This is a genomic window from Pectobacterium jejuense (assembly GCF_026800125.1).
GTDB classification, from domain to species: domain Bacteria; phylum Pseudomonadota; class Gammaproteobacteria; order Enterobacterales; family Enterobacteriaceae; genus Pectobacterium; species Pectobacterium jejuense.
The window spans coordinates 57,672-173,014 of the sequence record NZ_JAPQKX010000011.1; the positions used below are offsets into that span (position 1 = coordinate 57,672).

87 protein-coding genes (2 of these 87 cut by a window edge) are annotated in these 115,343 nt (G+C 52.9%); 45 read left to right on the forward strand and 42 right to left on the reverse strand.

Features of this window, described 5'->3' with window-relative positions; all coding sequences use genetic code 11:
* From mutS to NXT09_RS18635, 3 genes are all read right to left on the reverse strand, one after another.
* On the reverse strand, positions 1-2,057 hold the 5' portion of the coding sequence (gene mutS, locus NXT09_RS18625) for a DNA mismatch repair protein MutS (protein ID WP_268580826.1). The gene continues 508 nt to the left of window position 1, outside the view; 2,057 of the gene's 2,565 nt are visible here — the first part of the coding sequence; its start codon is at positions 2,055-2,057; its stop codon lies beyond the left edge, outside the window.
* 586 nt (positions 2,058-2,643) lie between these two features.
* Positions 2,644-3,273, reverse strand: coding sequence for a glutathione S-transferase family protein (locus tag NXT09_RS18630; protein WP_268580891.1), 630 nt, complete (start codon positions 3,271-3,273; stop codon positions 2,644-2,646).
* A 174-nt stretch (positions 3,274-3,447) separates the two neighbouring features.
* The gene (locus NXT09_RS18635) at positions 3,448-4,425 is read right to left on the reverse strand and encodes a LysR family transcriptional regulator (protein ID WP_268580827.1); all 978 of its coding nucleotides are present in this window, start codon (positions 4,423-4,425) and stop codon (positions 3,448-3,450) included.
* A gap of 265 nt (positions 4,426-4,690) precedes the next feature.
* Between NXT09_RS18635 and NXT09_RS18640 the strand changes: the two genes are divergently transcribed.
* From NXT09_RS18640 to NXT09_RS18655, 4 genes are all read left to right on the forward strand, one after another.
* On the forward strand, positions 4,691-5,605 hold the full coding sequence (locus tag NXT09_RS18640; protein WP_268580828.1) for an aldo/keto reductase family protein: 915 nt from the start codon (positions 4,691-4,693) through the stop codon (positions 5,603-5,605).
* A 161-nt stretch (positions 5,606-5,766) separates the two neighbouring features.
* Entirely contained in the window at positions 5,767-6,516 is a 750-nt protein-coding gene (locus tag NXT09_RS18645; RefSeq protein ID WP_268580829.1) for an SDR family NAD(P)-dependent oxidoreductase, read from the forward strand.
* A gap of 99 nt (positions 6,517-6,615) precedes the next feature.
* Positions 6,616-7,170, forward strand: coding sequence for an NAD(P)H-dependent oxidoreductase (locus tag NXT09_RS18650; protein WP_268580830.1), 555 nt, complete (start codon positions 6,616-6,618; stop codon positions 7,168-7,170).
* A 9-nt stretch (positions 7,171-7,179) separates the two neighbouring features.
* Positions 7,180-7,482, forward strand: a complete 303-nt coding sequence (locus tag NXT09_RS18655; RefSeq protein ID WP_205552895.1) for a YciI family protein — start codon at positions 7,180-7,182, stop codon at positions 7,480-7,482.
* A 132-nt stretch (positions 7,483-7,614) separates the two neighbouring features.
* Here NXT09_RS18655 and fecE read toward each other — a convergent pair whose 3' ends face one another.
* The 7 genes from fecE to fecI form a co-directional block, all read right to left on the reverse strand.
* The gene (fecE, locus tag NXT09_RS18660) at positions 7,615-8,382 is read right to left on the reverse strand and encodes a Fe(3+) dicitrate ABC transporter ATP-binding protein FecE (protein WP_268580831.1); all 768 of its coding nucleotides are present in this window, start codon (positions 8,380-8,382) and stop codon (positions 7,615-7,617) included.
* Entirely contained in the window at positions 8,383-9,342 is a 960-nt protein-coding gene (gene fecD, locus NXT09_RS18665; protein ID WP_268580832.1) for a Fe(3+) dicitrate ABC transporter permease subunit FecD, read from the reverse strand. It abuts the gene before it with no gap.
* The gene (fecC, locus tag NXT09_RS18670; RefSeq protein WP_268580833.1) at positions 9,342-10,337 is read right to left on the reverse strand and encodes an iron-dicitrate ABC transporter permease FecC; all 996 of its coding nucleotides are present in this window, start codon (positions 10,335-10,337) and stop codon (positions 9,342-9,344) included. The genes fecD and fecC overlap by 1 nt, the downstream gene beginning before the upstream one ends.
* A complete protein-coding gene (locus tag NXT09_RS18675; RefSeq protein WP_268580834.1) occupies positions 10,334-11,248 on the reverse strand; it encodes a Fe(3+) dicitrate ABC transporter substrate-binding protein FecB in 915 nt (304 codons plus the stop codon). The genes fecC and NXT09_RS18675 overlap by 4 nt, the downstream gene beginning before the upstream one ends.
* Before the next feature lie 81 nt (positions 11,249-11,329).
* Positions 11,330-13,678, reverse strand: a complete 2,349-nt coding sequence (gene fecA, locus NXT09_RS18680) for a TonB-dependent Fe(3+) dicitrate receptor FecA (protein ID WP_268580835.1) — start codon at positions 13,676-13,678, stop codon at positions 11,330-11,332.
* A gap of 94 nt (positions 13,679-13,772) precedes the next feature.
* Positions 13,773-14,729: a ferric citrate uptake sigma factor regulator FecR gene (gene fecR, locus NXT09_RS18685; RefSeq protein ID WP_268580836.1), complete on the reverse strand. Its 957-nt coding sequence runs from the start codon at positions 14,727-14,729 to the stop codon at positions 13,773-13,775.
* On the reverse strand, positions 14,726-15,247 hold the full coding sequence (fecI, locus tag NXT09_RS18690; RefSeq protein WP_205553257.1) for a ferric citrate uptake sigma factor FecI: 522 nt from the start codon (positions 15,245-15,247) through the stop codon (positions 14,726-14,728). The genes fecR and fecI overlap by 4 nt, the downstream gene beginning before the upstream one ends.
* Positions 15,248-15,561: 314 nt before the next feature.
* Here fecI and NXT09_RS18695 point away from each other — a divergent pair, with 314 nt between their 5' ends.
* The 4 genes from NXT09_RS18695 to NXT09_RS18710 all read left to right on the forward strand — a co-directional run bounded on the left by NXT09_RS18695 (position 15,562) and on the right by NXT09_RS18710 (position 20,109).
* Complete coding sequence (locus NXT09_RS18695) at positions 15,562-17,184, forward strand: EAL domain-containing protein (protein WP_268580837.1); 1,623 nt, start codon at positions 15,562-15,564, stop codon at positions 17,182-17,184.
* Positions 17,185-17,304: 120 nt separating this feature from the next.
* Positions 17,305-17,646 (forward strand): zinc ribbon domain-containing protein YjdM, encoded by a 342-nt coding sequence (locus NXT09_RS18700; RefSeq protein ID WP_268580838.1) that lies wholly within the window; start codon positions 17,305-17,307, stop codon positions 17,644-17,646.
* 138 nt (positions 17,647-17,784) lie between these two features.
* Positions 17,785-18,855 (forward strand): lytic murein transglycosylase B, encoded by a 1,071-nt coding sequence (mltB, locus tag NXT09_RS18705; protein ID WP_240584717.1) that lies wholly within the window; start codon positions 17,785-17,787, stop codon positions 18,853-18,855.
* Between the two features lie 528 nt (positions 18,856-19,383).
* The gene (locus tag NXT09_RS18710) at positions 19,384-20,109 is read left to right on the forward strand and encodes a sulfite exporter TauE/SafE family protein (protein ID WP_268580839.1); all 726 of its coding nucleotides are present in this window, start codon (positions 19,384-19,386) and stop codon (positions 20,107-20,109) included.
* Here the strand turns inward: NXT09_RS18710 and NXT09_RS18715 are convergent.
* The 6 genes from NXT09_RS18715 to NXT09_RS18740 form a co-directional block, all read right to left on the reverse strand.
* Positions 20,106-21,002 carry a LysR family transcriptional regulator gene (locus tag NXT09_RS18715; protein ID WP_268580840.1) on the reverse strand — a complete coding sequence of 299 codons (897 nt, stop codon included), beginning with the start codon at positions 21,000-21,002 and terminating at the stop codon, positions 20,106-20,108. The two genes, NXT09_RS18710 and NXT09_RS18715, sit on opposite strands and share 4 nt — an antisense overlap.
* A gap of 79 nt (positions 21,003-21,081) precedes the next feature.
* The gene (locus NXT09_RS18720) at positions 21,082-21,789 is read right to left on the reverse strand and encodes a GGDEF domain-containing protein (RefSeq protein ID WP_044206571.1); all 708 of its coding nucleotides are present in this window, start codon (positions 21,787-21,789) and stop codon (positions 21,082-21,084) included.
* Positions 21,776-22,228, reverse strand: a complete 453-nt coding sequence (locus NXT09_RS18725; RefSeq protein WP_268580841.1) for a DUF1987 domain-containing protein — start codon at positions 22,226-22,228, stop codon at positions 21,776-21,778. The genes NXT09_RS18720 and NXT09_RS18725 overlap by 14 nt, the downstream gene beginning before the upstream one ends.
* A 1-nt stretch (position 22,229) precedes the next feature.
* Positions 22,230-22,784, reverse strand: coding sequence for a SiaB family protein kinase (locus NXT09_RS18730; RefSeq protein ID WP_268580842.1), 555 nt, complete (start codon positions 22,782-22,784; stop codon positions 22,230-22,232).
* Positions 22,785-22,797: 13 nt separating this feature from the next.
* Positions 22,798-24,042, reverse strand: coding sequence for a SpoIIE family protein phosphatase (locus NXT09_RS18735; protein WP_268580843.1), 1,245 nt, complete (start codon positions 24,040-24,042; stop codon positions 22,798-22,800).
* Between the two features lie 85 nt (positions 24,043-24,127).
* Positions 24,128-25,321, reverse strand: a complete 1,194-nt coding sequence (locus tag NXT09_RS18740) for an alpha/beta hydrolase (RefSeq protein WP_268580844.1) — start codon at positions 25,319-25,321, stop codon at positions 24,128-24,130.
* Positions 25,322-25,532: 211 nt separating this feature from the next.
* Here NXT09_RS18740 and NXT09_RS18745 point away from each other — a divergent pair, with 211 nt between their 5' ends.
* Together NXT09_RS18745 and uxuA are read left to right on the forward strand one after the other, a co-directional pair.
* Positions 25,533-26,267, forward strand: a complete 735-nt coding sequence (locus NXT09_RS18745) for an FCD domain-containing protein (protein WP_233955531.1) — start codon at positions 25,533-25,535, stop codon at positions 26,265-26,267.
* 274 nt (positions 26,268-26,541) lie between these two features.
* Positions 26,542-27,738, forward strand: coding sequence for a mannonate dehydratase (gene uxuA / locus NXT09_RS18750; protein WP_268580845.1), 1,197 nt, complete (start codon positions 26,542-26,544; stop codon positions 27,736-27,738).
* 103 nt (positions 27,739-27,841) lie between these two features.
* Here uxuA and pelI read toward each other — a convergent pair whose 3' ends face one another.
* Positions 27,842-28,885 (reverse strand): pectate lyase PelI, encoded by a 1,044-nt coding sequence (gene pelI / locus NXT09_RS18755; protein ID WP_268580846.1) that lies wholly within the window; start codon positions 28,883-28,885, stop codon positions 27,842-27,844.
* Between the two features lie 577 nt (positions 28,886-29,462).
* Here pelI and NXT09_RS18760 point away from each other — a divergent pair.
* On the forward strand, positions 29,463-30,671 hold the full coding sequence (locus tag NXT09_RS18760; RefSeq protein WP_205552868.1) for a glycoside hydrolase family 28 protein: 1,209 nt from the start codon (positions 29,463-29,465) through the stop codon (positions 30,669-30,671).
* Positions 30,672-30,765: 94 nt separating this feature from the next.
* On the opposite strand, the gene NXT09_RS18765 is transcribed toward NXT09_RS18760, so the two are convergent.
* The 4 genes from NXT09_RS18765 to NXT09_RS18780 all read right to left on the reverse strand — a co-directional run bounded on the left by NXT09_RS18765 (position 30,766) and on the right by NXT09_RS18780 (position 50,653).
* Positions 30,766-31,935, reverse strand: coding sequence for an HlyD family type I secretion periplasmic adaptor subunit (locus NXT09_RS18765; RefSeq protein WP_268580847.1), 1,170 nt, complete (start codon positions 31,933-31,935; stop codon positions 30,766-30,768).
* Between the two features lie 11 nt (positions 31,936-31,946).
* Entirely contained in the window at positions 31,947-34,085 is a 2,139-nt protein-coding gene (locus NXT09_RS18770) for a type I secretion system permease/ATPase (RefSeq protein ID WP_268580848.1), read from the reverse strand.
* 37 nt (positions 34,086-34,122) lie between these two features.
* On the reverse strand, positions 34,123-35,562 hold the full coding sequence (locus NXT09_RS18775; RefSeq protein ID WP_268580849.1) for a TolC family outer membrane protein: 1,440 nt from the start codon (positions 35,560-35,562) through the stop codon (positions 34,123-34,125).
* 484 nt (positions 35,563-36,046) lie between these two features.
* On the reverse strand, positions 36,047-50,653 hold the full coding sequence (locus NXT09_RS18780) for an Ig-like domain-containing protein (protein WP_268580850.1): 14,607 nt from the start codon (positions 50,651-50,653) through the stop codon (positions 36,047-36,049).
* A gap of 731 nt (positions 50,654-51,384) precedes the next feature.
* On the opposite strand from NXT09_RS18780, the gene NXT09_RS18785 reads away from it, so the two are divergent.
* The 7 genes from NXT09_RS18785 (at position 51,385) to NXT09_RS18815 (ending at position 59,170) form a co-directional block, all read left to right on the forward strand.
* Positions 51,385-53,031 carry a multidrug ABC transporter permease/ATP-binding protein gene (locus NXT09_RS18785; RefSeq protein ID WP_268580851.1) on the forward strand — a complete coding sequence of 549 codons (1,647 nt, stop codon included), beginning with the start codon at positions 51,385-51,387 and terminating at the stop codon, positions 53,029-53,031.
* 206 nt (positions 53,032-53,237) lie between these two features.
* The gene (locus NXT09_RS18790) at positions 53,238-54,287 is read left to right on the forward strand and encodes a type II asparaginase (protein ID WP_268580852.1); all 1,050 of its coding nucleotides are present in this window, start codon (positions 53,238-53,240) and stop codon (positions 54,285-54,287) included.
* Positions 54,288-54,694: 407 nt separating this feature from the next.
* Entirely contained in the window at positions 54,695-55,216 is a 522-nt protein-coding gene (gene aroL, locus NXT09_RS18795) for a shikimate kinase AroL (protein WP_010298497.1), read from the forward strand.
* 139 nt (positions 55,217-55,355) lie between these two features.
* Complete coding sequence (gene ppnP, locus NXT09_RS18800; protein WP_005975968.1) at positions 55,356-55,640, forward strand: pyrimidine/purine nucleoside phosphorylase; 285 nt, start codon at positions 55,356-55,358, stop codon at positions 55,638-55,640.
* A 274-nt stretch (positions 55,641-55,914) separates the two neighbouring features.
* Positions 55,915-57,195, forward strand: a complete 1,281-nt coding sequence (locus NXT09_RS18805) for a nucleoside permease (RefSeq protein ID WP_268580853.1) — start codon at positions 55,915-55,917, stop codon at positions 57,193-57,195.
* On the forward strand, positions 57,192-58,193 hold the full coding sequence (locus tag NXT09_RS18810; RefSeq protein ID WP_233966584.1) for an ADP-ribosylglycohydrolase family protein: 1,002 nt from the start codon (positions 57,192-57,194) through the stop codon (positions 58,191-58,193). Before NXT09_RS18805 ends, NXT09_RS18810 begins: the two co-directional genes overlap by 4 nt.
* Complete coding sequence (locus NXT09_RS18815) at positions 58,193-59,170, forward strand: PfkB family carbohydrate kinase (protein ID WP_268580854.1); 978 nt, start codon at positions 58,193-58,195, stop codon at positions 59,168-59,170. Before NXT09_RS18810 ends, NXT09_RS18815 begins: the two co-directional genes overlap by 1 nt.
* On the opposite strand, the gene NXT09_RS18820 is transcribed toward NXT09_RS18815, so the two are convergent.
* On the reverse strand, positions 59,144-59,890 hold the full coding sequence (locus tag NXT09_RS18820) for a GntR family transcriptional regulator (protein ID WP_205552846.1): 747 nt from the start codon (positions 59,888-59,890) through the stop codon (positions 59,144-59,146). The two genes, NXT09_RS18815 and NXT09_RS18820, sit on opposite strands and share 27 nt — an antisense overlap.
* Positions 59,891-60,426: 536 nt before the next feature.
* On the opposite strand from NXT09_RS18820, the gene NXT09_RS18825 reads away from it, so the two are divergent.
* Positions 60,427-62,217 carry a methyl-accepting chemotaxis protein gene (locus tag NXT09_RS18825; protein ID WP_268580855.1) on the forward strand — a complete coding sequence of 597 codons (1,791 nt, stop codon included), beginning with the start codon at positions 60,427-60,429 and terminating at the stop codon, positions 62,215-62,217.
* 102 nt (positions 62,218-62,319) lie between these two features.
* Here the strand turns inward: NXT09_RS18825 and rdgC are convergent, their stop codons facing one another.
* Positions 62,320-63,249 carry a recombination-associated protein RdgC gene (gene rdgC / locus NXT09_RS18830; protein ID WP_205552842.1) on the reverse strand — a complete coding sequence of 310 codons (930 nt, stop codon included), beginning with the start codon at positions 63,247-63,249 and terminating at the stop codon, positions 62,320-62,322.
* A gap of 289 nt (positions 63,250-63,538) precedes the next feature.
* Here rdgC and mak point away from each other — a divergent pair, with 289 nt between their 5' ends.
* Positions 63,539-64,450, forward strand: a complete 912-nt coding sequence (mak, locus tag NXT09_RS18835) for a fructokinase (protein WP_039284153.1) — start codon at positions 63,539-63,541, stop codon at positions 64,448-64,450.
* Positions 64,451-64,468: 18 nt separating this feature from the next.
* Here the strand turns inward: mak and NXT09_RS18840 are convergent, their stop codons facing one another.
* The gene (locus NXT09_RS18840) at positions 64,469-68,152 is read right to left on the reverse strand and encodes an AAA family ATPase (RefSeq protein WP_268580856.1); all 3,684 of its coding nucleotides are present in this window, start codon (positions 68,150-68,152) and stop codon (positions 64,469-64,471) included.
* Complete coding sequence (sbcD, locus tag NXT09_RS18845; protein WP_268580892.1) at positions 68,149-69,387, reverse strand: exonuclease subunit SbcD; 1,239 nt, start codon at positions 69,385-69,387, stop codon at positions 68,149-68,151. The genes NXT09_RS18840 and sbcD overlap by 4 nt, the downstream gene beginning before the upstream one ends.
* 294 nt (positions 69,388-69,681) lie before the next feature.
* On the opposite strand from sbcD, the gene phoB reads away from it, so the two are divergent.
* The 6 genes from phoB (at position 69,682) to proY (ending at position 77,340) form a co-directional block, all read left to right on the forward strand.
* The gene (phoB, locus tag NXT09_RS18850; protein WP_005975981.1) at positions 69,682-70,371 is read left to right on the forward strand and encodes a phosphate response regulator transcription factor PhoB; all 690 of its coding nucleotides are present in this window, start codon (positions 69,682-69,684) and stop codon (positions 70,369-70,371) included.
* A 27-nt stretch (positions 70,372-70,398) separates the two neighbouring features.
* The gene (gene phoR / locus NXT09_RS18855; protein ID WP_240584733.1) at positions 70,399-71,721 is read left to right on the forward strand and encodes a phosphate regulon sensor histidine kinase PhoR; all 1,323 of its coding nucleotides are present in this window, start codon (positions 70,399-70,401) and stop codon (positions 71,719-71,721) included.
* A 15-nt stretch (positions 71,722-71,736) separates the two neighbouring features.
* The gene (locus tag NXT09_RS18860) at positions 71,737-72,675 is read left to right on the forward strand and encodes a PstS family phosphate ABC transporter substrate-binding protein (protein ID WP_268580857.1); all 939 of its coding nucleotides are present in this window, start codon (positions 71,737-71,739) and stop codon (positions 72,673-72,675) included.
* Positions 72,676-72,923: 248 nt separating this feature from the next.
* Entirely contained in the window at positions 72,924-74,030 is a 1,107-nt protein-coding gene (locus tag NXT09_RS18865) for a cobalamin-independent methionine synthase II family protein (protein ID WP_268580858.1), read from the forward strand.
* Between the two features lie 478 nt (positions 74,031-74,508).
* Positions 74,509-75,828 carry a branched-chain amino acid transport system II carrier protein gene (brnQ, locus tag NXT09_RS18870; protein WP_268580859.1) on the forward strand — a complete coding sequence of 440 codons (1,320 nt, stop codon included), beginning with the start codon at positions 74,509-74,511 and terminating at the stop codon, positions 75,826-75,828.
* Positions 75,829-75,969: 141 nt separating this feature from the next.
* Positions 75,970-77,340 (forward strand): proline-specific permease ProY, encoded by a 1,371-nt coding sequence (proY, locus tag NXT09_RS18875; protein ID WP_268580860.1) that lies wholly within the window; start codon positions 75,970-75,972, stop codon positions 77,338-77,340.
* Positions 77,341-77,545: 205 nt separating this feature from the next.
* On the opposite strand, the gene NXT09_RS18880 is transcribed toward proY, so the two are convergent.
* The 3 genes from NXT09_RS18880 to NXT09_RS18890 form a co-directional block, all read right to left on the reverse strand.
* A complete protein-coding gene (locus NXT09_RS18880; protein ID WP_268580861.1) occupies positions 77,546-78,820 on the reverse strand; it encodes a mechanosensitive ion channel family protein in 1,275 nt (424 codons plus the stop codon).
* A 223-nt stretch (positions 78,821-79,043) separates the two neighbouring features.
* A complete protein-coding gene (locus NXT09_RS18885; protein WP_010299049.1) occupies positions 79,044-79,646 on the reverse strand; it encodes a peroxiredoxin C in 603 nt (200 codons plus the stop codon).
* Positions 79,647-79,856: 210 nt separating this feature from the next.
* Positions 79,857-80,438 carry an acyl carrier protein phosphodiesterase gene (locus NXT09_RS18890; protein ID WP_039472344.1) on the reverse strand — a complete coding sequence of 194 codons (582 nt, stop codon included), beginning with the start codon at positions 80,436-80,438 and terminating at the stop codon, positions 79,857-79,859.
* Between the two features lie 239 nt (positions 80,439-80,677).
* Here NXT09_RS18890 and queA point away from each other — a divergent pair, with 239 nt between their 5' ends.
* From queA to secF, 5 genes are all read left to right on the forward strand, one after another.
* A complete protein-coding gene (queA, locus tag NXT09_RS18895; RefSeq protein WP_268580862.1) occupies positions 80,678-81,745 on the forward strand; it encodes a tRNA preQ1(34) S-adenosylmethionine ribosyltransferase-isomerase QueA in 1,068 nt (355 codons plus the stop codon).
* Between the two features lie 96 nt (positions 81,746-81,841).
* Positions 81,842-82,987 carry a tRNA guanosine(34) transglycosylase Tgt gene (gene tgt, locus NXT09_RS18900; RefSeq protein ID WP_268580863.1) on the forward strand — a complete coding sequence of 382 codons (1,146 nt, stop codon included), beginning with the start codon at positions 81,842-81,844 and terminating at the stop codon, positions 82,985-82,987.
* Positions 82,988-83,113: 126 nt separating this feature from the next.
* Entirely contained in the window at positions 83,114-83,446 is a 333-nt protein-coding gene (yajC, locus tag NXT09_RS18905; protein ID WP_010282033.1) for a preprotein translocase subunit YajC, read from the forward strand.
* A 27-nt stretch (positions 83,447-83,473) separates the two neighbouring features.
* Positions 83,474-85,321 (forward strand): protein translocase subunit SecD, encoded by a 1,848-nt coding sequence (gene secD / locus NXT09_RS18910; RefSeq protein ID WP_072012398.1) that lies wholly within the window; start codon positions 83,474-83,476, stop codon positions 85,319-85,321.
* A gap of 72 nt (positions 85,322-85,393) precedes the next feature.
* Entirely contained in the window at positions 85,394-86,305 is a 912-nt protein-coding gene (secF, locus tag NXT09_RS18915) for a protein translocase subunit SecF (protein WP_240346531.1), read from the forward strand.
* A gap of 73 nt (positions 86,306-86,378) precedes the next feature.
* Here secF and NXT09_RS18920 read toward each other — a convergent pair whose 3' ends face one another.
* Positions 86,379-86,948 carry a SadB/YajI family lipoprotein gene (locus NXT09_RS18920; RefSeq protein WP_268580864.1) on the reverse strand — a complete coding sequence of 190 codons (570 nt, stop codon included), beginning with the start codon at positions 86,946-86,948 and terminating at the stop codon, positions 86,379-86,381.
* 218 nt (positions 86,949-87,166) lie between these two features.
* Here NXT09_RS18920 and nrdR point away from each other — a divergent pair, with 218 nt between their 5' ends.
* The 6 genes from nrdR (at position 87,167) to pgpA (ending at position 91,379) form a co-directional block, all read left to right on the forward strand.
* Positions 87,167-87,616 carry a transcriptional regulator NrdR gene (nrdR, locus tag NXT09_RS18925; RefSeq protein ID WP_010282042.1) on the forward strand — a complete coding sequence of 150 codons (450 nt, stop codon included), beginning with the start codon at positions 87,167-87,169 and terminating at the stop codon, positions 87,614-87,616.
* Positions 87,617-87,651: 35 nt separating this feature from the next.
* A complete protein-coding gene (gene ribD, locus NXT09_RS18930) occupies positions 87,652-88,788 on the forward strand; it encodes a bifunctional diaminohydroxyphosphoribosylaminopyrimidine deaminase/5-amino-6-(5-phosphoribosylamino)uracil reductase RibD (protein WP_268580865.1) in 1,137 nt (378 codons plus the stop codon).
* A 110-nt stretch (positions 88,789-88,898) separates the two neighbouring features.
* Complete coding sequence (gene ribH, locus NXT09_RS18935) at positions 88,899-89,375, forward strand: 6,7-dimethyl-8-ribityllumazine synthase (RefSeq protein ID WP_012773708.1); 477 nt, start codon at positions 88,899-88,901, stop codon at positions 89,373-89,375.
* 24 nt (positions 89,376-89,399) lie between these two features.
* Positions 89,400-89,819, forward strand: a complete 420-nt coding sequence (gene nusB, locus NXT09_RS18940) for a transcription antitermination factor NusB (RefSeq protein ID WP_205552817.1) — start codon at positions 89,400-89,402, stop codon at positions 89,817-89,819.
* A 68-nt stretch (positions 89,820-89,887) separates the two neighbouring features.
* Complete coding sequence (gene thiL, locus NXT09_RS18945; RefSeq protein WP_095993932.1) at positions 89,888-90,868, forward strand: thiamine-phosphate kinase; 981 nt, start codon at positions 89,888-89,890, stop codon at positions 90,866-90,868.
* A complete protein-coding gene (pgpA, locus tag NXT09_RS18950; protein WP_010299080.1) occupies positions 90,843-91,379 on the forward strand; it encodes a phosphatidylglycerophosphatase A in 537 nt (178 codons plus the stop codon). Before thiL ends, pgpA begins: the two co-directional genes overlap by 26 nt.
* Positions 91,380-91,450: 71 nt before the next feature.
* On the opposite strand, the gene dxs is transcribed toward pgpA, so the two are convergent.
* Genes dxs through xseB form a run of 3 tightly spaced genes read right to left on the reverse strand, consistent with a single transcriptional unit; the run spans position 91,451 to position 94,491 of the window.
* Positions 91,451-93,316, reverse strand: coding sequence for a 1-deoxy-D-xylulose-5-phosphate synthase (gene dxs, locus NXT09_RS18955; RefSeq protein WP_205552816.1), 1,866 nt, complete (start codon positions 93,314-93,316; stop codon positions 91,451-91,453).
* Positions 93,317-93,334: 18 nt separating this feature from the next.
* Positions 93,335-94,246, reverse strand: a complete 912-nt coding sequence (ispA, locus tag NXT09_RS18960) for a (2E,6E)-farnesyl diphosphate synthase (RefSeq protein WP_240584739.1) — start codon at positions 94,244-94,246, stop codon at positions 93,335-93,337.
* Positions 94,243-94,491, reverse strand: coding sequence for an exodeoxyribonuclease VII small subunit (gene xseB, locus NXT09_RS18965; protein WP_010282080.1), 249 nt, complete (start codon positions 94,489-94,491; stop codon positions 94,243-94,245). Before xseB ends, ispA begins: the two co-directional genes overlap by 4 nt.
* Positions 94,492-94,743: 252 nt before the next feature.
* On the opposite strand from xseB, the gene thiI reads away from it, so the two are divergent.
* Complete coding sequence (gene thiI / locus NXT09_RS18970) at positions 94,744-96,192, forward strand: tRNA uracil 4-sulfurtransferase ThiI (RefSeq protein ID WP_119873857.1); 1,449 nt, start codon at positions 94,744-94,746, stop codon at positions 96,190-96,192.
* Between the two features lie 36 nt (positions 96,193-96,228).
* On the opposite strand, the gene yajL is transcribed toward thiI, so the two are convergent.
* Both yajL and panE read right to left on the reverse strand, forming a co-directional pair.
* Positions 96,229-96,819 (reverse strand): protein deglycase YajL, encoded by a 591-nt coding sequence (gene yajL / locus NXT09_RS18975; RefSeq protein WP_268580866.1) that lies wholly within the window; start codon positions 96,817-96,819, stop codon positions 96,229-96,231.
* Positions 96,782-97,690 (reverse strand): 2-dehydropantoate 2-reductase, encoded by a 909-nt coding sequence (panE, locus tag NXT09_RS18980; RefSeq protein ID WP_268580867.1) that lies wholly within the window; start codon positions 97,688-97,690, stop codon positions 96,782-96,784. The genes yajL and panE overlap by 38 nt, the downstream gene beginning before the upstream one ends.
* Positions 97,691-97,878: 188 nt before the next feature.
* On the opposite strand from panE, the gene NXT09_RS18985 reads away from it, so the two are divergent.
* A complete protein-coding gene (locus NXT09_RS18985; protein ID WP_205552808.1) occupies positions 97,879-98,370 on the forward strand; it encodes a YajQ family cyclic di-GMP-binding protein in 492 nt (163 codons plus the stop codon).
* A 55-nt stretch (positions 98,371-98,425) separates the two neighbouring features.
* On the opposite strand, the gene NXT09_RS18990 is transcribed toward NXT09_RS18985, so the two are convergent.
* The 8 genes from NXT09_RS18990 to NXT09_RS19025 form a co-directional block, all read right to left on the reverse strand.
* On the reverse strand, positions 98,426-99,790 hold the full coding sequence (locus NXT09_RS18990; protein ID WP_268580868.1) for an MFS transporter: 1,365 nt from the start codon (positions 99,788-99,790) through the stop codon (positions 98,426-98,428).
* A gap of 309 nt (positions 99,791-100,099) precedes the next feature.
* Complete coding sequence (cyoE, locus tag NXT09_RS18995; protein ID WP_039557134.1) at positions 100,100-100,990, reverse strand: heme o synthase; 891 nt, start codon at positions 100,988-100,990, stop codon at positions 100,100-100,102.
* Between the two features lie 14 nt (positions 100,991-101,004).
* Complete coding sequence (locus NXT09_RS19000) at positions 101,005-101,337, reverse strand: cytochrome o ubiquinol oxidase subunit IV (RefSeq protein WP_039490482.1); 333 nt, start codon at positions 101,335-101,337, stop codon at positions 101,005-101,007.
* Positions 101,337-101,951: a cytochrome o ubiquinol oxidase subunit III gene (locus NXT09_RS19005; RefSeq protein WP_268580869.1), complete on the reverse strand. Its 615-nt coding sequence runs from the start codon at positions 101,949-101,951 to the stop codon at positions 101,337-101,339. The genes NXT09_RS19000 and NXT09_RS19005 overlap by 1 nt, the downstream gene beginning before the upstream one ends.
* Positions 101,941-103,932, reverse strand: a complete 1,992-nt coding sequence (gene cyoB, locus NXT09_RS19010) for a cytochrome o ubiquinol oxidase subunit I (protein WP_268580870.1) — start codon at positions 103,930-103,932, stop codon at positions 101,941-101,943. Before cyoB ends, NXT09_RS19005 begins: the two co-directional genes overlap by 11 nt.
* A gap of 4 nt (positions 103,933-103,936) precedes the next feature.
* Entirely contained in the window at positions 103,937-104,899 is a 963-nt protein-coding gene (gene cyoA / locus NXT09_RS19015) for a cytochrome o ubiquinol oxidase subunit II (RefSeq protein WP_268580871.1), read from the reverse strand.
* 425 nt (positions 104,900-105,324) lie between these two features.
* On the reverse strand, positions 105,325-106,812 hold the full coding sequence (gene ampG / locus NXT09_RS19020) for a muropeptide MFS transporter AmpG (RefSeq protein ID WP_268580872.1): 1,488 nt from the start codon (positions 106,810-106,812) through the stop codon (positions 105,325-105,327).
* A gap of 59 nt (positions 106,813-106,871) precedes the next feature.
* Positions 106,872-107,450 carry a lipoprotein gene (locus NXT09_RS19025; protein ID WP_010304166.1) on the reverse strand — a complete coding sequence of 193 codons (579 nt, stop codon included), beginning with the start codon at positions 107,448-107,450 and terminating at the stop codon, positions 106,872-106,874.
* 325 nt (positions 107,451-107,775) lie between these two features.
* Between NXT09_RS19025 and bolA the strand changes: the two genes are divergently transcribed.
* The 6 genes from bolA to hupB all read left to right on the forward strand — a co-directional run.
* Positions 107,776-108,090, forward strand: coding sequence for a transcriptional regulator BolA (bolA, locus tag NXT09_RS19030; protein WP_010304170.1), 315 nt, complete (start codon positions 107,776-107,778; stop codon positions 108,088-108,090).
* Between the two features lie 314 nt (positions 108,091-108,404).
* A complete protein-coding gene (gene tig, locus NXT09_RS19035; protein ID WP_010304174.1) occupies positions 108,405-109,709 on the forward strand; it encodes a trigger factor in 1,305 nt (434 codons plus the stop codon).
* 545 nt (positions 109,710-110,254) lie between these two features.
* A complete protein-coding gene (gene clpP, locus NXT09_RS19040; protein WP_010282141.1) occupies positions 110,255-110,878 on the forward strand; it encodes an ATP-dependent Clp endopeptidase proteolytic subunit ClpP in 624 nt (207 codons plus the stop codon).
* A 163-nt stretch (positions 110,879-111,041) separates the two neighbouring features.
* Entirely contained in the window at positions 111,042-112,316 is a 1,275-nt protein-coding gene (gene clpX, locus NXT09_RS19045; protein ID WP_205552798.1) for an ATP-dependent protease ATP-binding subunit ClpX, read from the forward strand.
* A 192-nt stretch (positions 112,317-112,508) separates the two neighbouring features.
* Positions 112,509-114,890 carry an endopeptidase La gene (gene lon / locus NXT09_RS19050; RefSeq protein ID WP_205552797.1) on the forward strand — a complete coding sequence of 794 codons (2,382 nt, stop codon included), beginning with the start codon at positions 112,509-112,511 and terminating at the stop codon, positions 114,888-114,890.
* Between the two features lie 197 nt (positions 114,891-115,087).
* Positions 115,088-115,343, forward strand: partial view of a nucleoid-associated protein HU-beta gene (hupB, locus tag NXT09_RS19055; RefSeq protein WP_005976031.1) — the 5' portion only. Its footprint extends 17 nt past the window's final position; the window shows 256 of its 273 coding nt (coding positions 1-256); it begins with the start codon at positions 115,088-115,090; its stop codon lies off the right edge, out of view.

A 115,343-nucleotide genomic window follows, 5' to 3' on the forward strand; every position in this document is an offset into this window, starting at 1 on the left:
GCATTATGCAGAATATTCGCCGTTTCTGTCATTTCCACCATAAAGGTAGAGCGGCCAGAGGCCAAGTCATCGGCGGCACCCACACGAGTGAAAATACGATCGACAGGACCAATGACCGCCTGATCCGCAGGCACAAAGCAGCCGATGTGCGCCATCAGCACAATCAGTGCGGCCTGACGCATATAGGTACTTTTACCGCCCATGTTGGGGCCGGTGATAATCAGCATACGACGCTGTGGTGCTAGCGACAGAGGGTTCGAAATAAACGGCTCACGAAGTACCTGTTCGACAACGGGGTGACGACCGCCCGTAATTTTGATGCCGGGCTTATCACTCAGCGTCGGGCAGACGTAGTTCAGCGTATCGGCACGTTCGGCCAGATTCGTCAGAACGTCCAATTCTGCTAACGCGGCAGCGCTTTGTTGAAGCTCTTCCAGATGAGGCAACAGCAGATCGAAAAGCTCATCGTAGAGCGCTTTTTCCAGCGCCAGCGCTTTGCCTTTCGAGGTCAGAACTTTGTCTTCGTACTCTTTTAGTTCGGGGATGATATAGCGTTCGGCATTTTTCAGCGTCTGGCGGCGTACATAGTGGATTGGCACCAGATGGCTTTGGCCACGGCTGACCTGAATGTAATAGCCGTGTACGCCATTGAAGCCGACTTTCAGCGTATCAAGCCCCAATTTTTCGCGTTCGCGAATTTCCAGACGATCCAGATAATCGCTGGCACCGTCAGCCAGCGCGCGCCACTCATCCAACTCTGCATGGTAGCCCGGCGCTATCACACCGCCGTCACGTACCAGCACAGGTGGTGCTTCGACAACGGCGCGTTCCAGCAAATCACGTAGCTCATCAAATTGGCCAATCAGGCTGACCAGACGACGAACGGAATCGGTATCCAGTGGTGCAAGCTGCTCACGAATATCGGGGAACTGCTGGAAAGCGTGGCGCATACGCGCCAGATCGCGTGGGCGTGCCGTGCGCAACGCGAGTCGCGCCAGAATACGCTCCAGATCGCCGACCTGTCGCAGATAGGGTTGCAGATCGGGCGTGATGTCCTGCAACGCGCTGATAGCCTGCTGGCGCTGTTTGAGCGCATCAATATCGCGGCTGGGCATGTGAATCCAGCGCTTCAGCATCCGGCTGCCCATTGCCGTCACGGTGCAGTCCAATACAGCGGCCAGCGTATTCTCCACGCCGCCGGACAGATTTTGCGTCAGTTCAAGGTTACGGCGGGTGGCCGCATCCATGATGATGCCGTCCTGCTGGCGCTCCATCGTAATTCCGCGGATATGCGGCAGCGAGGTGCGCTGGGTATCTTTCGCGTATTGCAGCAGGCATCCGGCGGCTCGCAGTGCGAGCTTTGCCTGCTCTACGCCAAAACCGGTCAGATCGCGGGTACCAAACTGCAGATTGAGCTGCTGGCGTGCAGTGTCGGGCTCAAATTCCCACAGCGGACGGCGGCGAAGCCCATGGCGATTTTCGATCAAATCCATCGATTCGAAGGATTCAGGATAGAGTAATTCCGCCGGATTGGTGCGCTGTAACTCAGCCGCCATGGTTTCCCGATCGTCCGGTTCGCTCACGCGAAAGCGTCCTGAGCTGATATCCAGAGTGGCATAACCGAACCCCCGACCGTCCTGCCAGATTGCGGCCAGCAGGTTGTCCTGCTTTTCCTGCAATAGCGCTTCATCGCTGATGGTTCCTGGCGTGACGATACGTACAACTTTGCGTTCTACCGGACCTTTGCTGGTGGCGGGATCGCCAACCTGTTCGCAGATAGCAACGGATTCGCCCATTTGCACCAGTCTGGCAAGGTAGTTTTCAACGGCATGGTGGGGAACGCCTGCCATCGGTATCGGTTCCCCTGCGGAGGCACCGCGCTTCGTCAGCGAGATATCCAGCAGTTGAGAAGCCCGCTTGGCATCGTCATAGAACAGCTCGTAAAAATCGCCCATGCGGTAAAACAGCAGGATTTCCGGATGTTCAGCCTTTAATCTAAAGTACTGCTGCATCATGGGAGTGTGGGCAGTGAAATCCTTGTCGGTAGAATCTTTCATATTGATTTTACTCAGTCTTAACGCTTTTGTTCGTTCAAGTGATGGCGCTGGGTTTGATGGTCAACCTTGCTGATGGCACATCACCTGAGCATTGAAATGGAATGCCAGAAGTATACTGACTGACGGATGAAAAACATCACCCGCGAATGCGCTATCTTACCACTGGTGGCCGTTATTTGGCGTCAGACGACGTTACCAGACTGAGACAGGGATGCGTATGCGATTTTTCCTCTATTACTCAGGCGCGCGAGGCGGCTCGCAAGTTTGCCTGGAAAAGGTATAAGGTCGATAAGGTGAGGGTTAAGTCAAATCGGCGAACAATCAATGTTCTTTAACGCAAAGAATGCGAAATATGGACAATTACCTAAATAGAAATAGTGTTAATAATCAATATCTTTTGGCTATGGCTCAGACAGCCGCGTTTGATCTAATAAAAACGGCCAGAATTGTTTCCTCTCGCCATATTAACGATCTCTTTCTTAAAGCAAAATTTGAGGATGAAATTCGGCGTTTTCCACAATAGTTTAGGCGCGCGAGGCCGCTCGTAATTTTTCTAAATTATGGCGTGATGCCTCGCGCTTATTCCTTATTTTTCGCGTGATTCAAGGGCCTGAACTTTTTGCCAGCTAGGCAGGTTTTTCAGCCGCTGAGAATAGCGCTGAATATTTGGGAAGCGCTCGCCGGGAACGAGTCGTTCTACAACAGTATTAATAACGAAGCCCAGCATAATATCCGCACCGCTCAGCGTATCGCCCACGATAAATTCCCGTGAAGATAATGAGTCGTCTAAAAATGAAAAGACTTTCTCGAATTCGTTGTCAGCGTAATCCTCAAGGAAATTCAGCGTGGTGCCAGTATTCTTTTCAAACTCGCCAAAGATCTTCAATAAAACCGGCAGCATGGCGGAGCTTTCCGCAAAGTGTATCCATTGCAGATAATCAATGTATTCGGCTGTGTTTGCATCTGGGGCTAAGTGTCTTGCATGGCGATTAATCAGGTATTCAACGATAGCGCCGGATTCTGCGATGATCTTGCCATCTTCTTCAATCAGCGGCGATTTACCTAAAGGATGAATCGCTTTCAATGAGGCCGGTGCCAGATGTGTTTTTTCATCCCGCTGGTATCTGACAAGCTCATAAGGTATCCCTGCTTCCTCAAGCAGCCAGAGAATACGCACAGACCGCGAATCATTAAGATGATGCAATTTTAATCCCATATCACGCTTCCTTAAATCCTGATGGTTTGAGCTAATCGCCATAGTGGTGTTCCCGCTATGTGTATTGGTTCCATGTCACACTGGCAGAGTAGCGGTTCCGATGGTTCGCGGCTAACAAGGCTATTTTTGAGGGGGCATAAATATTTTTATGAGGTGGTTGCGCTGCTGCTACGTTTACGAAGCGTCATCGGGAGAGTTACCGACGCAATAGTGAGACAGTGATGAGAGAGGGACATTTAAGACTTTGTTATTTTTCAGTTTGCTCAGTAAATGTTCAACGGTGATTTGTACCCGTGGAGCAATCAATGCCCGATGTGGATATTGAATGGCCATCTCGTAGCTGCCCGCATCATGCTGGCCAAATAGCACAATTTTCAGTTTCCCAGTTTCTAAATATGGCATGGCATTATGAACGCCCACTTGAGCAATACCTAATCCCAATGCGGCTAATCTTGCTAACGATGCCGGCTCGGAAAGCGTAATTTTAGCGCCCGTTGGTTCAATAAAACTCAGGCTGTGATCTTTTGCTTTAAATCCCCAGGGAGAGAGACGACCGCTAAGGAATTTCCGCGCAATCAGCACATGCTTTTTAAGCTCAGAGGGTGTGTGGGGAATACCATATTTATTAAGATAATCGGGGGAGGCAACAAGAATGGCATTCATTTGGCAAATGGGTCTTGATATAAGTGAAGAATCAATAATACGGCCGCCTCGAATAGCGATATCATATCCGTCATTGACTAAGTCCGTCATCCTATCATCAAAATCCACCTCTACCGTCAGATTAGCATACTGATTCATTAATTCTGGAAGTTCAGGCACGATAAATTCAGCGCCAAACGCGGCGCTTGTTGAAATTTTTACATGACCCCGCTGCTCCAGCTTTTCAGTGACGATCATATCAACCGCGTTCTCTAGCGCACTCAACGCGATGCGGGCTTGCTCAAGAAACACGGCTCCTTCTTTTGTTAGCGCCAGCCTTCTCGTGGTTCTGTTCATCAGGCGTACCCCAAGAACCTTCTCAAGATTGGCGATATTTTTGCTCACAGCCGCCGGACTAATTTTCAGCTGACGAGATGCGGCAGCAAAGCTTCCGGCATCGGCAGCTTCAACAAACGATAAAATAGCTCGGACATGCTGAGAGAGTTCCATCTGCATTCTACCTGCGGTTATCTATTTGATATAAAGTGAATTTATTTGAATTGAACATAAATTATAACGCGTTATCAGCACAATCACTAACAACCTTAAGTTAATAATCGTTCAACTAGAGGTGGTCTTAACATCCACAAATGAACGTTTATGATACTCAGGAAATTAAGTTCAACTGATCTACAGGGCATCGTCATATTGGCGAGTTATCACCGTGCAAGTAGACATGATAGCTGTAAATCAATCCACTCAATGAGGGGCTGCAATGTACAAGTGTGATACCCACATCAACCTGAACGATGATGTAAAAATCCCAACGATAGGATTTGGTACTTTCCAACTCGAAGGTAGTAATGCCGGAGAGGCCGTATTTAACGCCATTGAGCTTGGCTATCGCCATATTGATACCGCTTCTGTTTATCAGAATGAAGAAGCTGTGGGAACAGGTATTAAGAAAGGCTTGGCAAGGACTGGCGCTCAACGACATGAGCTGTTTGTTACCACGAAGCTGTGGCCGGGATATTCTGCCTGGGGCGAAACTGTCAAATCTTATAGTGAGACAATGGCTGCTTTTAATGAAAGCCTCGATAAGCTAGAACTTGATTATATCGATCTGTATCTTATTCATTCTCCCCACGGCGGCACTGAACGAATTTCGCAGTGGCGCGCACTGCTTGAGATCAAAAACAGCGGTAAGGCTCGCAGTATTGGCGTAAGCAACTATAGCATCAAGCATATTGAAGAAATAAAAAATGCGGGCTTACCTTTACCAGAAGTTAATCAGATAGAGCTTCATCCGTGGTCACAAAAAACGGAGCTTGTCAGCTATCTGCGTAATAATAATATTACTCCTATTGCATACAGCAGCCTGGCGCCATTATCTACCTGGAGAAATAAACCGGGTGAAACGAGCGCTAAAACGTCGGAAATGATTGTCGATGATGGCGTATTCTTTAATTTAGCGAAGAAGTATCATGTCACCGAGGCGCAATTCCTTTTAAGATGGGCGATTCAACAGGGATATGCGGTGCTGCCAAAAAGCCTTAATCCGACTAGAATGCGTCAAAACCTCGACCTATTCGGATTCAATATCGATCAAAATGACATGGATTTAATTCAGACTATGGACAGAGGTCATGGTATCGCGTGGAATATAGGTGACCCTAGCCTGATTGATTAAATGAAATGAAAGCGACTTCGCGACGTTGGTGACGCATATATTGGTCGGTTCCCCCATGCCTTATTAATAGTGAATCTACATTTTCATCATGAATGCTCGGCTATAAAACAGGGGTTTAAACTATTTACTGCTTTTAAATTATGTAAGGAGTACAGTGAATCATGAGCGAAAAATTTAAAGATAAAGTTGCTTTAGTCACCGGTGGCGGTTCTGGTATTGGGCGTACCATTGCTAAGCATTTGGCTGATCATGGCTGCAATGTGGTGATTCTGGGGCGCAATATCGAAGCATTAAAAGCATCAGCAAAACAAAATTCACTGATTTCTTATATAAAAGCAGACATAAGTATTTCAGCGGATGTTTCGCGTGTGTTGCAGGACATTAAAAACCGTTTGGGAAGGCTGGATATTCTGGTGAACAATGCCGGCGTTGCGCCAGTGACACCTCTCGAGGATCTTGATATCGCTGAATTTGACAGTGTGTTTAACGTGAATGTTCGCGGCGTGATTGACCTAACCAGACAATCTCTTCCCTTATTAAAACAGCATAAAGGCAATGTGGTGAATATTTCCTCTGCTGTTGCAAATAATCCGTTACCTAACATGTCGGTATATTCTTCCAGTAAGGCTGCGCTGAATACGTTAACTCACGTATGGGCGAAAGAGCTGGCCTCGGACGGGGTACGTGTCAATTCAGTAAGCGTAGGCCCTATCGAAACCCCTATTTATGAAAAAGCTGGCTTATCAGAAGAAGAGCAGAGAGAACATATTGCAGCCGTGCAGCGTATCGTACCACTGGGGCGATTTGGAAAAGCTGAAGATGTCGCGTATGTCGTTTCATTTCTGGCTTCAGAAGAAGCCTGTTTCGTGACGGGTTCTGACTATGCGGTTGATGGTGGATTTGCCGCATAGCAGGCCAAATATCTATCACTGCTGTACAAGAAGCTCTCTCGCGAGAATAAGAGCTTACTCTATTAGGTTTATGAATGTAATTTTGAAAAAGAATGCTATATGAAAAATGTACTGATTGTTTCCGGGCATACCGATTTAGATAACTCTTTTGCCAATAAAATCATTCTTGAGAATCTGGAACATGCGCTTCCTGAGGCGATTCAGATTCACTTGGACAAGCTATACCCTAATTATGTTTTCGATGTTCGTAAAGAACAGGAACGATTGATTAATACTGACATTATCGTCCTCCAGTTCCCTTTCTTTTGGTACGGCGTTCCTTCATTAATGAAGAAATGGATTGAGGATGTTTTTATTCATGGATTTTCGCACGGTTCTACTGGCGATAAAGTGAAAGGAAAGAAACTACTCCTTTCCTTTACATCGGGTGCTCCCGAAAGCATGTATCAATATGGCGGAATACAAAGCTATCCTGTAGAGGACTTCCTTCCACCGCTCAAACAGTTTGCCAATCTCTGTCGAATGGAATGGGCAGGATATGTGTATACGGGAAACCTATCTTATATCGCTAAAAGCGAAGAGCAGCGTGCTGAGATGCGGGTACGCGCATTAGCCCATGCAGAAACGCTCGTCCAAACGATAAACAATATTTAAGGTGGTAATATGTTCCTGATTAATATTTCCCTAAAAGACAGTCATGCCGATGAAGAAACGGCGGCTAAACGTTTTGAGCAACATCGCCACTGGTTTGCCAAACATTTCGAAGAAGGAAATTTTTTAATTCTCGGTCCTTATCAAGATAAACATCACGCTGGTGTCATTATTGCACAGGCGGAAAATCGAGAGGCTTTAGATAACATTCTCGCCGAGGATGTTTATTACCCCTTAGATTTGGCTCATTATGACATCCATGAATTCAAAGCTATCTTTGTTTCGGATGATATTAAGAAGTTCGAAGGAAAATAATGTCAGGTTTTCCCCGCTACATGGTGTGAAGCCGGGCGCAAACGCTCTTGAATGATGACGTCAATAACATAAAGACCGCTGTGGTGCTGGCCGCGCGGTCTTTTATTTTTGGTGCAGAATGACGGGAGGCTATCACCGCACCACACACATTGGTTGGCCTGAGACTGGCTCGGCATGGATCTCCGCATCAATGCTGAACACCTGCTGGAGTAATGTCGGTTTCATGACTTCGTGCGGTGAGCCCTGTGCCATTACGCGACCACCCGCCAGCATCACCAGATGATCGCAGTAGCGGCTGGCCTGATTCAGATCGTGCAGCACGGTCACCACTGTTTTGCCGGCCTGATTGAGTTCACGTAGCAGCTTCATTAACTCGACCTGATGATTGATATCAAGATAGGTTGTCGGTTCATCGAGCAGGACGACAGGCGTATCCTGCGCGAGTAGCATCGCCAGAAACGCCCGTTGACGCTGGCCACCGGACAAATCGGTTAACCGTTTGTCGGCGAGCTCGACGATGTGCATTTTTTCCATTGCGAGCTGCACGCGCTGGCGATCGTCCTGCGATAACCGTCCCCATAACGATAGCCAGGGGCTGCGTCCGTAGGCCACCATGTCACGAACGGTGATCCCCTCTGGCGTCAAATGCTGCTGCGGTAACAGTGCCAGATGGCGCGAGAGTTGGCGAGCGGAGAACGCAGAGAGCGGCTTGCCGTTGAGCTGAATAGCGCCGGATTCCGGGATAAGCAGCTTGGCGAAACACTTTAGCAGCGTTGATTTACCGCAGCCGTTAGGGCCGAGCAGGGCGGTAATTTTTCCGGCGGGTAGCGACAACGACAGGCCGTCAAGAATACGCTTGTCGCCATAGCCCGCCGTCAGGTTTTGTGTTGTCAGTTCCATTTAGCGCATTCTCACAAGAAGCCAAAAAAACCAGGGCGCGCCGATAATGGCGGTGAGCACCCCTGCGGGTAATTCCATCGGCGGGTTCAGCGTGCGCGCCAGTAGATCGGCAAGCAGCAGTACCAGCGCACCGGCAACGGCAGACGTTGGGAGGAGCCAGCGGTGCCGTCCTCCCACCAGATAGCGGATCAGATGCGGCACCACGAGGCTGATAAAACCGATAGGCCCGCATACGGCCACGCTGGTTGCGGCGAGTGCGACGGCGAGCGCCAATCCCCAAAACTGAATGCGCCCGATATTCACGCCCAGCGTGCTGGCGCGGTCGTCGCCCAGCGCCAGCAAATCCAGATCGCGGCAAAAGCGCAGACTGAGTGGAATGAGTACGCTGAGAACGGGCAGTGCGACCATGACGAATGACCAGTCGCGTCCCCACAGGCTACCCGTCAGCCACAGTAGCGCGTTGTTGATATCCTGCGGGCGGGAGAGAATCAGGTAATCGGTGACGCTTGCCCAGGTGGCAGATAGCGCGACGCCGATGAGCGCCAGCCTCATTGGGGATGACGCACCCGCGATGAGCCGCAGAAGCAGCAGCCCAGCGATACCCCCGATAAACGCGAGCAGCGGCAGCCAAATCACCGGCAGCGCAGGCACCAGCATCAGCGCGCCGACGGTCGCCAGACTCGCCGCGTGGTTCACGCCGAGAATATCCGGCGATGCCAGCGGGTTACGCACAATCCCTTGCACCAGCACACCGGAAATAGCCAGTGCCGCGCCGACGAACAGCGCCAGCAGCACGCGCGGCAAGCGGTATTGAGTCAGTACATAATGATGTTCGCTGGTGCTGTGCCAGCCGCCCATCAACGCCGACCACGGCAGCGGAATCGCGCCCATGCGCAGCGACAGAATGCTGGTGGCGAGTAGCAGTAGCGTAATTGAAACAAACACAATAACGGGGCGCATTATCCTCGCCTCCTTGCCAGCCAGACGAAACAGGGAGCGCCGATCAGTGCCAGTACCGCACCGGCAGGCAGTTCGCCCGGCCAGGCGAGCGCACGGGCGAGCAGGTCGGCCAGTAACATAAACGCCGCGCCCATCAGCATGCTCATGGGGAGCAGCTTTCTTTGGTCGTAACCGATCCAGAAACGTGCCAGATGCGGTATTAGCAGGCCGATAAACGCTACCGGACCGGCGACGCTCACGCAGGCACCCACCAGAAGTAGCACCGCCAGATTGAGGATCAGGCGCAGTCTGCCTAAGTTGACGCCCAGCGTATGGGCGCTGACGTCACCGATGTTCAGCAGATTAAGCTGGTTAGCCAGCAGCAGGACAACGGGAGTGACGGTGATGACAAACGGGAAGAGCTGCCAGAATTCCACCCAGCGCGCATGAGATACGCCGCCCGCCAGCCAGTAAAAAATGCCATAGGCGTGATCTTCCGCCAGCAGGAGCGTAATTCGTGTTAAGGCCATGCACAGGGCGGAAAGCGCAACGCCCGCCAGAATCAGCCGATTGCGATCGAGCGTTTGTCGCCAGCCGCCACCCGCTGCCATCACTATCAGCCAGCACAGACCGCCGCCGCAGGCGGCAACAAAGGCGATAGGGTAGCCGGAGAGTGAAGAGCTGAACGCGCTGGTCAGCGCCATTGCCAGTGCCGCGCCGCTGTTGATGCCCAGCAGAGAAGGAGAAGCCAGAGGATTATGGGTCAAGGTCTGAAGCAGGGCACCGGACAATGCCAGACTGGCGCCGATCAGGACGGCAACCAGACTGCGTGGCAGGCGCAGGTTGAGCACCAGCGCCTCGGGTAGTGAAGAGGACGATCCCGTTACCAGCGCTTTGACGGCACTCAAGGCGGGAATGGGGATCGCGGAATAACAGAACAGGCTAAGCCAAAACACGCCCAGCAGTGCCGCTATCGGTAATCCCCAACGCCAAAATGGGTGAAAACCTTGCCTCATTGCTCGCTGCTGACGCTAACGGGCTGATGCTTAAAAATCTTCACCGTATCGCTGCCGATGCGTTCCGCGGCAAAAATGCCGCGCATCCGCGCCCAGGCATTGCTGTCAACGGCGGCAATCTGCTGTTTTTGCTGCGCTTCCAACAGGTTCCAGAGCGTATCCTGCTGCCAACGTTTCACGATACTTTCTTCGCGATAGTGCGTCACAATCAGCCACTGTGGGTTAATCGCCAGCAGCTGCTCCAGATTGATGGAAGCCATCGGGGCGTTGTTGATGGGTTTCGGGACGCTCAGGCCGAGTGCGGCCAACACGCTGCCAGTGTAAGCGTCGCTGGAATACAGGTTAAACTGCTGCTCACGCGAGGTACCGAAGACCACGTTCGTCCCTTTGGGAAGCTGTGCGGCGTAGGCTTTCATCGTCTCGCGATGCTGGGCCAGACGAGCCTGCATCGCGCTGTCTTTCCCCAGTACTTTGCCGATGATCTCCGCAGAGTGCAGGTTTTCTTCATAGGTTTCGTTGCGCGACTTCAGCAGAAGTACCGGTGCAATCGCTTTCAGCGCCGCGTAAATGCCGCTATGACGGCTGCTGTCGGCGATAATCAAATCAGGCTTCAGCGCGCTGATAGCTTCCAGGCTCGGCTGCGCGCGTGTGCCTACGGAATGCCAGGGTTTTAGGTGCTCACGGACATCTGCCAGGATCCGGTCTGGATCGTTGTCATCGGCGATGCCGACCGGGCTGACATCTATCGCCGCCAGCGCATCGGCAAAAGAAAGCTCCAGTACCACAATGCGCTGAGGCGGCGTGTCGAGCGTAAAGGAACCCTGCTCATCCTGCACCGTTACGGCATTGGCGCGGCCCAGTCCGAACAGACAAAGTGTTGCAATCAGTGCAACGCGAATAAGATCAAACATAGCGTAACTCCACTATTATCGTGATCGAATAAGTCACGATTGTTAGTCAGGCCGGGCAGGTGCCCGGCGAGTGTGTGGCGATCAGAATTTCAGCGAGCCCTGCATATAGAAGGTGCGGGGCTGACCGGCATAAATCCCTTTGTTGTTGTCATCGCTGTTCGAGCGCGTGTAGTAATCGTGGTCGAACAGGTTTTTCACACCAAAGGCCAGATTGAGGTCCGAGAACTGCGGGCCAAAGTCGTAGGCCGCGCGTGCGCCCCACAGCATAAAGCCGGGGATACGTCCGGCGCTGCCATCGGCGCTTTCGGCAACTGTGTTGGTGTTATCGGCGAATTGGCTGGATTGGAACTCGCTGTTCAGGTTGAACGTCCAGTTGCCCGGCTGATAATCGACACCGAATCCTCCCCGGTGTTTTGAAGAGAAGGGCACCTGATTACCGTAGGTATCGCCCGCTTCGCGAATTTCCGCATTCACATAGGAATAGCGCGCATAAACCGATACCGCGTCTAAGCGGGGTGACAGCTCGGCAAGGTGATAACGTGCCTGTGTTTCCAGCCCAGAATGGCGGGTTTTTCCCCGCGTGGTGACGGTGTTGTTGGTCTGATTGGAGTCATACTGGTTATTGAAGTTAACCAGAAAAACGCCCATTTCTGCCGTCAGCGCGCCGTCGTCGTAGCGGGAACCGACTTCCCAGGTGCGCGCTTTTTCTGGTTCCACTTTGCCGCTTTGAGCAGCCTTGCCAATTCGGCTGTACTGTACGGTGCCGAATGATCCTTCGGTGTTTGCATAAAGATTCCAACTCTCGTTAACGTGGTAGAGCACGTTCAAGGCGGGCAGCGGGGCGTTGTAGCTGACTGCTTCGCCCGTGCCTTTCAGCGTGTTGTCCTGATGAGATTTGATGTGCTCAAAGCGCATTCCCGGTGTAATCGTCCAGTTGCCGATATCAACGCGGTCGTCGATGTACCAGGCGTGCGCTTCTGTACCCGCGCGGGTTTCGCGGTCGATAGGGCTGCTGGCGCTTGGCACCGTCTTGCTGGCGGTGCTGGTGAAGTAACGCACCTCATGGGTGGACTCGCTGACATAGCGGTAGCCGACGCCCACTTCATGAGCGGAAGATCCGAGGGTAAAACTTTGGCTGTAGCGGGGTTCGATGCCGCGTACCCAATATTCGCGTGGCGACAGGGTAATGATCGAATTCTGTTCCAGATAGCCACTGCGCAGCGTGCGCGTATAGAAGCCCTGAATATTGAATTTATGCTGCTGATCCGGCTGGTATTGATAGCCCAGACTGGCAAGCTGACGACGCCCCCAGAAGCGATCGTACGGGCGCGTTGACTGCCAGCGGTCCGCATTGTAATCGGCACGCGACAGGCCGCCCGGCATATCGGCGCTGCCATCGTAATATTGCAGCAGGCTGTTAAACGTGTGCACGTCGTTTGGCGCGTAGCGGCTTTTCAGCATCACGTCGTCAATGCGCGTCGCGCTGTGTTCGCGCCAGTCGCTACCGCGCGTGCCGGAATAGAGCAGCGCCGAGCCAAAACCGTTATCCGCTGTGCCGCCAACCAGCAGATTGTGCGTTTCTTTCGGGTTGTGCTGTGAAGAGGTCGGGCTGTGTTGACCTTCTACGCCAGCGCTAATGCCAAACTCTTTCGGGATCGCGCGGGTGACGAAGTTTACGACGCCGCCGACGCTCTGTGGCCCGTAGCGCACAGCACCGCCGCCACGCACGACATCAATGGCGTCCATATTGCCAAGTGAGATGGGCGCAAGGGAAAGCTGCGGCTGACCGTAAGGGGCAAACGGTACTGGAATGCCGTCCATCAGCACGGTGGAGCGGCTGGCGAGGCGTGGGCTGAGGCCGCGAATACCAAAATTCATGGCCAGATCGTGGCTGCCCGTGCCGTTATTTTCCGGCGCATACACGCCCGGCATACGGTTTAAGACATCGCGCATCGTGGTGGCACCGGTCTTGGCGAAGTCTTCACGACGGATCACATCGCGTGCGCCCGCATGTTCAAAGACGTCATTTTCACGCGCTTCACCCAGCCAGTCGCCGACGACCGTCAGCGTTTCTTCCGCTGCCGCTGGGATCGGTTCCAACGTCCAGGCGTTATCGCCCAGCGCCTTCAGTTGCAGACCGCTACCCGCTAGCAGGGCTTTCAGACCGCCGTCAATGGTGTAGTCGCCGTGTAGGCCGTTGCTACGTTTACCCTGCGTCAGGCTGGCATCGACCGACAGCGTAATCCCGCTGCGGGCGGCATAGTGGTTGAGCGCTTTGTCTAACTCGCCAGCAGCAATATCGTAGCGTGCGGTGGCGGGAGCCGTTGCGGCGTGGGCCATCCCTGTCGTGAGACCGACTGTCGACAGCAGGCTGAGCTGTATCGCCATGGCTAAAGGGGTTGCTTTACGAAAGGCGCGTAAGAGCGTCATAACATCTCCATCATCATTTTTGTTCTATTCATACCTAAGTCGAACGAGAGGGAGAAAAAGGACAATCAAGAATGATAATTTTTTTCGTTATCGTTTAGTTTGCTGGAAGGATATTGACCCAGTAACGGGTAATGTACTGAATCTTAACAGGAAGTGTTTTTTCGATAACCTGTAACACCGTATCGGTATTTTTTAGCGGGAAGGTGCCGCTTAAGCGCAGTGTCGCGACCTCTGGACTACAGCGCAGCACGCCGTGGCGATAGCGAGATAGCGTCGCTATCACGTCGCCGAGCGGCTTATTGCTGAAACTGAGAATGCCCTGCGCCCAGTTGCTGTCTTCCTCTTCTGCGGATTGGATTTCACCCAGATCCCGCGCGCTGAAGCGCAGGCTTTCTCCCTGCCGTACGATACGCTCTTGGGTCGGATCTTCTGCCAGTACGACTTTCACCGCATGATGTTGCACGCTCAGTAGCGTGCTGTCGGCTTCCTGACGGACCGTAAATTCAGTGCCAAGTGCGGTCAACTGCCCGTGTCGTGTCTGCACGTAGAAAGGTCGACTGTTGGCATCCCGTCCTGTGGTAATCGCGATTTCGCCGTACCAGAGGTGAATACGCCGTTGCTGTGGATCGAAGCGAACATCAACGGCGCTGTCGGTGTTCAGCGAAAGCAGCGTTCCGTCTTCCAGACGTTGCTGACGGATTGCACCTTTCGCCGTGGTGTAATCGGCTCGCAGGCCCGTTCCGGTGTCGGAGCGCCAAAGCTGCCACCCGCCGCCAACGCCTAACAGCAGCAACAGGCCTTTCATCACTCTGCGACGGGTAAGCTGCGTATCCTGAAGGGCGCGGTGGGCGACGTTGCCGGGCACGACGTTCATCTGGCTACGCAGGTTTTCTACCTGAGACCAGGCCCACTGGTGATCCCGATTTTGCTCATACCACTGCTGCCATTTCTCAGTTTGCTGGGGGCTCACGCGTTCGTCGCTCAGTACCGCATACCAATGTGAGGCGGAGCGCAGGGCCTGACGCTGGGAATCGGTCAGCGGGAGGCTCACAGACCGTGCTCCAAACGGAACAGCAGGCAATGCTCGGTGGCCTTGGCAACGTACTTTTTGACGGAGCTGACGGAGACATTTAGTCGCGTAGCGATCTCGCCGTAGGCCATGCCGTCAAGCTGGGAAAGCAAAAATGCCTGTCGTGCTTTGTGGCTCAGGCCATCGAGCATGAGATCCACCTGCTGGAGCGTCTCAAGCTGCTGTTGCTGGATCTCCGGTGAGGGCGCAAGCGCCTCCGGTAACTGCGCCAGCCTATCCAGATAGGCTTTCTCCAGCGCATTGCGGCGAAAGAGATCGACCATCACGCGCTTTGCAACGGTACACAGAAACGATTTAGGATCGCGGATTGCGGTCAGCGACTCGCCGTTCATCACACGCAGGAAAGTATCCTGAGCAATGTCATCGGCATCAAAAGAGGATTGGAGCTTGCCCGTCAGCCAGTGCTTCAGCCAGCCGTGATGCGAACCATAGAGTGATTCGAGCGTCAGTTCAGCAGAGGGAGTGGCGTGGTCAGCTATCATGGGCAGAAATAGAAAAAACGTATCGACGGTCAATAATAGGGCGCTATGTTAATATGATAATGGTTCTCATTACAATTAAATCACAGGCCGGCAGCGATAAGAAAAAAGTGATAGAAAGCAACTGGCTGTTTTTTAAGGTAAATAGGAAGGCAAATAGAAAAGCAAATAGCGATGCTGCCTTTGCCCGAGAAGCGCTGCGGAATCCGACGGTTACGGGCGTCTTAAAATCAGAGTTATTTGAGATATCGATACATTGTCGAGAAGGGTTGTGTGCTATGTTGGATTTCTCATAATGATGATGCGTCGCTCCTATGAAAAAAAGCCTGCTAGCCTATTTTCAAACGCTCTATTTTAAGAAGAATTTTTTCTTATTATCTTCCAGCCTGCTTTTTATTCTGGCTTCTCTTTTTGCGTTGGTGCTTGCGGTTTATTCAACGTTTACGCTCAGACAGTTTGAAAACGAAGTGGATGATTTTTCTAACGTCACGGTTGAACATGCTGGGAAAATCATTCTACAGGCGACCTCCGCACTCGATATTTTAGAAAAAAAATTCCCACCTTATTGTGATGATTTGCATTTAGGTTTACTGCGTAAGATCGCTTACGACAATGATTATATTCAGGATGTGGTTTATATCGATGGGAATCGCCTCCGCTGTTCTTCTATGATGAGCGAAATTAAGGGGATGTTTCTTCCATCGCCCGATTTTCACTATAAAAATAGCTATAATATTTGGTACAAAATTGAAAGTCCGCTGAATAGAAATAAGCCGATGATTTATGTTGGCGCAACGCGTCATCTTGTGGTGTTGAATCCGCGTTCATTTCTGGATATTCCTTCCTACAGCTATAATATCCAATACGCATTGCTGGAAAAAAATAAGGGAGATGGACGCGTTATTCTATCGGATTTAATGAGTGATGATATTTATTCTCGTCTGGTCGTCGGGGATAATAACCCTGATAAGTTTTATATTGGCGATAAATACTACGTTTTGAAACCGATACCGGATAGCGATCTTGCTTTGGTAGTGAGTGCGGAACAATCCACATCCCTCTCATTTTATCTGAAGATTTTTTTCTCTGCGTTGCCTATTTTTCTGCTGCTTTCCCTGATTCTGTCCATCCTTATCTCCAGAAAGTCGCTGACCATTCAGAGCCCGCTCTATGTTCTCAAGCAGGCGCTAAGGCAAAAAGAGTTTGAATTGCATTATCAGCCGATTATTAAATTGGATACCGCTCAGGTCGTGGGATGTGAAGCGCTGATTCGCTGGCGTCATTCGGACGGTAACCTGATTACGCCAGACTCTTTTATTCCCATGATTCGTCAGGTTGGGTTGATGAAAGAGTTAACCTTGTTCGTCATTAATGAGGCGCTACAAACAGCCAGTGTACTGAAGAAAAGTGATCCTGACATGTTTGTCTCTATTAATCTTGAGGCGGCCGAATTTGAGGATATGTCCGTTTTCAATTATCTCGTGGAGCAGATTGCCATATACGATCTCGATGGTGCCAATGTTAATGTCGAATTAACCGAATCATCCATGATTGAACCCCAGAAAGCAGCACCGATGGTGGAGCTGTATCAACAACAAGGCATTGATGTCGCCATTGATGATTTTGGTACCGGCTATTCGGGGCTGTCGTATCTTGAGCGGGTAAAAGCCAATAAGCTTAAAATCGACAAGTCCTTTGTTGGGAATATTAGTGACCATTCACCGACCGATATTGTACTGTCTCATATTGTCAGCATGGCACACTGCCTTAATCTGCATATTGTTGCCGAAGGGATTGAGACGCCGATTCAGGAAGCCTATCTGAAAAGCCTTGGCGTCGCTTATGCGCAGGGCTGGCTGTATTCCAAAGCGCTAACGCAAGAAGCACTGATTACGTTTCTGGCGGAAAAAGGTGAAACCGTGTCGAATGCGTCGTAAAGTCACGATAAACGCGGCTTCACTATCAAAAATACGCATAAAAGGGTAAAATATCGAAAATATGGTAGTTACCTAATGATATTTATTACTTTTTTATTGTGAATTTTTCAGGAGTTTATCATGCAACAGTTACCTCATTGTCCAAAATGCAGTTCTGAATATACCTGGCAAGAGGGCGAAATGCTTAACTGCCCAGAATGCGGAAATGAGTGGTCGGCGGCAGGCGATACGCCAGCGCAGGATGACGCTTTAGTGGTGAAAGATGCTAACGGCAATCTGCTGGCGGATGGCGATACAGTAACGGTCATTAAAGACCTGAAAGTAAAAGGCAGCTCAACGCCGCTGAAAATCGGTACCCGCGTGAAGGGCATTCGTCTGGTCGAAGGCGATCACAATATTGATTGTAAAATCGATGGTTTCGGCCCGATGAAGTTGAAGTCCGAGTTTGTGAAGAAAAACTGATTCGGATGTGATAGCGCGCGCGTCGGTCTTCTATTTGAGCGGCGCGCTGCATTTTTTCACCTCTGGCTGGTTTTTTCACATCAGACAATCCTTTACCATAGCCTGTATTGATTCCTTACCTGGCTATACGGATATCTGATGCGTCATTTGGCTCGTTTTCTCCCTCTGCTCGTTTTGCTCTCGGCCTGTAGCAGTCAGCCGGCCCCTCCTCCCGCAGAAGCGCCTTCAGGTAATCCTTTTAAAGGTGGCTTCCTGCTTGAACCCGCACACAATGTTCATCCGCTAGGCGGTGATTTTGCGACTAACCCGGCTACCGCACGGTTTGTCGATAAAATGGTGCTGGAGCATGGCTTTAACCGCCAGCAACTGCATGATGTGCTGGTTCAGGCGAAAAGTCTGGATTGGGTGATCCGTCTGATGGATAAACAGGCCCCGACATCGCGCCCGCCTTCAGGGCCGAACGGCGCCTGGAACCGTTACCGCAATCAGTTTATTACGCCAGACAACGTGCAGAACGGCGTGGCGTTCTGGAATCAATATCAGGATGCGCTACAGCGCGCTCAGAACATTTACGGCGTCCCGCCTGAGATCATCGTCGGCATTATTGGCGTTGAAACTCGCTGGGGCAGGGTGATGGGGAAAACACGCATCATTGATGCCTTGGCAACGCTGGCGTTTGATTACCCGCGACGTGCCGATTACTTTACGGGCGAGCTGGAAACTTTCCTGCTGATGGCGCGTAAAGAAGGCAACGACCCGCTCAGCCTACGCGGTTCTTACGCGGGCGCGATGGGCTATGGGCAGTTTATGCCGTCATCCTTCAAGAACTACGCGGTGGATTTCGACGGCAACGGACATACCAACTTGTGGGATCCGGTGGACGCGATTGGCAGCGTAGCTAATTACTTCAAAGCACACGGGTGGGTGAAAGGCGCGCCAGTGGCGGTGCAGGCAAACGGTCAGGCTCCGCTGCTCCCGAACGGTTTTAATACCCGCTACTCGCTCACGGAACTACAGGCCGCGGGATTAACGCCACAGCATTCGCTGGCGGGATACAGTGAAGCCAGCCTGCTGCGGCTGGACATCGGCACGGGTTACCAATACTGGTACGGATTACCGAACTTCTACACCATCACGCGCTACAACCACAGCACGCACTACGCGATGGCTGTGTGGCAGCTAGGCGAAGCTGTAGGCCGCGCTCGCTAAGATATTTGCGGGTACTGTGTTGCTGTATCCGTCTTCTCTTTCGCAAGTGCAGCTCCTTATACACAATGTAAGGATGCCATCGGGTCTGGCCGTTATCTGGCGTAAAAATTATGCAGCGGTGGGCATGACCGCCGAGTGAGCGGCATGGATGCCGCGAAAGCCAGTGCCGCGTCGGGAACGCGTCACTGGTGGCTCGATTAGCGGTCATGAACACCGATGGCATCGCGTAGCGACATAATTTAGCCAAAAGCAGGGGTTCATAGGGGGCTGGTGTTTGAGCCCCCTATGTCGGGCGCGTGCGACGAAGTAGCATGAGAATAACGGTATTGTGGCGCACGAAACGATCTCTGAACCTGCATAAAGATGTGACTCAAAGGACTGTCGAAAATCTCACTCCTACTGATCCTCCCTTTGCCTCCAATTTTCCCTGAATCACCTTCAATACAATCCGCATAGACACCAACAGCGACCTCGTTGGACTATCCCTGCATAGGGTTCTTCCTATGACGTTGCAAACCGAGGTGATAAATGACGACGATGATGGTGGTGTTCCTGCTGGCTGGCGTGGTGAAAGGCGTGATTGGCCTGGGATTACCAACGATCGCGATGGGTCTGTTAACGTTGGTGATGCCCGCCGCCAGTGCGGCAGGACTCCTGATTGTTCCTTCGCTAGTGACCAACATCTGGCAGCTCGCCTGTGGCCCCGCCTTTCTTAGCCTGATTAAACGGTTTTGGACGCTGTTTGCTGGGATCATTATTGGGACGTTCTGGAATGGTCTGCCGGCGCTAACCTCGTCATCGTCATGGACGAGCGCGGCGCTCGGCGGCATTTTGGTGGTTTACGGCCTGTGGGGAATCATGGCGACGACTTTGCCGCAGCCGGGACGTCATGAAATCTGGCTGTCGCCGCTGGTGGGCTACATCACCGGCGCTATCACAGCGGCAACGGGCGTCTTCGTGATTCCCGCCGTGCCTTACCTGCAATGCCTGCGGCTTAATAAAAACGATCTGGTGCAGGCGCTCGGGCTGGCGTTTACCGTCTCCACGCTGGGGTTGGCGCTACAGCTGATGCAGGGCGTCGGGCTACAGGGCATCGATCTCTGGCAATCGGTGCTGGCGCTGATCCCTGCGCTGCTGGGCATGATGATGGGGCAACGCCTGCGCCACGCGATTAGCGAACTGGTTTTCCGGCGCTGCTTTTTCATCGGGTTGATAGCACTGGGCGGATACATGGCGGCACGCGGGCTGCTTTAACCAGCTGCGTTCTCTGTCGTCATAAACGTCACGAAATCCTGAACATAGCCGGGCAGTGCGGAAAACTGGCGGGCGCAGACCACCAGATTACGCGTCGCCCAATCGTCTGACAGCGGGATCGTGCGAATCGCCAGGCCTTCCATCATGCGCTGTGCGGCATGTCGTGGAAGAATACCAATGCCGATACCGCTGTGAATCACCTGCGTGACGGCATCGAAGCTGGCAAGACGCACGCGGTAATTCAGTCGCTTCCCCAGCCTTTTGGCGTGTTCGTCGATGTGTTCCTGCAAGGCTGCGCCTTCGCTAAGCCCGATAAATTCTGCGTCGGCAATGGCGGAAAAGGTGAGCTGCTGTGCGTCAGACCAGATGCTGTCACGGGGAACGACAACCACCAGTTCGTCCTGACGAAACGGGCGCGTTTCCAGCCCGTCGAGCGGCACGGAATCGGCCACAATGCCGAGGTCGGCGGTTTGATTACGAATAGCGCTGACGATATCGCGACTGAGTTTTTCATTCACTGCGACGGATATCTGCGGGCAGACCACCAGATAGCGGCCCAGCAGGGCAGGCAAATATTCATTCAGCGCCGCAGAGTTGCACAGCAGCGGAATATGACCGCGCAGCCCTTTGCTGTATTGGTGTAATTCGCTGCGCATATGTTCTACCTGACGCAGGATAATGTGGGCATGGTGCGCCAGCGAAAAGCCTGCGTCGGTGAGCGAGACGCCTGCCTTTGAGCGCAGCAGCAGCGGTACGCCAAGCTCATCTTCCATTCCCCGGATTCGCTCGCTGGCGGCCTGCACGGTCAGGCTGGACGCCGCTGCGCCACCGGTAATGCTGCCTGCTTTCTGAATATTGAGAAACAGCCGGAGATCGGTTAAATCGAATCGCATAGGGAAATCTGTCTCGGAGAAGCCGATACCCCCTATTATGGTCGTGAGTCAGGGCGACGGCAATCGCCCAGCCTGCGACTTACTGAAATTCCACGCGATTTCTGCCTTTTTCCTTGGCCTGATAGAGCGCGGCATCCGCGGCACCGTAGAGCGCATCGAAACGGGTTTTCTGTGGAGCCCAACTGACGCCAAAGCTGGCGGTAACGCGCTGTTGCGGCAGCACGCTGAGCGGCATTCTGTTGAGATCCTGATGCAGGCGGCTGGCGAGCGAAACGGCCTGCATGAGCGTGTGCCCTTCCAGCAGGATGGTGAACTCTTCACCGCCGACACGACCAATGCTGCTCGTGGTATTCAGCACCTGCTGCACGCGTGAGACCAGATCGCAGATCACGGCGTCGCCGGTTGGGTGACCATAGGTATCATTCACCTGCTTGAAGTGATCGATATCCAGCACGATGAGCGCGGCCTGATTGCGCTCCAGCGCGTGGTTAATGCGTTCAATAATCGCGCCACGGTTATACACGCTGGTCAGCGGATCGTGGCTGGCTTTGTATTCCAGTTCGACTGCCAGCTGATTGAGCTGCGCGTTCAGACGGTTCAGCTCTTTCTCCGCCCGGTCGCTGCGTGAAATCAGGCGGTGCGACTCGCGTACCAGCCGCTGATAGTGGTCGGTTAATGCCAGCAGCGTGTCGCGATAGACTTCGGCTGGCCTTTCCTGCTGGTTAGCGATGTTGCGCGCGGCGAGCAGAATGTCGTATTCCGGTGTAAACAATTCAATTGTGCTCATGATTATCACTCAAAATTGTGCTGTGAAAGGTCAGGGCAGGGAAATCGATGTGAAGCTCTTCACCAAATTCTTCCGCAATATCGTCGTCTTTGTCGTAATACCAATACAGCGCAATCGAGAGCGTCTGTTCAGCCGCCTGATTCAGCAGGTTGAATAAACTGAACAGCATCTTGGTGCTGGAACTGTTGAAATAAATCAGGGAAACGTGAATTTCGATGCTCGGCAGCGCTTCATCCGGCGGCATCGTTTCCGCGTAGGTTGTTAACGCGTGCAGATACGCCTCAATCTCGGTGAGCAGCGGGCGATAAAACGCCGCGGCGTTCTCAGGATAAGATTCGCCGGAAAGATAAAGACGGTGTGTGTCAAAGTGAAAATCAACCGTCGGGGTACAGGATGTCCCCGAAATATGGAGGTTGCTTAGGGTTGTTATATTTTTCATGTCAAATGATTGCCTTCAGATAAAACGTAGATAGCCCCGTTGATGCATCGGCCCGAAACGTAAACTGGAGTGGCTCACTGGCATCACGCGCGACGGTCAATAGCCCCATATCCGCGCCTTTGCTTGATGACGGGGTTTCATCACGCAGAGAGACTTTGTAGGCGAGTCGGATTTCATTAAGCGTCATACCACGCAGCGGTTCAAGACGTCCGCGCAGCGTCTCGACATCGTCGGGGTGTATCGGGTTGGCGCACAACAGGAAGTATTTCCCATTTTCGTAACCCAGACACACGGAACCATGACGGACTTCGACGGGCTGATCGAGCGCGGTTAACGGTGCAGCGGAATAGCGGGTAATGTTCTGCACCATTTCGACGAAGGTAGAAAACAGTCGGCGACGGATGCCGGCAGGAAGCTGCTTTTTCTCCAGCTGTAGCCGCATGGTTTCGGCCAGTGAACTGATGATGTTTTGTGAAAAATAGCCCACGTAATACAGCGTGATGTCATGCTGGTGTGAGGGCGAAAAAAATTCAGTGTATTTGATGTTTGGCATCATTCTGTCTGCCTGATTAAACAAAAGTCGAACAATGTCGGAAGCCCCAAAATGTTAAATCGTCTCGTCGGGTCTGATCGCCCTGGTAGATCTTGTGTGCCGACAGGAGCTGGTTAGCCAGTTCGCGCATCGGCTGGTGTTGATGGTGCTGGAGGTACTCCTGTAGGCGGCGTTTACCAAACATAATCCGGCGTTCCCCGCCGATTTGATCCGTCAAGCCATCCGTGGTGGTGAAAAACATATCGTTATCGTGAAGCGGTAATTCATAACTCGACCACTGGTAGTCATAAGGCGTTTCGGTGTAGCCGATTCCCATACGATCGCACTTGAGTGGTGTCAGTTGTCCGGTCTGGCGGTGCAGCATGAAGGCAGGCATGCGCGCGCCGGCAAACGTCAGCGTGTTTCGCGTCATATCACAGAACACCAGCATCGCGTCGCAGCCGTCGTTAGAGGTAGAAAGCTGACGCGCTTCGTCACGCTGCCCCAACGTATCTTTGATATGACGGTTGATTGCCTGTAATAGCTGCGCTGGCAGCATCGGACCGTGCTGTGTCAGCGCCTGTTCCAGTGCAGAAGAGAAAATCAAGGTCATGAATGCGCCAGGTACGCCGTGTCCGGTACAGTCCGCAACGGCGGCAAGCCAGCCATTTTGATAGGTTTTAAAGGCATAACAGTCGCCGCCGACACAGTCTCGCGGTTCCCAGGCTAAACACCAGTCGGCAAGCGTGCGGGACATCGCCTGTGTTGATGTTGTCAGCATCGCTGTCTGAATCACGCTGGCATATTCGATGCTCTGCATAATCTGCTGATGCTGGCGCAGGTGCATATCGGAGACGGCCTTGATCAGATCGATGCCTAATCCGATACCGATATAACGCCCGTTCTCGGTGATCATAAAGCCGTCCGTCAGCGACTTATCACCGGTAATCACCGTTTGATCGGCGACGTCGTTCAACGACGCCAGCGCATCAACAATCAGCGGATTTTTATCCATAAACGCGATGCAGCTCTTTTTATCGTACAGCTCGCGATAAAAAGGCCGGGACATCTGCGAGAGAAAAATATGGCGGTTGATAAGGCCGAAAGGGCGCCCATCCTCAACGACAGGCAGGCTGACCCATTCTTTATTCTTACTGAACAACTGCAATACGGTGGCATTGTCGGTGTCTGGAGAAACGTCCGGCAAAGGAATGCAAAGATCTCGCGCCACCGGTGTACCCCGGAGGAGTGGTCGGGCGCAAGGAACGGGCATGGCGATCATGGTTAATCTTTGGGCGTATTTTTCTTTAAGTCAAAATACCCGCCCTTGATGACCAAATGATGACAACTCCCCGTTTTCGGTAAGGCTATTGCGCGTCCAGTACGTTGGCCATGATCTGATTTTGCCAATCGAAGTAGGGGTTAAAGGTCAGGCGCACATGGGTTTTGCCATTTTCGACGTATCCCCAGTCGGAATACCACAGCGTGCTGCGATCCTGACAGGTTTTCAGATCGTTCAGGGGTTGGCCGTTGGCGCAGATGACGATCGCGCCGGTTTTGCCGTATTCCTTATTGTCTGGTGAGAACAGGAGCGACATGTGCGAGAACTGGCTGATGCGCCAGTCGGGCAGCGAGCCTGTCCGCACCAACACGCGTGAGGAATGGATACCGGCAGGGCGATCGCCATACCAGATCAGGCGGCTGCGTGGGTGGGTAAACTGTTTATCGAACGCATCGACAATATAAGTCGTATCGACGACGGAATCATGTTCCGCCAGCACAATTAGCACCGGTTTGTCATACGGCTTTTTGGCAAGCTCTGAACGCACACCGCTGCTGGAATAATAATATTGGGCGAAGCCGTTGGTCGGCACGCGCATATAGCGGGTTGCCAACTGCTGAGGATAGCCAGGGCGCGGCGGCATCAGCCAGTCGGTAAACACGGACAGCACCGGGGCCATGAAGGCGTATTTTTCGTTGGATTTAATTGCGGGGGAGAACAGCACTAACCCTTTGATTTCAGGATGCTGCAAGGCGTATTCCAGAACAAGATTGCCGCCGGTGGAGAAACCGCCCAGATAAACCTCATCGACCTCTTTGCTGAGGATGGCCGCCTGCTCGGCGACCACGTTGCGCCAGTCATCTACGGTAACGTGCAACAGATCTGAGGGGCGGGTGCCATGCCCCGGCAACAGTACAGTTCTGACCAGAAAGCCTTGTTCGACCAATTTCGGGGTGATGTCAGTGAATGAACCGGGTGAATCACCCAGTCCGTGCACCAATAAGATGGCTTTCTGCGGCTTACCGAGCGGGCGGGTTTCACTGGGCGTATTCCAACGTAATTCCAACTGCTTATCCGTGGTTTGAAAGGCGCGGTGCTCAGCGACCCAGCGCGTAGTGTCTTGCTGGTAACGCTCGAATGAGGTTTGCCCTAATGGCGCGATGTCGCGCGGACTGCTGTTGCATCCCACCATGAACAGTACGCCGATGAGAACGAACAGACCTGCCATCACCCGTTTCCAGACTGCCCACGAAACGAACCGGAATACGCTTATTGTCATTTATGCTCCTTGCCTTTTGGCAATATCAATCTGATCGCTAACGGGATAATGGCGCGTTGACAACACTATATCCGAAATCATTTCGTATGCAGATTGCTCAACGTGCGGCGCTGTATGGCTTCATGTTATACTTCAGACAACTCTGGCGTTTTTTCTGTCTTTTGGTCAGGCCAATATTACGATGGCCGATGTTGAATAAAGGGATGGCGGTATGCGTTTATATCAGCAGATTGGCGACAATCTTCGCGCGGAAATTCTGAAGGGAAACTATCAGATTGGCGACCGCTTGCCTCCCGAGCGTGATATTGCTGAAACCTACAACGTCAGCCGCAGCGTGGTGCGTGAAGCGCTGATTATGCTGGAGCTGGAAAAACTGATTGAGGTGCGCAAAGGCTCTGGCGTTTATGTCATGCAGTTGCCGAGCGCGCAGGGAAAAGACAGCGTGGTGGACAGCGGCTATGGCCCCTTCGAGCTGATGCAGGCGCGTCAGCTGCTGGAAGGCGAAGTCGCGGCGTTTGCCGCAATGCAGGCGACCAAGAGCGACATTGTGAAAATGCGGCAGGCCATTGAACAAGAACGGGCGTCGCTTGAGAACGGCAGCGTGGATGAAAGCGCCGATGAACAATTCCATTGCCTGCTGGCGCAGTCTACCCAAAACAGCGTCTTAGCCAATATGGTGTATGAGGTGTGGCAGGCGCGTAAACGCAGCCCGATGTGGCAAGGCATTCACTCCCATACCGACGATTTCAGCTATCAGCGCCAGTGGCTGGACGATCATGAACAAATCCTGCGTGCCGTGTCTCGTCGCGATATGAACATGGCGCGTCAGGCAATGTGGCAGCATCTGGAAAACGTAAAAATTAAGCTGCTGGAAATCTCGAACGTGGACGATCCGGCGTTCGACGGCTACCTGTTCGAGTCTGTTCCTTCCCGTTTGGAATCCTAACTCTCCTCCTGCGTTTCCTTTCCCGTGTAACTTTTCTTTCCGGCAGCGCATCGGCGTACGGAGAGAAAAGATATCAGACCAAATAATCGATTTCTGACTTTCTCTCGCATGATTTCAGCCCGTATACGCATTATGTCAGTCCAAAATGCGAATTTTTTGTGTAATTGGTCAATCAATTCGTGAGTTTCGTTTGACAGCCTGTCCCGGTGAGGTAGGCTTTTCCTATTCTCGACGACAACTCACTATCTTGACGAAAATAAAAGGGTAACTCGGTATGGAACAAACCTGGCGTTGGTACGGCCCGAACGATCCTGTCTCACTGGATGATGTTCGGCAGGCTGGAGCGACCGGCGTGGTGACGGCGTTGCACCACATCCCCAATGGCGAAATCTGGTCGGTTGAAGAGATTGAAAAGCGCAAAGCCGAATTGAAGGCGAAAGGGCTAGTGTGGTCGGTGGTGGAAAGCGTACCGGTTCATGAAGAGATCAAAACCCAGACGGGGAATTATCAGCAGCATATTGCCAATTACCAGCAATCGCTGCGTAACCTGGCGCAGTGCGGCATTGATACGGTGTGTTATAACTTCATGCCTGTACTGGACTGGACGCGAACCGATCTGGAATATGTCCTGCCGGATGGCGCAAAGGCGCTGCGTTTCGATCACATTGCCTTTGCCGCCTTTGAACTGCATATCCTGAAGCGTCACGGTGCTGAAAAAGATTATACGGCGGATGAACAGGCACAGGCTGCCGGCTACTTCCGTGCGATGAGTGAAGAAGATATCGCGCGCCTGACGGGCAACATTATCGCCGGGCTGCCGGGCTCTGAAGAGGGCTATACGCTGGAGCAATTCCGTAGCCGTCTGGCGGAATATGATGGTATCGACCATGCGAAACTGCGCGAGCACCTTGGGTATTTCCTCCGCGAGATTGTGCCCGTTGCTGAAGCCGCCGGCCTTCGCCTTGCTATTCACCCGGACGATCCGCCGCGCCCGATCCTTGGGCTGCCGCGCGTGATGTCCACGATTGACGACATGCGCTGGCTGAAACAGACGGTCGATAGCCTTCATAACGGCTTTACCTTCTGCACAGGATCGTACGGCGTGCGTGCCGATAACGATCTGGTGACGATGCTGGAAACGTTCGGCGATCGCGTGCATTTCACCCATCTGCGTGCCACCTGTCGGGAAGACAATCCCAACTCGTTCCATGAAGGGGCGCATTTGCAGGGGGATGTGGACATGGTGGCGATTATCAAAGCCATTCTGGCGGAAGAACTACGGCGTCAGAAGGCGGGCGATCGCCGTCCGATCCCGATGCGGCCAGATCACGGGCATCAGATGCTGGACGATCTGAAAAAGAAAACCAACCCCGGCTACTCAGCAATTGGGCGGTTGAAAGGGCTGGCGGAGCTGCGCGGCGTCGAGCTGGCGTTGAAACGCACGCTGTTTACCGAATTGCAGCAAGGGTGATGAAATGAAACAGACCGTGCTTGAATAAGCACGGTCTGCAAGTGACTGATGCGTCAGGACCCCAGAGGGGGTATTAATTTATATGTGAATTCTGCTGGCAGAATTACAGAGCTTTAACGTTTGAACGGCTGACTTTGCAGTTCTTGGTATCCCACTGCTCGTCATGTTTTGTTGGTGTGCCTTTGCCTTTTTCTACACCAGTAAACTCTTCACAGATTTTAGGTTTACCTGCTTTGTAGTTTTTAATACGCAAATCACGGATTTCAGCGACATCACCAAAGTTACGGTTTACGCCAGCGATGCTGTCGATGGTGCCGTTAACAGTTGCGCTGATGATGGTGAGGTTACGTGGGCCACCGTTGTTGGTGCAGTCACCACAAGAACGCCACAGTTTGCCGTGTTGGCCAGTCAGGGTGAAGTTGCCCTGTACGATAGTGTGACTGTTCTTGGAATTCTGTTGCAGCACTTTGTCCGGCTTGCCACCAGGGCCATTGGTGGTGTTATGTGCAACACCGCCGACGATGGTCATGGTTTTACCCAGGTTGGTTGCTGCATCTTCACAAACGTCTTCCCAGATCACGTTTTCAATACGGCAGTTGCCTGACTTACAGTGGATACCGTCAGAACCGCCTTTTTCAGAGATGCGCAGGTTCTTAATGGTGGCATTTTCCAGCGTGATAACCGGAGGCTGTTTATCACTGTCGCCTTTACAGCTCAGACCCAGAGTAATACCACCGCAGTCGACGGTTTTATCTTTAATTACCGCTCCCGCTTTACATTCTGGACTGGCTGCTTTAAGCGGCGCTGCACGTAATGGCGCAGGTGCCGTTGAGGCGGCATTAGATTTCAGAACGCTATTATTACCGCTAACGGTATCCACCCAATACCAATAGTCTGACTGTGGATTGGCGGTTAAATCGGTAAAGGTTCTGTCGCTGGAATTGAGCTCTGCGATTTTTTCGCTGCCTGCCTGAGCACTACTGGTGCTGCGATACACATCCTGGCGAACAACATTGCCTGCATCGGTAGACCAGCTTAAATAGGTGGCATTGTCTTTTTTCAGCAGCATCAACATGGTGTCATCAGCCTGAGCCTGAAAAGAAATAGCAGCGGTGCATAAAAATATCGGTGTTAAATACTTAAACATGTGTTTTTCCTTGTAAATTAAACGGATATTTTTTCTCTTTATTTATTCCAAATAAAGAGGGAGTCCTTGCGCATCGAAAAGGATTATATAGCAGAGAATATGAAATGAATAATAATTCGAAGAAATTGTTGAGATTAATCAGGTTATTTAATTTAGTCTGTTATTATTTTATATTTAATTTTATTTGTAGTTTATTATATTTCATTTAATTATTTTCTAGAAATTAATAAACATTCGGAAGGTTCTTATTAAGAATAAGAAAAGTGAAGGGTGTGGCGAGGTGAAAATCTTATCACTCGCCTACTGCTGTACGTGACGGGATTCGATTTGTTTCTACGTTTCGTTGATGTGCCATTTAATTTTCTGGTGATAATTTAACCACGCGTAAAACTGAATGCTTTTCTTGATAAACATCAGCAAAGTTTTATGTAAATGGACTTTTATTAATCTACATATTCATGTGCGACAATTTTTAGTTTCTATAAAGGTGTTTCATTTTTCTTAATTAAATAAAGAAAATGCGTCATTCCTTTTTAGTCACAATAAAATTGCGGATATCTATAAGGTAAGGTTTGACATGGAATACCAATCAGGCAAGCGAGTTTTATCACTATCATTGGGGCTATTAGGTCTGTTCAGCGCATCGGCGTTTGCTTCTGACTCACGAACGGTGAGTGAACCGAAAGCACCGTCTTCCTGTACGGTGCTTAAAGCGGACAGCAGTACGGCCACAAGTACGATTCAAAAGGCTCTGAATAATTGCGGACAAGGAAAAGCGGTAAGGCTGAGCACAGGGAGTTCGTCCGTCTTTCTGAGCGGTCCGCTTTCTCTGCCTTCTGGCGTGAGCTTATTAATCGACAAAGGGGTGACCTTACGTGCTGTGAATAACGCCAAGTCTTTTGAGAACGCGCCATCATCCTGCGGCGTCGTTGATAAAAACGGTAAAGGCTGTGATGCGTTTATTACTGCTACGAGTACGACAGGTAGCGGAATCTATGGGCCGGGCACTATTGATGGGCAAGGCGGCGTGAAGCTTCAAGATAAAAAGGTGAGCTGGTGGGATTTGGCCGCCGATGCCAAAGTGAAAAAGTTAAAGCAGAATACTCCCCGGCTGATTCAGATTAATAAGAGCAAGAATTTCACGCTGTATAATATCTCTCTCATTAATTCCCCGAACTTCCACGTCGTGTTCAGCGATGGTGATGGTTTCACCGCGTGGAAAACCACGATCAAAACACCTTCCACCGCCAGAAACACCGATGGTATCGATCCGATGTCGTCAAAAAATATCACTATTGCCCACAGCAATATTTCGACGGGTGACGATAACGTGGCGATCAAAGCCTATAAAGGCCGTGCCGAGACGCGCAATATTTCCATTTTGCATAACGAATTCGGAACAGGCCACGGTATGTCGATCGGCAGCGAAACGATGGGGGTTTACAATGTCACCGTCGATGACCTGAACATGAATGGCACCACGAATGGCTTACGTATTAAGAGTGACAAGTCGGCTGCTGGGGTGGTCACTGGCGTTCGGTATAGTAATGTCGTCATGAAAAATGTGGCGAAACCGATTGTGATTGATACGGTATATGAGAAAAAAGAGGGAAGTAATGTTCCTGACTGGAGCGACATTACGTTTAAAGATATTACGTCCCAAACCAAAGGCGTAGTGGTACTGAACGGCGAGAACGCGAAAAAGCCGATAGAAGTCACCATGAAGAACGTCAAACTGACGAGCGACAGTACATGGCAAATCAAGAACGTCAACGTTAAGAAATAACGCGGTTAAGACATCGTTCTGTCATAACAGCGCCGCGCGGGGAACCGTGCGGCGCTGCTGTTTGTCACTTCCACTCGTTGTTCCGGGGGCGAGTTTAACGCTCACGCAGCGCTTCATTGACCTTGTTCAGCGGCTTAATCAGATAGTCCATCACGCTTTTCTGACCGGTTTTTATCTCAACGCTGGCGACCATACCGGGCACGATGGGGAATTTTTCCCCAGCTTTGTTGGTCAGCTCCGCCTGCGTGGTGCGCACATAGACCCGATAATAAAACTGATCGCGCCTGACTTCGTCCTGAAGGGTATCCGGCGACACGCTTTCGACTTCGCCCGTTAAATTGCCGTAGATGGAAGAATCATAGGCGGTGATTTTTACCGTGGCGGGCAAACCCGGCCGGATATAGGCAATATCGCGCGGATTGATGCGCGTTTCGATTAGCAACTGATCTTCCAGCGGTACGATTTCCATCAGCTTACCGCCCGGTTGCAGCACGCCGCCCACGGTCGTTACCTGAATGTCTTTCACAATTCCACGTACGGGTGACGTGATGGTGGCGCGCTTGAGCTGGTCGGCTTTCCCACTGACCACTTCCATCTGCGCTTCCAGATCGGCGTTGTTTTTGACCTGTTCTTCCCGCGCCCGCACGGCATATTGGTTGTTGGCTTCGTCAATTTTGCCGCGGATTTCGCTAATCTGCCTGCGTAATCGAATCACCTCGACGGCGCTGGCGGCACCGCGCTGCACCAGCGGTTCCGTCATCCGCAGCTCTTGTTCCACCAGCCGCATAGACTGTTGCAGGTTGGCGACCGTTTCATCGCGATTGCGCAAGCGTGATTCATAAAGCTGGCGTTCGCGTGCGGCCAGCGCCGGTTCCTTCATGGTTTCTTCGCTAAATTTTAGCGGTGCACCGCTGAGCTCGGCGTGCAGGCGTTCGGCGGAGGCCCGCAGCGTCTGCACGCGGGAGAAGGCTTCGCCGTAGACGGACTGGAAGCGGTTGATGTCCAACTGCGCCAGCACCTGACCTTTCTCGACGACGTTACCCTGTTGCACATACAGCTGGCCGATGATCCCGCCATCGAGGCTTTCAATCACCTGCGCGCGGGTCGACGGCGTGACTTTGCCGCTCCCGACGGAAACCTCATCCAGCACGGCGAATTGGGCCCAGATACAAAACGCGATCAGCCCCAGCAGGCTGAGCCAGATAATGACGGAGACGCGTCGTCCCTGGCGTTTCAGGTCATCATGGATAGTGATGCTACTCATTGTATTTCCCCTTACGCCACGCTCTGTGCGGTATCTGTCGGTTTGCTGACCGCTTTCAGGATCTGATCGCGCGGGCCATCTGCCACGATGCGCCCGCCGTCCATGACAACCACGCGATCAACCAGCTTGAGCAGCGCCGGGCGGTGTGTCACCAGCACCAATGTGCGGCCCGTGAGCCAACTGCTTAATTGCTGAATAACGTGGCTTTCCAGCTGTTCATCCATCGACGCGGTGGGTTCATCTAGCAGCACGATCTGGGGATTGCGCAACAGCATCCTGCTGAGCAGAATCATCTGTCGCTGTCCGCCAGATAAACCGCGCCCGCCTTCATGAATGATGCGATCCAAGCTGGAAGCATCCTGTTGGATCAGGCTGAGCGCACCGCTAATGCGCAGCGCCTGCAACAGTTCCTGCTCGGTAGCATGCGGGTTACCTAGCATCAGGTTTTGCCGCAGGCTGCCGAAGAACAGGCGCGATTCCTGTGATAGAAAACCCAGTTGGCGGCGGACATCGGCCGGATCGATCTGGCTGATATCAACGCCGTCAATAATGACCTTGCCGCGCGTCGCGGTTGCCTGATTGGCAAGCAGCTTGAGCAGCGTGGATTTCCCCGCGCCGACCTTACCCAGCAGTGCCACTTTTTCGCCCGGTTTGATTTCCAGCTTACCGACCTGCAAGGCGGTATCGCCCTTTTCGGGGTCGTAGCTGTATTGCACGTTGTGCAGCTGGAAGTGCCCCTGAAGGATCGGGCAGTGCGCCATTTTGCCGTCTTCCGGCCGATCCAGCGGTTTTTGCAGGATGTCATCCAGCCCGGTCATGGCGGTTTTCGCATGTTGCCAGCGGGAGAACACCATTGTTAGCTGCATGAGTGGGGCGATGGTGCGGGAGGAAAGCAGGCTACAGGCCACAAGCGTACCGGTGGTGATATCACCTGCCATCACCAGATAGCAACCGAAGACCAGCATGCCTGCGTAGGTAAGCTGTTGAACGGTCGATGCCCAGCCGCTGAGCCGTGCCCCCCACACGCGCTGCTTCATCCCGATGGCGGCGCTGACTTCGTGTGTTTGCTCCCACTGGCGCTGAAAGTAGGGTTCGGCCTGCAACGCTTTAATATCTTCGATCCCTTCGATGGATTCGACCAGCACCGCATTGCGCAATGCGCTTTCACGCATCCCTTCTTTGGCGAGCTTCGCCATCGGCCATTGCAGCAGCAGGCCGGGGATCACAATCAGCGGGATCGCCAGCATGGGAATGAACACTAGCGGGCCGCCGATCATCGCCATGATGCCGAGAAACAGCAAGACGAACGGCATGTCAGCGGCCGCCCCGACGGTTGTGGACGTCAGCAGTTCACGCACCTGATCGATTTCCCGCAGCTGCGAAATAAACGAGCCGGTGGATTTCGGCCGAGCCTCATTTTTTATCGCCAGTGCGCGGGCAAATAGCATACCCGACACGTTAAGATCGATGCTTTTTCCCATCAGATCGGAGACGATGGTGCGCGACAAACGGATGGCGTACTCCAATGCTGCAGCCAGCAGCACGCCGAAAAATAGCACCCACAGCGTGGGAATCGACTGCGCCGGAATCACGCGGTCATACACCTGCATGGAGAACAGAATCCCCGCCAGCGCCAGAACGTTACCCACGATAGAGGCCAGAGAGATTTCCCCGATCTGTCGTTTTGCGCCGCGAAAGTGTTGCCAGAACCAGTGCTTGCGGTACGGTTTGACGAAATCATCAATGCGGGTATCGCGGCCACGTTCCGCGATGCCGACCAGTACGATAATCCCCTGGCTGTGTTTGATGAGTTCCGTCAGTTCGGCTTCGCGCTGAAGATCGCCGCCGTCATTCAGCCAGTAGGTGGCGATGCCTTCGTCATTCAATGATTCGATGACGATCACGCCGCCGTCATCGGTCTCCGCTAGTACCGGTAGGATCTTGTTGCGCCAGCGGAGTTTCTCCGTGTGGCGCAGGCTGATGCTCAACCCCATCAGGTGGCTGATTTGTTCTAACTGGCGGGCAATCGGCTGCTGTTCGTACCAGCGCATCTGCTGGCGAACCGACTGCGTATCCACCACCTGTCCATAGTGAGCGGCGGCGCGAGCCATCGCGGCAATCCAGACTTCAGTTTGGGTAACGTGTGTCATTGATATTCCTGCATGTTCTTATCCGGCAGGAGCCGGCTTACAGCGACGGTAACGTCTCGCCAGTGGCTTGATGACGCTCAATACCCAGCATATCCAGCAGATTATCGACGGCCGCGGCGTAGTTAACCGTCGCCTCCCAGCCGTCGTATAACGCGCCGATGCGTGAGGTTTCGGCCTGCAACACGTCTTGTTCCACGCTGAGCAGATCGTTCAGGCTGCGTTTGCTGAGCTTGTACTCATCCTGATAAACATTGCGGGTGTAGGTCGCGCTGGTGATTTGCTGCTGGCTGGCTTTTTCACGCTGCTGCGCACCGATGAGATCGGCATAGGCCGTTGAGGCCTTCTGGTTCATATCCAGCTTTGCCGCTTCAACTTCGGCCTGCGCCGCTTCGCGCGTGCCTGACGCGGCATCAACGCGTGCGCTGACGGCACCGCCCTGATAAAGCGGGGCTTCTACCACCAGCTGTAGCTGATCGTCCCAGTAATTACGCCTGTCGGTTTCATAGCGGGTGCGACCTGCCTGCACGGCAATGGTGGGAAAGTGTTGCGCTTCTGCCTGACGAATCCGGTGGCGTGAGGCCTCTTGCTTGGATTGCGCGCTCAGCACCGCATTACTCTGCTGGTACGGGAGTGCCTTGAGCGTAATCTTTTGTTGCAGCAGCGCGCGTGGCAGATCGGGCAGGGCGGTAGGGAGAACGCCGGTCAACACGCTGAGCTGCGCCAGCGAGGAACGTTCCAGCGCACGGTATTGCTCCAGCGTCGCCCTCATACCCGCGATGCGGGTTTCCGCTTGCAGGATATCGGATTGGGTACTGAGACCAGCCTCGGCGCGGAGCGTCGCGGTGTCTTTTACCACACTGAGCGACGTGATATTGCGCTCGGCCGCCAGACTCAGTTCCTGATAGCGTTTGACTTTCAGGTAGGTGAGCAAGGTTTGCTGACCGACCGTGGTCATGGTGCCGTAGAGCTGATAGCGATAAGCATCTGACAGGCTGTGCTGCTCATCAATGCTGCCGCCTGTCTTACCGAAATCGTACAGGAGCTGTTTTAGCGTAAGACCCGCCGTAGAATTGTTGCTCATCGTGCCGCCGGTATCACTTTGATCTGACCGACCGACATTACCGCTCAGGCCGATTTGCGGGAACCAGGCGCTTTGTGCCACGCGCAGATCGGCTTCGCCGACGCGAATTTGTGCCGAGGCCTGTGCGATTTGCGGATTGCGCGCGAACGCGCGAAGAATGGCTTGTTTGAGGTCCAGGCTATCGACCTGCTGCTCTGTCGGTGCGGCGGACCAGTCAAACGCGACGGCCTGAGCGAACGTCGGCGAGCTATAGAAGAAAGGAAGACTACCGCAGGCCAGTCCGATCGCCAGCCCGACCGTCAGCACACCGCGCGGTGTGTGATGGCGTAATGTGCGCGTCAAAAAAGCGCGATTGCGTTGAAAAAACATGCCCCTGATAAAAAATGGTTTGTGCATCAATGACCCCTGTTTTCATCACTCTTTGTTTTAGTTCCTTTAAAGGAGGGAGAGGGCGCGCTGGCAAAATGCGTTAATACCCCTTCCTCTCTCCCTCTTCGTCATATTTCCATGCTGCCGTTGAGGTTGTTTCGTGCGCGATAATGGCGCTATTTTTATGCTACCTCGTAGCACGCGCCCGACTCGGGACGGCTCAAACGCCGCTCGCCCCGAGACCCCAGGCTTTTGGCGGAAATTATGCCGCTTTGCGGTGTCATCGGTGTTCATGAGCACGATTCGAGCCGCCAGTGACGCGTTTACTCGCCCCATAAATGGGGCTCGCCCTTCGGGCCAGCACAAGTGCTGTTCAAAAACGTCTCTGACGTTTTTGTCCTACGCGGCACTGACTTTCGCGGCGTCCATGCCGCTCACTCGGTGCTCATGCCCACCGCTGCATAATTTTTACGCCGGGTAACAGTAAAACCTCATCATAAGGGGACTGCCGTTACACCATATTGACGAGCAGGCCTTGCTGCACCAGTACATCTCCCAGATTGTTGGCGTTATCCAACGATGAATGGTGGTAGACGTCGAAACGTTGGCCATCAATATCGCGCTGTCCTACCGTACTCCACGCCCCTTCGCCCGGGATCAGGTTCACCTGATTGCCTTCGCCCCCGACGATCAGTAAGTCATCTTCTGGTCGGTCGGTGACATTCAGAGCGCGGTCGAGATCCAGCGTGATGCTGTTGGTGCCGTTTTGGCCTAAATCGAAAATCTCCACGTTGTCGATTTTCAGCCCCAGCTCGGTGAGATCCAGGTTGAGCTCGGTGCCATCCAGAACCAGCGTATCAATGCCGTTGCCGCCATCGATCTGGGTAAAATCGAGCGTTGAGAGCGTAATGAGATCGTCGCCTTCACCCCCTTCGACATCCTCGCCCGTTTGCACACTGCCGTCGGCCAGATTGATAACGACGCCACCGATGGCATAAACGCTGTCTTCCACGTCGGTGCTGGCGCTATTGTCGATGGTGTGCGTCTCGCTGAGCGCAGCTGCCGCCACTTTCGAGCTGACATTAAGGGGTTGTACCTCGGCATTTTCCCCGGTATCGAGCGGTTCGCTGGACAGCGATGCCACCTGCGCGAGGCTGCTATCGTCAACGTCCAGTGCCATCATGCTCATCAGCGGTAACCCGAGGGTGATACCGGAGGTTAATCCGGCGGATACGCCGGTGAAGTTACCTGCCTGATCGGTGACGGAGGCTTCAACCGCCGTTCCCAGCAGCGCCGTCAAAATCGCGCCAACGTTCAGGACGTTGATCCCCAGTAGTGAACTGGTGAAATGCGCGCTCCACTTGCCATCAGCACCGACGGTACCCTGTAGCGTCTGGCCGAGCAGCGTGACGGTCACTTTGGCACCCTGCTGCACGTAGCGTGATGTCCCGCTGACGGTGACGCCGTTTGCCAGCAGGCCAACGGTGTTGCCAATTAGCGACCCCACCGCATCAATGCCCAATTGCGGCAACTGGTGCGTTTTCACGATCACATTGCTGCTAGTGTTGTTGGTGTTGCCATAGCGGTCAGTGACTTTGACGCCGACGGACAAATTGCCATCGGCGATGTTGAGCAGGTTAGCGCTCGGTACGCTGATGCTCCAGGTGCCGTTGCTGGCAACCGCGGCGTTGAGCACGAGTCCGCCCACGGTCAGCGTGACGCTACCGCCCGCCGCGTTGGTTGTGGTCCCGCTGATGATCTGGTTTATGCCCGCTTCGGCCAGATTCAGGTAACCGTCCCCGCCAAACAGGGAGCCGAGGCTGACCGTTGGCAGCGTGTGAACGCCCACGCCGATGGATGCCCCCGCGCTGGTACTTTTTCCTGCCGCGTTGGTCAGAGAGGCGTTGAGGGAAAGCGTGCCGTCAGTCAGACCGTTGAGATCGAGTGACGGCAGGCTGACGGACCAGCTACCGTTGCTTTGCACCACGGCAGAGTAGGTCTTGGTACCCAGCGAGATCTGGATCGTGGAACCTATCGCATTGGTACTGGTTCCGCTGATGACCTGACCTGCCGCTGCCTCGACAGCATTGAGCAGGCCGTCACCGCCAAAGAGCGGATTGATGGTCAGCGTCGGTTGACCGTTAATCGCCACGCTGACGGTACCGGTTTGCGTGCCGACGTTACCTGCTGCATCGACCAAACGAACGCTGACGTTAGTTACGCCATCCGCAAGGGCTTTCAGGTCGAGGCTAGGAACCGGCAGGCTCCAACCGCCGTTTGCACCAACCGTTGCCGTGTAGGTTTTACTGCCCAGCGTGACGTTGATCGCGGTGCCGGCTGGCACATTGGTCGTGGTCCCGCCGATGAGCTGGGTGCTTAACAGGCTCGGGAGATCCAGGACTCCGTTGTTGAACAACGGGTTAAGGGTAATCGTCGGCGGCAATATGGCGATGTTGAGGCCCGTGCTGATACCCGTGCTGTTGCCTGCCGGGTCGGTTACCGTGGCACTGACGGTGAGGTTGCCGTTCGCCAGGCCGGACAGTTGCAGCGGCGTGACGCTGGTGCTCCAGGTGCCGTCATTGCCGACGGTCGCGTTTAGCGTCAGGGTGCCGATGCGAATCACAACCGCCGATCCTGCGACGGCATTAGTGGTGGTGCCACTAATCGTCTGCGTCAATGCGGCTTCTGCGGCATTGAGGAAACCATCTCCGCCAAACAGTGAGCCAAGACTAATCGTCGGCAGCGTTTTGGCAATAATATTGATGGCGTTATTGACCGTGCCGATATTGCCAGAGGTATTCGTGATCGACACATTCAGCGTGGTGTTGCCATCAAGCAGCGTGCTGAGATCGGACGGCTGTAGTGTCAGGCTAAACGCGCCACCCGCCCCGACCGTAGACAGGAAAGTTTTACCGCCAAGGGTAACCGCAACCTGCGATCCGGCGCTGGCATTGGTGACCACACCACTGATCGTTTGTGCCGCCAGCGCTTCTGCCGCGTTGAGGAAACCATCGCCGCCAAATACCGGGTTCAGCGTAATCACCGGCTGGGCGAAATCGAACTTGATGCCAGCATTGCCGCTGGCGCTATTGCCCACGCTGTCTGTTGCGGTCGCGGTCACGGTGAAATCACCGCTGCCCAGCCCTTGCAGAATACCCAGTATGCTTGGAGTAACCGCGGCACTCCATTTGCCATCCAGACCAACAGTTGCGGTGACTGTCTGTGAACCCGCAATGCTCAGCGTAATGGTTCTGCCTGCCAGACCGGTAGCCGTGCCGCTGAGAGTTTGGTTGACCAGCAGGTCGCCCAGATTCAGCAGGCTATCGCCAAAGGCCGGATTTAGCGTAATGCTCGGCAAGTTCTTGATGACCGTCGGGACGTTCACTATCTGGCTGGCGGTATTGCCTGCGTGATCGGTGACCGCGACGCCCAGCGCCAGCGTACCATCCTGCAAGGCTTGCAGATCGAGAGCTGGAACGGACAGGCTCCAGGCACCGCCTGCACCGACCGTAATCCCAGTGTAAATTTTAGTGCCCAACGTCACGGCGACCGTTGCGCCAGCAGCGATATTCACATTGCTGACGATACCGCTGATAATCTGGCTGGTCGCGGCATCTGCGGCATTCAGCGCGCCATCCGTGAAGGCCACAACAGAATCAATGACTGGCAGGGATTTCAACACGTCAATGTTGACTAACTGATTCTTCACGTTGCCGTGTGAATCGACAATATCCACACTCACTTGCAACAGTCCGTTGCTCAGCAGACTGAATCGATCGGCAGGTATCGAAATACTCCAGGCCCCGTTGGCTCCAACGGTGCCTTCCAAATCGGCACCGAGTCCTTTAATCACGACTTTGGCGCCCAGATAGTTGCCGGTCGCGTTACCGCTGATGACCTGCGTCACCAGTGATTCGGCCATATTGAGGATGCCATCGTTACCGAAGATATCGGTAATGCCTGCGCCGAGCGTTTTGTTCAGCGCAACGTCCAGCGTGACATCAAGGTGTGCGGAATTACCCGCCGTATCGGTCAGCGTCACGCCGATGACCTGCGGCCCGTCAATCAGATTTTGCAGATTGGCGGACAAGATTGGAAGACTCCAGTTGCCGTCGAGGCCGACGGTTGTGGTACCCGTCAGCGGCCCGGCGGTTAAGGTGACGGTGGCACCGACTTCGCCTCTGCCGGTAATCGCTGCGCCCGCGACGGCTTCAGCCAGCGTCAGAATGTTGTCATCGAACAGCGTGACGCTGAGCAACGGGGTATCGGTATCAACGGTAATGACCTGCGTATCCGTTGTGGTATTGCCACCTTTATCGGCCAGCGTCGCGGTGATGACGTAGCTGCCGTCGGCCAACTGTGCCAGATCTGCAGCTGGCACATTGACGCTCCAGGTGCCGAGGGCCGAAACCTGAGCGCTGTAGGTTTTACCGTTCAGGACGATGGTGACAATTTGTCCCGCCTCTGAGACGGAGGCAGTACCGGTAATCGCCTGCGCCGTGCTCATTTCAGCCGCGTTGAGCACATTGTTCGTAGCCAGGGAGACAATATTCAAATCGGGCGCGACGGTATCCACGATGACGCTTGTGGTCAGGGTCGCGTCATTTGATGACGCCGTTACGCTAATCGCCCCCTGACCGGCAAAGGCTGGCAGGGCTGGAATGGTAATGCTCCAGTTACCGTTGGTGTCGGTGACAGGCGTATATGTCGACGAACCGATTTGAAGATTCACAGCAGTCAGTGATGACGTAGGCCCGATAGATCGCCCAGAGATCGTGACGCTGCCATTGATCTCGACGGCATTGATGATGTTGTCGGTCGAGATGGGGTTAATGGTCATGATGGGCTGAGTTTGCGTCAGGTCAACAGCAAAGTTAACGCTGGATGCTGGCGTTGGGTTCCCGGCCCGGTCCTGCGCACTGACGGAAAGCGAATAGGTCGTGTTGGACAATGCCTGGAATGCAGAAGAAGGGAGGTCAACGCTCCATAAGCCACCGTTGAGAATTTTGGTTTGGTAGTCCAGACCATTCAGTCTGACGGTCACGTTCTGGCCGACCTCTAGTCCGGTCGATGTCCCACTGACGGCCTGCGTTGCCCGGCTTTCCGCATAGGTAAGACCGTCCAGACCGGCGAAGGTTGAAATCGTGATGGTTGGTGAGGCCTGAATCGCGAGGTAGGCCTGAGAATTCAACGTGCTGCTGTTACCGAGGCTGTCCGTGGCCGTGATGCTGATATTTTGCGTCCCGTCAGCAAGCAGAGAAAGCTGGATTGGGGTGAGCGTTGCGGTCCAGACTCCCCCGCTAAGCTGTACGACAAGCGGTTGTCCGCCAAACGTGACGCTCACGTTTACCGCATCGCCCGCGGTACCGCTTAGCGTCCTGCCCGCCAGCGTAGCGGCTTCCGCAATGCTCATGTAGCCATCGTCAAACGGCGTATTCAGCGTGATGGTCGGTGGCGTGAGATCGCTGTTAAAGACGATCGGCGCGGACCCTACGTTGCCGGCCGCATCGACGGCGGTGACGGTGATGGTATGCTGACCGTCGCTCAGCGAGTTCAGCGCGTTAGGAGGCAGCGTAACGGACCAATTGCCGAGACCATCTACCGTTGCGGTGTAGCGAATGCCGTTGAGGTCGATCTCCAGTTTAACGCTTTGCCCGTTGCCGCCAATCTGCGTGCGGCCAGAGAAGGTCAGTGCGGATGCGGCTTCGGCACCGCTCAGAATATTATCGATACCGAACGGCACCACGTCGATAATCGGCGCTGGCAGCGTCTGCGCCGAACTCACGTCGAGCGAGGCGCTGGTGTTGGTATTGCCGACCCAGTCAGTGACCTTGACGCTAATGCTGTAGTTGCCTTCGGTGAAGATCGCCAAATCGGCAGGGCTCAGCGCTCTGGACCAGCCGCCTAAGCCGTCTGCGGTGGCGGTAAAGGTGGTGTCGACCAGCGTGGTTTTATTGGTCACCGTCACGATGACTTCCTGACCCGCGCTGGTAATACCGGTTTTACCGGTCAATGTCTGGATGGCCTGAATTTCAGTGGCGTTCAGGATGCCGTCGCCAAACGGCAGGTCCAGCGTTGCCACGGGCAGGGTGGTGGTCAGCACATTCGCCGTGGCTGCTGTGGTGCTGGTGTTGCCCGCGGTGTCGGTCACGATGACGGTGAAATTTACCGTACCATCCGGCAGGTCGATCAGCGCCTGACGACCCAACGATAACGACCAACTGCCGTCGGCATTTACCGTAGCAGGGAGACTTGTGCCGTTAATGCTGACCGACACCGTTTGCCCCACGTTGCTGGTGAGCCCCGTTTGCCCGGATAGCGTCGCGCCCGGCTGTGCATCGGCCAGACTCAATTTGCCATCACCGAACGGGGTATCCAGCGAGGCGACGGGAACACCCACTATCACGCTGGTGAAGGATCCGCTGCCTGAACCGGTATTGCCTGCATGGTCCGTGACGGTCACATTGATGGTGTGTGTACCATCACCAAGTGCAGCGAGATCGGCAGCGGGCAGCATCACACTCCACTGACCGTTTGCTGCCACTGTAGCGCTGTAGGTGGAGGTGATCGTACCGTTGGTTACCGAAACCGACACGCTCTGGTTTGGATCGATGAATCCCGTTGTCCCCGTTAGCAGTTGATCCACTGTGCTTTCTGTCTGATTGAGCACGCCGTCGACAAACGGGGTGGCGATGCTGATGGCGAAATTGGTGTGGATGACGACATCCAATGTGCCGCTCGCACTGCCGGTATTGCCTGCGCTGTCCGTGACCGTTGCGCTGACCTGCATGTTGCCATCTGCCAGAATGCTCAGCGCATTGGCCGGAATCGTAGCGCTCCACAGACCGCCCGCGAGCGTCACGCCCGTCGTGGTGTAAGTCCCTATCGTGACCTGAATCACTGTCCCGACGGGCAGGTTGGTGTAACTGCCGCCAATCGTCGTTGCCGTCGCCAGCTCCGCGATAGTCAGGACGTTATTGTCATAGAGCGAATCCAGCGTCAGCGTCGGGAGCGACTGCGTTTTTAACGTGATATTAATGCTGGCGGCGCTGGCATTTCCTGCACCGTCAGTCACGCTGGCCTCCAGCGTTTTCACGCCGTCACCCAATGCCAGCAGGTCGCTTGCCGCAACGTTGATTTGCCAGACGCCGTTACTATCAGAGACCACGTTATAGATTGCCGTACCGACTTTGATCGTGACCAGAAGGTTCGCTTCGGCCTTGCCGCTCAGCGGTAGTCCGGCTAGCGCGTCCGCCAAACCGATGTCGCTGGTGTCAACCAACATGTCGATGGATAGCAGCGGTGGGACGGTATCGACTGTGAACGGATGGGTGGCCGTAGCCGAGTTCTGTGCGATGTCGTTGACCGTCGCGGTAACATCCTGATTGCCCTGCGGCAGATTTTGTACATCGCTAGCGGGAACGGTCGTGCTCCAGCTTCCGTCAGCGCCAACGGTCGCCAGATACGTTTTGTTATTCAGCGTCACCGTGACGCGCTGTCCCACCTGAACATTCGTCGTTGAACCAGAGATGAGCAGGTCAGACTGCGTATCCTGCGCGCTGACGATATCGTTACCCGATAGGGTGACGATGGTGATGGCTGGCAGGTTACCCGCATCGGTGATGACGGTAATGCTATGCGTTGCTGAACCGGGGTTGCCGCTCACGTCCGTTACGCTAGCACTCACGGTTTGTTTACCGTCAGGGATGTTGCCGACATCCGTTGCAGGAACATCTACGCTCCAACTGCCATTCGCACCCACAGTGGCGAAGTAATCTTGATTATTGAGTGTGATGGTAACTTGCCGGCCCTGTTCCACATTCTGACTGCTACCGCTGATGGTCAACGGCTGGCCAGATTCGGCCAGATTGAGGTAATCATCGGTCGACAGCGTGGCTATCGTCAGAGTCGGTGCTTTAGCCGGGTCGGTATCCAGTGTAATCGAATGGCTTACCGTGCCGATGTTGCCAGCAGCATCGGTCAAGCTGGCGGTGATTGCCGTGATGCCGTTCGGCATATTTTGCAGGTCGCCGGCAGGCACGGTGACGCTCCAGGTGCCATCGGCCTGCGCCAGCCCCTGATAGATCTGCCCGTTGATGGTGACGTTAACAATGATAGGGCGGCCGCTGTCGTTAATGGGCGATGTTCCGCTGATCTCCAGCGGCAGCAGGCTTTCCGCGATGTTGATGATATCGTCAACGCCAATCGGATTGATGGTCAGCACCGGCGGGGTCAAGTCAACGAAAGCGCTGCCCTGAACGGTAGAGGTATTGCCTGCCGCATCGCTGACGGTAACGGAAATATTTTGTATACCGTCTGCCAGCGCGTTCAACACGCTCGGTGACAGTTGCAGGCTCCAGTTGCCGTTGCTGTCAACCGTGCCGGAGTAGACTGTGCTGCCGATGGTGACGCTGACGGTTTGCCCAGCTCCGCGCAGGCCCGTGGTGCCGTAGAGTGTCTGTCCAGCCTGTGCGTCGCTGAGATTCAGGTAACCGTTGCTGAATGGCATATGCAGCGATGCTACCGGTGGATTGTGGATGCTGATGCCCAACTGCTGCGTCCCCGACAGGGCATTACCCGCCTGATCGACCGCCGTGACGTTAACCGTGATGACGCCATCCCCCAGCACTTGCAGATCGCTTGGTTGAATAGTGGCGCTCCAGGTCCCGTCTGGCTGCACTTGTACGGTATAGGTTTTCCCGTTGAGTATGACGTTGACATCCGTGCCCGCCGCGACGTTGACGGCACCGCCGTTAATCGTAATGCCGTTTGCCGCTTCCAGCACGTTTAGCTGATTATCCCCGGTGATTGGCGCAATAGACAGCCCACTCGCGTTAGTATTCACCGTGACGGCACTGCTGGATGTTGCGGTATTGCCGGCGACATCGCTCACGCTGACGGTAATCGTCTGGCTGCCGTTAACCAACAGTGCCATGTCGGTATCCGAAATCGTGGTGCTCCAGTTCCCGTTCGACAGAACCTGTGTGGTATACGCCTTGCCATTGAAGCTAATCGTCACCGTCTGGCCTTGCTCAACGTTTTTACTGGTGCCGCTGAGCACCTGGCTGACCCGAACTTCCGCCCCGTCAATGATGTTGTTGCCAGCAAAAGTACCAATCGTGACGACTGGCGCGTTAAGCGGGCTGGCATCGACGACAATGGTTTGCGTTGTAGTCGTGGTATTGCCTGCGGCATCGGTCAGACGAGTCACGATGCTGTAATTGCCATCGGACAGGTTGCTCAGATCGGCTGATGGAATGGTAATGCTCCAGGTGCCGTCACTGCCGATGGTACCGCTGTAGGTTTTGCCGTTCAGCGTGGTGGTGACCGTTTGCCCCGCGCTGGACGGTGAGGCGGTGCCGGTGAACAACTGACTGCTTTGCACCTCAGTGCTATTCAGAATGTTGTCGGTAGCAATGTTGCCCGTCGTCAACGTAGGCGGTGTACGCGCCACGGTAACGTTACTGGTTAAGGTGCTGCTGTTTCCGGCTGCGTCGCTGACGCTCACCTGCAATGCGGTGGTGCCATTCGGCAGATTTTGCAGGCTATTCGCAGGCAGAGAGATCGTCCAGTTACCTGCCGTATCTACGATCCCTGTGTACGTCACGCCGCCGAGTGTGGCGGTGACGGTTTGCCCTGGTGAGGCGATACCGGTTGTGCCGCTGAGCGTCTGAGACACGCCTGCTTCTGCGGCATTGAGTATGCCGTCGCTGAACGGTGTGTTCAGCGTCAGCGTCGGGCTACTGTGCGTAAATACCTCGATCGTACGGCTGCCGCTTAACACATTCCCCGTACTGTCTACCGTTGTGACAGTCAGGGTTGAGGTGCCGTCGGCCAGCGTGCTGACATCTGCTGCCGCTACGGTGATACTCCAGGTGCCGTTCGGTTGTACGACGCCAGCGTAGCTTTTCCCGTTCAGCATAATCGTGACGGCGGTGCCTGCTGCCACGTTCTGGCTGCTGCCGTTGACGGTGAGATCTTGCGCGGCTTCGGTTTGATTCAGTTTGTCATCGCCCGCGACGGTATCGATAGCGATACCGCTCAGGGAGGTGTTCACCGTAATGGTCTGGCTAATCGTTGCAGGGTTACCGCTGACGTCGTTGACGCCAATCGTGACGGTATGCGCGCCTTGTGCCAGATGAAGGAGATCGACAGACGGTACGCTGACGCGCCATTGGCCGCTGCTGTCAACCGTTGCGGTATAGGTGTTGTCGCCGAGCGTCACGGTAACGTGCTGTCCCGCTTCGACATTCAGGCTGCCGCCGCTGATGATTTGCGCGACGTTGATTTCGCCCCCGTCGATGATGTTATTGAGCGCGATGGCGTTGACGGTGAGCAGAGGCAAATTAGCCGGATTGGCATCCAGCGTTAATGCCCCCGTGCTGGTGGCGCTGTTGCCTGATGCGCTGGTCAATGTTGCTGTCACGGTGTAATTGCCGTCAGCCAGAGCCTGAAGGTCAGCGGCAGGAATGGTGGTACTCCAGCTACCATCAGCCTGAATTTGTGCCTGATAATTTTTATTGTTGACCGTGACAAGGACGGTGCGTCCGGCTTCTGACTGTAGCGCGTTACCGGAGATCACTTGATCGTTCAGGCTTTCGGCTGCGTTGATGATGCCATCGTTGGTCAGCGGTTTTAGCGTCAGAAGAGGGCGATCCATATCGACGGTAATATCGCGAATGCTCTGTATGCTGTTGCCTGCGGTATCTATCGCTTCTACGCGAATGGTCTGTACGCCGGTTGGCAGAAGTTGCAGGTCGGCGGCGGGAAGCGTGGCACTCCAGTTCCCCTGATTATCTACGGTTGCCGTATAGGCTTTGCCGTTCAGCGTGATGATGACGCTTTGGCCCCCTCCGGCAATCCCTGTTTTCCCTGTCAGGTTCTGCCCGCTGGATGATTCGATGATGTTGAGTATGCCGTCGCCGAAAGGTTGGTCAATCGTTGGCTGTGGCAGGTTGTTAATATGGATATCAATATTGCGGCTAGCGGTGACAGGGATATCACCGGGGTTGGCGACGCTGGCGGTAATAGTCGCTGTGCCATCCGGCAAGGCGAGCATATCGCTGCTCTCGATTGTGACGCTCCAGCTCCCGTTTGCGGCAATCGTACCAATATAGGTCTTGCCATTAAGCGTGACAGTAACGCTTTCTCCTGGAGTAACGTTAACCGTCGAACCTGAAATGGTCAGCGGCTGTGACGCTTCCAGGCGATTGATCTGGTTATCAATCGCGACAATACTGATGGATATACTGTCATTACTCGTATCGATAGAGGACCAGGTTTCATGACTGCCCTCGTTACCCGCCAGATCCGTGACTTGTGCAGAAATAGATACCGTTCCCTCGCTAAGTTCAGCCATATGTTCAGCGGGGATTTCCACGCCCCAACTGCCATCGTTCTGGATGGTGGCGAAGTAGAATTTTTTGTTAAGGAGAAGGGTCGCGATCTGGCCGGTTTCGACATTCGAACTGGTGCCTGTTAGCCACTGGCTGACCCTGAGATCGGCTGCGTTGATGACGTTATTCTCATCAACGAAGGCGTTAACAAAAATCGTTGGCTGGAATGCAGGATCCGCACTGAGCGTAATGGACTTCTCGACGCTGACGGTATTCCCGGCGACATCGCTTAGCGAGGCAGACAGTGTGTAGCTGCCATCGGCCATGCCGCGCAGGGCCGCTGTGGGTAAATTGATACTCCAGTTGCCATCGGTGCCGACAACGCCAGTATAGAATTGCCCATCGAAAGTGATAACGACAGTACGACCCGCTTCGCTGATTGAGGCGGTGCCGTTGACGGTCTGGTTACTCTGCGATTCGACCAGATTGATGGTGTCATCGCCTGCAAGGGTGCCGATAGTCAGGGTCGGGGCCGTAAAGTCGGTAGGGCTGACAAACGTTTTACCCGCCTGATTGCCTGCGGCATCCTGTGCGGTCACCAACAGGGTATTGTTGCCTTCTGGTAACTGCTGGAGATCGGCCGCAGGGACGGTGACTTTCCAGTTACCTGCCGTATCAACCGTTCCCGTATAAGATTTCCCGCCGAGGGACAAGATGACCGTCTGCCCGGCACCGCTGATGCCGGTGTGACCAGTAATCGTCTGGCTAACCAGCGCCTCTGCGCCGTTCAGTGAACCGTTGCCGAACGGGGTATCAATCGTCGGTTGCGGCAGGGTATGAATGTGAACGCCGAGCGTGTGAGTGTCCGTTATGGCAGCGCTTCCCGTCACATTCACGCTGGCGGTGATGGTGGCATTGCCGTCTGACAGAAGCTGGAGGTCGGCACTGGGGATTTGCAGTGTCCAACTGCCGTCTGCGGCAACGGTGGTGGTGTAATTATTCCCGTTCAGCGTTACGGTCACCGCCTGTCCTGCTGGGACATTGGCGGTATTTCCACTAATCGCCAGCGGTTGCAGGGATTCTGCCCGGCTTAGCAGGTTATCGCTGGCGACAATGTTGATGGCGATGCTGTCGCCAGACTTATCGACGCTGATATTCTGGCTTCCGCTCGCGGTGTTGCCCGCTTTGTTACTCACGTTAACGCTAATGCTGTGGGCGCCATCCGCCAGCAGGGCGATATCTGCGGTTGAAACGTTGATGTTCCAGACACCGCCGGATTGCACGGTGGCAAGATAGGTTTTCCCATTCAGGCTGATGGTGACAACCTGTCCCGCTTCAACGTTGGTGGTGGTCCCGCTTAACTGCTGGCTGACTTTTGCTTCTGCGCCATCAATAACGTTATCGTCCGCGAAATTATTGATGGTAATGGTTGGCGCGGTGGTCGCACCGCTGTCAATGGTCAGCGGACGGGTAACCGTTGTGGTGTTGCCTGCGGCATCGGTCAGCGTAATGGTCAGGTTCTGGCTACCGTCTGCGATAGCGACCAGATCGGCCGTTGGCAGCGTGACGCTCCAGTTTCCGTCGCTGCCGACGGTAGTGGTGTAGGGTTTGGCATTCAGCGTAACGGTGACCGTGCGACCGGCTTCGCTGAGCGATGCTGTCCCGCTGACCACCTGATTAACGGCCAGTTCTGCACCATTGAGGATATCGTCCTGAGCAATCGCGGAGACGGTGAGCGTCGGCGGTGTCGTATCCACGGTGATATTTTGCGTGACGATGGTTTCATTACCTGCGATATCGCGGACGACGATCTCCAGCACGCTGGTGTTGTCCGAGGGCAGGCTTTGCAGCACATCTTTAGGGATCGTGACCGTCCAGTTCCCGTTGGCATCCACCGTTCCGGTCACGTAATTCCCACCGATCGTCAGGCTGACAGTTTGGCCCCTGCCGCTAATCCCGGTTTCCCCACGTATGACCTGATCCTGCGCGGCTTCGGCTCCGTTTAATACGCCGTCGGCGAAAGGCGGTGTCAGCGTAATGGAAGGGAGCGTGTTGATGTGAACGTCCAGCGTGCGGTCGACGGTGACGGTATCACCACTGATTCCCTGTACGCTGGCAGTCAGGGTATTGCTGCCGTCTGATAGCAAAAGCAGGTCTGCGCTGGGGATGTCCAAAGACCATTTGCCGTCTGCTCCCGTTGTGGTGGTGTAGGGTTTCCCGTTCAATGTCACGGTGACGGTTTGGCCTGCGGCAACGTTGGCCGTTGTGCCATCAATCGTTAGCGGCTGCCCAGCTTCTACGGCATTCAGGCGATTATCAAATGAGATGATGCTGATGTTGACCGCCTCGGCGTTGGTGTCCACCGTGATGGTTTGTGGCGGCAGCGTGGTGGTGTTACCTGCTTTATCCGTTAATGACGCCACCAGATTATAGGTGCCGTTAGTCAGCGCCTGAATATCACCGGAAGGAATGAACACGCTCCAGGCGCCGTCGCTCTCTACGGTGGTGGTATAGGTGATGCCGTTGAGTGTCACCGTCACGGTCTGACCAACGTCCGACAGAGAAGCGGTACCGGAGACAAATTGTGAGGATTGCAGTTCATCAGCGGTGATCAGGTTATTGCCGGTAAACGGCGACAGGGACAGCTCTGGCGGCGTGGTATCGACAATAATGGTGCGGTTGACCACGGTGGTATTGCCGGCGCTATCGCTAATCGTGAACGACATAGCGTGCTCACCTTCGCTCAGGGCGCGAAGATCTGCGGCAGGTACGGTCAGGGTCCAGGTACCGGCAGCATTAATGGTCGTGGTATACGTTTTTCCATTCAGCGTGATGCTGACGTTCTGGCCGACTTCACCGGTTCCGTTGAGGATCTGGCCGTTTGCCAGCTCTCCGACGGTGAGGTAGTTATCGCCCGTAAATTTATCAACGGTTAAATGCGGTGGCAGGGTATCAATGGTGAGATCGATTGTTTTCTCATGGATGACGCCGTTTGCACCCGGTACGCTCACTTTTAATGCGTAAACGCCGTCTTGCAGCCCGGTAAACGCATCTGCTGGCAGCGTAAAGCGCCAACTGCCGTCGGCTGCAATGGTGGTGGTATAAACCACGCCGTTCAGCGTGATAGTGACGGTTTGTCCCGCATTGACGCCGGTTGTTTTCCCGCTGAGAACATGAGGCTGGCCGATTTCCGTACGGTTCAGCCCGTTATTTCCGGCAAAGGCATCGACGGTTAAGGGTTCTTGCGGTGGCGGTGTGGAATTGTTGTCATTGCTTGATGACGAGACAGCGACGGCGACCCCAGCGACAGCGGCTCCGCCGACGGCGACCGCACCCAGAACGCTGCCCAGCGTGGTTGCAGATAACGTACTGGTGGTTGTGCTACCAATCAGCAATGACGTCATATCGCCCAGCGCGGTATATTCTGGCGTAAGGGCAACGGCTTCCGCCGCGAGTGCCGCTCCTTCTGCCGCTGCCGCGCCGGAGAACTGTGCATGGATGAGTCGGGTGCCATCGTCAAAAACCAGCTCGCTGTGATAACCGGCGGCATCCAGAGTAAAGAAGCTTTCATAGCGGACGGTGGTACCGTCTTTCATGTGCAAGATAAGATCGTTGCCAACACGCTCATAGCGGGACACCACGTCGGGTGTGCCATAGATTCTGACGGTGCTGCTTTCCAGCAATTCGACATTCGTCGCTCCCTGAGGAACGGTGTTGATGAACTGACCACTATGACGCGACAGGATATTTGCATTTCCCGCAATAACATTCATATCTGACATGAAATAGCCTCTTGCTTATCTGCAACCATTGTCTTAATACCTCTCACGGCGGATCGGGACCGGAACGGGAGACGTATGGGGATATGCACCACCAACACAAAAAGAGGGGGGCGCTAAAGCTGACCTGGTTCAGAAACAAAAAGCAGTAGTTGTCAAATATGATTAACAATATTGCTGTGAATCCCTCTTCTGCGGGGATTAGGTTATCGGATGATATTCACCCAATTCTTGATATTTATAGGTGTGGCTTAACTAAAAATCCAACTTTTTTGAAATGTTTTGAAAATAAAAAATATGACAATAATCTTACGTATTAAGTGGCTTAGCGACATTGCTATTCAAATTAAATTATTATTACACTAATTATAATGTTAAATTACCATCACTTAGCGCACTTGGTGTCACGGTAATACGCTTTTTGCCCACATTTGGGTGAGACGCCGCGGGTTGTTCGCCGTGATGATGATGTCTTTATCTATATTTGTTGTATCAATTTGTGTTTGTTTCTATTGACTGCAACACATGAGCGTTAAACGAGGTATGTTGCCAGCAAAGTGATAACGAAGCGTGATGACTAATCACTTTTTCTTATGGTTAATGCTGGCAATGCCGGGTGTAGGTTTTGCTGATATGGCGTCTGGTGTCACGTTAGATATGAGAATTATTCTTGATATCACGGTCATCCCCATTACACTGCGGGCGATTGTTTTCATCAGAGAGACCAGGTTGTTATGGAGTTGCTCCGCATTGTTTACCAGCAGTACCGTTGGCCCTTTCTTGCCGTTATCCTGCTAAGTTTGTTGAGTGCCGCGCTGGGCATTGGGCTTATTGCCTTTATCAACCTGCAATTGATTGAAACGGTCAATCAGTCGTTGAGCGTATTGCCGCAATTTCTGGGCTTGCTGCTGCTCCTGATGGGCGTCACGCTGATGTCGCAACTGGCGCTGACTACGCTGGGGCACCATTTCGTTTACCGCCTGCGTGGGCAATTTATCAAGCGTATTCTGGACACTAACATTGCCCGTATCGAACAGATCGGCAGTGCGCAGCTGCTTGCCAGCCTGTCCAGCGATATCCGCAATATCACGATTGCGTTTGTGCGTTTGCCGGAGCTGATTCAGGGCATTGTGCTTACCATCGGCTCGGCCGCTTATCTGGCCTGGCTCTCCCCGAAAATGCTGGTGGTGACGTCAGTGTGGATTGCGATAACGCTCTGGGGCGGCTTTATGCTGGTTTCCCGCGTGTATCGTCACCTTACTCAGGTGCGGGAAGCGGAAGATCGCCTCCAGAAAGACTATGAAACCGTAATTAACGGGCGTAAAGAGCTGACGCTCAACCGTGAGCGGGCGCAGAAGCTGTATGAAGAGGTTTATCAGGCTAATGCGCAGGACTACCGACAGAACGTGATTCGCGCCGACACCTTCCACCTCAGCGCGGTGAACTGGTCGAACATTATGATGCTGGGCGTGATTGGCGCGGTCTTTTTCATGGCAAACAACCTCGGCTGGGCGGATACCAACGTGGCGGCGACGTATTCACTGACGCTGCTGTTTTTACGCACGCCAATGCTTCAGGCTGTCGGCGCACTGCCGACGCTGCTGAGTGCGCAAGTCGCGTTTAATAAGCTGAAACTTTTCGATTTGGCAGATTATCAGGAACCGTTCTCCGCTGCGGTTGCCCCTGCCGACTGGCACACGCTGGAACTGCGTGACGTGGTGTTTCGCTATAACGATTCTGGTTTTGAAGTCGGACCGATCAATCTGGTGATAAAGCGTGGCGAACTGGTGTTTCTGATTGGCGGAAACGGAAGCGGAAAATCGACGCTGGCGATGCTGCTGACAGGGCTTTATACCCCGGTTTCCGGCTCGCTGCTGCTGGATAATCGCCCCGTTACGGTAGAAACGCGCGAGGATTACCAAAAGCTATTCTCTGCCATCTTTACCGATTTCCACCTGTTCGGACAGATGATGGGCCCGCAGGGAACGGAGCCGGATACGGCGCTGGTCGATAGCTGGCTGGATCGTCTGAACATGCGGCATAAGCTGACGCTGGAGAACCATCAGGTGATGAACTTACAGCTTTCTCAGGGGCAGCGTAAGCGTGTAGCGCTGCTGCTGGCCGTCGCCGAACAGCGGGACATCCTGCTGCTGGATGAGTGGGCGGCCGATCAGGATCCGCAATTCCGCCGCGTGTTCTATCTTGAGCTGTTACCGCAGCTGCGCGCATTGGGGAAAACGATTGTGGCGATCAGCCATGACGATCACTACTTTGAGCATGCCGATCGCCTGCTTGAAATGCATCAGGGAGCGTTGTCAGAACTGACGGGCGAAGCACGTGAACAGGCCTCGCAGGATGCCGTGGCGCAGATTAGTCGATAGTGCAAATCAGCGCGGCGGAATGCCGCGCTGTGAGGGATCACACACCGTTAACATGAAGTCTGACAGGCATATATTAATTCGTTGAATTCTGGGGCAGAATAAGCGCCAATGTTGGCAGGCTGCCAACAGAGTGGATGTTTTTTGCTTACAGATCAGGCACCTGACGTATCTGGTCTGCCACTAAACTCAATAAGTTGGTATAGGTTATGAAAAGGATATTTAACGCATTATTCGTTGTTGTTTTTGTTTGTTTTTCGTCTCTGGCAAATGCTGCAGAAAATCTACCTAACATTGTTATTCTGGCAACGGGCGGTACGATTGCCGGTTCCGCTGCGGCCAATACGCAAACCACGGGGTATAAAGCGGGTGCGCTGGGCGTAGAGACGCTGATTCAAGCGGTGCCAGAGCTGAAAACGCTTGCCAATATCTCAGGCGAGCAGGTTGCCAGCATCGGCAGTGAAAATATGACCAGCGACGTGCTGCTGAAGCTGAGCAAGCGCGTGAACGAGCTGCTGGCACGCAGCGATGTTGATGGCGTGGTCATTACGCACGGTACGGATACACTCGACGAATCGCCTTACTTCCTGAACCTGACGGTGAAGAGTGACAAACCGGTGGTCTTTGCCGCCGCGATGCGTCCGGCAACGGCAATCAGCGCTGACGGCCCGATGAACCTGTACGGCGCAGTAAAAGTGGCAGCGGATAAAAACTCTCGCGGTCGTGGCGTTCTCGTTGTGCTGAACGACCGTATTGGTTCTGCTCGTTTCATCAGCAAAACCAACGCTTCTACGCTGGATACCTTTAAAGCGCCAGAAGAAGGTTATCTGGGCGTGATTATCGGTGACAAAGTTTATTACCAGACGCGTCTGGATAAAGTTCACACCACGCGTTCCGTATTTGACGTGACCAACGTAGATAAACTGCCAGCCGTTGACATCATTTATGGCTATCAGGATGACCCTGAATACATGTACCACGCGTCTATCAAGAACGGCGCGAAAGGTATTGTCTATGCGGGTATGGGCGCAGGTACCGTATCCAAGCGCGGCGATGCGGGCATCCGTAAAGCGGAAAGCGCGGGCATTGTTGTTGTACGCTCCAGCCGTACCGGCAGCGGCATCGTGCCACCGGATGCGGGTCAACCGGGTCTGGTTGCCGATTCTCTGAGCCCAGCTAAATCACGCATTCTGCTGATGCTGGCGCTGACGAAAACGACGAACCCAGCGGTGATTCAGGATTATTTCCACGCGTATTAATCGTCTGATCGGTTTGTAGTGTGATGGCCCCGCCTTTAAACGCGGGGCTTTTTATACCCGTCATACTTCAAGCTGCATGTGCGTTGGCGTCGTTCAGTCACCCGAATCACTTACTTGAGTAAGCTCATCGGGATGCCCTCGCTCGCCGCCTTCCTGCAACTCGAATTATTTAGGGTATATTTCCCGTCATCCCATTTTTACTTTTAGTTATTCAACTTTTCGTTTCCACTGAGAAGTCACTTCCCTCCCTGTTGATTTTATCGGTATGATTCAGCCCACGACAAAGCAGGTAATCACCCCTATTTATCTTTGATACCCGAAATAATTTGAGTGGCGGGACTGCCTACGCGCGTCCAGCTTGAAGTATGGCGGAGCGGGTGAATTAAAGAAGAAGGATACGTCATTACATGACACACCCCATTTTTATGGTTGGTGCCAGAGGCTGTGGGAAGACCACTGTTGGGCATCAACTGGCGCAGGCATTAGGGTATGACTTTGTCGATACCGACCTGTTTATGCAGCAGACCACCAATATGACGGTAGCTGATGTGGTTGCGCAGGAAGGATGGCATGGGTTCCGTCAGCGCGAAAGTCTGGCGCTTCAGCAGGTGACGTCCAACCGCTGCATCGTCGCGACGGGCGGCGGTATGGTGTTGGCGGAGGCCAATCGGCGCTTTATGCATGATAAAGGCACCGTCATTTATCTCCACGCAGATGCCGAACTGCTAGCTCAGCGGCTGGAAGAAAATCCGCAGGATAACCAGCGTCCGACGCTGACGGGTCGCCCTATTGCTGAGGAAATGGCTGATGTACTGGCCGCGCGCGAGGCGCTGTATCGCGGTGTCGCGCACCACGTCATCGATGCATCGCAAACGCCGGAAGCGATTGTGGCAAGCGTGTTGAAGGCACTGCGTCTGTCGGCAGCATAGGAAGGTGGGCCGGACACTGGCAAAATAATCACCAGTCAGTGTTACCGAACACCAACTTTCAATGAATAGATCGTGACAGTGGCTCGACTCTCCTTTTAAGATGAATTTCCTGAATTTTTTCGATGATAGGTGCCGCGCTATGCTGAATGTAAATGAGTATTTTGCAGGGAAGGTCAAATCAATCGGTTTTGAAGGCGATAGCATTGGCCGCGCCAGTGTCGGCGTCATGGATGCGGGTGAATACACCTTTGGAACCGGACAGCCGGAAGAAATGACGGTAATCACCGGAGCATTGAAAGTATTGCTGCCAGGCGCACCGGATTGGCAGGTTTTCACACCGGGAGAAACGTTTTTCGTTCCGGGAAAAAGTGAGTTCAACTTACAGGTGGTCGAACCGACCTCTTATCTGTGTAAGTACCTGTAGTGTAAGTACCTGTAATAGCTATTCTCTCTCTGTAGAGTAGATTATTCTCGCCGCGTTGTGTATGACATAACGCGGCGTTTTCTTATGCAATCCTGCCTCATCACTCTTGTTCCCCAACACGGTTAGTGCCTTTCTCTGCCATTCTTCCCCGGATGGTAATAAATAATGCTGCAAAAATGTTAAGTAGCTCAAGTAATGAACGCAAAGGTATTTAAAAGGTATTATTAATTGGTATTTTAAAGGTGTACCTTACTCTGTCATGAAGGATGTAAATATGAAAACTACAGCAAAGCTGTCGTTCATGATGTTCGTTGAATGGTTTATCTGGGGAGCCTGGTTCGTTCCACTCTGGCTTTATCTGAGCAAAAGCGGATTTACGGCCGGTGAAATCGGCTGGTCGTATGCCTGTACTGCGATTGCCGCGATTCTGTCGCCGATACTGGTGGGATCGCTCACCGACCGCTTTTTTGCCGCACAGAAGGTGCTGGCAGTCCTGATGTTCGCCGGGGCGATACTGATGTATCTGGCGGCCCAGCAAACGGAATTTATGTATTTCTTCCCGCTGCTGTTGGCCTATTCGTTGACCTACATGCCGACAATCGCATTGACTAACAGCATCGCCTTCTCGCATGTGGCCGATGTAGAACGGGATTTTCCACGCATCCGGGTATTGGGAACGATTGGCTGGATCGCTTCCGGTATCGTCTGCGGTTTTCTGCCGACATGGCTTGGATTTAGCGATGTTTCTCCCACCAATGTTCCGCTGCTGATTACCGCTGCCAGCTCCGCGTTGCTCGGCTTCTTTGCGTTTTTCCTGCCCAATACGCCACCAAAAAGCACTGGCAAGATGGATGTTAAAGTCATGCTGGGACTGGACGCGATTGTGTTGCTGAAAGACAAAAACTTCCTGGTGTTTTTTGTCTGCTCCTTCTTGTTCGCGATGCCGCTGGCGTTTTATTACATTTTTGCCACGGGCTTCCTCACCGAAGTCGGTATGAAAAATGCCACTGGCTGGATGACGCTGGGCCAGTTCTCTGAAATCTTCTTTATGCTGGCGCTGCCGTTTTTCACCAAGCGTTTTGGTATTAAAAAGGTATTATTGCTGGGGCTGGTGACGGCGGCTATCCGCTATGTCTTCTTCGTCTACGGCGATGCTTACCACTACTTCACATACGCACTGCTGTTCCTCGGCATCCTGCTGCACGGCGTGAGTTACGATTTTTACTATGTGACCGCCTATATCTACGTTGATAAAAAAGCGCCGGTGCATATGCGCACGGCTGCGCAGGGGCTGATTACGCTCTGCTGTCAGGGTTTCGGTAGCCTGCTGGGATATCGTCTGGGTGGCGTGATGATGGAGAAACTTTTCGCCCACGCTGAGCCGGTGAACGGCCTGACTTTTAACTGGACCGGCATGTGGCTGTTTGGTGCGGTGATGATCGCGATTATTGCGCTGATCTTTATCCTGTTTTTCCGTGAATCGGATAAGACGATCTCGACCATTGATGTAGACGGTGCAAAAAACAAGCATTTCAGTACAGAGGAAAGCAAATGAAACAAGAACGTATTCTCGGTGCCTTATACGGCCAGGCTTTAGGGGATGCGATGGGCATGCCATCGGAACTGTGGCCCCGAACGCGCGTGAAAGCGCATTTCGGCTGGATTGATCGCTTTTTACCCGGTCCGGCGGAAAACAATGCGGCGTGCTATTTTGGCCGTGGCGAATTTACGGATGATACCTCGATGGCGCTGAGTCTGGCCGACGCCATCATTGAATGTGATGGCGACATCAATGCCGATGCGATTGGCCGTCACATCCTGAAGTGGGCGGAATCGTTCGATGCATTTAATAAGAATGTACTCGGCCCAACCTCTAAAATTGCGTTGAAGGCGATTCGACAGGGTACTCCGGTCAGCGAGCTGGAAAATAATGGCGTCACGAACGGCGCGGCGATGCGGGCGTCTCCGCTAGGCTGTCTGCTACCTGCGCACGATCTTGATGAGTTCATCGATCAGGTAGCGCTGGCATCCAGCCCGACGCATAAATCCGATTTGGCAATTGCGGGGGCGGTCGTTGTTGCCTGGGCGATTTCCCGGGCGATTGACGGCGCCAGCTGGCAAGAGATCGTCGACGCGTTGCCGTCTGTGGCACGCCACGCGCAGGAAAAGCGTATCACGACGTTTAGCGCCTCCCTTGCCGCGCGTCTGGAACTGGCGCTGAGTATCGTGCGCCGTGCAAACGGGACGGAAAGCGCCAGCGAGCAGCTTTATCAACTGATTGGTGCGGGAACGAGCACCATTGAATCCGTTGCTACCGCCATCGCGATGGTCGAACTGGCGCAGACCGATCCAAATCGCTGTGCGATTCTGTGCGCCAACCTCGGAGGGGATACCGACACTATCGGGGCGATGGCGACCGCAATATGCGGTGCGCTACACGGGGTCACGGCAATTGATGCCGCGCTGAAGCAGGAACTGGATGACATTAACCAGCTTGATTTTTGCCGCTATGCCAGCCTGCTCCAGCAATACCGCTCCGCACGGGAGGCGTGATGAAGGCCAGCGAACTTGCCGCAAAACTGGATGGGCTAACGACACGTCAGCCGCTGACCATCATCGGGGCGGCGGTGATTGACGTGATTGCCGATGCTTACGCCCTGCCGTATCGCGGGTGTGATATCGAACTGAAGCAGCAAAGCGTGAATATTGGCGGCTGTGCCTTGAACATTGCCATTGCGCTTAAACGCCTTGGGATAGCCGCACAAAACGCCTTGCCTGTCGGGCAGGGCGTGTGGGCGGATATCATTCGTCATAGTCTGGAAAAGCAGAATATCACCACGGTGGTACAAACCGATTCGGGGGATAACGGCTGGTGTCTGGCGCTGGTTGAACCGGACGGCGAACGGACTTTTATGTCCTTCAGCGGCGTCGAGAACCAGTGGAGCGACAGTTGGCTGGCGTCGTTATCCGTCGCATCGGGGAGTTTGGTCTACCTTTCTGGCTATCAACTGGCGGCACCGTGCGGTGAGCGTCTGGTGAGCTGGCTGGAAAACTTGCATAACGTCACGCCATTCATCGATTTTGGCCCACGCATTGCCGATATACCGGCAAGCCTGATGGCCCGCATTATGGCGCTTCACCCTGTGGTTTCCCTTAATCGTCAGGAAGCGGACGTGGCGGCAGATATGCTCGGCGTGTCGGCTGATGTACAAACGCTGGGACGAGCCTGGCAGGAAGCATACCGTGCCCCGGTGATTATTCGTCAGGACAAAGCGGGAGCGTGGTATTTCGACGCGGCTTCTGAAGGCATCATCGCGCCGTTTCCGGCAACGGTGGTGGATACCATCGGGGCAGGGGACAGCCACGCGGGCGGGACGCTGGCTGGCCTGGCGGCTGGGTGGTCATTGGCTGATGCCGTCACGCTGGGGAATGCCGTTGCGGCGTATGTCGTGAGCCACCGCGGCGGAGACTGTGCGCCTACGCTGGCTGAACTGCGTACGCGGTTACTCCTCGCAGACGAAAACGTATAGATCGCTGCGGCAATAGCTGATGCTGTACTCAATAGGCCGGTTCTGTGGGTCGAGCGCAATTTGCTTGATGACCAGAACCGGTACTTTATTATCAAGCTGAATGTGTGACTGAAACTCGGCATCGGGCATACGGGCACTGACGCGGCTGCGCGTACGCTGCGGATTGATGTTTTGGCTGCGAAAATAGTCATAAAGCGAGACGCCGATATCCTCAGCGTCAGCGATCAGATCAACAGGAACATACGATTCTTCAATTGAAACGGCGTCCTCATCCACATAGCGAATACGTTTCAACAGAAAAACGGGGGTATCTGGCGCAATAGCCAACTGCTCGGCCACTTCCTTGCTGCTTTTTACGATTTGTTTGTTTACCCACAGCGTATTGGGCTTTTTGCCCCGCAGCACGACCTGCTGGGAAAATCCGCGCGCCTCTTTCAACGAATATTCGAAAATATTATTGATTTGCGTCCCGTAGCCGCGCACGCGGGTCACTACGCCTTCTTCTTCCAACGTCTGCATCGCTTTACGCACGGTAATGCGCGATACGCCAGCCAGCTGGCTCAGGTCACGTTCTCCCGGCAGAATATTGCCATGTTCCAATGTGCCGCTGCGCACTGCGTTTTTTACCGTTTCGGCAAATTTTAGGTAGAGTGGGGTATTGTCTGTTGCCGCAAAGCGCTGCGTAAGCTGTTCTATTAATCGAGTATGCGCGTGTTCCATTCTTCTCTGATCCTGATCGGCCTGCGTAGACGCCATAATACCACTGGTCTTATTACCTCTATACTGAAAATGGCAATCGCGTATTTCCACATAAAATAAAATATTTTTAGTAATTTTTAGAGTTTTACTCTGTCATGAAAATGTCATCTATTCTTTGGAGCGCTAATCATTAATTCCATATATGAGTTATTTTATTTAATGATTTTTATTAATTAACAGAGTAAAAGAATGTCACGATTATTAGGAATAATCCCTGGGTTGTTAAAATGCAACACATTACGGCATGTGCTAATAATTTTATATTATGTGATTAAGTAAGTTTTTTATTTTACTTATTTTCTTTAATTTGGGTGTTTATGTTGAATTACCGATTGGAGATCCATTTGATGTCTTTTTTTTTATAAGAGTGTGGTTGAACGTAGTAACTATTTTTCTGCGTTTTAAGATAAATAGCGATTGTTGAATGTGATCACATTCAAGTTTTATTTTTCTCTGCCGTTATGGATAGTATAACTATTCTACGCAAAGAGTATTTTATGCTGAAAACGACGCGATCCCGCATTCTTGCGGCCTGTTCTACCATTGTTGTGCTTTCACTTGTTATCAATACCTTTCTTAATTACACCATCGCCAATAACGCCAATAAGGAATCGATCCAGAATACGCTGAATGCGGTAGCCACGAGTCATAGTATTGCGATTAGTGACTGGGTTGCTTCTAAGACGCTGATGATCTCTGCGTTGCATAACCGTGTCATAACCGATGAGGATCCGATTCCGCTGTTTAAACAGATTGCGGCATCTGGCGGTCTCCTGAATGTGTACATGGGTTATGCCAATGGCACGGCCAAGTTTGCCGATTCTGGCGGTATCCCTCCCGATTACAACCCAACGATCCGCCCCTGGTATCAGCAGGCGGTGAAAGAGGGTAAACCGCTGGTCACTGCCCCCTACGTTGATGCGGTGACGAATACGCTGGTGGTTTCTTTCGTTGCTTCCGTGGTGGAAGGCGGAACGGTCAGAGGCGTCGTCGGTAGCGACGTCACGATGAAAAGTGTGATTGAAAACGTTAAAGCGATTAACCCAGCCAAAGATAGCTTCGGCGTTCTCATCGAGCGTAGCGGTCTGATCATTGCTCACCCAGATGAAAAGCTGACGCTGAAAAATATCACCGACATTGCTCCTGGGATTGATCTGAACGACATTCTTTCAGCCGATAGCGCCCGTGATGTGGATTTTTCTGGCGTGACGAAGCTCGTGGTGGCAAAACCGATTGCTGGCACGAACTGGTTCATGCTGGTGGCGTTGGATAAAGCCGAAGCGACAGCGGGCATGCGTTCTCTGCTGTCTACCTCTGTCGTCACGCTAGTCGTTATCGCGCTGCTGGGTACGTTGGTGATTGGTTTCATCATTGCGTCAGCGCTCAAGCGTCTGCTGCAAATCCGCGACGCAATGGATGATATCAGCAACGGTAATAACGATCTGACGCAGCGTTTGCCGGACGAAGGTCATGATGAAGTGGCGCAAATTGCCCGCTCGTTTAATATCTTTGTCGATAAGATCAGTCAGGTAATGATGCAGATTCGCGATATCAGCGCATCGCTTCAGGTTGCGGCGGATGAAATCTCGGCGGGGAACAACGATCTCTCTGCGCGTACTGAATCTGCGGCATCGAGCATTCAGCAAACCGCGGCCTCGCTGGAAGAAATTTCTGCGGCGGTCACACAGTCGGCAGGTTCTGCACAGCAGGTTAATGCGAAAGCGCTGCTGCTGTCGAAAGATGCTGGTACGGGCGGAAAAGTGGTGTCCGATGTGATTGTCACGATGGAAGAGATCGTGGTCGCGTCTGGCAAAATCGGCGATATCATCGGCGTGATCGATGGCATTGCATTCCAGACTAACATTCTGGCGCTTAACGCCGCGGTAGAAGCGGCGCGAGCGGGCGAACAGGGCCGCGGTTTCGCTGTGGTTGCCGGTGAAGTTCGCAGTCTGGCGCAGCGCAGTGCGCAGGCTGCAAAAGAAATTAAAGAGCTGATTGAATCGACGGTCTCCAGCGTGACCTCTGGCTCCGTGCAGGTTCGTCAGGCCAGCGACACGATGAATGAAATTGTCGGCGGCGTCTCTACGGTGAGTTCGGTGATGTCTGAAATCACGCATGCGGCTGATGAGCAAATGCGTGGCATCAACGAGATCAACAAAGCGGTCGCGCAGTTGGATTCGATGGTGCAACAAAACGCCGCGTTGGTGCAGGAATCTGCTGCTGCGTCGGGTGCGTTGCAGTCACAGGCTGAAGAACTGAACGCCGTTGTCGGGGCATTCCGGGTCTAACGGATTCAGGCAGTGAAATGGTATTGCCCGCCGAACATTGGCGGGCAATCACCGACTGGATTAACAATCGACAGTATTAACAGTCAACAGTAAGCGACAGCATTAACGCTGGGCTTCTCCGCCCAGCGCTTCAATCAGATTTGCAATCAATGCCGCCAGCTCGCTGGTCATCAAAATAAAATCGGCATCAAATCGCTGAGCAAAATCTTCCCGATCGATATCGTCGTTTTGTTCCCGCAGCGTATCGGAGAACTTCAAGCGTTTTACCGAACCGTCCTCAGACAAGACCAACTGAACCCGTTCCTGCCAGTCCAGCGCCAGCTTGGTGACCAGTTTGCCCGCTTCAATGTGTACGGCGATTTCATCGCAGACCAAATCCTGTTTTTTACAGCGGATAACGCCGCCGTCTTCCAGAATGGCTTTCAGCTCTGCTTCATCCTGTAGCGCGAAACCTGCCGCTGGCTCACCGGAGCGAACCCACTCGGTCAGTGTCAGTTCGATAGGGTTTTCCATCGTCAGCGGCACAACAGGCAGAGAACCCAGCGTTTTACGCAGCAGCGCTAGCGTATCTTCCGCTTTTTTGGCGCTGGCGGCATCGACCATAATCAGGCCGTTAACCGTATCGATCCACAGCCAAACCTGACTGAAACGGCTGAATGCACGCGGCAGCAGGCTATGCAGCACTTCATCTTTCAGCGAGTCTTTTTCGGTTTTTTTCAGCTTGCGGTGCTGTTCCGCTTCCAGACGTTCAATCTTGGCCTGAAGGGTTTGCTTGATGACCGGGGACGGCAGGATTTTTTCTTCTTTGCGGACGCAGATAACGATTTGCCCATTAACGACGTGCGTTAAGGCATCGCTATGGGATCCCATCGGCGAGACCCAACCCGTTTTCATCATATCCTGACTGCCGCACGGGGTGAACGTGAAAGCGCTGAGCCGTTTTTCCAGTTCATCCGCAGACAAAACGTTATCTTTGGACAGCACGCTGTCCCGGCTTAGGCGGTAAATCATTAAGTTCTTAAACCACAACATGGTGTTATCCCTGACTGGGCGCGCAGGTTTGCACGCGGGTTTGTAATGTTGCGCGCATGATAACGAATTCGAGACGGTTATGTGGAATAAAATACCGGGATTCAGAGGAATACCTATCACGCTTTGAATGGCAGCGGATTGGTTTCTCTGGTTATACCCGTCATACTTCAAGCGGCATGTGCGTTGGTTGCACGACTCGAATTATTTAGGGTTTCTATCTATAAATCAGAACGTTTTCAGGTCGGTAGTGAATTGACTCTGGCCTATTTACAACACGCGGGGAGACATCATGAGAATCGGTATCGATCTAGGCGGGACGAAAACGGAAGTCATTGCGCTGGATGATGAGGGGCAGGAACGTTTTCGGCAGCGTATGCCGACGCCAAGAAATGACTACCCGGAAACGCTGCGGACTATCGCCACACTGGTGGAGATGGCTGAAAAAGCGACCGGCTCTCGCGGTAGCGTCGGTGTAGGGATCCCCGGTACGCTGTCGCCGTTTACCGGTAAGGTAAAAAATGCCAACTCCACCTGGCTCAACGGTCAGGCGTTGGATCTTGATCTCGCCACGTTGCTGAATCGGCCTGTGCGGGTTGCCAATGACGCAAACTGTTTCGCGGTTTCAGAGGCGGTTGACGGTGCCGGAGCTGGGAAGCAGACCGTCTTCGCGGTCATCATCGGAACCGGATGCGGGTCGGGCATTGCGCTGAACGGTCAGGCTCATGTCGGCGGCAACGGTATTGCGGGCGAATGGGGACATAATCCACTGCCCTGGATGGATGACGATGAGCTGCGCTATCGGCAGACGGTTCCCTGCTACTGCGGTAAGTCTGGCTGTATTGAAACGTTTATCTCCGGCACCGGATTTGCCGTGGATTACCAACGTCTGAGCGGCCAGCCGCACAAGGGCGAGGCCGTTATTGCCTTAGCGGAGCAGGGCGATCCCATTGCAGAACTGGCGTTACAGCGCTATGAACACCGTCTGGCAAAATCGCTGGCGCATGTGATTAACCTGCTCGACCCTGATGTGGTGGTGCTGGGGGGCGGAATGAGCAACGTGGCTCGCCTTTATCAGACCGTGCCGGAAAAGATTAAACCGTGGATCTTCGGCGGCGAGTGCGAAACGCCCGTGCTTCAGGCCATACACGGCGACTCCAGCGGGGTACGTGGAGCCGCCTGGCTCTGGCCGAAGACGAAGTAATTGCAGATCGAATGATGGCTAAACGGCGTACTGCGGCGCCAGCCGGCTGACGCCTAGCCCGTTAACCTTCTGCACTTTGATCTGTACCGGAATACGCTCTTTCATGGCTTCGACATGGCTAATGACGCCGATGGTTTTACCGGAGGCGTTCAGGTTATCGAGGGCATCCAGCGCGATATCCAGCGTCTCGGCATCCAGCGTGCCGAAGCCTTCATCCAGAAACAGCGAGTCGATGCTGGCTTTATGGCTGACCAGATCGGATAGCGCCAGCGCCAGCGACAAACTTACTAAGAAGCTCTCGCCGCCGGACAGCGTACGCGTATCACGCTCGGCGTCCGCTTGCCAGGTATCCATCACCAGCAGCTCCAGATCGTCACCGGGTTTCCGTTTCAGCATATAGCGCCCGTGCAGGCGAGAAAGCTGGAGATTGGCGAGATAAACCAGATGATCCAACGTTAGCCCCTGAGCAAACTTACGGAATTTATGCCCGCTTTGTGAGCCGATGAGCGTATTAAGACAGCTCCAGTCGTCATACATTTGCTGACTTTGGGCGATCTCAGTGAGTAAATCCTGCTGGTTCTGTCGCTGTTGTTTATCGTCAGCCAACTGACGTTGGAATTCACCCTGCTGCCGCAGGTTAGCTTTCAGCGTTTCATCCAGCGCTGCCAACTGCTGTTGTACCGCTTCTTGTGTGGCGTCTTCCGTCAGGGACGCGGGGCGCTTTTGTTGATGGGCGAGCAGCTCACGTTCAGCCTGTTGGTGAAGTGCCGCTGCCTGCTGCAAACGCTGATACAGTTCTTCCTTCCATGCCTGCAACGTCTGGCGCTCTTCCTCATCAAGCAGCGCATTGAGGAACGTGGCTTCATCGGCGAAAGTGCTTTGCTGTAAAGCCTGACTAAAGCGTTCGGTCGCGCTCTCATGCTGGCGCGTGCTTTGTTCATACTGCTGTTGCGTGCTAGCCAGCTCTCCCGTCAGACGGCTCAACGTCGTTTCGGTTTGCTGGCGAGCTGACAGGGCCAGGCGAAGCGCATCGTCATACTGCTGGCTCGCTTGCTGTAGCAGATCGCGCACGGCGGCGATCTGCCTATCCCCAAACAGTGCCTGCCGTTCCTGTTGGCTCGCGTTGAGCAACGCGAGGTGCTGTTCCAGATGCTGTTGCTGTATTTGGAGTTGCTGTTTTGCCTCGGTCACGCTGCGATTCAGATGCTGAAGATCGCTTTCCAGTGTGGCTAACAGAGGAATTAAGCGAGATTGCTCCTGCTCTTTGGTTTTCCAGTCTTGCCATTCGCTCTCGCGCTGAGCCAGCCAGTCATTTTGGGCATCGGCCTCCGGCAGAGGAAGGTTTAAGGCTGCCAGCGTATGCGTGATTTCCTGTGTGTGCTGCGTGTTCTGCTGGTGCACGTTTTGCAGCGACTGATCGATTTCTTGCTGCGTAACGCTTAGCGAGGCTTGCTGCTGGGTATTCAGCGCGATTTTCTGGTCGAGTTCCCGCTGCAATGCCTCTGTGGCAGTCAGTAAATCCTTACTTTCCTGCCACTGTTTTTGCAATTGCTCGCGTGCGGTAATCTGCTGTCGAATAGCCTGTTCTTCGGCTTCATTTTGCGCCAGCCAGGCTGCGACCTCATCCGGTTGTTCCAGCGTGTAGCTAACTTGTAAGCGCTCACTGACATCCTGCCACTGTTGCCGCAGGGCGTGATATTCGCTATCGAGCTGAGCGATTTCCTGTTGCAGCTGTTCGCGCTGTTGCTCTAGCGAGGCCAACTGTGCCGTTGTATTCGCCAGCGCTGTCGTTAACTGGTTCACTTCCTGCTGTAGCGCAGTCAGGCGGCTTTGGGTTTCAGACGGTTGCAGCGCCTGATAGCGTTCGATAGCGGGATGCTCGATTGAACCACATAGCGGGCATGCGTCTCCAGCCTGTAGCCGCTGGCGTTCGGCTTCCAGCTTAACGATACGCTCTTCCTGACGGAGCAGCGTTTCTAGATCGACCAGATGCTGGCTTCGCTGCTCATACTCAGATTGCTGCTGTTTCTTCAAGATTTCTGACTGGCTGATATGCCCTTGTACCTCATCCTGCTTGGCGAGGTACTGTTGTTTGCGAACGTGCAGGCGCTGGAACTGGTCGCTGATTATCGCGAGCTGTTGGCGTTCAGCGCGCTGGTCAATGCGTTGATTAAACTGCTGCTGCAGGGTGGAAAGCGACTGGTGCGCTTCCTGTTTTTGCTGTGTCTCATCGTGTTGCATGAACTGCTGACGGGCGGCATCAACGACCGCTTGTTGTTCACGCTGCTCTGCCGCCAGCGTCACCGTCTCTTGCTGTAGCACTGCCGACTGTGCGGTGTGCTGCGTCTGTTTTTGCTTCAGCTTCTCTTGCTCGTCCTGAAGCTGGCGCAATTGCCGAAACTGGGTGCGCCACAGAGGAAGTTGTTCTCCCCACTGCTGATGATGCGCGTGTTGCTGGCGGTAGGACTGAATCTGTTCAAGCTGCTGTGTAGCCTGCTGCTGTTCCGCCGCCGTCTGGGTTTGTTTGCTTTCATCAGCGTGCAGACGAGCCTGCGTTTTTGCCAGTTCGTCTTGCTGCTGCGTTTTTTGCTGCACCAGCGTGGCAATGCGATGGTCAAGTGGCACAACCTGTTCGTTGATCACCTGCTCTTGCTGCTGCCGTACCCGTTTGTGCTCACTAACCTCCAGCTCTGCTTTTTCTTCCTGCTGGCGTAGCGCGGTTAACGTCACCTGCTCGGCGGCCTGCTTCCCGGTCAGCTGTTCAATACGCTGTGCCAGTGTGAGAGACTCCTGTCGATAGCGCTCTCGTTCCTGATGTAGCGGCCTCAGTTTTTCTGCTGGTTCGCTGTGAGTTAACCTGTCGAGCTGCGGTTTAGCCTGCTGAATGGCGGATTCGGCACTCGCATGCTGCGCCTGCGTGCTGGTTAACTGCGTGTGCTGCTGCGTCAGTTGCTCAAACCAGCGCAGCGTAGTCAGCGCTTGCTCACGTTCGACGTTGCCCTGCTGCTCTTGCTGGAGTAACTCGGCAAGCTGTTCTTCCACCTGCTGACGTTGCTCATCGGTCAGCAGTTGAATGCCTGATGCGCGCGCCTGTAGCGTGTTCAGTGCGACGTTTGCCTGTTTGTGCTTGTCATAAACGCGTTCGGAAATCAGGCCGTAAATGTCCGTGCCGGTCAGCTCTTCCAGCAGTTCTGCTCGGTCTTCTGCTTTGGCGTTGAGGAAGGCGGCAAACTGCCCCTGAGACAGCATCATCGAACGCGTGAAACGGTCAAAATCCAATCCGGTGATTTTTTCCACCATATCTTTTTTATCGCTGATTTTTTCACACAGAATTTTGCCGTCTTCTATGAGCGCGAGTTCAGCTTTGGGAGCCTGCAAGTTACCGTCCGGGGTATTTCTTGCCCGACGCTGGCTCCAGAAGGCGCGATATCCGACGCCTTTAACTTCAAATTCGACCTCGGCAAGGCACTCTGCGGTATTACGCGTCATCAGCTCATTCTGGTTGTTGGAGATAACATCCAGGCGAGGTGTTCTATGGTACAGCGCCAGACAGATCGCATCCAGCAGCGTGGTTTTTCCCGCGCCGGTCGGGCCGGTAATGGCAAATAAGCCGTTGCTGGAAAATGGCTCCTGCGTGAAATCGATCTTCCATTCGCCTTTCAACGCATTAAGGTTCTTTAAGCGCAGACTGAGAATCTTCATTGGGTCTTCTCGCTATTTTCCAGTTCATCAATAACCTGATTAAACAGCGTGCGAACACGCTGTTGGCGGCTGTCTTCCATGACTGTCTCCGTTGCCAGACGACGTTCAAAAACGTCATGTACGCTCAGCTCGTTCAGCGTTTCCTTGTCCTGTCGGGTAATCGCCTGCATGCGCTGTTCACGCGTGCGGCGCAGCAGCAGCACCTCCACGGGCAGGTTCTCGGTCATCGCCTGAATGCGTTTTTGCATGTCGCTCAGATAATCCTGCGTGTTGAGCTCAATATCCAACCACACGGGTTTATCGCCCTGATAGTTCTGGAAAGTGACCAGCTGTTTTTCAATATCGCTCAGGCTACCTTTAATCAGCTGCATCGGCTGAGTCATGGGAATCGGCAGGATGTCTATCTGCGGAGGCGTTTGCGGTGACACGTCAGATGCAAAGCTCACCAGACAGACGGATTTCTCACTGTTTAGCTCATCAAAACTCAACGGGATGGGCGAACCGCTGTAACGAATATGCTCGCTTTGGGTCACGCGCTGCGGGCGGTGAATATGGCCGAGCGCGATATAATCCGCAGGAGGAAAAGCCTGAGCAGGGAAGGCATCGAGCGTACCAATATAGATATCGCGCACGGATTCCGAGGCGGTTGCGCCAATCGTCGTCAAATGCCCGGTTGCAATAATCGGCAGCGGCAGGCCAAGTTCGTCGCGCTTTTGGCAAGCCAGTTGATAACACTGCTGGTAGTGCGCGGTAATCGCTTCCTGTAGCGCCAGCTGTTTTTCATCCCCGGATTGCCCAGCTTTGCTGGTCAACACATCACGTGGACGTAAAAAAGGAATCGCGCAGAGCAGGGCACCGGGCTGCTTTTGACGGTTTTCCAGCAGGAGCACCTGTTGGGATGGATCGTCGCTGGCGCAGGCAATCACCCGCGTGTTCAGGCAGGCCAGCAGTTCGCGGGATTCGTTTAGCATCGCGACAGAATCGTGGTTACCGCCGAGAACGATGAGCTGGCAGCCTGTGCGCTGTAGCGCGACCACGAAGCTATAATACATTTCCCGCGCATAGCTGGGGGGCGAGCCGTTATCAAAAATATCGCCAGCAACGATAATGGCATCGACCTGATGTTGTTCCACCTGAACAATAAGCCAGTTTAGAAAAGCCTGATGCTCAGCAGCGCGACTTTTGGTATAAAAATATTGCCCTAAATGCCAATCGGCGGTGTGGATAATGCGCATCGTGTTCTCTCGATATTCATGCCGCGTGGCGGTGGATGACGTTGTCATTATTTATTATGTGAAAGGGTGTGTCGTCGCCATGGTGCTTTGTCATCGTAATGCCATGATTATATATAGCAGGGATGGCGGCTGTCGCGGTGGAATCAAACGTTTGGAAAGCGGCTCGAAAAATCGGATGTACGCGCTGTAACAATCGCGCAGAGAGGTCCGTGCGTTTTTCATAAATCTGTCATAAAACTGACGCATAATGCCTCCGCCTGCTAACAGCGACGATGATTAACGACAGGATTAACAATGGCAAAACGCATATTAGTCGTGGAAGATGAAGCACCAATTCGTGAAATGGTCTGCTTTGTACTGGAACAAAATGGTTATCAACCTGTTGAAGCTGAAGACTATGACAGCGCGGTAACGCAACTGTCGGAGCCATTCCCGGAACTGGTGTTATTGGACTGGATGCTGCCAGGCGGGTCAGGCCTGCAATTCATCAAGCATATGAAGCGCGAGGCGCTGACGCGTGATATCCCGGTGATGATGTTGACCGCGCGTGGCGAAGAAGAAGACCGCGTGCGCGGGCTTGAAGTGGGAGCGGATGATTACATTACCAAACCGTTTTCACCCAAAGAGTTGGTGGCGCGTATCAAAGCCGTGATGCGTCGGATTTCACCGATGGCAGTGGAAGAAGTGATTGAAATGCGTGGCCTGAGCCTCGATCCTTCCTCACATCGCGTGACGACCGAAGAGCACGCGTTGGACATGGGGCCGACGGAATTTAAACTGCTGCATTTCTTTATGACGCATCCTGAACGTGTTTATAGCCGGGAACAGTTGCTGAATCACGTTTGGGGCACTAACGTTTATGTTGAGGATCGTACTGTCGACGTCCATATTCGTCGCCTGCGTAAAGCGCTGGAAACCAGCGGACATGACAAAATGGTGCAAACCGTTCGGGGAACGGGCTACCGTTTTTCAACGCGTTACTGAGGTGATCGTAACCGGAGACACATTAACGTGCTAGAACGTTTATCCTGGAAAAGGCTGGCATTGGAGCTAGCTTTTTTTTGTTTGCCCGCTTTACTGCTGGGGCTGATTTTTGGCTATCTGCCCTGGTTTCTGCTGGTCGCCGTATTAGGCTTGCTGTGCTGGAATTTTTATAACCAGCTAAAACTCTCTTATTGGCTGTGGGTTGACCGCAGCATGACGCCGCCGCCTGGCCGCTGGAGCTGGGAGCCGCTGTTTTACGGGCTCTATCAGATGCAGTTGCGTAACCGACGCCGACGCCGTGAGCTGGCGCTTCTGATCAAGCGGTTTCGCAGCGGTGCCGAATCTTTGCCCGATGCGGTGGTGATCACGACCGAAGATGGCACCATCTTCTGGTGTAATCATCTGGCGCAGCACCTGTTGAATTTCCGCTGGCCGGAAGATAACGGTCAGAACATCCTCAACTTATTGCGCTATCCCGAATTTACGAATTACATGAAAGGACAGGATTTTAGCCGTCCTCTCACGCTGCAGTTGAATAATTCTCACCATGTTGAATTTCGCGTGATGCCCTATTCCGAAGGCCAGCTATTGATGGTGGCGCGTGATATTACGCAAATGCATCAGCTTGAAGGCGCCAGACGTAACTTTTTTGCCAACGTGAGCCATGAGTTGCGTACGCCGCTGACGGTGTTGCAGGGCTATCTGGAAATGATGCAGGAAGAAACGCTGGATGCGGCGCTACGCGGAAAAGCGCTGAATACCATGCAGGAACAGACCCGACGTATGGATGGGCTGGTCAAACAGCTGCTGACCCTGTCCCGTATTGAAGCGGCGACGGCAATCGATCTGAATGAAAAGGTCGATATCCCGTTGATGCTGCGCGTATTGCAGCGTGAAGCGCAGACGCTGAGTCAGGGGCGTCATGAGATCGTCTTTCGTGTGAATGAAAGCCTCCGCGTGTTTGGTAATGAAGAACAACTGCGCAGTGCGGTATCCAATCTGGTGTATAACGCGGTCAACCATACGCCAGCGGGAACGCGTATCGAAGTCTGCTGGCAGAAGATCCCGCAGGGCGCGCAATTTCAGGTCAGCGATAACGGACCGGGCATTGCGGCCGAGCACTTGCCGCGCCTGACGGAACGCTTTTATCGGGTGGATAAGGCGCGTTCACGACAAACAGGCGGCAGCGGACTGGGGCTGGCGATTGTTAAGCATGCGCTTAGCCATCACGATTCCCGTCTGGAAATCATGAGTGAGGATGGGCTGGGCTCACGTTTCGTCTTTACGTTGCCGAATCGGTTGATTGTCCCTGCCTCTCTGGCTGAAAATACGGTGAAACCTTCAGCCTGACGGAAAACGCTATCTATGACATCCGCCACTCGCATTGCGGGCGCTTTTTTACTGCTGTTCAGTGCGTTGTGCTCCGCACAGCCTCGTCAGATGCTGGCGGGCAACCTCTCCAGCGCGGGGTCGGATACGCTGGCTAACCTGATGGCCTTCTGGGCGGCGGATTTCAGCCAGCATTACCCGAACGTGAATTTACAGATTCAGGCCGCTGGGTCGTCCTCTGCGCCGACGTCTCTGGCATCGGGTGCTGCGCAGCTTGGGCCGATGAGCAGGGCGATGAAGGCCAGCGAAATTGAGGCGTTCGTCCAGCATTATGGCTACCCGCCGCTGGCGGTGCCGGTGGCAATGGATGCGCTAGTCGTGCTGGTCAATCAGGATAACCCGCTGCCTGGGCTGAACTTGTCGCAGCTGGACGCCATCTTTTCGATTACGCAGCGCTGCGGTAACCACCAGCCGATAAAACAGTGGGGCGATCTCGGCCTGCATGGCAGTTGGGAAAAACGCACGCTACTGCGCTATGGACGAAACTCGGCGTCGGGAACCTATGGGTTCTTTAAGCAAAAGGCGCTATGTCGTGGCGATTTCCTTCCTCAGGTTAATGAACTGCCCGGTTCAGCGTCTGTCGTACAAGCGGTTGCGGCGTCAACCGATGCCATCGGCTATGCCAGCGTGGGCTTTCGTACCAGCGGCGTGAGAATGCTGCCGTTAGCTGCACAAGGCACCGACTACATCTACCCCTCGACTGAAAATATCCGCAGCGGTTTATACCCTTATACCCGCTATCTCTATATCTACGTGAACAAAGCGCCCAGCCAGCCGCTGGAAGCGCTAACGGCGGCATTTTTAGCGCGAGTGCTGTCTGATACGGGGCAGGCGCTGGTGAATCAGGATGGCTATTTGCCACTGCCGGAAGCAACGCGTCGTCAGGCGCGTCAGCAGATTGGTCTGCCAGAATAATTCTTCCTATTCCCCTCCTTACGAGTTTGCGATGTTTTCACGTTAGATGAACTTTCTTCATGTAACGTGAAAATTCTTCCATTGCCCTGTGATTCGCCCCGTGACAGGATAGTTTTAAATTTAGACGTCCAGATGGCTAAATAAGATTAAATGTAACTATCCCTTTGGGCAAATATTTCACATTGAAACTATCTGTCAGCATGCTTCTTTCCTGAAGGTCGGTGCTGGCAACATGTCAGGAGCGACATATGGCGAATACCTTATCCCCTTTCCGTGCTGATACCGTCGGCAGTTTCTTGCGTCCAGCAGCGATTAAGGAAGCACGCCTTCAACATCAGGCGGGCGAGATTGATGATGCTGCGCTGCGTAGCATTGAAGATCGTGAGATTCTGCGGGTGGTAGAAAAGCAGCGTGAAGCGGGCCTGCAGGTTGTGACGGATGGTGAATTGCGTCGTGCCTGGTGGCACTTCGATTTCTTTGCCGACTTGAACGGCGTGGAGCGCTACGAAGCCGATCACGGTATTCAATTCAACGGTATTCAGACCAAATCCCATGCGATTCGCGTCGTGGATAAAGTGAGCTTCAATTCTCAGCATCCGATGCTCGATCATTTCCGTTACCTGAACAGCATTTCTGGCGATGCCGTCGCTAAAATGACGATTCCAAGCCCTAGCGTGATGCATTTCCGCGGCGGCCGCAAAGCGATTGATGCGACGGTTTATCCCGATTTAGCGGACTATTTCGACGATTTGGCACAAACCTGGCGCGATGCGATTCACGCATTTTATGACGCTGGTTGCCGCTTCCTGCAACTGGATGACACTGTATGGGCCTACCTGTGCTCTGACGATCAAAAACGTCAGATCCGTGAACGTGGTGAAGATCCGGCGCAGCTGGCGCGAACCTATGCGGATGTGCTGAATAAAGCGCTGGCTGATAAGCCTGCGGATCTGGTTATCGGTTTACACGTTTGTCGCGGTAATTTCCGCTCGACCTGGATTTCTGAAGGCGGATACGAGCCTGTGGCAGAGGTTCTGTTTGGCGAAGTGAATGTTGATGAATTCTTCCTGGAATACGATACCGAGAGAGCCGGTGGGTTTGAGCCACTGCGTTTTGTGAAGCCAGGCCATCAGCAGGTGGTGCTGGGACTGATCACCACGAAGAACGGTGAGCTGGAAGAGGCAGAGGTGGTGCAGGCGCGTATCGCGGAAGCGGCAAAATATGTCGATCTCAGCCAGATTTGCCTGAGCCCGCAGTGTGGCTTTGCTTCAACGGAAGAGGGTAACAGCCTGACGGAAGAGCAGCAGTGGAATAAGCTGAAACTTGTTGTGGATATCGCCAATCGCGTGTGGTGATACCGGTGAAGTAAACTTATCCCCGCAGTGGATATACAGAGGCTGGATCATACGATCCGGCCTTTTTTGTGGCCGCTATCCGGCCTTCTACCCGCGACGTTTTTGTGAAATATGTTTTTTTTATGATCGAACAACGCATTTTATTCCGTTTTTTGTCAGTTTTATTGCAATGAAATATCGATAAATGCGCAAATCATGTGTTATGCAAATCAGGATAAACCAATTTATATTCTTATTTTTTGGCATAGTTAGGCTTGATACTCTGGTTTTTGGATCTCCGCTTGTCTTTTTACGCTATAAACGTTTTACTTAGCACCCAATATGGCTGTGCAAAAAATAACTCCTCTATGCTCGCCATCTTTCGCGTTTCCAGAGTGTTGGCGTCAGCTTCGAGCTAGCTCTTTGTGAATGGCTTCTGGCGGCGATAAACGGCACCGTTTTCTTTTTATCGATTTGATACAGGCAACACGACATAACTATGAGTCATCGTTTAACTTCCAAAGATATCGTGGCATTAGGTTTTATGACCTTTGCTTTGTTCGTGGGGGCAGGAAATATTATTTTCCCGCCGATGGTGGGATTGCAGGCGGGAGAGCACGTTTGGACCGCAGCGCTCGGCTTTCTGCTGACGGCGGTTGGTCTACCTGTGTTGACCGTGATCGCGCTTGCCCGGGTTGGCGGTGGTGTTGATGCGCTGAGCTCGCCGATTGGTAAAAAGGCCGGTGTTGTTCTGGCGACCGTGTGCTATCTGGCTGTTGGGCCGCTGTTCGCAACGCCGCGCACGGCAACCGTCTCGTTTGAAGTCGGTCTGGCACCTTTGGTCGGCAACGGAGCTTCTCCGCTGCTGATTTATAGTCTGATTTATTTTGCCATTGTGATCGCGATTTCCCTGTATCCGGGCAAACTGCTGGATACGGTCGGCCATGTGCTGGCACCGTTAAAGATCATTGCGCTGGCGGTACTGGGTATTGCTGCGGTGCTGTGGCCTGCCGGTTCGTCTATCCCAGCGACAGAAACGTATGAGCAACTGCCGTTCTCCAATGGTTTCGTCAACGGCTATCTGACGATGGATACACTGGGCGCAATGGTCTTTGGCATCGTGATCGTGAATGCGGCGCGCTCGCGTGGAGTGACAAGTTCAGCGTTGCTGACGCGTTACACTGTATGGGCAGGATTAATTGCTGGTATCGGTCTGACGCTGGTCTATCTGAGCCTGTTCCAGCTCGGTTCCGTCAGTGGTGAACTGGTGCCGCAAGCGCAGAATGGAGCCGAGATTCTCCATGCTTATGTGCAACACACGTTCGGTAACATGGGAAGCAGCTTCCTGGCGTTGTTAATCTTTATCGCGTGTCTGGTGACGGCGGTGGGGCTGACCTGTGCCTGTGCTGAATTCTTTGCGCAATACCTGCCGTTGTCTTACCGCACGCTGGTGTTTGTGCTGGGAACGTTCTCGATGGTGGTGTCTAATCTGGGCTTGAGCCATCTGATTCAACTTTCCATTCCTGTGCTGACGGCGATTTATCCACCGTGTATCATTCTGGTTTTATTGAGCTTTACGCTGCGTTGGTGGAATAGCGCTTCACGTATTGTGGCCCCCGTCATGTTAGTCAGTCTGTTATTTGGCATGATTGATGGTGTAAAATCGTCGGCCTTCAAATCGCTGTTGCCGGAGTGGAGCCTCAACCTGCCGCTGAGCGAGCAAGGGTTGGCCTGGCTGCCGCCGTCACTGCTGATTTTGCTGGTTGCAGTGATTTACGACAGACTTTGTGGTCGTCAGGAAGTGACGGTACATCAATAATACCGTTAATACCTGATAGCACTGGAGCGGTAGGGATAGCGTGCCGCTCCAGCACAACGTTGGTTTTCTGCACCACAGGTCTTTGCCTGTGGTTTTTCTTTTTGTAATGTTTTCCTTTATATAAGACAGGGTTGCTTATCAATGGAACAACCATCCTCCAAGCTCAAGCGTGGGTTAAGCACGCGGCATATCCGCTTTATCGCCCTTGGTTCGGCGATCGGAACCGGTCTGTTTTATGGTTCCGCGAGTGCGATCCAAATGGCTGGCCCCAGTGTATTGCTGGCTTATCTGATCGGCGGGGTTGTCGCGTATATCATCATGCGCGCACTGGGCGAAATGTCGGTGCACAACCCTCAGTCCAGCTCGTTTTCCCGCTATGCGCAGGATTATCTCGGGCCATTGGCGGGGTATATCACCGGCTGGACCTACTGCTTTGAGATGCTGATTGTCGCCATTGCCGATGTGACCGCGTTTGGCATCTACATGGGCGTCTGGTTCCCTGCCGTGCCGCACTGGGTGTGGGTTCTGAGTGTGGTGCTCATCATTGGTGCCATTAACCTGATGAATGTGAAAGCCTTTGGTGAACTGGAGTTTTGGCTCTCTTTCTTCAAAGTTGCCACCATTATCATCATGATCGCGGCCGGGATCGGCATCATCATCTGGGGTATTGGCAACGGGGGGGAACCGACAGGTATCCACAACCTCTGGACCAATGGCGGGTTCTTCAGTAACGGTGTGATGGGGATGATTCTCTCGCTGCAGCTGGTGATGTTTGCGTATGGCGGCGTGGAGATTATCGGGATTACGGCCGGTGAGGCCAAAGACCCACAGAAGTCGATCCCTCGTGCAATCAACTCTGTGCCATGGCGTATTCTGGTGTTCTATGTCGGCACGCTGTTCGTCATTATGTCGATTTACCCGTGGAATCAGGTAGGGACTAACGGAAGCCCATTTGTACTGACGTTCCAGCATATGGGCATTACGGCGGCGGCAGGTATCCTGAACTTTGTTGTGATTACCGCGTCGCTGTCGGCGATTAACAGCGATGTCTTCGGCGTTGGCCGTATGCTGCATGGGATGGCGGAGCAGGGGCATGCACCGAAGGTGTTTGGCCGTATTTCCAAGCGTGGTATCCCGTGGGTCACGGTTGTTGTAATGATGACGGCGCTGCTAGTGGCGGTGTACCTGAATTACATTATGCCCGGTAAAGTTTTCCTGGTGATTGCTTCACTGGCAACCTTTGCAACGGTGTGGGTGTGGATCATGATTCTGTTTTCTCAGATCGCCTTCCGCCGTCGTCTGAGCCCGGATGAAGTGAAAGCGCTGGCGTTCCCACTGCGCGGCGGCATCGTGACCTCCGTGTTCGGCATCGTCTTCCTGTTCTTCATCATTGGTTTGATTGGCTACTTCCCGGACACGCGCGTGTCGCTGTATGTCGGTATCATTTGGATAGTGCTGCTTTTAGTGGGCTATGTCTGGAAAAAGAAGCGTCAGAACGCGGTAGCGGCATAGAATTAAGTTAGTCGCTTGCTATCGGAAGAAGCGAGGTTGCTGACAAAGTCCGCAGAGCGGGAGTAACGGATAGATCGTAAAGACGCTGTGAATACGTCCATGTACGCTCGGCTTGCGCCATCCCTGGCGCAAACGCTTTACTCTTCTATTCCGTTACTCCCGTTTTCATTCGGTGTCAGCGGCGTTCGTTCCTTTGCATGAGATATTACGCTTTCGGAGCCGTCATTTGCTGCGCCATGATCCGCATATCGTGGCCGGTTGGGATTTGATGAATACGGAGATCGAACTCCGGTAAGATCGCAAAGATATGGTCGAAAATATCAGACTGAATGCTTTCGTAATCGACCCAAGCGGTCGTGTTGGTAAACGCATAAATTTCCAGCGGCACCCCTTCTGACGTTGGTGCAAGCTGCCGTACCATCAGCGTCATCCCTTTATGAATACCCGGATGGGTGCGCAGATAAACCTGAAGGTAGGCGCGGAACGTGCCTAAATTCGTCAAACGACGGCCGTTCAGCGGTGATGTCAGATCGCAATCGGACTGTGTATTGTGCTGCTCTAGCTCGCTCTTTTTGTTCTGAATATAAGGTGACAGTAACTTGCTGCGCAGCAATCGCGCCTGTTCGTCTTCCGTCATGAAATGCACGCTGGTGGTATCGATATTGATGCTGCGCTTGAGGCGCCGTCCCCCTGATTCGGACATCGAACGCCAGTTCTTAAAAGAATCGGAGACTAAGGCGTAGGTGGGAATGGTGGTGACGGTATTATCCCAGTTTCTCACTTTTACTGTTGTCAGTCCGATATCGATAACGGCCCCGTCAGCGCCGTATTTCGGCATTTCGAGCCAGTCGCCCAGCGTTAACATGTCGTTGGCGGAGAGTTGGATGCCCGCGACCAATCCCATAATCGGGTCTTTGAACACCAACATCAGAACGGCGGCCATCGCACCTAATCCGCTAATCAGAATCAGCGGCGATTTCCCGATGAGCAGTGACACGACCATAATGCTGATGACGATGGTGGCGATCAGCTTCAGACTCTGGAAAATACCGCGCAGCGGCAATTGAGCCGCGACTTTGGTTCGGGCGGAAACGTTGAGCAGAACATCGAGGAGCGAGAACAAGGACAGCAGCGCAAAAACCATGATCCACACCTGGGAACAGATGATTAGCGCTTCGCGGGTTTCACTCTGCGCGGGAAGCCACACAAAAACCTGAATATTCAGGATCACCCCTTGTAGCAAGAAGGCCAGACGGTTAAACAAGTTGTGTTGCGTCAGCGCCTGTTTCCACCCGTGTCCCTCGGTTTTTCCCGGTTTATTGAGTGAGCGCAGTACCATTCTTTTCAGCACCACCTGATGAAAAATCAGGTGGATGACGGCAGAAATGAGCAATATCAGCCCAAGAACAATCAGTAACGCAATGATGCTAGCGTGTTGTATTCCAGCTTCTCTCAGCCACAGCGCGAGATTTTGTTGCATGCGTTCTCCTTTTATTCCAGTGAATCTGTCGTGTATTAACACGATGTGGCTTTAAGGCTAAGGATTTAGCGCCCCTAGTCAACCTTTTGTATTATTTAAGATATCGCCGGGAAGAGGTGGTGAGAGGTGAAGAAGAGCAGAGGGATAACTTGCGGGCAAAGAAAAAGCCAGTCGCATCGCAACTGGCTTGGTCATCATATTGCCATGTCGGCAGGATGAGGAATTACAGCTTGTCTGCGTTCTCAGACAGGTATTTTGCTACGCCGTCTGGTGACGCGCCCATACCGGATTTACCTTTTTCCCACTGCGCCGGGCACACTTCGCCGTGCTCTTCGTGGAATTGCAGGGCGTCAACGGTACGCAGCATTTCATCGATGTTACGACCCAGCGGCAGATCGTTCACCACCTGGTGACGAACTACGCCGTTTTTGTCGATCAGGAAAGAACCACGCAGTGCAACACCAGCTTCTGGGTGCTCAATGCCGTAGGCTTTCTGGATTTCGCGCTTGATGTCAGCAACCATCGCGTATTGCACTTCGCCGATGCCGCCTTTGTCCACAGGGGTTTTACGCCATGCGTTGTGAACAAACTCGGAGTCGAAGGAAACGCCAACCACTTCTACACCGCGTTTCTTGAACTCGGCATAGCGGTGATCGAAAGCAATCAGCTCTGACGGACAAACGAAGGTGAAGTCCATCGGCCAGAAGAAGATCACGGCAGCTTTACCGTTGATGTGCTTCTTCAGGTTGAAATTTTCGACGATTTCGCCACTGCCTAAAACGGCAGCTGCGGTGAAGTCTGGGGCTTGACGAGTTACCAGGACCATAATTACTCCTGTAGATAGCGGTTAATGATCGGATGATATAAAAAACAGCGACTAGTATAGGGACTCTACCTGAGTGAATACAGGCAAAGAGACCAATCAATGAGATAGCTTCTGTCTATTGAACTCATCGCTATTTCCTTTCAAGGGGCTACATTATCCCTTTTGACAGAAAGGACAATACGTCGCGTAGAAAAACGGAAAAATCGCGATCTATAGCTGCTGCGCTTTCGCTAATTGCATCATCCGTGGGTAAAACTGCCAGAAGAGTATTTCAAATTGGTGATAGTGCTGCTCGATATCCTGAAAAGAGCCGGACAGCGCAGCCAGTTTCGGACGGCGTACCGACATTCTGTGCAGCACATCGGCGATAAACGGCAGCTCTGCGTAACGGGTCATCCAGCGTTCCGGCCACAGATAGCGATTCAGGTTCTGAAAGCGTTCTGGCGTGTGCGCCAGATGCGGCTCGATTTGTGATTGCGCATCGTCGATAAAGGCTTGCAGGGGGGTATCCGGCACCAGCTGTAGCCAGTGACGCGCAAGATAGTGATCCCACAGGACATCTAGCGTAATCGGCGAAACGCGGCGGAATTCATCGCTGAAATACTGACGCGCCTGTTTGACTTCCGGCAGGCTGTCGGTTAGCGAATCAACGCGACGATGCAGACGAATACCCGCGACGATCTCGTCAGCGTAGCTGTCCTGCGGGTTGCCGCGCACGAAATCCGCCATCAGATTACCTAATAGGGAACTGTCGGCCAGCGTGGCCAGGTGGAGGTGAGCAAGAAAATTCATGGCGCTAGTATATACCCTTCATCTTTCGAGTTACAGGCTCGTTGGCTGCCCTTGGTCACCCCAGTCACTTACTGATGTAAGAAGCTCTTGGGGACTCCCTCAGTTGCCGCCTTCCTGTATCTCGAAATCTATTGGGTATAATGCATTCCACGACTCAGGTGCTTATTTCTTGCAGCCATGCGCTTGCGGCTCTAGACTAGGCCGCCCATTTTTAATGTATTACAGCTAAGTGAATTGCCATGCGTGTTACCGATTTTTCGTTTGAACTTCCTGAATCATTGATTGCCCATTATCCACAAGCGGAACGCAGTGGTTGTCGCCTGCTATCGCTGGACGGGCCGACGGGAAATCTGACGCACGGCGTGTTTACCGATTTGCTGGATAAACTGAATCCCGGCGATCTGCTGGTGTTCAACAACACGCGCGTGATTCCTGCTCGTCTGTTTGGCCGTAAAGCCAGCGGCGGCAAACTGGAAGTGCTGGTCGAGCGTGTGTTGGATGACCATCGCGTGCTGGCGCACGTTCGGGCGTCGAAAGCGCCAAAACCGGGTACGGAGCTGCTGCTGGGCGATGACGAAAGCGTCAAAGCTACGATGGCCGCTCGCCACGATGCGCTATTCGAGCTGCATTTCGATGATTCTCGCGATGTTCTGTCGATCCTGAATGATATCGGCCACATGCCGTTGCCACCTTATATCGACAGACCCGATGAAGATGCTGACCGTGAGCTTTATCAGACGGTGTATAGCCAACGACCAGGCGCTGTAGCGGCACCGACGGCGGGCTTACATTTTGATGAGCCGATGTTGGCCGCATTGCGCGAGAAGGGCATCGACATGGCGTTCGTGACGCTGCACGTAGGCGCGGGGACTTTCCAGCCTGTACGCGTCGATACGATTGAAGATCACATCATGCACGCCGAATATGCCGAAGTGCCGCAGGACGTCGTGGATGCCGTTTTGGCGTGCAAAGCGCGGGGAAACCGCGTGATTGCCGTTGGTACCACTTCAGTACGTTCACTGGAAAGTGCCGCGCAGGCCAGCCAGAACGCGGCGATTGAACCGTTCTTCGGCGATACCAAAATTTTCATCTATCCGGGCTATCACTACCGCATTATCGATGCGCTGGTGACCAATTTCCATCTACCCGAATCGACGTTAATCATGCTGGTGTCGGCCTTTGCCGGTTACCAGAACACGATGTTTGCCTACCGTCAGGCGGTGGCAGAGCAATATCGTTTTTTCAGCTACGGTGATGCGATGTTTATTACGCACAACCCGATGACCAAACAGGAAAGCGTGGGATAAACCCACTTTCCACATAATAGGAACGCCACAGACCACGCTCTGTCAGGCGTTAATACATCATTACCATCAGACTGTTTTTCTGATGCTGGAGGCTAAGTGAAGTACGAATTACAAACAACGGACGGCCGTGCGCGACGCGGTAGATTGATTTTTGAACGTGGCGTCGTAGAAACCCCGGCTTTTATGCCCGTGGGGACGTACGGCACGGTGAAAGGCATGACGCCGGAAGAAGTGAAAGAGACCGGCGCACAGATTCTGCTCGGCAATACGTTCCACCTGTGGCTGCGTCCCGGTCAGGAAATCATGAAGCTGCATGGCGATCTGCACGACTTCATGAACTGGCACGGCCCGATTCTAACGGATTCCGGCGGTTTTCAGGTGTTCAGCCTCGGCGATATGCGCAAGATTACCGAACAGGGCGTGCATTTCCGTAACCCGATCAACGGGGACTCGATTTTCCTTAGCCCGGAAAAATCGATGGAGATTCAGCACGATCTCGGTTCCGACATCGTCATGATCTTTGATGAGTGTACGCCGTACCCTGCCGATTGGGATTACGCCAAGCGCTCTATGGAGATGTCACTGCGCTGGGCAAAACGCAGCCGTCAGCGTTTTGATGAGCTGGAGAATAAAAATGCGCTGTTCGGTATTATTCAGGGAAGTGTTTACGAAGATTTACGTGATGTATCCGTAAAAGGGCTGGTAGACATTGGCTTTGATGGGTACGCTGTGGGCGGTTTGGCTGTCGGTGAGCCGAAAGAAGATATGCACCGTATTCTGGAGCACGTTTGCCCGCAGATTCCAGAAGATAAACCGCGCTACTTGATGGGCGTTGGCAAGCCGGAAGACTTAGTCGAAGGTGTCCGCCGCGGTGTCGATATGTTTGACTGTGTGATGCCAACGCGCAACGCACGTAACGGGCATCTCTTCGTGACTGATGGCGTAGTGAAAATCCGTAATGCGAAGCATAAAGATGACGTCAGCTCGCTGGATGAACACTGTGATTGCTACACGTGTCGCAATTATAGCCGCGCCTACTTGCATCATCTTGACCGTTGCAACGAAATACTCGGAGCACGACTCAATACCATTCATAACTTGCGTTATTATCAGCGTTTAATGGCAGGTTTACGTCAGGCCATTGAAGAGGGTAAATTAGAGCACTTTGTGGTGGATTTTTACCAACGTATAGGCAAACCGATTCCGCCGCTTGCTGAAAAAGACGTTGCCGCAAGCAGCTGATAGTCCGTTTGCTATGCATTGTATTTTGTTATGAATTGTATTTTGTTGTGAAGCGTTTTTACGATTATAAGGTTGATAACTTATCTTTTTGATAGCTTATCTTTTGACAAAAAAGAGGATATTTAAATGAGTCTTTTCATCTCCGATGCTGTAGCTGCAACCGGCGCTCCGGCTCAGGGAAGCCCGTACTCTCTGGTTATTATGCTGGCCGTTTTTGGTCTGATTTTCTACTTTATGATCCTGCGTCCTCAGCAAAAACGCGCTAAGGAACACAAAAAGTTAATGGATTCTATCGGCAAGGGCGATGAAGTCTTAACGACCGGTGGTCTGGTTGGTCGCGTAACCAAAGTATCCGAAACTGGCTATATTGCGATTGCGTTGAACGAGACCAATGAAGTGGTTATCAAACGTGATTTCGTGGCTGCCGTGCTGCCGAAGGGCACGATTAAGGCCCTGTAATTTCCGATTTTCCCGAAGGGAACTGCCGTGTTAAATCGTTATCCTTTGTGGAAGTACCTGATGCTGGTCGTGGTGTTGTTTGTCGGCCTGCTCTACGCACTTCCTAACCTATATGGTGAGGATCCGGCGGTACAAGTTACTGGCGCGCGGGGAACCGCCGCCAGCGAAACGACGCTGATCCAAGTCCAGAATGTTTTAAAAGAACAGAACATTACCAGTAAGTCGATTGCATTGGAAAACGGTGCAATTCTGGCTCGCTTCTCTAACCCTGATATCCAGCTCCGCGCGCGTGAAGCGCTCGTTAATGAGCTGGGCGAAAAGTTCGTCGTTGCACTTAACCTGGCACCTGCTACGCCAACCTGGCTGCGGTTGTTGGGCGCTGAACCGATGAAATTGGGGCTTGACCTGCGCGGCGGCGTTCACTTCCTGATGGAAGTGGATATGGATACGGCGCTGGGTAAACTACAAGAACAAACAATGGACTCTTTGCGCAGCGATCTGCGTGAGAAGAACATTCCTTATGCCTCCGTGCGTAAAATTGATAATTACGGTGTCGAAATTCGTTTCCGTGATGCTCAAACGCGTGATGAGGGCATCAACTATCTGACCACTCGTCACCGCAATCTGGTTCTCAGCAGCAGCGGCAGCAATCTGCTGCGTGCAGTGATGTCTGACGAACGCCTGCGTGAAGCACGTGAATACGCCGTACAGCAAAACATCAATATCCTGCGTAACCGTGTGAACCAATTGGGTGTTGCTGAGCCGCTGGTACAGCGTCAGGGTGCCGATCGCATCGTCGTTGAGTTACCGGGTATTCAGGACACGGCGCGTGCGAAAGAAATTCTTGGTGCAACCGCGACGCTGGAATTCCGTCTGGTCAACAGTAATGCTGATGCAACCGCAGCGGCGAACGGCCGTGTGCCGGGCGACTCTGAAGTGAAGAACATGCGTGACGGCTCACCAGTGGTGTTGTTCAAGCGTGTGATTCTGACGGGCGACCATATTACCGATTCGACATCGAGTACGGATGAATACAACCAGCCTCAGGTGAATATTTCTCTGGACAGCGCGGGTGGCAACACCATGTCCAACTTCACCAAAGACAGTATCGGTAAGCTGATGGCGACGCTCTTTGTGGAATACAAAGACAGCGGCAAGAAAGATGCGACTGGCCGTTCGATATTGGAAAAACACGAAGAAGTGATCAACGTAGCGACGATTCAGTCGCGACTGGGTAACAGCTTCCGTATTACCGGTATTGATAACCCGAACGAAGCGCGTCAGCTTTCTCTGCTGCTGCGTGCGGGTGCGCTGATTGCGCCGATCCAGATCGTTGAAGAACGTACCATTGGGCCAACGCTGGGGATGCAAAACATCACTCAGGGTCTGGAAGCCTGTTTGTGGGGCTTGATCGCATCGATCCTCTTTATGGTCTTCTTCTACAAGAAGTTTGGTGTCATCGCGACCAGTGCGCTGGTTGCTAACCTGGTGTTGATTGTCGGCGTGATGTCGCTGTTGCCTGGGGCGACGCTGACCATGCCGGGTATCGCAGGTATCGTGCTTACGCTGGCGGTTGCCGTCGATGCTAACGTACTCATTAACGAACGTATCAAAGAAGAACTCAGCAATGGTCGCTCCGTGCAACAGGCCATTCATGAGGGCTACAAAGGTGCATTCAGTTCGATTGTTGATGCGAACGTCACGACGTTGATTAAAGTCATCATCCTGTATGCGGTTGGTACCGGTTCTATCAAAGGGTTTGCTATCACGACTGCGATTGGGATTGCGACCTCAATGTTTACGGCGATCGTCGGTACTCGTGCCATCGTTAACCTGCTTTACGGCGGTAAACGTATCAACAAGCTGTCTATCTAGGAGTGCGTTGTGGCACAGGAACAGGAATACAACATTGAACAACTCAATCATGGACGTAAAGTCTATGATTTCATGCGCTGGGACACATTGGCATTTGCCATTTCCGGTCTGCTGATCATCGCTTCTATCGCGATTATGGGTGTGCGTGGTTTCAACTGGGGACTCGATTTTACCGGTGGTACGGTTATTGAGATTAACCTTGAGAATCCGATCGATCTCGATGTCCTGCGTAGTTCATTAGAGACCTCTGGGTTTTCAGAGCCGCAGGTACAGAATTTCGGTAGCAGCCGTGACGTGATGGTACGTATGCCACCCGTTTCTGGCAGCGAGAACGAAGCGCTCGGTAACAAAGTGCTGAAGGTGGTGAACGATACCTTCCAGCAGCATGCGACGGTAAAGCGTATTGAGTTTGTCGGACCGAGCGTGGGGAGTGATTTGGCACAGGCGGGCGCATTGGCGCTGATGTCTGCGCTGATTGCTATCCTCATTTATATCGGTTTTCGTTTTGAATGGCGTCTGGCGATGGGGGCCGTACTGGCTTTGGCGCACGATACGATCATCACGATGGGTCTGCTATCTCTGTTCTCTATTGAGATTGACCTAACGATCATTGCGTCGCTGATGTCGGTAATTGGTTATTCACTTAACGATAAAATCGTAGTATCTGACCGTATTCGTGAGAACTTCCGCAAGGTTCGTCGTGGTACACCTTACGAGATTACCAACATCTCTCTGACACAGACGTTGCACCGTACCATCATCACATCAGCGACCACGCTGGCGATGATTGTGATTCTCATGGTCTTCGGTGGTGCATTGTTGCATGGCTTCTCGTTGACGATGTTTATCGGTGTGATCATCGGTACGATCTCTTCTATCTACGTTTCTTCTGCTCTGGCGTTGAAACTGGGTATGAAGCGTGAACACCTGATCGTTCAGAAAGTGGAAAAAGAAGGGGCGGACCAACCGTCTATCCTGCCTTAATCTGCCGACTGTAAACATAAAAAAACCCCGCAATGCGGGGTTTTTTGCATCTTAGCGTTGGGAAATACGTTTACTAGGGGGACTCGGTTGCGGCAACGGGGGGCGGACTCTGTATTTCCTGAACCTGATGTAAACGAACAAAGCCGAGTTCTTCTGGCGACAGGCCGCTCAGGCGTAATTCAATAATCGCTTCGGCTTTTGGTAACAGAGTAGGGGAGACGACAAACGACTGTGTTTGCGTGTCGCCAGCTAAAGGCTTCCCGCTCACAGGATCGAGCCGTCCCCAGTCAAGCTGTGCACCAAAGGCCGGTAGCCCCTTCGCATCAAGCGTGCGAATGTGCAGCAACGCGCTTGTTCCGTTTGCTTCAGTCTCGATGTTGCGTAACGATACGTTTAGCCTGCCGATACTGCTTTCCAGTACGGTGCTGGTTTGTGCTGCTGGCAGTAAATAAACGCCGGAGGTGGACTGGGAATTCAACGCATTTTGTCGCTCTAACGCCGTGGCCTGATCGGTCAGCGTTTGTAATTGCTGATTGAGCTGGCCTATCTGATTCTGCAATTTGGGCATCTGGCGCTGTTCAGCGCACCCTGCGAGCAAAATTAGCGCCGGCAGGAAGGCCAGTACGTGATATCGGGTTCTCATATCTGTGGTTCCCCTTTCGATGTTTTTATTCATTGATCCGTTGATCCCTGTTGCTGAGTTTAGCTGCGATTAAGCCTAAGTCATAGGTGAGACAGCTTTTTTCATCCTATTACCGGAAAGATGCGAAACCCTTCGCAACGTGGATCAGGAGTTTTGGTTAGTCCGTTAATTCAGGGTAAACTGTCGCTACGTTTAAGGATTACTGGTCAGGACACATCATGCATTGCCCGTTTTGTTCCGCTGTTGATACCAAAGTCATTGATTCCCGTCTGGTCGGCGAAGGTTCGCAAGTACGTCGTCGTCGGCAGTGTCTGGTTTGTCATGAACGCTTCACCACGTTTGAAGTGGCTGAACTGGTGATGCCGCGAGTCATCAAAAGCAATGAAGTACGCGAGCCTTTTAATGAGGATAAATTGCGTAGCGGTATGCTGAAGGCGCTGGAAAAAAGGCCGGTTAGTTCTGATGACGTCGAAATGGCGCTTAATCACATTAAATCTCATCTTCGCGCTACCGGAGAACGCGAGGTTACCACCAAGATGGTGGGGAATCTGGTGATGGAAGCATTGAGAAAGCTGGATAAAGTGGCTTATATCCGCTTTGCATCGGTGTATCGCAGCTTTGAAGATATCCGTGAATTTGGCGAAGAGATTGCGCGTTTGCAGGATTAAGTCGCGTCGGCGCAATAGAGATAAGAGGTTCGGGAATGAGCGCTTTTCAGGAAAACGGCCACTTGCCGCAGGATGAATTATACATGGCGCGCGCGTTAGAGCTGGCGCGTCGTGGCCGTTTCACGACCGCACCCAACCCTAATGTTGGCTGCGTGATTGTTCGTGATGGCGAAATTGTAGGTGAAGGCTATCATTTTCGTGCTGGTGAGCCACACGCGGAGGTGCATGCGCTGAGAATGGCGGGGGAACGTGCACGTGGTGCGACGGCCTACGTCACGTTGGAACCGTGTAGCCACCATGGCCGCACGCCACCTTGCGCCGATGCGTTGATTACTGCTGGCGTTTCCCGCGTGGTTGCTGCGATGCAGGATCCGAATCCACAGGTGGCGGGTCGTGGTTTGCATCGCTTACAGCAAGCGGGGATTGCCGTCAGTCATGGTTTGATGATGGCTGAAGCAGAGAAGGTGAATGTAGGTTTCCTGAAACGCATGCGGACGGGCTTTCCTTACGTGCAGCTCAAAATGGCGGCGTCTTTGGATGGGCGTACTGCGATGGCGTCGGGAGAAAGCCAGTGGATTACCTCACCGCAGGCGCGTCAGGATGTGCAGCGTTTTCGTGCGCAGAGCGCAGCGATTCTGAGCAGCAGTGCGACGGTGTTAGCCGACGATCCTTCTCTTACTGTACGCTGGTCAGAGCTGGGTGACGATGTGCAGAAACGCTATTCAGAATCAGATCTCAGGCAACCCGTGCGGGTGATTGTGGACAGCCAGCAGCGCGTCACGCCGCAGCATCGGATTGTTAGCCAACCGGGTGTGACCTGGCTGGCGCGCGTGCAGGCGGATGAACAGGCGTGGCCGCAGGGCGTTGAACAAGTGATGCTACCGCAGCACAATGGCGGTGTTGATCTGGTGGCGTTGATGATGGTACTGGGGAGACGGCAGATTAACTCCGTCTGGGTCGAAGCCGGGGCCAGTCTGGCCGGTGCGCTGCTTAATGCTGGCGTTGTTGATGAACTTATCGTTTATCTTGCCCCCAAACTGTTGGGCGAAAATGCCCGTTCGCTGTGCCTCTTGCCCGGACTGGATCAGCTGTCTCAGGCACCAGAATTTGATATCGCAGACGTTCGCCAGGTTGGCCCAGATTTGCGATTACGCCTGAAACCTAAATTCTGATGTGTATGTAAATACGTGGTGCAGGTCCGACAAAACCGGATACGTGCCAACAAAAATTATGATAGAATCCGCCCCCCTGCGGGCCATAAAGACCAGATACAAGGAAAGCTATGAACGTTATCGAAGGTGTTGTTGCTACTCCTGATGCCCGTGTGGCGATTGCGATTGCGCGTTTTAACCATTTTATTAACGACAGCCTGCTGGAAGGTGCGATTGATGCATTGAAACGCATCGGTCAGGTTAAAGACGAAAATATCACCGTTGTCTGGGTGCCGGGTGCTTATGAACTGCCATTAACGGTTCGTGCACTGACCAAAAGCGCGAAAAATGGTGGATATGATGCCGTGATTGCTCTGGGAACGGTCATCCGTGGTGGAACAGCGCATTTTGAATTTGTTGCTGGCGAATGTAGCTCAGGCTTGTCCTCTGTTGCGATGGACAGTGAAATCCCTGTTGCTTTCGGCGTTCTGACGACGGAAAGCATTGAGCAGGCGATTGAGCGTGCCGGTACGAAAGCGGGGAACAAAGGTGCTGAAGCTGCTTTGACCGCGCTAGAAATGATTAATGTATTGAAAGCGATTAAGTAAGCCTGATTAAGTAAGGGGAATTCCGTGAAACCTGCTGCTCGTCGCCGCGCTCGTGAATGTGCGGTTCAAGCGCTTTACTCCTGGCAGATATCTAAAAATGATATTGCCGATGTTGAACACCAATTCCTGAGCGAGCAGGATGTCAAAGATGTCGACATTGCCTATTTCCGTGAATTGCTGGCGGGTGTTGCCACTCAGGCTGAGAAGCTTGATCAACTGATGGCACCTTTCCTGTCTCGTCAAATTGAGGAATTGGGACAGGTTGAAAAAGCGATTCTGCGTTTGGCGATGTTTGAGCTGAGCAAGCGCGAAGACGTTCCTTACAAGGTGGCGATTAACGAGGCCATCGAACTGGCTAAAATCTTCGGTGCTGAAGATAGCCATAAGTTTGTGAATGGCGTGCTAGACAAAGCTGCTCCGAGTGTACGGAAAGGCAAGAAGTAAAATGAATCGAATCAGGGCCGGATATCCGGCCCTGATCGCTTTTGAATGATAGGCTGGCTGGAAAGGTTATGGTTGAAGGTGAGTTTGACCTTATTGCCCGCTATTTTAATCGGGTCCGAAGTTCACGTCGCGATGTTGAGTTAGGCATCGGTGATGACTGTGCGTTACTGACGGTGGCAGATAAGCAGATGCTGGCGGTAAGTACCGACACGCTGGTATCTGGCGTTCATTTCCTACCCGATATCGATCCCGCCGATCTGGGATACAAATCTCTGGCGGTCAATTTAAGCGATCTGGCTGCAATGGGCGCCGATCCTGCCTGGCTTTCTCTGGCCATTACCCTACCGAAAAGCAATAGCCAGTGGCTATCCGCCTACAGCGACAGCTTGTTTGAGCTGCTTGATTACTATGGTATGCAATTGGTGGGTGGTGATACGACGCGCGGCCCGCTGAGCCTGACGCTGACTATCCACGGTCTGGTGCCAGCAGGCCGGGCGTTGACGCGTCGCGGGGCCAGAATTGGTGACTGGATTTATGTTACGGGTTCATTAGGCGACAGCGCGGCCGGTCTGGCTATTCTCCAGAATACACTGCACGTTGATGATGAAAAGGCACGTCAGGGATTGATCCAACGTCACCTTCGTCCTCAGCCGAGAATCCTGCAAGGTCAGGCGTTGCGCGATCTTGCCAGCTCAGCTATCGATCTTTCCGACGGCCTCATCTCCGATCTACAGCATATACTTAAAGCCAGCGAGTGCGGCGCGCGTATTAATCTGGACGCGATCCCACAATCTGATTGGCTGCGGGGCTGCGTCGATGAAGAACAGGCGTTGCGTTGGGCGCTATCTGGCGGCGAAGATTATGAGTTGTGCTTTACCGTGCCGGAAATTAACCGTGGTGCGCTGGAACTGGCCTTGGGTCATCTCGGCGCTGACTACACCTGCATCGGGCAAATCGGGCCTTCCTCTGAAGGGCTACGCTTTTTCAGAGATAATAAAGCGACCGAGCTGAACTGGAAGGGGTATGACCATTTTAGCGAGCAAAACTGACTCTGCGAACAAGGCGAAGGGTGCTGAAGTGGCAAAACGCCGCTTACGGCTGAGTAATCCGTGGCACCTGCTGGCAACCGGATTTGGCAGCGGTCTGTCTCCCTGGATGCCGGGTACGGTAGGGTCGCTGGCGGCGATTCCACTGTGGTACCTCATGTCGTTCCTGCCGCTTGAATTGTATTCGCTGTTGGTCATGCTGAGCATTTGTATCGGTGTTTACCTGTGCCATCAGACCGCGAAAGATATGGGCGTTCACGATCACGGCAGCATCGTCTGGGACGAATTTGTCGGCATGTGGATTACCCTGATGGCGATTCCGGTGGATAAGTGGCAATGGGTAGCAGCTGGGTTTGTCGTCTTCCGCTGTCTGGATATCTGGAAACCCTGGCCGATTCGCTGGTTCGATCGCAACGTGCATGGCGGCATGGGAATCATGATCGACGATATCGTCGCGGGGGTTATCTCGGCGGGGATTATCTACTTTATCGGCTATCACTGGCCGATATTCTGACGTTACTGCGTTATTGAATCACTGACATTATTATTGAACCGGGGCCATGTGCCCCGGTTATCGTGAGTCGCTTATTCCATCCACTGCGTGATTCTGCGCTCGATGCCTGCGGCATCCAGACCCAGATCGACACGGATTTCTTCCTGAGAACCTTGTGGGATAAAGACGTCCGGTAGCCCAATGTTCAGCACCGGGACGGCAAGGCGTTTCGCCATCAGGAATTCATTCACGCCGCTCCCTGCACCGCCCATGACCGCATTTTCTTCCAACGTCACAAACGTGCTGTGGGACTGCGCCAGCTCTTCAAGTAATGCTTCATCCAGCGGTTTCACAAAACGCATGTCGACGAGCGTGGCGTTTAATTTCTCCGCGGCAATCTGGGCTTCCGGCAAGAGCGTCCCGAAGTTCAGAATCGCGATCGTTTCGCCCTGACGACGCACCACGCCTTTACCGATTGGCAGTTCTGATAGTGGCGTCAGTTCCGTACCCGTACCATTTCCGCGCGGATAGCGCACTGCCGTAGGGCCTTTCTGGTAGTGATAGCCCGTGTGCAGCATCTGGCGGCACTCATTTTCATCGCTGGGCGTCATGATGATCATGTTCGGGATACAGCGTAAGAAAGAGAGATCGAACGCGCCCTGATGCGTTTGCCCATCCGCACCAACAATACCGCCGCGATCGATAGCAAATAGAACCGGTAGATTCTGGATCGCCACATCGTGGATGACCTGATCGTAGGCACGCTGCAGGAAAGTGGAGTAAATGGCGACAACCGGATGATAACCACCGACAGCCAGACCGGCAGCAAACGTGACGGCATGCTGTTCGGCAATCGCGACGTCAAAATATTGCTGTGGATAGTCGCGGGAGAATTGCACCATACCCGAGCCTTCGCGCATTGCAGGCGTGATTGCCATCAGCTTGCTGTCTTTGGCGGCCGTTTCCTGTAGCCATTGACCGAAGATTTTGGAATAGGTGGGTTGGGCACCTTCTTTGCTTTTCGGCAATGTGCCGCTGGCCGGATCGAATTTCGGCACGGCGTGCCAACTGATCGGATCCTGTTCGGCAGGGGCGTAACCTTTGCCTTTCTTCGTCATGATGTGCAGGAGCTGCGGGCCTTTCAGGCTGCGCATATTTTTCAGTGTATGCGCCAGCGCCTGGACGTCATGACCATCAACTGGGCCGATATAGTTAAAACCCAGCTCTTCAAATAGCGTGCCTGGTACGACCATGCCTTTAAGGTGTTCTTCGGTGCGTTTCACCAGCTCTTTGATAGGCGGTAGGCCGGATAAGACCTTTTTACCGCCTTCGCGCAGGCTGGCGTAGAGCTTGCCGGATAACAGCTGCGCCAGATGGTTGTTCAGTGCGCCGACGTTTTCTGAAATCGACATTTCATTGTCGTTCAACACAACCAGCAGGTCGGATTTGATGTCGCCCGCATGGTTCATCGCCTCAAAGGCCATGCCTGCGGTAATCGCGCCATCACCAATCACACAAACGGTACGGCGGCCTTTACCTTCACGCTCGGCCGCAACGGCCATGCCGAGTCCGGCACTGATTGATGTTGATGAATGCCCGACGCTTAATACGTCATATTCGCTTTCATCACGCCATGGAAAAGGGTGCAAGCCGCCTTTTTGACGGATCGTTGAAATACGATCGCGACGGCCGGTAATGATCTTGTGCGGATAAGCCTGATGGCCGACATCCCACACCAGATGATCGAAAGGAGTGTTATAGACGTAATGCAGTGCAACCGTTAATTCAACCGTCCCTAACCCTGAAGCAAAATGGCCGCTTGAACGGCTGACGCTGTCCAGCAGATATTGGCGCAGCTCATCGCATAGCTTTGGCAGGCTCTCTTTCGGCAACAACCGAAGTTCATCCGGTGTTTCCACTAACGCCAATGTAGGGTACTTCGCGGTATCAAAACTCATTAGAGACTCATTAGGTAATTACTTATCGCGTTCAACGATGAAATTCGCCAGCGCTTGTAATGGGGCAATATTCAGGGGAATTGAGCTGGATGCGACGAGATCGTCAAGCGATGCCAGTGATTCCTGATAGAGCTCCTGTGCTTTTTTTCGTGCGTTATCTAACCCCAGTAAACTGGGATAGGTGCTTTTACCTAGCTGCTGGTCTGCACCCTGACGTTTGCCTGTTGTCGCGCTGTCGCCAACAACATCGAGAATATCGTCCTGAACCTGAAAAGCGAGCCCAATCGCGTTAGCGTAGCGATCCAGATGGGGCAAAGCGGCGCGGCCTGTTTCACCGGCGGCCAGTGCGCCTAGTCGGACTGCAGCGCGAATCAAGGCACCGGTTTTGTGGCGGTGAATCCGCTCTAACGCGGCCAGATCGACCTGATGACCTTCTGCTTCCAGGTCGAAAGCCTGACCACCGCACATGCCTGCTACGCCACTGGCGTGAGCCAATTCTGAGAGCATTGCCAGCCGATCGCGGTCAGAAACCTGTGGCATCGGCGCATCGGCCAAAATGGAGAACGCCAGCGTTTGCAATGCATCGCCTGCCAAAATGGCATTGGCTTCGCCAAATTTGATGTGGCAAGTCGGCTGCCCGCGGCGTAAATCGTCGTCGTCCATTGCCGGCAGATCGTCATGAATCAATGAATAGGCATGGATACATTCGACTGCTGCAGCAGGAGCATCCAGACTCTCTAACGGCATGCCAAACAGTTCGCCAGTAGTATAAACCAGAAACGGGCGCAGGCGTTTGCCTCCTAAGAGTGAGCCATACTCCATCGCATTGACCAGTGGACTACTCTGAAAGGGGAGGTCGGCGATGAAATGCCCCAACATACGGTTAGTGCGTTGGTAATGCGCATTCAGTTTCGTGCTGAAATCAGTCATAGCGAGTCGTTATCCGGCGTAAACGGTGACAGCGGCGCTTCGGGATCGTCGCTCAGCAGGATTTGTACGCGCTGTTCTGCCTGTTGCAGTTTTTGCTGACCCTGGCGAGCGAGCTGGATGCCATGCTCGAACTCATTTAGCGCATCGTCCAGCGGCAGTTCGCCTGATTCGAGGCGGGTAACAATTTTTTCCAGTTCGTTCAGAGAGCTTTCAAAGCTGACTGGCTGCTCGGTCTTCTTAGGCATAGTGGTTTCAGAATCCTGGTGTTATACGCCGTTGGCTTGTGGCGGCAGAGCGTGGTGTTGCGTGTGGCCATCCGTGGATGCGCAACAATTATACGGTTAAAGCGCACAGTATATCTTCATATAATGATATACTCCGCGCCCTGGATGCTATTGGTAAAATCATCCCTGTTCTGGCTGATTTTACCGATAACGTGATTTTAGTGCTCAGGGTAAATTTATTTACGCCTTTCTGACCAAGTAACGACAGCCACCATGAAGTTTATCATTAAATTGTTCCCGGAAATCACCATCAAGAGCCAATCTGTGCGGTTGCGCTTTATCAAGATTCTAACCGGAAACATTCGCAACGTATTAAAACACTATGATGAAACGCTGGCGGTTGTCCGTCACTGGGATCATATCGAAGTTCGGGCCAAAGACGAAAGCCAGCGTGAGGCGATTCGTGATGCGCTGACAAGAATTCCCGGCATTCACCATATTCTGGAAGTTGAAGATCACGCCTATACCGACGTGCACAATATCTTTGAACAAGCGCTGGCGCTGTACCGTGAGCGGTTGGAAGGTAAGACGTTTTGTGTGCGAGTGAAACGCCGCGGTAAGCATGAATTCAGCTCGCAGGACGTAGAACGCTACGTCGGCGGCGGTTTGAACCAGCACATTGAAACGGCGCGAGTCAACCTCACTGCACCGCAGGTCACCGTGCATCTGGAAATCGAGCAGGACCGTCTGCTGCTGATTAAAGGACGCTATGAAGGTATCGGCGGTTTCCCGATCGGTACACAAGAAGATGTGCTGTCACTGATTTCCGGTGGTTTCGACTCCGGCGTATCCAGCTATATGCTGATGCGTCGCGGATGTCGTGTGCATTACTGCTTCTTCAACCTTGGCGGTGCAGCACATGAGATTGGGGTGAAACAGGTCGCACACTATCTGTGGAACCGCTTTGGTAGCTCACATCGGGTGCGTTTTATTGCTATCGACTTCGATCCTGTCGTGGGTGAGATTCTCGAGAAGGTCGATGACGGCCAAATGGGCGTCGTGCTGAAGCGCATGATGGTGCGTGCGGCCTCCAAAGTTGCTGAGCGTTACGGTGTTCAGGCGCTGGTGACTGGTGAAGCGTTAGGGCAGGTCTCTAGCCAGACGCTGACCAACCTGCGTTTGATCGATAATGCCTCCGACACACTGATTCTGCGTCCGCTGATTTCTCATGATAAAGAGCACATTATCAAACAGGCTCGCGAACTGGGGACGGAAGATTTCGCCAAAACGATGCCGGAATACTGTGGTGTGATCTCGAAAAGCCCGACTGTGAAGGCAGTGAAAGCGAAGATTGAGGCCGAAGAAGGTCACTTTGATTTCGCTATCCTGGATCGCGTGGTGAGTGAAGCCCGGAATATTGATATCCGTGAGATCGCCGAGCAGACCAAGCAAGAGGTGGTTGAAGTCGAAACTGTCGCGTCGTTTGCACCAACCGACGTGCTGCTGGATATCCGTGCGCCGGATGAGCAGGACGATAAGCCGCTTGAACTTGATCAGGTCGAAATCAAATCCTTACCGTTCTACAAGCTGGGTACGCAGTTTGGCGATTTGGATCAGAGCAAAACCTATCTGCTTTACTGCGAGCGTGGCGTGATGAGCCGTTTACAGGCGCTGTATCTGCGTGAGCAAGGTTTTACCAATGTGAAGGTATACCGTCCGTAATAGGAATAAGGCGCGCAAGCGCCTTTCTCATTTACGCTAATCGCGATAATTATGAATTCCCGGCGGCAGGATGAGCTGTGCGGCGACGTCGGCAGCTTTTTCTTTTCCCAGCAGCAAATCAATGATCTTAAGCGCGAAATCCATGCTGGTGCCTGGCCCTTGTGTGGTTAACAGGTTCACGCGCGGATCGTAGACGACACGCTTTTCTATCCATTTTTCTGGCGCAATCTTATCCTTAAACGCAGGATAGCCCGTCATGTTTCCGACGGGGAACAGCTGATGATATTCCAGCACCAGCGCAGGCGTTGCACACATCGCAGCGACAATTTTCCCTTCCAGATGCGCTTGTCGAATGCATTCCACCAGTATTGGGCTATCGCGGAAGCACTCCGCACCTTGCAGGCCGCCCGGTAACACCAGCACATCGAAAGGCCGATCGGCGACGGTAGCCAGCGGGGCATCCGCCAGCAGCCTTACCCCGCGTGAGCAGACGATTTCAAGATTGCCATCGCTGGCTACGCTGGCAAGCGTGACCTGAATACCTGCCCGGACAAGCAAATCGATGGTCGTGACGGCTTCAGTTTCTTCACTACCAGGTGCCAGACACACCAGTGCCGATGCGGTCATAATCATTTTCCTTTTGCTTAATGTAGTCAAACAGACGGGCATTTTCGGGGAGCGTCAGGCCGTGGAGGCGCGCACGGTGTAGTAAATACCCGGTAATGTAATCAATTTCGGTATGCCGCTGAGCAATGATGTCCTGCAACATCGATGAGGTGTTTGCCGCAGTGTTCTGAATAATTTGGTTCACGTAGAGCAGCAGGCTATCTGGCGATGTGTGGAAGCCTTCTCGTTCCATGACGCTGGCCACCTCCTGACAAAGCGACACAATCAGTTCCGGGTAGGCAGAAAGTTCGCCATTAGTGCAGTGATATTTCACTGTCAGCGGATTGATGACGCAGTTAGCCGCCAGTTTCAGCCAGCAGGTGGCACTAATGTTGGTGTGCCAGGCCACATCAGGCAACGCCTGATGCAGCACTTCAGCTAAATGGCTTTGGCTGCTGTCACCGTTAAATGTGCCAATATGCGTAGTGCCTGCCGCAACGTGTACGACGTTATTGATGTCGCGTCGGGCGGCGTGGGTGGTGATACCAAGTACTAGCGGTTGTTGCAGCGGCGGTAATTCTTCCTGTGTACCCATCCCATTGTGTAAAAGCAGAATCGTGCACTGTGGGTTGAGCTGCGGCAACAGCACGGTAACGGCATCGGAAACTTGCCAGGCTTTTAGCGTCACCAGCAGAAGTTCGCTTTGGGCAAGATGATCGGGGTCGTTCGCTGTCAGGTTGAGATTACAGTGCTGACCGTCCAGCATCGTGACATTGACTGGACAATACGGTTGCGGAATGCGCAGCCATCCCTGGACATCATGCCCTTGCTGATGCAACGCGGCGAGCCAAAGCTGACCCAGCGCGCCACAGCCAAGAACGGTGATTTTCATGTACGTCTCCCCTATTTGATGCGGGCGCTGTCGTTCTGCCATCATAGGCTATCATTCATGTCACGATCTTGTGTTATTCGGCCTGTTTGCCGGATGACGAGTAAAAATCGGGATTGTATCTGGCATCTTGCTTATCGCAGAAGAGCGGTTATTATGCTCGCCAGCCAAATTTGTCAGGAGAGCGAATTATGCCATCTTTCGATATTGTTTCGGAAATTGATATGCAGGAAGTCCGTAACGCGGTGGAAAATGCGACACGCGATCTGAGCACCCGTTGGGATTTTCGTAATGTTCCGGCCAGCTTTGAACTGAATGAGAAATCACAGAGTATCAAAGTGGCCAGCGAGTCTGATTTTCAGGTGCAACAGCTGATTGATATTATGCGCGAAAAGTTGCTGAAACGCGGGATTGAAGGCGGTGCGTTAGACGTCCCGGAAGAGTTCGAGCATAGCGGTAAAACGTACAGCGTGGAAGCGAAGCTGAAGCAGGGCATTGAGACCACGCAGGCGAAGAAAATCGTCAAGCTGATCAAAGACAGCAAACTGAAAGTGCAGGCGCAGATTCAGGGTGAACAGGTTCGCGTCACCGGTAAATCACGCGATGATTTGCAGGGTGTGATGGCGTTGATTCGCGGCGGGAATCTGGGGCAACCGTTCCAGTTTACCAACTTCCGCGATTGATACTTTTAGTCAGCCACCGATGAACAAAAAGGCCAGCGAAAGCTGGCCTTTCTATTTAGTTCTGTCCTACCAACTGCTCTAACTGCTGCCGATTGGTCTTTTTGTTATCGATCTTCACATAGGCACTCTGTTCATCCGGCACGACGACAACTTCTGCAACGCCGGGTTGGGTACGTATTTTCTGTTCCAATTCACTATCGCGCAGCGCTAAATCAGGCAGGGTAATTCTCAGGCTGCTGAGATAAGGCGGTTCTTGCATGGTGAAGCTGACGAGCAGCCAGATGGCTGCAATGGCCGCGCCAGCCATGAATACGGCAGAGGCACCATAAAGTTCAAACAGTCCGCCGCCGAGGCTCCCGCCAATGGCTACACCGATAAACTGCGTGGTGGAGTAAACTCCCATTGCGGTGCCTTTATATCCCGCAGGTGATTCCTTGCTAATCAGCGAAGGCAGCAGCGCTTCCATGACGTTGAAGGCGAGGAAGAACAACTGTACGCCGATGATAATTTGCCAAAGATGGTTACCCGCCGCCCATAAGACAACCTCTGCCGCGATCAGTACCACGATGCAGCCGATGAAGACCCGCTTCATGCGTCTTTTCACTTCAGCATAAATGATGAAAGGCACGACGCCGGCAAAAGAGATCAGCATCGTGGTCAGATAGACTTTCCAATGGTCCTGCGGTGCCAGCCCCACCGATTCCATTACGCGCGGCAGGGCGACGAAGCTCGACATCAATAAAATATGCAGACACATGATGCCGATATTCAGTTTCAGCAGGCGGCTATTGCTGAGCACTTTGCGGAAACTGCCACGCACCATCGCCGATTCTCGATTCAGAACGTGCTCAGGTGCGGAAGGAATCAGCGTCAGGGTTATGACAATACCTGCGAGTGACAGAAGGGCGATGCCCCAGAAGAGCGCCTGTAGACCGAAGGCGTGGGTAACGATAGGCCCAACGACCATCGCGATAGCAAAGGTGACGCCGAAGCTCACACCGATGAACGCCATGGCTTTGGTTCGGTTCTGCTCACGCGTCAGGTCGGAAAGCAGCGCCATAACGGCAGCGGAGATGGCTCCCGCGCCTTGCAGTGCCCGGCCAAGGATAATGCCCCAGATAGAGTCGCTCAGTGCAGCGATGACGCTACCGAGAGCAAAAATCAGCAATCCCCCAACGATCAGGGGTTTTCTGCCGATGCGGTCAGAGGCCAGGCCGAAGGGAATCTGGAAAATAGCCTGCATCAGGCCATAAATGCCAATTGCAATACCGATCAGCGCTTCACTGGCACCCTGTAAGGCCATGCCGTAAGTTGTCAGGACGGGCAACACCATAAACATGCCAAGCATGCGTAGTGAAAAAACGGCTCCTAAGCCCCATGTGGCGCGTAATTCGCCAGGGGTCATTTTATTATCGTTCATGTGTACCTCTGAAAAGCAATTACCCTATTTTAGTGTGTTCTTGGTCAGACAGTAAACGATAGGTTTGTTACGTGATTTGGCGGGGGAAAAAGTAGGGGAGGGGAAAGAAAAAAACGCAGGGAGCGTTTTTCAACGTCGCTTTTGCGACGGCCCGAAGGGGGAGAGCAGGAAGCTCGACATAAAAAATGCAGGGAGCATTTTCCAACATTGCTTGTGACGGCCGTGAAGGGGGGCGTGCAGAAAATACGACATAAAAAAACAGGCGGACAAGCCACCTGTTTTTATTAATGCATGCAACGCTGCTTGTGATTAACGCAGGTAGGTCAGCATGATTTCATGCGCTGGTGCCATTGAATCCACAGACATCATGACGCTCAGCGAGGTAATCGCGACAATCGAGAAAACAAACAGTTTTCTTGCCCATACACGGTCATCAATCGCATTTTTATAGCCTGACAGCGCCATACCCAACCACCAGACGCTAACTGCTGCGGCAACGATCAGATATTTATAGCCGGCATAGCCGCCGAGAGACAGCATCAGGGTCGCTACTGCAAACGCCACGATGTACAGCGTGATGTGGTGTTTCGCAACGGAGATACCTTTCACAACAGGCAGTACCGGGATGTTGGCGGCCTGATAATCCTTGAAGCGGAAAATCGCAATCGCGTATGAATGCGGCATCTGCCACAGGCTAAAGATCAGCAGCAGAATCAACGCGCCAGCGTCGAACTGGTTGCTGACGGCACAGTAACCGATAACCGGTGGTGCCGCGCCCGACAGGCTGCCAATCAGCGTGCCATAAACAGAATGCCGCTTCATGTACAGGCTATACACACCGACATACACGACGAAGCCCATCACCGCCAGCCACATGGCCAGCGGGTTAGCCGCGATGTAGAGCAGAGCAAAGCCCGCAATACCTAACAGCGATGCGTAAACCAGCGTTACCTTCAGCGAAATCAGTCCCTTTACCAGAACCCGATTTTTGGTTCTCTCCATTTTCTTGTCGATGTCGCGGTCAATGACGTTGTTAAACACGCAGCCAGATGCAACGACGAACGACACACCCACGAGGGTGGCGAAAAACAGGGGATAATCAATGCGGCCTTGGGCCGCAAGGAGAAATCCACCGATAACGGAAATCAGATTTCCGAAAATAATTCCTGGTTTAGTAACTTGCAGGTATTGCTTAATCATCTTTTACGGCTCTGTTACTGGATCATCATATTGTGGTGTGCGCTCATCATAATCCAGATGGAGCCCACGACGACAATAGCGATAATCAGGACGGCAAACACAAGAGCCACCACGTTCCAGCGCTCTTCTGAGGACGTATTCAGGTGCAGGAAGTACACCAGATGTACCAGAATCTGAACCACTGCACATCCCACCACCGTGAAAAGAATGGCGCTATGTGAGGCTGTGCCGCTCATGACCATACTGAAAGGAATCACTGTCAAAATTACAGACAGAACAAAACCTATCACGTATGACTTCACGCTGCCGTGGCTGGCACCTGCATGATCGGTTGTTGAATGACTCATTACATTGCCCCCAGCAGATAAACAACGGTGAAGACACAGATCCATACCACGTCGAGGAAGTGCCAGAACAGACTCAGGCACATCAGACGTGTTTTGTTGGTTGCAGTCAGGCCACGTTTAGAGACCTGAATCATCATGATGACCAACCAAATCAGACCGCCTGTTACGTGCAGCCCGTGGGTGCCGACCAGTGCGAAGAAGGCGGACAGGAACGCGCTGCGATCCGGGCCATAGCCTTCCACGATCAGGTGATGGAATTCATAGATTTCCATCCCGATAAACACCAGACCGAACAGGAAGGTCACGCCTAACCAGGTATTAACCTGAGATTTGTTGCCCTTGTTCATGGCGATCATCGCCATGCCGTAGGTAATACTACTGAACAACAGCGCGAACGTTTCCACCAGCACGAAAGGCAGTTGGAAAAGCTCTTTCCCGGTTGGGCCACCCGCAGTACCGTTAACCAGTACCGCATAGGTTGCGAACAGTGACCCGAAAATGATCAGGTCGCTCATCAGGTAGACCCAGAAGCCGAATACTTTGTTGGCTCCTGCGTCGTGGTGCCCATGCTCGGCATGGGCAGTATTGTGGTTAGTCAGAGTTTCAGTTGACATGTTTCACGCCTGCCTTACTGAGTTGATCAAAATTCTGATTCTCAATTTGCTCAATTTCTTTAATCGGCACGTAGTAATCCACGTCTTGATTAAAGCTATGCACAATCCAGGTCACAATCATGCCAGCGAAGCCAGCGATGGCAAGCCACCAGATATGCCAGATCATGGCAAAACCGAATACCAGGCTGAATGCGGAGATAATCACACCGGCGCCGGTGTTCTTCGGCATGTGAATCTCTTCATAGCTGGCAGGGCGCTTGTAAGCTTCACCTTTCTCTTTCGCTTCCCAGAACGCATCACGCTCGTCAACATGCGGCACGACAGCGAAGTTGTAGAACGGCGCAGGAGAAGAAGTTGCCCACTCCAGCGTACGTCCACCCCACGGGTCGCCCGTCAGGTCACGGTTTTGGTGACGGTCACGGATACTGACGTAGAACTGGATAACCTGACACAGCACACCGATACCGATCAAGACCGCACCGATGGAAGCCACGACCAGTAAGGCGTGGAATTCAGGGTTGATTTGCTGGCTCAGACGACGCGTCATCCCCATGAAGCCGAGGACGTACAGCGGCATGAAGGCAACGAAGAAGCCGATAATCCAGAACCAGAACGCGCGCTTACCCCAGGTTTCGTTCAGGGTGAAGCCAAAGGCTTTCGGGAACCAGTAAGTAATACCCGCGAAGCAACCGAACACCACGCCGCCGATGATCACGTTATGGAAGTGAGCAATCAGGAACAGGCTGTTGTGCAGGACAAAGTTCGCGCCCGGTACGGCCAGCAGAACCCCGGTCATCCCACCGATGGTGAAGGTGATGATGAAGCCTGTGGTCCACAGCATCGTAGAGTGGGACTGGATACGGCCTTGATACATGGTGAACAGCCAGTTGAAGATTTTAACCCCGGTCGGGATTGAAATAATCATGGTGGCTATACCAAAGAAGGCGTTGACGTTCGCGCCGGACCCCATGGTAAAGAAGTGGTGCAGCCAAACGATGAACGACAGAACCGTAATCGCAATGGTTGCCCATACCAGTGAGGTGTAGCCAAACAGACGTTTTTTACAGAAGGTGGCAACCACTTCGGAGTAAACACCAAAGATCGGCAGCACCAGAATATAAACCTCAGGATGACCCCACGCCCAAATCAGGTTGATGTACATCATCATGTTGCCACCCATATCATTGGTAAAGAAATGGGTGCCGAGGTAACGGTCAAGCGTCAGCAGCGCAATGGTAACGGTCAATATCGGGAATGCGGCGATGATCAGCACGTTGGTACACAGTGCTGTCCAGGTAAATACTGGCATTTTCATCAGCGTCATGCCAGGCGCACGCATCTTCAGAATAGTAGCGAAGAAGTTAACACCCGTCAGCGTAGTACCGATACCGGATATCTGTAGACTCCATATCCAGTAATCTACCCCGACGCCAGGACTGTACTCCTTACCTGACAGCGGCGGATACGCCACCCAACCCGTCTGTGCGAACTCGCCGACCCCAAGAGAGAGGTTGATCAAGATAACGCCGACAACAAACAGCCAGAAGCTGAGGGAGTTCAGGAAGGGGAAAGCAACGTCACGCGCACCGATCTGCAAAGGAACCGCAAGGTTCATCAGACCAACGACAAACGGTGTCGCCACAAAGAAGATCATGATGACACCGTGCGCGGTGAAAATCTGATCGTAGTGGTGAGCGTTTAGGAAGCCTTCTTGCCCGGCAGAGGCCAGCACCTGCTGGCCACGCATCATGATGGCATCGGCAAAACCACGTATCATCATCACCAGACCGACGATGATGTACATGATACCGATTTTCTTGTGGTCTACGGAGGTGAACCATTCGGCCCACAGCCATTTCCACTTACCGAAATAGGTTATTGCCGCCAGCAGCCCAAGGCCGCCAACGATGATCGCCGCCACGGTGACCATAATAATGGGTTCGTGATACGGAACCGCATCGAGTGTAAGTTTTCCGAACATCGTATTATCCCTCGGCTCCTTTGTGCGAGCTATGCTCGCCCATGTTCATACCCTCACCGTGTTGCATGTTTTCGTCGGGCTTCATGCCTTCACCATGATGTTGCATGTTCATGTCGCTGCCTGTGAATTTGCGAATAATATTATTAAACAAATCCGGCTGGACACTGGAGAAGTATTCGACAGGATGGAATTCACTTGGTTTAGCCAAAGCGTTGAATTCATCCATGGTATTCAGTGTCTTAGGGGACGACCGAACGTTCGCAACCCACTGGTCGAACTCTTGTTGAGTTGGCGTAGCAATCGCGGTGAACTTCATACCAGAGAAGCCTTTACCACTATAACCGCCAGAGATACCGTCATATTTGCCCGGTTCGTTAGCGATCAGGTGGAGCTTCGTCTGCATTCCGGCCATGGCATAGATTTGTCCGCCAAGACGAGGGATGAAGAAGGAGTTCATCACGGAGTCGGATGTAATCTTGAACGCAACAGGTACGTTGGCAGGGAAAGCCAGTTCGTTAACCGTCGCGATACCCAGATCCGGGTAAACAAACAGCCATTTCCAGTCAAGCGAAACAACTTCGACATTGATAGGTTTGACGTCTGACACCAGTGGCTTATAGGGATCAAGCGAGTGGGTCGTCTTCCAGGTAATCGTGCCAAGAATGACGATAATGATAATTGGTACAGTCCAAACTACTGCTTCTATCTTATTGGAGTGTGACCAGTTCGGGGTATATTTTGCCTTTTCATTGGAAGCACGGAACTTCCAGGCAAAAGCTATCGTCATAACGATAACGGGAATCACAACGATCAACATCAGCCCGATGGCAGTCAGTATTAACGATCTTTGCTCTAACCCGATCTCTCCTTTGGGGTTCATCAGCGCCATATCGCAACCGCTCAGTAGAGCAGTGGCTGCAAATAAAGACAGCATCCCAAAAATTGTATTGTATTTCTTGAGTCTCATCTAGCGACCTCAATAACAAGGGCTCTATTGTCATTTTACGCGAGCGGGCATTTTACGGGAAGGTTACTGCACTGTAAACATGATTAAGGTTATGTCAGCCGTTTGTTGCTGTTTTTTGCCCTTAATGTCACAAAGATAGCCAAAATAAAAATGGTATTGAAAAACAGCAAATTAAGAGGCTACCCCGATAAGAGTATGGATGGATAATAAGAAATTACAACTCACCGTAACGCTTATTTTCTATTTCCGATTTAGTGAAAATTTTTGTTCAATCTGCGTTTTTGATGACAAATGAAATTAGTTCTGACGGATTTTACGAGGAAATAAAATTCCCGCTAGCAAGATAATTATGGGAAAAATAATTAAATAAAGGAACGATGTAATAGATTCAGGCAGCAGATGAGCACTGCCTGAACGAATAGTAGTCAGTGTACTGACGGTTTTGACGCCCGCCTGAGTGACAGGTAATCCAACAAGCTACCGACGAAAATGCCCAGCAGAGCGAGTGCGCCGCCTGCTGCAAGCAGGTATTCTGCCAGCTCTGGCAGTGAGGACCATTCCAGCGCATTGCTGATCAGCAGCATGAGCCACAATGCCAGCACGATCACCCCCAATCCCAACACATGTAAGGCCTTCCTGTAATAATTTTGGAAGTGTGTACGCAACTGAAAGGTGTCGGTTTTCTGGGTGAATTCCAGCGTCTCACGGCAAATCATCAGGATGGCCAGGCCCGGTAATGCGGCCAAAATCGAGAACAGATAGAACCATGCCCAGCCGTAGGATTCGACAAACCAGCCTGCGATAGGGCCAACGTAAACCCGTCCGACGGCGGCAAGGGCGGAGAGCAGAGCAAACTGTGTGGCTGAGAACGACTTATTACACAGCGTCATCAATAATGCGACGAATGCTGCTGTCCCCATACCGCCGCAGAGATTTTCCAGAAAAACAGCGGTAGCCATGGTGAACAGATTTTTGGCAGTGATAGCCAGCAGCCAGTACCCCGCGTTAGACACGGCCTGAAGAATACCAAACAGCATCAGCGCTCTGAACAAGGAGAGCCGCTGCATCAATAATCCGCCGTAAATGGCTCCCACGATGGTGGCGAAGAGTCCAAGCGTCTTATTAACCAGCCCGACATCACCGGCATTGAAACCAACGCCGCGTATCAGGAAGGTTGTCGTCAGGCTGACCGCAAAGGCATCACCGAGCTTGTATAACACGATAAGCAGAAGAATGAGCCAGGCGTTGTTGCGTGCGAAGAAATCGCGCAGGGGGGCAACAATCGCTTGCTCCATGCTGCGCGGCGCTGGCCGGCTATTCAGTGGTTCCGGTGCGAACAGGGTCGCGAACACACCGATCAGCATGAGTCCTGCCATTAACCAATAGGTGGCCTGCCAGCCGAAATAGCGATCGGCCATCCACAACGCCAGTCCACCAGAAACCAGCATCGCCAGACGATAACCTAATACTGAGGTGGCTGCGCCCGTACCGCGTTCTTCTGGAGGAAGTAAATCCGTCTTATAAGCATCAAAAACAATGTCCTGAGACGCGGAGCAGAACGCAACCAGAACCGCCAGCGCAGCCAGCCACCAGAGATCGCGAGCCGGGTTCATAAATCCCATACCAATAATGGCAGCAATCAGCAGAAGTTGACTGAGTATCAGCCAGCCGCGGCGTCGGCCGAGAAACGGTGGGGTATAGCGGTCCATCAGCGGGGACCACAGGAACTTGAATACGTAGGCTTGACCCACCAAAGAGAAGAAACCAATGGTTTTCAGATCGACATTCTCGACGGTCATCCAGGCTTGCAATGTGCCGGATGTCAATGCCAGTGGTAAGCCGGAAGCGAAGCCAAGCAACAGCATAAAAAGCGAATTACGTTGGCTGAACAAAGCAATGATGCGACTAAACATGAAGAGTCCTTTCCCTTGCTCCGTGAGCGTTCAGGAGCAAGGGAAGCGGCGTACAGAAATTAACGGGCGTTTTCTTTGATAAAGCTACTAACGGTTGTGTCTTGCGCCATGTCGTTGATGACATCGCCTAACACCGTGTTAACGGCATTGGTAATGTTCTCATTATTGGCAGTAAACGCGCCCTGAACGTTATAGGTTGAGCGGTAGTTCTTCACCTGCTTGTTGCCATTTGCCGCCTGAGAAATGATGGAGATATCCGCTTTGGTGGTGATGTTGTAGCGCAGGTTGCCTTCGGATACATCGGCGTACAGGTGGTTAACCACGATCTGCAAGGCTACCGGGCCACCAGTACCGATCATGTAACCACGCGCGGTCATTTGTTTCTCCAGCGCTTCTTGCAACAGGAAACGCAGATCGCGAGAAGGCGTCAGCGTAATCAGTTGGCCATCGCGATTCACTTTCGCCAGAGCCTGATCGGCGCGTTGGTCTGCACCATTGATACTAATCGTTACGCCCATCAGCGTTGGGTCCTGGGAAGGCACGCTGATTTTGGGGGTGATGTTCAGCGTGTTGCTTTTTGCTGCACATCCTGCAAGCAGAATGACGGCCAGAAGAGGGAAAAATAATTTTTTTAACATTCGTATTTTCTCAGTAATGATTAGTGTGGTGAGCTGACAAATATTGTTGATATCATATCATCGCCACAGGCAGGAAAAAGAGCCGATAGCAGGTAAATTGTCCTGAAATTCATCTTTTTCATACCGTTGACCCGGAAAAACGTTTTTATCACATCAATACCGCCGATGATATATCCACCCTTCGCGACCCTTTTTCTTCTTTAGTTATGCCGCCCTGACGCATAACAGATTGAAAAAACGCTAAGGTTATACTGATTCGGACATCGGTGAATGACAGCAATGTCGCGTTGATATCACATTTTCCCCAAGCCGAAAGGGTAGTTGTATGATGCGTGAAACGATAGAAGAAAAGCTGCGTGTGGGTTTTGAACCCGTTCATTTAGAAGTGACTGATGAGAGCTATCGCCACAACGTGCCTGCGGGAGCGGAAAGTCATTTTAAAGTTGTGCTGGTCAGCGATAAATTCACGGGCGAACGTGTGATTGGGCGGCATCGCGCAGTCTATGCCGTACTGGCTGAGGAACTGGCAGGTTCGGTGCATGCGTTAGCGTTACATACCTATTCGACAAAAGAGTGGGTCAGCTTGCAAAATGCCGTACCTTCTTCACCGCCTTGCGGTGGCGCTGGCATCCTTTCTTAAGTCATTAATATGGCCCGTTCCTGACATATCGGGGCGGGTTACTGACAAAAGTGTGAATCTGTTGCTGTAATAGTCTGCCCGCCGTTCTCGACTCATCCCCTCTATATCGCTATAATGCTGCGTCTATTTTTCCTGAATGTATTCGGGACGCTTCTGACTACAGGGACGGGGTTGGCAATTTCCCGGTTCTGCGAGGTTTATTTAAGCCTGTGCGCCTTGGTGCCAGCGCTGAATCAGCCCTGCTGTCGTGAGAGTTTTCGTCGCGAGAATAGTTTTGGGGTTGACCGATCACTGTGATTTTTTGAGGTAACAAGATGCAAGTTTCAGTTGAAACCACTCAAGGTCTGGGACGTCGCGTAACGATTACCGTTGCTGCTGACATCATTGAGAGTGCGGTGAAGAGCGAGCTGGTCAACGCGGCCAAAAAAGTACGTATTGACGGTTTTCGTAAAGGCAAAGTGCCGATGAATGTTGTTGCTCAGCGTTATGGTGCCTCCGTGCGTCAGGACGTATTGGGTGACCTGATGCAGCGCAACTTTGTTGACGCGATCATCAAAGAAAAAATTAATCCGGTTGGCGCGCCTAACTATATCCCTGGCGAATATGCTGTAGGCGGCGACTTCACTTACTCTGTTGAGTTTGACGTGTACCCGGAAATCGAACTGAAAGGTCTGGATGCGATCGAAGTTGAAAAACCGGTTGTTGAAGTGACTGATGCTGACGTTGATACCATGCTGGACACGCTGCGTAAGCAACAGGCAACCTGGAAAGAAACCGACCGCGCTGCGGCTGCGGAAGATCGTGCAACGATCGATTTCACTGGCTCTATCGACGGTGAAGTCTTTGAAGGCGGAAAAGCGTCCGACTTCGTTCTGGCAATGGGCCAGAACCGCATGATCCCAGGCTTTGAAGATGGCATCGTTGGACACAAAGCCGGTGAAGAATTCACTATCGACGTGAACTTCCCAGAAGATTACCACGCTGAAAACCTGAAAGGAAAAGCGGCTCAGTTCGCTATCGTCCTGAAGAAAGTTGAAGAGCGTGAGCTGCCTGAACTGACTGAAGAATTCATCAAACGTTTCGGCGTGGCTGATGGTTCTCAGGAAGGTCTGCGTGCTGAAGTTCGTAAAAATATGGAACGTGAGCTGAAAGGCGCGGTGCGTAACCGTGTGAAAACTCAGGTTCTGGACGGACTGATCAACGCTAACGAAATCGACGTGCCAGTTGCACTGATCGATGGCGAAATCGACGTTCTGCGCCGTCAGGCTGCACAGCGTTTTGGCGGCAACGAGAAGCAAGCGCAGGAATTACCGCGTGAGCTGTTCGAAGAGCAAGCTAAACGCCGTGTTGTTATCGGTCTGCTGCTGGGCGAAGTGATCAGCACCAATGAGCTGAAAGCTGACGAAGCACGCGTTAATGCACTGATCGAAGAGATGGCTTCTGCTTACGAAGATCCGCAGGAAGTTATCGAGTTCTACAGCAAAAACAAAGAGCTGCTGAACAACATGCGTAACGTTGCTCTGGAAGAGCAAGCGGTAGAAACCGTACTTGCTAAAGCGAAAGTTGTTGAGAAATCAGTAAGCTTCAACGAGCTGATGAATCAAACGACTACGGCATAAACCTTGTTGATATCAACATTGTTTATTGCGTAGCGGGGATATTTCCCTATCAAAAGCCCGTGCCTTATGGCGCGGGCTTTTTGCTTCTAGCGTTCGCAATATTGATGATTTTCGTTTAGGCAGTACTTAACTCCGGCGTTTAGCGCCTCCGCCAGTGAATCGACGAGATATGGTCGCCTGAAATTGCACTATTATTAACTCAGGTAGAGAATTTGTTAGGTCAGGCAACGAGTTAAACCACAATGTTGCCGTGCCGATAACGTGTTAAGAATAAAATAATTGGCTCTTTAATAGAGAACGATTGATAGTGTAAGCTTGAAATACAATGCGTGTGCCCCCACTCACTGAAGAGGAAAAGTGGGCACAGCAGGTAAGGATTCTCGGCCGTATGGGTTGTTCAACTGGGGTGGGGCAGGGTTCCATAGTCATCCCTCTCTATCTCTAGTAGAATTGAGTAATACTATGATTGAACAGCGCAATGATTGAACAGCGCAATGATTGAACAACGCTAAGAGTGCCGGACGCATTTTATCTAGGAGACGTGAATGTCATACAGTGGCGAACAAGAAAGACAAGCACCTCATATGGCGTTAGTGCCGATGGTGGTTGAACAGACCTCGCGTGGGGAACGTTCTTACGATATCTATTCCCGTCTGCTAAAAGAACGGATAATCTTCCTGACTGGTCAGGTCGAAGATCACATGGCGAACCTGGTTGTGGCACAGATGCTGTTTCTGGAAGCCGAAAACCCAGAAAAAGACATTTATCTGTACATTAACTCTCCAGGTGGCGTTATTACTGCCGGTATGTCCATCTATGACACCATGCAGTTTATCAAGCCGGATGTCAGCACGATCTGTATGGGACAAGCCTGTTCCATGGGCGCGTTCCTGTTGACCGCGGGAGCCAAAGGTAAACGTATTTGCTTGCCTAACTCGCGCGTCATGATTCACCAGCCGTTGGGCGGCTTCCAAGGGCAGGCAACGGATATTGAAATCCATGCCAAAGAAATACTGAAAGTGAAAGCCAAGATGAATGAGCTGATGGCGAAACATACGGGTCAGCCTCTTGAAGCGATAGAGAGAGACACCGAGCGCGATCGTTTCCTCTCTGCCAGTGAGGCAGTAGACTACGGTTTGGTAGACTCCGTATTCACTAACCGCGGGTAATCATTCGCCATCGTAGCGGTCTGGTGTAGCTAAAAATCAGTGTTCGACCGATAGTCTGTTGTGCGAGGTTATTTTACGCGTATTGGCTATAAGTATCGGCGTTCGTTGTAGCTGTATCGCTGTGGTTGGCCTGCGGGCAAAAGACGAAAAAGAGGTTTAACTCATGACAGATAAGCGCAAAGACGGTTCAGGAAAGTTACTGTACTGCTCTTTTTGCGGCAAAAGCCAGCATGAAGTGCGTAAGCTGATTGCCGGGCCGTCGGTGTATATCTGCGATGAATGTGTTGACTTGTGTAACGACATTATTCGCGAAGAAATTAAGGAAGTGGCGCCCCACCGTGAGCGCAGTGCGTTGCCGACGCCACACGAAATTCGCCGCCACCTTGACGATTACGTTATCGGCCAAGAGCAGGCCAAGAAGGTATTGGCCGTTGCGGTATATAACCACTATAAACGCTTGCGTAATGGTGACAGCAGCAACGGGATCGAACTGGGTAAAAGTAACATTCTGCTGATCGGTCCGACCGGTAGCGGTAAAACGCTGCTGGCTGAAACGCTGGCGCGCTTCCTGGATGTTCCGTTCACCATGGCGGATGCGACCACGCTGACTGAAGCGGGTTACGTTGGTGAAGATGTTGAAAACATCATTCAGAAGCTATTGCAGAAGTGCGATTACGATGTGCAGAAAGCGCAGCGTGGCATTGTCTACATCGATGAAATCGACAAGATTTCTCGTAAGTCAGACAACCCGTCGATCACTCGTGACGTATCTGGTGAAGGCGTGCAGCAGGCGCTGCTGAAGCTGATCGAAGGTACGATTGCCGCAGTTCCACCGCAGGGTGGCCGTAAGCATCCGCAGCAGGAGTTCTTGCAGGTTGATACCTCCAAGATCCTCTTTATCTGCGGCGGTGCGTTTGCTGGTCTGGACAAGGTGATCGAGCAGCGTACCGACACGGGACGCGGAATTGGCTTTAACGCAACGGTTAAAGGCACCTCAGATAAAGCGACCGAAGGTGAACTGCTAGGCAAAGTTGAACCGGGCGATTTGATTAAATTCGGTTTGATCCCTGAGTTTATCGGCCGTCTGCCTGTAGTGGCTACGCTGAGAGAACTGAGTGAAGAAGCACTGATTCAGATTCTGCGTGAGCCGAAGAATGCGCTGACCAAGCAGTATCAGGCGCTGTTCAATCTCGAAGGCGTCGAGCTGGAATTCCGCGATGAAGCGCTGACGGCGATTGCCAAGAAAGCGATGGCGCGTAAAACCGGTGCACGTGGTCTGCGTTCTATCGTTGAAGCTGCTCTGCTGGATACCATGTATGACCTGCCATCGCTGGAAAGCGTGGATAAAGTCGTCATTGATGAATCCGTGATTGCGGGCCAATCCGAGCCATTGCTGATCTATGGCAAGCCTGAGACACAGCAGGCGTCCGGCGAATAATTAATCAATTTGGCTGTATCAAAAAATAAAAATGGGGGATTTTATCCCCCATTTGTTTTTTACACGCATGCTGGTCGTTGAATGTGAGATATTTATCCCCATATACTCAAATACCTATTTGATGAAACCCGTGAAAACCGCGTTTCACGAGATTCCCATAACCTGGCGGAAACGAAACTAAGAGAGAGCTCTATGAACCCTGAGCGTTCCGAACGCATAGAAATCCCCGTATTGCCATTGCGCGATGTGGTGGTTTATCCGCACATGGTCATTCCGTTGTTTGTTGGTCGGGAGAAATCGATTCGGTGCCTTGAAGCCGCAATGGATCATGATAAGAAGATCATGCTGGTGGCACAGAAAGAAGCCTCAACGGATGAGCCAAGTATTAACGATCTTTTCTCGGTAGGGACGGTAGCCTCAATTCTTCAAATGCTGAAACTGCCGGACGGCACGGTAAAAGTGCTGGTCGAAGGGTTACAGCGTGCGCGTATTACGACGCTTTCTGACAGCGGTGAGCATTTCGCTGCACATGCAGAATATCTTGATTCCCCAGCGATTGATGAGCGCGAGCAGGAAGTGCTCATGCGCACGGCGATCAATCAGTTTGAGGGATACATCAAGCTAAACAAAAAGATCCCGCCGGAAGTGCTGACATCTCTGAACAGCATTGATGATGCTGCGCGTTTAGCCGACACCATTGCTGCGCACATGCCGCTGAAACTGGCTGATAAGCAGTCTGTACTTGAAATGTTCGATATCACTGAACGTTTGGAGTACCTGATGGCGATGATGGAATCCGAAATCGACCTGTTGCAGGTAGAAAAACGGATTCGTGGCCGCGTTAAGAAACAAATGGAAAAAAGCCAGCGTGAGTACTATCTGAATGAGCAAATGAAAGCCATTCAGAAAGAGCTGGGTGAGATGGATGACGCACCGGATGAACACGAAGCGTTAAAACGCAAGATTGAAGCGGCGAAAATGCCGAAAGACGCGCGTGAGAAAGCCGAAGCAGAATTACAAAAGCTGAAAATGATGTCACCGATGTCAGCGGAAGCGACGGTGGTGCGCAGCTATATCGACTGGATGGTGCAGGTGCCGTGGAATGCGCGCAGCAAAGTGAAGAAAGACTTGCTGAAAGCGCAGGAAATGCTGGATACCGACCATTATGGTCTGGATCGCGTGAAAGAACGCATCCTCGAATATCTCGCAGTACAGAGCCGAGTCAGCAAGATCAGAGGGCCGATTCTGTGTCTGGTGGGGCCTCCTGGCGTGGGTAAAACCTCGCTCGGTCAGTCTATCGCCAAAGCGACCGGACGCCAGTATGTGCGTATGGCGCTGGGTGGCGTGCGTGACGAAGCGGAAATCCGCGGCCACCGCCGTACCTATATCGGTTCCATGCCGGGCAAACTGATCCAGAAAATGGCAAAAGTTGGTGTGAAAAACCCGCTATTCCTGCTGGATGAGATCGACAAGATGTCTTCTGACATGCGTGGCGATCCGGCTTCTGCCTTGCTGGAAGTGCTCGATCCTGAGCAAAACGTGGCGTTTAACGATCACTATCTGGAGGTCGATTACGATCTGTCCGATGTGATGTTTGTTGCGACGTCTAACTCCATGAACATCCCGGCACCGTTGCTTGACCGTATGGAAGTCATTCGTCTTTCCGGCTATACCGAAGACGAAAAACTGAATATCGCCAAACAGCATCTGCTGCCGAAACAGATCGAACGTAATGCGCTGAAAAATGGCGAGCTGTCGGTAGAAGACAGCGCGATTGTTGGCATTATCCGTTATTACACGCGTGAAGCTGGCGTACGTAGTCTGGAGCGTGAAATCTCCAAGCTGTGCCGTAAAGCAGTAAAAACGCTGTTGATGGATAAATCCACTAAGCATATCCAGATTTCGGGCGATAACCTTAAGGATTTCCTTGGGGTACAGCGCTTTGACTATGGTCGTGCGGACGATGAAAATCGCGTAGGGCAGGTGACCGGACTGGCCTGGACGGAAGTGGGCGGCGATCTGCTGACGATTGAAACGGCTTGCGTACCAGGCAAAGGTAAGCTGACTTATACCGGTTCACTGGGTGAAGTCATGCAGGAGTCGATTCAGGCTGCACTTACCGTGGTTCGTGCCAGAGCGGAAAAATTAGGCATCAATGCTGATTTTTACGAGAAGCGTGATATCCACGTTCACGTTCCAGAAGGTGCGACGCCGAAAGACGGTCCGAGTGCGGGTATCGCGATGTGTACCGCGCTGGTTTCTTGTTTGACCGGTAATCCGGTGCGTGCCGATGTGGCGATGACGGGGGAGATTACCCTGCGTGGTCTGGTACTGCCGATTGGTGGTCTGAAAGAGAAACTGCTGGCTGCACACCGTGGTGGTATCAAGACGGTATTGATTCCTGATGACAACAAGCGCGATCTGGAGGATATCCCACAGAACGTGATTGCCGATCTGGAAATCCATCCGGTGAAACGTATTGAGGAAGTGTTAGCGTTAGCGTTGCAGAATGCGCCTTCTGGCATGCAAGTGGTCTCTACGCCTAAAGCCAAGACCAAAGCCAAGGCAAAATAGTGACCTGTCGCAAAAACCCTTGAGAAAATCAGGGCTGGTGAGTGAAATCGTGCTTGCCAGCTTTTTTTTGTACCGCTAAGTTAGAGCACTGTTAGTTTTAGCCGTAACTGGCTAAGCATGACAGCATTGATAATAAGTTACGTGTCGCGTCTTGGGACATTGAAGCGCGATAAGAGAATTCCAGAGGGGATGACAGAGTGAACAAGTCACAATTGATCGACAAAATTGCCGCAGATGCTGATATTTCCAAAGCGGCAGCAGGGCGTGTGTTAGATGCAATTATTGGTTCCGTTACCGAATCCCTGAAAGAAGGGGATGATGTTGCTTTGGTCGGTTTTGGTACTTTCTCAGTGCGTGAACGTGCTGCTCGTACCGGCCGTAACCCGCAAACTGGTAAGGAAATCAGTATCCCTGCGGCGAAAGTACCAGGATTCCGTGCTGGTAAAACGCTGA

What these genes read in the sequence shown, in the direction of transcription:
- NXT09_RS18805 (WP_268580853.1), top strand. Translation starts at nt 55,915, where the DNA reads ATGAAAACTACAGCAAAGCTGTCGTTCATGATGTTCGTTGAATGGTTT.
- thiL (WP_095993932.1), top strand. Translation starts at nt 89,888, where the DNA reads ATGGTTGAAGGTGAGTTTGACCTTATTGCCCGCTATTTTAATCGGGTC.
- ppnP (WP_005975968.1), top strand. Translation starts at nt 55,356, where the DNA reads ATGCTGAATGTAAATGAGTATTTTGCAGGGAAGGTCAAATCAATCGGT.
- fecD (WP_268580832.1), bottom strand. Translation starts at nt 9,342, where the DNA reads ATGCGCCCCGTTATTGTGTTTGTTTCAATTACGCTACTGCTACTCGCC.
- phoB (WP_005975981.1), top strand. Translation starts at nt 69,682, where the DNA reads ATGGCAAAACGCATATTAGTCGTGGAAGATGAAGCACCAATTCGTGAA.
- mak (WP_039284153.1), top strand. Translation starts at nt 63,539, where the DNA reads ATGAGAATCGGTATCGATCTAGGCGGGACGAAAACGGAAGTCATTGCG.
- panE (WP_268580867.1), bottom strand. Translation starts at nt 97,690, where the DNA reads ATGAAAATCACCGTTCTTGGCTGTGGCGCGCTGGGTCAGCTTTGGCTC.
- NXT09_RS18735 (WP_268580843.1), bottom strand. Translation starts at nt 24,042, where the DNA reads ATGATCGCCATGCCCGTTCCTTGCGCCCGACCACTCCTCCGGGGTACA.
- NXT09_RS18825 (WP_268580855.1), top strand. Translation starts at nt 60,427, where the DNA reads ATGCTGAAAACGACGCGATCCCGCATTCTTGCGGCCTGTTCTACCATT.
- NXT09_RS18780 (WP_268580850.1), bottom strand. Translation starts at nt 50,653, where the DNA reads ATGTCAGATATGAATGTTATTGCGGGAAATGCAAATATCCTGTCGCGT.
- NXT09_RS18655 (WP_205552895.1), top strand. Translation starts at nt 7,180, where the DNA reads ATGTTCCTGATTAATATTTCCCTAAAAGACAGTCATGCCGATGAAGAA.
- NXT09_RS18720 (WP_044206571.1), bottom strand. Translation starts at nt 21,789, where the DNA reads ATGAGCACAATTGAATTGTTTACACCGGAATACGACATTCTGCTCGCC.
- NXT09_RS18860 (WP_268580857.1), top strand. Translation starts at nt 71,737, where the DNA reads ATGACATCCGCCACTCGCATTGCGGGCGCTTTTTTACTGCTGTTCAGT.
- cyoA (WP_268580871.1), bottom strand. Translation starts at nt 104,899, where the DNA reads ATGAGACTCAAGAAATACAATACAATTTTTGGGATGCTGTCTTTATTT.
- NXT09_RS18650 (WP_268580830.1), top strand. Translation starts at nt 6,616, where the DNA reads ATGAAAAATGTACTGATTGTTTCCGGGCATACCGATTTAGATAACTCT.
- rdgC (WP_205552842.1), bottom strand. Translation starts at nt 63,249, where the DNA reads ATGTTGTGGTTTAAGAACTTAATGATTTACCGCCTAAGCCGGGACAGC.
- clpX (WP_205552798.1), top strand. Translation starts at nt 111,042, where the DNA reads ATGACAGATAAGCGCAAAGACGGTTCAGGAAAGTTACTGTACTGCTCT.
- fecE (WP_268580831.1), bottom strand. Translation starts at nt 8,382, where the DNA reads ATGGAACTGACAACACAAAACCTGACGGCGGGCTATGGCGACAAGCGT.
- yajL (WP_268580866.1), bottom strand. Translation starts at nt 96,819, where the DNA reads ATGACCGCATCGGCACTGGTGTGTCTGGCACCTGGTAGTGAAGAAACT.
- NXT09_RS18990 (WP_268580868.1), bottom strand. Translation starts at nt 99,790, where the DNA reads ATGAACGATAATAAAATGACCCCTGGCGAATTACGCGCCACATGGGGC.
- NXT09_RS18820 (WP_205552846.1), bottom strand. Translation starts at nt 59,890, where the DNA reads ATGGAACACGCGCATACTCGATTAATAGAACAGCTTACGCAGCGCTTT.
- cyoE (WP_039557134.1), bottom strand. Translation starts at nt 100,990, where the DNA reads ATGATTAAGCAATACCTGCAAGTTACTAAACCAGGAATTATTTTCGGA.
- NXT09_RS18645 (WP_268580829.1), top strand. Translation starts at nt 5,767, where the DNA reads ATGAGCGAAAAATTTAAAGATAAAGTTGCTTTAGTCACCGGTGGCGGT.
- uxuA (WP_268580845.1), top strand. Translation starts at nt 26,542, where the DNA reads ATGGAACAAACCTGGCGTTGGTACGGCCCGAACGATCCTGTCTCACTG.
- NXT09_RS18640 (WP_268580828.1), top strand. Translation starts at nt 4,691, where the DNA reads ATGTACAAGTGTGATACCCACATCAACCTGAACGATGATGTAAAAATC.
- fecA (WP_268580835.1), bottom strand. Translation starts at nt 13,678, where the DNA reads ATGACGCTCTTACGCGCCTTTCGTAAAGCAACCCCTTTAGCCATGGCG.
- ribH (WP_012773708.1), top strand. Translation starts at nt 88,899, where the DNA reads ATGAACGTTATCGAAGGTGTTGTTGCTACTCCTGATGCCCGTGTGGCG.
- pgpA (WP_010299080.1), top strand. Translation starts at nt 90,843, where the DNA reads ATGACCATTTTAGCGAGCAAAACTGACTCTGCGAACAAGGCGAAGGGT.
- NXT09_RS18730 (WP_268580842.1), bottom strand. Translation starts at nt 22,784, where the DNA reads ATGATGCCAAACATCAAATACACTGAATTTTTTTCGCCCTCACACCAG.
- NXT09_RS18880 (WP_268580861.1), bottom strand. Translation starts at nt 78,820, where the DNA reads ATGCAACAAAATCTCGCGCTGTGGCTGAGAGAAGCTGGAATACAACAC.
- bolA (WP_010304170.1), top strand. Translation starts at nt 107,776, where the DNA reads ATGATGCGTGAAACGATAGAAGAAAAGCTGCGTGTGGGTTTTGAACCC.
- NXT09_RS19005 (WP_268580869.1), bottom strand. Translation starts at nt 101,951, where the DNA reads ATGTCAACTGAAACTCTGACTAACCACAATACTGCCCATGCCGAGCAT.
- NXT09_RS18700 (WP_268580838.1), top strand. Translation starts at nt 17,305, where the DNA reads ATGCAACAGTTACCTCATTGTCCAAAATGCAGTTCTGAATATACCTGG.
- NXT09_RS18920 (WP_268580864.1), bottom strand. Translation starts at nt 86,948, where the DNA reads ATGAGAACCCGATATCACGTACTGGCCTTCCTGCCGGCGCTAATTTTG.
- tig (WP_010304174.1), top strand. Translation starts at nt 108,405, where the DNA reads ATGCAAGTTTCAGTTGAAACCACTCAAGGTCTGGGACGTCGCGTAACG.
- NXT09_RS18740 (WP_268580844.1), bottom strand. Translation starts at nt 25,321, where the DNA reads ATGACAATAAGCGTATTCCGGTTCGTTTCGTGGGCAGTCTGGAAACGG.
- NXT09_RS18775 (WP_268580849.1), bottom strand. Translation starts at nt 35,562, where the DNA reads ATGCACAAACCATTTTTTATCAGGGGCATGTTTTTTCAACGCAATCGC.
- proY (WP_268580860.1), top strand. Translation starts at nt 75,970, where the DNA reads ATGGAACAACCATCCTCCAAGCTCAAGCGTGGGTTAAGCACGCGGCAT.
- NXT09_RS18710 (WP_268580839.1), top strand. Translation starts at nt 19,384, where the DNA reads ATGACGACGATGATGGTGGTGTTCCTGCTGGCTGGCGTGGTGAAAGGC.
- NXT09_RS18810 (WP_233966584.1), top strand. Translation starts at nt 57,192, where the DNA reads ATGAAACAAGAACGTATTCTCGGTGCCTTATACGGCCAGGCTTTAGGG.
- ribD (WP_268580865.1), top strand. Translation starts at nt 87,652, where the DNA reads ATGAGCGCTTTTCAGGAAAACGGCCACTTGCCGCAGGATGAATTATAC.
- NXT09_RS18865 (WP_268580858.1), top strand. Translation starts at nt 72,924, where the DNA reads ATGGCGAATACCTTATCCCCTTTCCGTGCTGATACCGTCGGCAGTTTC.
- NXT09_RS18985 (WP_205552808.1), top strand. Translation starts at nt 97,879, where the DNA reads ATGCCATCTTTCGATATTGTTTCGGAAATTGATATGCAGGAAGTCCGT.
- NXT09_RS18630 (WP_268580891.1), bottom strand. Translation starts at nt 3,273, where the DNA reads ATGGGATTAAAATTGCATCATCTTAATGATTCGCGGTCTGTGCGTATT.
- NXT09_RS18840 (WP_268580856.1), bottom strand. Translation starts at nt 68,152, where the DNA reads ATGAAGATTCTCAGTCTGCGCTTAAAGAACCTTAATGCGTTGAAAGGC.
- NXT09_RS18790 (WP_268580852.1), top strand. Translation starts at nt 53,238, where the DNA reads ATGAAAAGGATATTTAACGCATTATTCGTTGTTGTTTTTGTTTGTTTT.
- xseB (WP_010282080.1), bottom strand. Translation starts at nt 94,491, where the DNA reads ATGCCTAAGAAGACCGAGCAGCCAGTCAGCTTTGAAAGCTCTCTGAAC.
- clpP (WP_010282141.1), top strand. Translation starts at nt 110,255, where the DNA reads ATGTCATACAGTGGCGAACAAGAAAGACAAGCACCTCATATGGCGTTA.
- secF (WP_240346531.1), top strand. Translation starts at nt 85,394, where the DNA reads ATGCGCTGGGACACATTGGCATTTGCCATTTCCGGTCTGCTGATCATC.
- cyoB (WP_268580870.1), bottom strand. Translation starts at nt 103,932, where the DNA reads ATGTTCGGAAAACTTACACTCGATGCGGTTCCGTATCACGAACCCATT.
- dxs (WP_205552816.1), bottom strand. Translation starts at nt 93,316, where the DNA reads ATGAGTTTTGATACCGCGAAGTACCCTACATTGGCGTTAGTGGAAACA.
- NXT09_RS18675 (WP_268580834.1), bottom strand. Translation starts at nt 11,248, where the DNA reads ATGTTTGATCTTATTCGCGTTGCACTGATTGCAACACTTTGTCTGTTC.
- aroL (WP_010298497.1), top strand. Translation starts at nt 54,695, where the DNA reads ATGACACACCCCATTTTTATGGTTGGTGCCAGAGGCTGTGGGAAGACC.
- thiI (WP_119873857.1), top strand. Translation starts at nt 94,744, where the DNA reads ATGAAGTTTATCATTAAATTGTTCCCGGAAATCACCATCAAGAGCCAA.
- mltB (WP_240584717.1), top strand. Translation starts at nt 17,785, where the DNA reads ATGCGTCATTTGGCTCGTTTTCTCCCTCTGCTCGTTTTGCTCTCGGCC.
- NXT09_RS19000 (WP_039490482.1), bottom strand. Translation starts at nt 101,337, where the DNA reads ATGAGTCATTCAACAACCGATCATGCAGGTGCCAGCCACGGCAGCGTG.
- lon (WP_205552797.1), top strand. Translation starts at nt 112,509, where the DNA reads ATGAACCCTGAGCGTTCCGAACGCATAGAAATCCCCGTATTGCCATTG.
- ampG (WP_268580872.1), bottom strand. Translation starts at nt 106,812, where the DNA reads ATGTTTAGTCGCATCATTGCTTTGTTCAGCCAACGTAATTCGCTTTTT.
- fecC (WP_268580833.1), bottom strand. Translation starts at nt 10,337, where the DNA reads ATGAGGCAAGGTTTTCACCCATTTTGGCGTTGGGGATTACCGATAGCG.
- NXT09_RS18760 (WP_205552868.1), top strand. Translation starts at nt 29,463, where the DNA reads ATGGAATACCAATCAGGCAAGCGAGTTTTATCACTATCATTGGGGCTA.
- yajC (WP_010282033.1), top strand. Translation starts at nt 83,114, where the DNA reads ATGAGTCTTTTCATCTCCGATGCTGTAGCTGCAACCGGCGCTCCGGCT.
- NXT09_RS18885 (WP_010299049.1), bottom strand. Translation starts at nt 79,646, where the DNA reads ATGGTCCTGGTAACTCGTCAAGCCCCAGACTTCACCGCAGCTGCCGTT.
- NXT09_RS18635 (WP_268580827.1), bottom strand. Translation starts at nt 4,425, where the DNA reads ATGGAACTCTCTCAGCATGTCCGAGCTATTTTATCGTTTGTTGAAGCT.
- NXT09_RS18890 (WP_039472344.1), bottom strand. Translation starts at nt 80,438, where the DNA reads ATGAATTTTCTTGCTCACCTCCACCTGGCCACGCTGGCCGACAGTTCC.
- NXT09_RS18695 (WP_268580837.1), top strand. Translation starts at nt 15,562, where the DNA reads ATGAAAAAAAGCCTGCTAGCCTATTTTCAAACGCTCTATTTTAAGAAG.
- ispA (WP_240584739.1), bottom strand. Translation starts at nt 94,246, where the DNA reads ATGACTGATTTCAGCACGAAACTGAATGCGCATTACCAACGCACTAAC.
- NXT09_RS18715 (WP_268580840.1), bottom strand. Translation starts at nt 21,002, where the DNA reads ATGCGATTCGATTTAACCGATCTCCGGCTGTTTCTCAATATTCAGAAA.
- NXT09_RS18765 (WP_268580847.1), bottom strand. Translation starts at nt 31,935, where the DNA reads ATGAGTAGCATCACTATCCATGATGACCTGAAACGCCAGGGACGACGC.
- pelI (WP_268580846.1), bottom strand. Translation starts at nt 28,885, where the DNA reads ATGTTTAAGTATTTAACACCGATATTTTTATGCACCGCTGCTATTTCT.
- NXT09_RS18785 (WP_268580851.1), top strand. Translation starts at nt 51,385, where the DNA reads ATGGAGTTGCTCCGCATTGTTTACCAGCAGTACCGTTGGCCCTTTCTT.
- nrdR (WP_010282042.1), top strand. Translation starts at nt 87,167, where the DNA reads ATGCATTGCCCGTTTTGTTCCGCTGTTGATACCAAAGTCATTGATTCC.
- sbcD (WP_268580892.1), bottom strand. Translation starts at nt 69,387, where the DNA reads ATGCGCATTATCCACACCGCCGATTGGCATTTAGGGCAATATTTTTAT.
- NXT09_RS18815 (WP_268580854.1), top strand. Translation starts at nt 58,193, where the DNA reads ATGAAGGCCAGCGAACTTGCCGCAAAACTGGATGGGCTAACGACACGT.
- NXT09_RS18745 (WP_233955531.1), top strand. Translation starts at nt 25,533, where the DNA reads ATGCGTTTATATCAGCAGATTGGCGACAATCTTCGCGCGGAAATTCTG.
- brnQ (WP_268580859.1), top strand. Translation starts at nt 74,509, where the DNA reads ATGAGTCATCGTTTAACTTCCAAAGATATCGTGGCATTAGGTTTTATG.
- NXT09_RS19025 (WP_010304166.1), bottom strand. Translation starts at nt 107,450, where the DNA reads ATGTTAAAAAAATTATTTTTCCCTCTTCTGGCCGTCATTCTGCTTGCA.
- queA (WP_268580862.1), top strand. Translation starts at nt 80,678, where the DNA reads ATGCGTGTTACCGATTTTTCGTTTGAACTTCCTGAATCATTGATTGCC.
- NXT09_RS18725 (WP_268580841.1), bottom strand. Translation starts at nt 22,228, where the DNA reads ATGAAAAATATAACAACCCTAAGCAACCTCCATATTTCGGGGACATCC.
- NXT09_RS18770 (WP_268580848.1), bottom strand. Translation starts at nt 34,085, where the DNA reads ATGACACACGTTACCCAAACTGAAGTCTGGATTGCCGCGATGGCTCGC.